The sequence below is a fragment of the Yersinia rohdei ATCC 43380 genome (assembly GCF_000173775.1).
Taxonomy (GTDB): Bacteria; Pseudomonadota; Gammaproteobacteria; order Enterobacterales; family Enterobacteriaceae; genus Yersinia; species Yersinia rohdei.
In genome coordinates, this window is sequence record NZ_ACCD01000014.1 from 1 (window position 1) to 88,630 (window position 88,630).

Below are 88,630 nucleotides of genomic sequence, written 5' to 3' on the forward strand. Positions count from 1 at the left end.
CAACTTAATTCGTTAGTTTTCTCTGCTCTTCCCGGCCACTCTGTGAAGTTGCTCACAGCGCCGTGTCGATGGATGCGCATTATAGGGAGCTGCTTCAGAATGGCAAGGGTTTATAGTAAAGTTTTTTTCAACTGCGTGTTATTTGAACGCAACGCTTATTTATGATGCGTTTTTATCGCTTTTGGCAAGTCTGCCAGGCTATTTAGCACCCAATCAGCTGCTGCCTCGCCTTCCGCCGTAACCGGTTTGCCAGTGCGAACCAAGACTTTAGTACCGATATTTGCCGCAGCGGCTGCCTGCATATCTTCTATTTTGTCACCTACCATATAAGAAGCAGCCATATCGATGTTCAATTCACTTTGCGCTTGCAGTAACATGCCCGGCAATGGCTTACGGCATTCACATGTTTCTCGGAACTCCGCCACACTGGCATCGGGATGATGCGGACAGAAATAGATGCCATCCAGATCAACACCGCGGTCAGCCATAGACCAATCCATCCATTCGGTTAGGCTTAAGAATTGCTCTTCGGTAAAGATACCGCGCGCAATACCCGATTGATTGGTTACCAGAACCAAAGCAAAACCCATTTCTTTCAATTCACGGCATGCATCAATAACACCGTCTATAAATTGAAAATTATCAATTTCGTGGACATAACCGTGGTCGGCATTAATTGTACCATCACGATCTAAAAATATTGCGGGGACGGGCTGAGTCACTTATCTGCTCCTGAAGGCGGTTAATCCGGTTAGTATCGCATGTTTCATTGCCGATTGAGAATGGAAGAGAATCGGTGTTGTTAGTTGACTTAGCCGTCTAGACGCCTTAACATCCAATCTATACTTTGGTTCTACTGAAGTTTACTTTTTATCTAGCCACGGAAACGACGATAAAATAAGAATAATATGATTAAACTTTCTCACATCAGCAAAGTGTTCCAACAGGGGTCGCGCACTATTACCGCGCTTTCAGACGTGACGCTACACGTTCCTGCTGGGCAAATCTATGGCGTTATCGGTGCCTCTGGTGCCGGTAAAAGCACATTGATACGGTGCGCCAATATGTTAGAGCGCCCGACTAGCGGACAAGTCCTGGTCGATGGGCAAGATCTTACTACCTTATCTGACAGCCAATTGACTCGTGCTCGTCGTCAAATAGGCATGATTTTTCAGCATTTCAATTTACTTTCTTCCCGTACGGTGTATGGCAATATCGCGTTGCCTCTTGAACTGGACAATACCCCGCGCGCAGATATAAAGAAGAGAGTTACCGAACTGCTGGATTTAGTTGGTTTGTCCGATAAGCAAGATGCTTACCCAGCGAACCTTTCCGGTGGGCAGAAACAGCGTGTCGCTATTGCCCGTGCATTGGCCAGCAATCCTAAAGTGTTGTTGTGCGACGAAGCCACCAGCGCCTTAGACCCTGCAACTACCCGCTCAATTCTGGAACTGTTAAAAGATATTAATCGCCGTTTAGGCCTCACCATTTTGCTTATCACTCATGAAATGGATGTGGTGAAACGTATCTGTGATCAGGTTGCGGTTATCAGTGAAGGCCAATTGATTGAAAAAGACAGTGTCAGCGAAGTGTTCTCTCATCCGAAGACCCCGCTGGCTCAACAATTTATTCAATCAACTTTGCATCTGGACATTCCTGAAGATTATGCGCTGCGCATGACTCAAGAACCCAGTACAGACCGTGTTCCACTGCTTAAATTGGAGTTCACCGGTAAGTCAGTAGATGCGCCGTTGATCTCACAAGCAGTTCGTCGCTTTAATATTGATATTGGTATTCTTAGCTCGCAGATGGATTATGCCGGCGGCGTTAAATTTGGTGTCATGTTGGCAGAGCTACATGGCGACAATCAGGATGGCCTCGCTGCCATTAAGTTCTTGCAAGATCATCATGTAAAAGTAGAGGTTCTGGGTTATGTCTGAGGCAATGATGTGGTTAATGGCCCGAGGCGTGTGGGAAACTCTAATGATGACCTTTGTGTCTGGTTTCTTTGGCTTTGTTTTAGGGCTGCCTGTTGGGGTGCTGCTGTATGTCACTCGGCCAGGGCAGATTATTGCAAACAATAAGATTTACCGCACCTTGTCTGGGGTGGTGAATATTTTCCGCTCCATACCTTTTATTATCTTATTGGTATGGATGATTCCTTTCACTCGGATGATAGTCGGTACTTCTATTGGTTTACAGGCAGCAATTGTGCCATTAACTGTGGGTGCGGCTCCCTTTATTGCCCGTATGGTGGAAAATGCTCTGCTAGAAATTCCATCTGGTTTAGTTGAAGCCGCACGTGCGATGGGCGCTACGCCAATGCAAATCATCAAGAAAGTGTTGTTGCCCGAAGCCCTGCCAGGCTTGGTGAATGCAGCAACCATTACCTTAATTACCCTGGTAGGCTATTCCGCTATGGGGGGTGCAGTAGGTGCCGGTGGCCTAGGTCAAATCGGTTATCAGTATGGTTACATTGGTTATAACGCCACTGTAATGAATACAGTCTTAGTATTATTAGTAATTCTGGTTTATCTGATTCAATTCAGTGGCGATCGGATAGTAAAAGCCGTTACCCATAAATAGTTGTTAGCCATAATGGTATTTAACCCGCGACTGCCTCACACAGCGGCGCATCTTAATGAATGTCTATAGAGGAAGGGATATGTCTTTAAAATTCAAATCTATCGCGGCAGTCAGCGCACTGATTGGTACTCTGGCACTGGTGGGTTGTGGCCCAGCAGAGAAAGATCCAAACCACATTAAAGTGGGCGTAATTGTTGGTGCTGAGCAACAAGTTGCAGAAGTGGCTCAAAAAGTAGCAAAAGACAAATATGGTCTGGATGTTGAGTTGGTGACATTCAACGACTATGTATTGCCAAATGAAGCCCTGAGTAAAGGTGATATTGACCTGAATGCCTTCCAGCATAAACCTTATCTGGATCAGCAGATTAAAGATCGTGGCTACAAACTGGTTTCCGTTGGTAACTCATTCGTTTACCCAATTGCCGGTTACTCTAAGAAAATAAAATCACTGGACGAACTGCAACCAGGTGCTCAAGTCGCACTGCCGAATGACCCGACTAACCTGGGCCGTTCCCTGTTGTTGCTACAAAGTGTCGGTCTGATTAAACTGAAAGATGGTGTTGGTCTGCTGCCAACCGTGCTGGATGTGGTTGAGAATCCTAAAAACCTGAAACTGGTTGAACTGGAAGCCCCTCAGTTACCACGTTCTTTGGATGACCAAAAAATCGACCTGGCAATTATCAATACCACTTATGCTAGCCAAATTGGCCTGACACCGGCTAAAGATGGCCTGTTTGTGGAAGATAAAGACTCACCTTACGTCAACTTGATTGTTGCTCGTGAAGATAATAAAGATGCGGAAAACGTGAAAAAATTCGTCCAGGCTTATCAGTCTGATGAAGTTTACGACGCGGCAAACAAAGCCTTCAACGGCGGCGCAGTTAAAGGTTGGTAATGGTCAATTACCTATTTTGCTGAATACTCGCTTTACTAAATTCAGTGTTTGCTAAATATATTGCAAGACGAGCTACGGCTCGTCTTGTTATTTGCATAATAGATTGCTTCAATAGCGCCTCTTATATAAAAAGGCTGAGGAATTTCTATGCGTGCGTTACCTCTGTGTCTGTTAGCCCTTTCGCTAACTGGATGCTCCATGCTTCAATCAAAGCCATCCACCACAGAAACCCCGGTTAAGCAACCGCCTCCGGTGACTAAACCCAGCCCTACGGTTGCCCCTCGTCCGGCACCAGTGAAACTCTATAAAAGCGCTGAAGAGCTTGTTGGCAAGCCTTTCCGCGATTTAGGGGAAGTGTCCGGTGAGTCATGCCAATCTACAGTTCAGGACTCCCCACCCAGTCTGTCTACCGCCCGTAAAAGAATGCAAACTCGCGCATCTTATATGAAGGCCAATGCAGTCTTACTGCATCAATGTGAAATATTAAGTGGTGTTCCCGGCTGTTATCAACAAGCCGTGTGCCAAGGCTCTGCACTGAATGTTTCATCAAAATGAGTGTATTTTCCTTTAATCAAATTGGCGTTATCCGTTCGCCCTATAAAGAAAAGTTTGCCGTGCCGCGGCAACCCGGTTTGATTGAAGATGGCGGTGGAGAACTACAACTCCTGGCACCCTATAACCAACCGGAAGCTGTGCGGGGTTTATCTGATTTCAGTCATTTATGGGTGATGTTCGTTTTCCATCAAACCATGGATGGCGGCTGGCGTCCGACCGTGCGCCCTCCGCGTTTAGGGGGTAATGCGCGCATGGGAGTATTTGCTACTCGCTCCACATTTCGCCCAAATCCCATTGGGATGTCCCTGATTGAGCTGAAAGCAGTGCATTGTCAGGGGAAAGAGGTCATTCTGGAGCTGGGCAGTCTGGATCTGGTTGATGGCACGCCAGTGATTGATATTAAACCTTATCTGCCTTTCGCTGAAAGCCAACCACTGGCGCGAGCAGGTTTTGCTCAAACCGCGCCCGATGCAGACATGCAGGTTGATTTTTCCAGCACCGCAGAACAACAGTTAGCACAGTTGCAGCAACGTTATCCGAATTTACGGCGTTTTATCACTCAGGTTTTGGCGCAAGATCCACGGCCAGCCTATCGTAAAGAAGAGAGCGAAAGCCGCGAATATGCCGTGTTACTGCTGGAATTCAATGTGCGTTGGCGGGTTATTGGGCACCAAACAGAAGTGTTAGCTATCGACCAGCGCTAAATTTCGCCCTGCTCTCTTTTGACAACCCGCACTCACTGGTAAACTAAACCACTTTTTATTTTTTTGGCTGTCTCTATACCCAATAGATTTCAAGATACAGGAAGGCGGCAAGCAAGAGCATCCCGATGATGCCTACATAAGTAATGGATTCGGGTAATTGAGCTGAGCCAACACACCAGCAACTTGAAAGATGACGGATATGCTTACAGTGCTAATGGAACCAAAACATCATGCGTACTAGCCAATATTTGCTCTCCACTCTGAAGGAGACACCTGCTGATGCTGAAGTTATCAGTCACCAACTGATGCTCCGCGCCGGGATGATCCGTAAACTGGCCTCAGGTCTTTATACCTGGCTACCGACCGGGGTTCGGGTATTGAAGAAAGTCGAAAACATCGTGCGCGAAGAAATGAATAACGCCGGTGCCATCGAAGTTTCAATGCCTGTCGTCCAACCAGCTGATTTATGGCAAGAAAGTGGTCGCTGGGAACAGTATGGCCCTGAGCTGTTACGTTTTGTGGATCGTGGCGAGCGCCCTTTTGTGCTTGGCCCAACCCATGAAGAAGTCATTACTGACCTGATTCGCGGTGAGATCAACTCTTACAAACAGCTACCGCTGAATTTCTTCCAGATCCAAACTAAGTTCCGCGATGAAGTGCGCCCACGTTTTGGTGTGATGCGCGCCCGTGAGTTCCTGATGAAAGATGCTTATTCTTTCCATACCACTCAGGAATCATTGCAGGAAACTTACGACGCAATGTATGCCGCTTACAGCAAAATTTTCGAACGTATGGATCTGAATTTCCGTGCGGTGCTGGCAGATACGGGTTCCATTGGTGGCAGTGCATCCCATGAATTCCAGGTACTGGCAGAAAGTGGCGAAGACGATATCGTGTTCTCAACTGATTCTGATTATGCTGCCAACATTGAGTTTGCTGAAGCATTGGCACCGACTGAACCACGTGCCGTCGCTGGCGAAGAACTGCGTATCATTGATACTCCGAATGCAAAAACCATCGCTGAATTAGTCGAGCAGTTCAATTTGCCGATTGAAAAAACAGTGAAAACCTTATTGGTTCATGCTCATGAAGAGAGCGGCCATAAGTTGGTAGCCCTGCTGGTGCGCGGTGATCACGAACTCAATGAAATTAAAGCAGAAAAATTGCCACAAGTTGCTAAGCCGCTGACGTTTGCCAGTGAAGAAGAAATTCGTGCGGTTATCGGCGCAGGCCCTGGTTCATTAGGCCCGGTAAATCTACCACTGCCAGTGGTTGCTGATCGCAGTGTCGCGGTGATGAGTGATTTTGGTGCGGGTGCCAATATTGATGGCAAACATTACTTTGGCATTAATTGGGAGCGCGATTTGCCGCTGCCACAGATTGCTGACATACGTAATGTGGTCGAGGGCGATATCAGCCCAGATGGTAAAGGCACACTGCAAATCAAACGCGGTATTGAAGTCGGCCATATCTTCCAGCTAGGCACCAAGTATTCTGAAGCTATGAAAGCGACAGTTCAGGGTGAAGATGGTCGCAATCAAGTGATGACCATGGGCTGTTACGGTATTGGGGTATCCCGTGTGGTGGCTGCGGCGATTGAGCAAAATTATGATGACCGTGGCATTATTTGGCCGGATGCAATTGCACCATTCCAAGTAGCAATATTGCCAATGAATATGCATAAATCTTTCCGGGTGAAAGAACTGGCGGAAGAATTGTATGCCACCCTGCGCTCTCATGGCATTGACGTTATTCTCGACGACCGTAAAGAACGTCCGGGTGTCATGTTTGCGGATATGGAGTTGATTGGCGTGCCACATAATATCGTCATTGGCGATCGCAATCTCGACAGCGAAGAAGTGGAATACAAAAATCGCCGTGCGGGTGAGAAGCAAATGATTAAAACCAGTGAAATCATTGATTTCTTACTGGGCCAAATCAAACGCTAATTAGCTAAAAATATAAAGCCGCCAGAGTGTGAACAACAGCTGGCGGCTTTTTTATTGCAGCAACGGAGAGATTCTACTGACTGTCGCAGCTCTTATTGGCATTAAACTGAATATCACCAGCCGGAATCAGCGTCTTATCTGACTGCCCATCCTCCATTGATGGCCGAATATCAAAATGGCCATTGAGAGTCAGGAATACCGGCTCTTCTGCATTTTTACGGGCGTTTAAATACCCTTTTTCCAAGGCAATATTATTTTCGACTGGGAAGGTTTTACCCGTCGCACAATCAGTAAATACGGCTGCATCAGCGAAGTATTTATACATGCCGCTTAATGGCATCGGCGTTTTCGGCAAAGGTTGTTCACTCGGCGTTAACTGATAATTTAAAGTCGATTTAATCGGTAGGCCTTGTTGATCCAGCATGACTAGATTTTTACCTACGGGCTGGAAATAACGTTTCTCACCCTGGCCATTGGTTAAAACTAATTTATCCGCAGTACGCGCCCACTTACCATATTCAGCAAATGAGGTGTCGCCACCTTTACCGCCAAGATAAGTCTCTTTCAGGATAAATGTTCCGTCACTATCAAGAAACAGTGAGGTATCCAGACCGCTGCAATCGGCGCAGGGCAATAACCCCTGATAGCTTTGCTGCATCGGTTGCAAAGGCTGCTCGACGGGTTGCTGCCTATTATTACAACCCAATAAGGACAGCGCACCTACTGCCAACAATACCGTTATGGTTAATTTACTCACAGTTATTCTCCCATACTGTGTCCGATATATAAGAAATGAAGCCGCATTAGTCACAATGCATAAAGCTCAGACCCAATATGGGCATCATTCCTGATGTATTTTACCGCGCAGCGCTTTGGTCGCCCCTTTGCGGACTTTACTTTCAACTCGCCTGATTTTGGAGCCTTTGGTCGGCTTTGTTGCCCGACGCGCTTTCTCCACCACCATCGCTTGGCGAATTAAGGCCACCAGTCTCGCCAGTGCAGCCTCGCGATTCATATCCTGACTGCGATACTCTTGCGCTTTGATAATGATGACCCCCTCAGCGGTCATCAAATGGCTATTTAACAATAATAGCCTTTCTTTATAATACTCTGGCAGGCTTGAGGCCTTAATGTCAAAGCGCAAATGGATGGCAGTGGAGGTTTTATTAACATGTTGGCCTCCGGCACCTTGAGATCGAATCGCCGTCAGTTCAATCTCGCTATCGGGTAGACTCACATTATTAGATATAATCAACACGCTTATTGCCCATCGCCTTGCCATTCATCAAAACTAATTTCAAGATTATTCTGAGTATCTGAGAGCCAGATTGTCCCTTCTTGCAAGGTTGCCTGTAATGACATATTCCGGTTAGACAGCGCTGCCAGCTTTGCCATCTGCTCATCATCAAGAAAGCGCACCCGAAGATTAGAGTGCCCAGACAACTTTTCTTGCACTTGTGGCCACCACACTTTGGCCGCCCGCTCACTGTAGGCGTATAACACCACTTGCTGTGATTGATTACAGGCTTTTCGCAGCCGTTTTTCCTCAGGCAATCCCAGTTCGACCCATAATTCGATGCCATTGTGATCATTGTGACGCCAAATTTCTGGCTCATCGTCAGCGCTCAATCCTTTGGTAAACAGCAAACGTTCATCAGCATGACAAATCCATGCTAATAACCGCAGCATCATGCGCTGGTCAGTTTCAGATGGGTGTTGCGCGATGGTCAGGTTAACATCCTGAAAAAAATTGCGATCCATATCGGCGATGTTAACTGCGGCTTTATGGATGGTTGCTTTTAGTGCCATGAGTAACCTCTTAATTATCTGGCTGACAGTGTACTTGATTAGGTCTGTCAGCAGCCAGACAACCCTGCATAAAGAGAGTTATTAGTGTCATCAATACTAAAAAGAAACCTTCGCTTCCACTCTAATATCTCCATGACTCCTGTGCTATAGTCCTTATAAGTTCAGAGTTTATCTTCGTAACTTAACAGTGTGGCGTTTCCGCTGAGAAGCTACTGGGTTAAACTTTTCCAGGAGGATTACTGTGCAGCAATACTGTGAATTAGTACGCCGTTTTTATGCCGAAATTGGAAGTGGTGATCTTGGCTATGTGCCAGATGCACTACGTTGTGTATTGAAAGCATTGGACGAAGTTGCGGCTAACGACGCACTCCCGTCCTCCGTTAGGGAACAGGCGGCCTATGCCGCCGCTAACTTATTGGTGAGCGATTATGTCGATGAGTGAAGAGTATCAACCCATCAATTGCGATGACTACGATAATCTAGAGCTCGCCTGCCAACATCACCTGATACTGACGTTGAAGTTGAGAGGCGGTGAGATCGTAGAGGGTAAAGCGTGCGATCTGCTGCTCAGAAAGAAAGTCGAATATCTGATTGTTGAGCAGGAAGGGACAATGCGTGAATTACGTCTTGACCATATCGCCAGCTTCAGCCACCCCGAAATTGGGACTGTGGTCGTCAGTGCATCATAGTTTCGCGTCTTACTGACGGGCTGCTGTAAAGCGGCCCGTCCCCCTTCGTTCTTGACGTTACAGCGGTGTTAGCTTCACTCACTCACCCGAATCACATACTCATGTATGCTCATCGGGATTTGTTCCTTTGCTGCCTTGCTGTAACACCAATGACTTCGGGTATCCCCTTCGCACTTAAAGCTACTGCGGTGTTAGCGGCACTACCCCATCTAACTCACTGATTGCTATATTAAGGTTTAAGGCTGGCATAATAAGCGGCCAGATCCGAAAAATCCTCATCAGATAAATTAGCAACATACGCGCGCATCACTTCCGCTTGTCCCCCGGTACGCCCGCCTTTCTTATACGCGGCCAGAGATTGCTCAAGATACATGGCATTCTGCCCCGCCAAATTTGGGTACATAGGTACAGATACTTTGCCATTCATGCCATGACAGGCCACACAACTGGCTGACTTCACCCGCCCGGCTTCAATATCATTTTTGGCCAGCGCTGAAAAACTACATAAGCTGAATACCATCATACTAATAATTAATTTCATCATTGCTCCTCAAAAATAGCTTATTTTATTTATTATTCTTTGGGTTTGGCCCAATCCAGATGCCAGCACAACTCATCTTCATTTGCCTGACCGGCCTGAGTGACAAATACCCCGGCGGCAGCAATTAAATGCTCACCAAAATACAGCAGAGGAATACGCTCCCGCTGCCATGGTGGAATACCTAATTCTTGCCATATTTTCTTACTGTGGCGCGAATGTTGTCGCCCGACAATTTTAATCTCGCCCTGCAAACCAAAACCTATGCTGATTTCCTCGCCAATAGCAGCAGCTCTAATGGTTTGCCCGCCATGAGTCACAAAACTCAACACCCCCAGGTTGGCAGGAAGAACTAAGGGTTCCGGTATCAGCGCACTCTGGTCAGATGCAGCCAGAACTTTAGCCCAAGGTAAATGAGATACTGTTATCTCGGGCAACTGCGGCAAGAGATATAAATATTGCCGGTAACGCCGCACCAAATGTGCCCCAAGGGTTAGTTGCGGCTCAGCATCCTGTCTGGCCATAGCAACTTCCAACCACAAGCGTTGCAGTTGGCTTTGTGACGGCATTGATGCGCCACTTCTTGCTAACCAACGGCGCAATATCGCCGCTCGTTTAGCGTCTGAAGCCAGCAATAAACCATCAATAGACAAGGCACCGTCAGTATTTTGCAGTTGTTGTAAATTATCGGCTAATAATTCATCCAGCAACTGCTCCTGTTCCGCACATAAACCCGCACTCCGCGCCGTGGCTTGGGCAAAATGTGGCCAGCGCCGATTAAGTAAAGGTAAGATTCTTAAGCGCAAAAAATTGCGATCGAAGCGATCGTCCTGATTGCTATCATCTTCAATCCATTGTAATTGCTGTGCTCGAGCATAGTTTTCTAAAGTTTCACGCGAAAATGCCAGTAATGGTCGCAACAATTGACTATGAGCAAAGGGCCTTTTAGCCGCCATCGCCGATAAACCCGCCGGGCCACTGCCACGTTTGAGTGCCAATAAGAAGGTTTCACATTGATCGTCTAAATGCTGGGCGGTGAGTAGAACTTCATTAGTGGCCAGATGCGAGGCAAATGCCTGATAGCGTGCATTTCTGGCTGCGGCTTCAATACCTGAATCACGTGTGTCGATAGTGACACGCACCACTTCTAGCGCAACCCCCCATTGCTCACATTGTTGCTGGCAATGCTTTACCCAGCTGTCTGCCCGTGGATTTAAGCCATGGTGAATATGAATAGCGCGAATCATCAGCTCAGGAATAAATTGGTCACGTAAGCAAACTAATAAATGCAACAGCACACTGGAATCCAAACCACCACTGAACCCAACCAACACATGCCGATGCCCACCCAATTGCGCGAACAGTGGATTGAGTAAAACATGGGGTACCGAGGCTTGGGTATTCATATTATTCCGCTGTCAATTCATAGAGCTCTAGAGGTAAACCATCAGGGTCATTAAAGAAAGTAAAACGTGATCCTGTATAGGGATCAATGCGAACCTCTTCGCAAATGACCCCTTTAGCGTTAAGTTCCCACACCGCTAATTCAATATCATCAACCTGAAAAGCCAAGTGTCGCAAACCGCAAGCTTCTGGGCGACTGGGGCGAGCAGCGGGAGCAGGAAATGAGAATAGCTCAATTGTATACTGGCCGTTTAAGGCCAAGTCCGCTTTCCAGGAGTCACGCGCGTCACGATACACTTCAGCAAGCAGAGTAAAACCAAGCACATCACAGTAAAATTTTTTGCTTACCTGATAATCAGAACCAATTATTGCTATGTGATGAATTTTATTTATTGCCAGCATGTATTACTCCAATTGAGTTATTCATTGGTATTAGTCATCAGCATTCACTATGGCCGTCGATGAATATCAGTGCAACAGCGAATAAGCTCAGTTTTAGGACAATATGATGGGAAAACAGAATGGATATCATTGGATGGGTATGAAAACGGTGCTAATACGAATAGTGACGTTGTAATTAAATTAATAAAAATCCGATACTGTTCACAGTACCGGATTATTTCATAACCTAAGAGCTAAAATCAGCAATAACCGTAGTTCATTAGGCGCTGATAACGACGATTTAATAACTCTTCGTCATTCAGAACATCCAGGTCGCTAAGGTCAGCCAAAAGCTGGGCTTTCAGTGAAGCAGCAATCGCTAAATAATCACGATGCGCGCCACCTAAAGGCTCAGGGATAACCGAGTCGATCATCTTCAGCTCTTTCAGCCGGTGGGCCGTAATGCCCATAGCTTCTGCAGCTAATGGCGCTTTATCGGCGCTTTTCCACAAGATTGAAGCGCAGCCTTCTGGGGAGATAACAGAATAAGTGCTGTATTGCAGCATATTCACTTTATCGCCAACACCGATGGCCAATGCACCACCGGAGCCGCCTTCACCAATGACGGTGCAGATGATAGGCACATTCAGGCGAGACATCTCGCGCAGGTTGCGCGCGATAGCTTCGGATTGACCACGTTCTTCGGCACCGACACCAGGATAAGCTCCTGGCGTGTCGATAAAAGTAATGATCGGCAGCTTAAAGCGCTCCGCCATTTCCATTAGACGCAGTGCTTTACGATAACCTTCTGGTGCTGGCATACCAAAGTTACGGCGGATCTTTTCTTTAGTATCTCGGCCTTTTTGATGACCAATTATCATCACCGGGCGACCATCCAGGCGTGCGATACCACCCACGATAGCTTTATCGTCGGCATAAGCACGATCACCAGCCAGTTCTTCGAAATCAGTAAAGATATTAGCGATATAATCCAGGGTATAAGGGCGACTAGGATGGCGTGCCAATTGGGCAATTTGCCATGCGCCGAGATCCGAGAATATCTTCCGCGTCAGCTCGACACTTTTTTCCCGTAGACGCTGAACCTCTTCGTCCAGATTAATATCTAATTTTTCGTCTTGACGGCTGACTGCGGTCAGCGAGTCAATTTTCGCTTCCAGCTCTGCAATCGGCTGTTCAAAATCAAGAAAATTCAGACTCATAGCATTCCTATTTTAGTCAAATTCCAGTTCCACCTGCTCATTACCGACCAGAGTTCGCAAATCTATCAATAAGCGATCTGTGGGGGTCACACGCCATGTAGCTCCAAACCGCAACCTGGCGCGAGCATCTTCCCGCTGGTAATAAAGATGTACTGGGATCGTCCCCGCTCGATGGGGTTCCAACGACTGACGGAGACGGTTCAAAAGCTGGTCATCAATTTGCCTGTCAGTCAGCGATATAGCAAGCCCACGGGCATATTTTTCACGAGCTTCACTGATGTCCATTAACTCACGGGCGGTCATTTTAAGTCCACCACTAAAGTCATCAAAGCTGACCTGTCCGGTAGCTATTAGGATACGGTCTTTTTCCAACAAATGCTGATATTTTTCCAACGCATCGGTGAATAGCATCACCTCCAGACGCCCAGAGCGGTCATCCAAAGTGCAAATGCCAATACGATTTCCGCGTTTTGTCACCATAACTCTCGAAGCAATAACCAGCCCCGCAGCCATAGTCATTTTGCCCCTGTCCGTCGGATGCATATCTTTCAAACGCAGCCCGCCGGCATAACGTTCTATTTCCTTCAGATATTGGGTAATCGGGTGGCCGGTAAGATAGAGCCCCAGCGTTTCCCGTTCCCCATCTAAAACAATTTGTTCCTGCCACCGCGGCACATTAGCATAAGATTGCTCAACCTGCTCAGGTGCATCAGCTAATACGCCGAACATATCTACCTGACCAATGGCTTCTGCCTTGGCATGTTGGTCAGCCGCTTTTAATGCTTCGCCCAACGAACTCATTAATGCAGCGCGGTGCGGCCCCAGACGGTCAAAGGCACCGGACATAATAAGCTTTTCTAGAATCCGGCGATTGAGTTTTTTCGTATCGACTCTGGCGCATAAATCAAATAATTCTTTGAAATGGCCGCCTTCTTTACGAGCTTCCAACATGGCCTCAATCGGCCCTTCGCCCACACCTTTAATGGCGCCGATGCCATAAACAATTTCGCCGTCATCATTTACATGGAAATGATACAGGCCACTGTTGATATCAGGCGGCAGAATTTTCAGCCCCATACGCCAGCATTCATCGACCAGACCAACGACCTTTTCGGTGTTGTCCATATCGGCCGTCATTACCGCTGCCATAAATTCAGCAGGATAATGTGCTTTTAACCACAGCGTTTGGTAAGAAACCAGAGCATAAGCGGCGGAGTGTGACTTGTTAAAACCATAACCGGCAAATTTCTCTACCAAGTCAAAGATCTTAATCGCCAACTCACCATTAACGCCCTGGTTTTTAGCACCATCTTCAAACACAGAGCGCTGTTTTGCCATCTCTGCTGGGTTCTTTTTACCCATCGCACGACGCAACATATCTGCGCCGCCGAGTGAGTAACCCGACAGAACCTGAGCAATCTGCATAACTTGTTCTTGATACAAGATAATGCCATAAGTTGGCTCAAGCACTGGTTTTAGTGATTCATGCTGCCATTCAATATCTGGATAAGATATGGCTTCGCGACCATGTTTACGGTCGATAAAGTTATCTACCATCCCTGATTGCAGTGGGCCTGGGCGGAATAATGCCACCAATGCAATCATGTCTTCGAAACAGTCGGGCTTCAGGCGCTTGATAAGGTCTTTCATGCCCCTGGATTCAAGCTGGAATACCGCCGTCGTTTCCGAGCGCTGCAGCATATCGAAACTTTTTTTATCTTCCAGTGGGATAGACGCAATATCAATGGGTTCTAACCCAGTTTTGGCACGCCGGGCATTGATCATCTCCAATGCCCAGTTAATGATAGTGAGTGTTCGCAAACCTAGGAAGTCAAACTTCACTAAGCCGGCGTATTCCACATCATTCTTATCGAACTGAGTTACCGGGTTATTCCCTTCAGCATCACAATAGAGAGGGGCAAAATCCGTGATTTTTGTTGGTGCGATAACTACCCCACCGGCATGTTTACCGGCGTTACGTGTTACCCCTTCCAACTTCCGCGCCATATCAATCAGCGCTCTAACCTCTTCATCTGCCTCATAGATTTCGGGCAGTTGCGGTTCAGCGGCAAAGGCTTTCTCCAGTGTCATACCTGGATCTGGCGGGACTAATTTGGAAATACGATCAACAAAACCATAAGGGTGACCCAGCACCCGGCCCACATCGCGGATAACCGCTTTCGCCGCCATGGTACCGAAGGTAATAATCTGGGAAACCGCATCGCGGCCATACATTTCTGCCACGTGCTCTATCACCAGATCGCGTTTTTCCATGCAGAAGTCAACGTCGAAGTCAGGCATGGATACACGTTCAGGGTTTAGAAAACGCTCGAACAGCAGGTCAAATGCCAATGGGTCAAGATCGGTAATTTTCAGTGCATAGGCAACCAAGGAACCCGCACCAGAACCTCGTCCCGGCCCAACTGGCACGCCGTTATCTTTTGACCACTGAATAAACTCCATAACTATCAAGAAGTAGCCCGGGAAGCCCATCTGGTTGATAACTTTTAGTTCTATTTCCAGACGTTCATCATAGGCTGGGCGTTTTTGCGCCCGGATTTCAGGATCAGGGAATAACAGTTCCAGCCGCTCTTCTAAACCTTGTTTAGATTTCTCAACCAGAAAATCTTCGGTACTCATCTCGCCGGTTGGGAATTGGGGTAAAAAATACTCCCCAAGCCGGATGGTCACATTGCAGCGTTTGGCTATTTCAACACTGTTAATCAGCGCCTCAGGAATATCCGCGAACAGCTCACACATCTGCTCTTCATCACGCATAAACTGCTGAGGGCTATAATTCTTAGGGCGCTTGGGATCAACCAGTGTAAATCCGTCGTGAATGGCAACCCGAATTTCATGCGCATCAAAATCTGATTCCGCAATAAAGCGGACATCATTGGTTGCGACCACAGGCAAGCCGCGCTCAGTCGCCAGTGCCACTGCTGCATGCAAGTAGTTTTCTTCATCCGGACGACCGGTACGAATGAGCTCCAGATAGTAGCTGTCGGGGAAATGTTGTTGGTAAAACTCGAGGCATTGATCAACCAGAACCTGATTGCCCCGCAAGATAAACTTACCCACATCCCCCATCCGGCCACCGGATAGCAAAATAAGCCCGTCTTTATGCTTAATCAACCAATCCCTATCAATGATAGGGCCAGCCGCACCATAGCCACGTTGATAAGCTTCGGATATCAGTAAAGTTAAGTTTTGGTAACCTTCATTATTGCGAGCCAAAACGGTCAGGTGAGCTAATTCATCACCCAATATTTCGCTTTGCACATAGAAGTCTGCGCCAATGATGGGTTTAACCCCGGCACCATGAGCGCTACCATAGAATTTTACCAGTCCACACAGGTTGGTAAAATCGGTAATGGCCAGAGCGGGCATGCCTAATGCGGCAGCTCTCTTCACCAACGGCCCAATTTTGGCTAATCCATCAATCATGGAGTAATCGCTGTGAACACGCAGGTGGACAAAACGAGGTTCGGCCATATCCAGACACCAGAAATTAGTGGATTGAATCATATCCTCAGCAATTTATTGCTAAGGAATCATACCCATATGTTATGGATGCTACCGGGCAGTTTACACCAAACCCAGCACACGTTTAACCGGGCCAAAACTGCGCCGGTGATGCTCAGTCGCACCGAAGGTTGACAGTTTTTCTAAATGGACAGCGGTGGGATAACCTTTGTGCTGCGCGAAACCATATTCAGGGAAATGGCGATCAAGTTCAGTCATTTCGCGGTCGCGTGTTACTTTGGCGAGAATTGAGGCGGCGCTAATTTCTGCAACCCGGCTATCACCTTTTACGACGGCTAATGACGGCATCGCCAATTGCGGGCAGCGGTTGCCATCAATTAAGACATAATCAGGCACAATATGCAGCCCAGCAACAGCTCTTTGCATTGCCAGCATAGTTGCGTGCAAGATATTGAGGTGGTCAATCTCTTCCGGCTCTGCGCGGCCAAGGCTCCATGACAGCGCCTTATCAATAATTTCGTCATACAGTGACAGGCGGCGTTTCTCACTCAATTTTTTCGAGTCCGCCAGCCCCACTATCGGCCGTTTAGGATCAAGAATCACCGCGGCAGTCACGACTGCACCCACTAATGGGCCGCGACCCACTTCATCCACTCCTGCAATCAGGTTTGCTTGTGGATAAATAAAAATATCAGTCATCGTCCTGCTAACTCCAATACCGCCTGCGCTGCCTGCTCATCTGCACCACAGCGGATGCTCTGATGTAAAATCAGGAAGCGGGCCTTTAAAGCTTCAACCGCGTCCCCACCTTGCAGTAACGGCAACAGCGCATCCGCTAATTTTTGCGGCTGACATTCTTGCTGCAACAACTCAGTCACTAATTCTTCGCCAGCTAACAAATTAGGCAGCGAGACATAAGGCGTTTTGACCAACCGCTCAGCCAACCAGAACGTGAAAGGTTTCATACGATAACCGACCACCATCGGGCATTTGGCCAACATGCATTCTAATGCGGCTGTACCGGAAGCCAGCAACGTCGCGTCACTAGCAATCATGGCCAGACGAGCATTGCCATCCAATAAACGCACGGATAAGTCTGGTGCAACCTCAGCCTTAATTCGCTCAAACTGTTCGCGCCGCTTGCTATTAACCAGCGGAACCAGCACTTCCAACTCAGGAAGTTGTTGTCTGAGGATGACGGCCGTACGCAGAAAATCGCCACTGAGCATTTCCACTTCAGAATGGCGACTCCCCGGCAGCAAGGCCAGACAAGGCGTGTTTAACGCAATGCCAAGTTCAGCTCGCGCAGCTTGTTTATCAGGGGTGAGCGGCATGGCATCGGCCATGGTATGGCCAATAAAACGGCAGGGAACATTAAAACGATCGTAAAACGCTTTTTCAAAAGGAAGAAAAGCAAGCACCATATCGGTCGCTTTACCAATTTTGAAAACACGCTTTTGTCGCCAGGCCCACACCGAGGGGCTGACATAATGAACAGTTCGAATACCCCGTTGTTTCAAACGCCCTTCGAGGGTGATATTGAAATCAGGGGCATCGATACCGACAAAAACATCCGGAGAGAGCTCACTAAAACGTTGAGTCAGCTCTTTTCGAATTTTAAGAAGACGTGGCAGGCGCTCTAGCACTTCAACAACACCCATCACTGCCAATTCTTCCATCTCAAACCAGGCTTCACATCCTTCAGCTTGCATCAGCGGCCCTGCGACACCAACAAAGCGCGCATCAGGAACTTGAGCTTTCAGTGCACGGATCAATCCAGCACCTAAGATATCGCCAGAAGTTTCTCCAGCGACTAAACCGATAGTTAAAGGACGTTCGCCGCTTAACGGACGATCAACAGATAATGGGTTAGTTTGCATAGGTCAGCGAATAATGCCGCGAGTCGAGCGTTCAAAGAAATCACAGAATGCCTGAACAGCCGGGTGCTGCACCGCCAATTCAGCGATTTCAGGTTTCACTTCATCTAGCGTCCGGCCACTGCGATACAATAATTTGTATGCATTGCGGATAGCATGAAGTGATTCTTTGTCGAAACCGCGGCGCTTTAGCCTTCGATGTTAATACCGAAAGGTGTCGCGTGGTTACCTTGAGCGATGACAAAAGGAGGCACGTCTTGAGCAACACCAGAACAACCGCCCACCATAACATGCGCACCGATCACGCAGAATTGGTGAATTGCTGTCATACCGCCAATAATGGCAAAATCGTCAATTTCTACATGGCCACCCAGCGTTGCATTATTCGCAAGAATACAACGATTGCCGATGATACAGTCATGGGCAATATGGGCATTGATCATCAGTAAATTATCGCTGCCTACTTTGGTTAACCCTCCACCCTGGACCGTGCCACGGTGGATAGAAACGCTTTCACGGATGCGGTTACGATCCCCAATTTCTACCCGTGTAGGTTCACCTGCATATTTCAGATCCTGGTTTGCTTCACCAATTGAAGAGAACTGGTAAATCTGATTATCACAGCCGATTTTTGTTATTCCATTAACGACGACATGGGATTTAAGTTCCGTGCCAGCGCCGATTTCCACCTGGGATCCGACAAAGCAGAAGGGGCCAATACGAACGCCGGCGCCAATAATAGCACCTTCTTCGACGATAGAGCTTGGATGGATAACGGCGGTTTTGTCAATCACGTATCAGGACTCCTTTACGTCAGGCTTTACAGCGGTTGGTTCCGCTGGCGCTGTTGCTGGTTTGCTACGAGCACACATCATTGTTGCCGTACAAACAATTTCACCATCAACCTTCGCCACACCAGTAAAACGGGTTAGACCACGGCGTTCTTTGACAAACTCAACTTCCATGATCATTTGATCGCCAGGCACTACCGGACGTTTAAAACGTGCGTCATCAATACCCGCAAAGTAATAAAGCTCACCTGGCTCAAGTTTACCGCGGCTTTTAAACGCCAGAATACCAGTAGCCTGCGCCATAGCTTCCAGGATAAGCACACCTGGGAAGATTGGCTTGCCGGGGAAATGACCTTGGAAAAAAGGCTCGTTGAAAGAGACGTTCTTCACTGCACGTAGAAATTTACCTTCCTCGAAATCAAGGACGCGATCTACCAGCAAAAACGGAAAACGGTGCGGGAGTAGATCTAAAATCTCTTCAATGTGCAGAGTATGAGTGTCAGTAGTCAAAATACTCTTCCTGTCTAAAAAACTAATGCTATCAACAACACGGCCTGCACTGCCCCAAAAAGGAGGCATTAGGCAGGCCGCAAATTATGAACTCTTTACACTTACTTTTGGCATTAACGGCCAATAAGTTTGATTATTTGCTCAGAGTTTCGGGCTTAAGTGATTATTCTTTGTCGATTTTGCGCTCAATGGCTTTTAAGCGTTTATTAATCCCATCAATATTCATCACTAAAGCAGCTGTCTTGCGCCAAACTTTATTCGGTTGTAGCGGAATACCGGAGGAGTATAACCCAGGTTCAGTGATTGGACGCATCACCATTCCCATCCCGGTGATTGTGACTTTGTCACAAATCTCCATATGACCATTGATAACACTGGCACCGCCTATCATGCAATAGCGTCCAACTTTCAGACTACCGGCCATGATAACACCACCGGCAACTGCGGTATTGTCGCCAATCACGACGTTATGTGCAATCTGACATTGGTTATCAATGATGACGCCATTACCAATAATCGTATTATCTAACGCACCACGGTCAATCGTTGTACAGGCACCAATCTCAACCCTATCGCCAATATGTACAGAACCAAGCTGGGGTATTTTTATCCAGTTACCACGATCGTTTGCATAGCCGAAACCATCTGCACCAATGACCGTACCTGATTGGATTAGACAATTTTTCCCAATCACAACTTCATGATAAACGGAGACATTGGCCCACAAACGGCTACCAGCACCAATGTGAGTATTCTTACCAATAAAGCAGCCCGCGCCGATGACAACGTTATCACCCAACACCACACCGGACTCTATTACCGCATTTGCACCAACCGAAATATTCTCGCCCAAAATTGCGTGCGAAGAAATTACCGCACTCGGAGCAATATCCTGAGCAGGTTGAGGGGTGGTATCCATTATTTGCGCCATGCGAGCATAGGTTAAATAAGGATTATTAACGACTAAAGCCGCAGACTTGCAGAAAGGTAAATCTGCTTCAGTCAACACTACGGCACCTGCATTACAAGTAGCGAGTTGTTCCTGATAACGGCTGTTTGATAAAAATGTGATTTGCGAAGGCTCGGCAGAATGCATAGAAGCGATACCGGTGATGACAAGATCGCCATCACCGTGCACCTTTGCATCCAACTGCTGAGCTAAATCAGCCAGTCGAATTGAAGGCATGTGTTATTTAACCTGTTTCAGCACGTCTGCAGTGATGTCTTTAGATGGGTCTGCATATGCCACAGCATTTGCATCAATAACCACATCATAACCACCTTTGCTAGCGACAGATTTAACAGCATCCTGGATACGGCTCAGGATTTTGTTACGTTCTTCGTTCTGACGTTTGCGGTTATCTTGCTCAAAAGCCTGGGCTTTTTGCGAGAAAGCATCACGTTGTTTCATGATGTCTTGTTCCGTCTTAGAACGATCGCTCGCTTTCATGGTTGAAGCATCACGCTGGAATTTCTGCATTTTTGCTTGCAGATCTTGTTCCATTTTTTGCAGTTCGGATGCACGCCCTTTGAATTCATTTTCCAATTGCTTAGCTACGGTTTCACGCGCAGGCAGTTGTTGGAAAATGCTGGAAACGTTCACAATAGCAATTTTGTCAGCGGCTTGAACGCTGGCTGAAGCAGCCAATGCTAAACCAAGACCTGCGGCACACAACCACTTTTTCACTATAAACTCCTTACCATTACCCGTTTGTGTCAGAGACACCTTGAAGTGCACTTAATACCGAATAATCCCGAAGAAAGCGCCAACCTGAGCTGACGCTACGTTAGGTTATTTCAACTACCAGTGCTGTCTTTAAAATTAAGAACTGCTTTACCAATCAATTACCAAGTTTTACCAATGTTAAACTGGAATTGCTCTGACTTATCGCCTTCGTAATCTTTAACCGGTTTAGCATATGAGAACACTAACGGCCCTAATGGAGACATCCATTGCAGGGACACACCGGCAGATACACGAATATTACTGGCTTTACTGTAATCAGGTATCCCCGCAGCGCGTGTCTGTGCGGTGTTTTCCCAATTGGTATCCCATACAGTACCGGAGTCAATGAAGAATGAGGTACGTACTGAGTTCGAGTATTTCTCGCTAATAAACGGTGTCGGTGTAATCAATTCTAAACTGGCCACCGCCATCGCATTACCACCAACCGCATCGGTAGAGTCGCGCACGGAGCCATCAGCATTAGTATAGTACGCAGCTTTAGGGCCGATGTTATTTGACCGGAAACCACGTACGGTACTGGAACCACCGGCATAGAAGTTTTCGTAGAATGGCATCTCTTTAGAACCAATACCATCACCGTAACCTAGACGACCGCGCCCCAAGAGTACCCATGAACGATCTTCATCTAATGGCTGGTAAGCAGATGTATCAAAAGTAATTTTATAGAACTCGTTATCAGAGCCCGGCACAGTTACTTTTGTATTAACTGATGATTTAACACCCGAGGTTGGGAAGAAACCACGGTCAAGGTTGTTATATGTCCAACCCAGATTCAGTGTGAAATCATCTGCGGTGAAGCTTGCACGATCAGTCAGATTAGGGTCCTGACCAACAGACTCAAGATATCGCCACATCGCGACTTGCGGTTCCATATCAGATAGATCGTTATGGACGTAACCTAAGCCAACACGCAACGAGTTATTCTCATTGATTGGGAAGCCTAAAGTACCGTCAACACCGTAGCTGCTGTTGGTATAGCCGGACAGGTCTGCGTTATCTGCTTTAAAGTCATTATAGAAGATACGCCCGCCCAGACTTACACCATCAACAGTGAAGTAAGGGTCAGTTAAGGTAAATTCAGCGTATGTCTGGTAGTCATTCTTCGTGCCGTTAATACCGACGGTATTACCAGTACCCAACCAGTTATCTTGCTGAACACCAACCTGGAAGCTCACGCCACTTTCAGTACCGTAACCGATACCAAAGTTCAGGCTACCTGTGTTTCGTTCTTTAACTTTGTAGGTGACATCAACCAGATCGTCGGTTCCCGGAACACGTTGAGTTTCAACCTCAACAGTTTCGAAATAGCCCAAACGGTTCAAACGTTCTTTACCGGCTTCAACCTGATCATTACCCAGCCACGCACCTTCCATCTGACGCATTTCACGGCGCAACACAGAGTCTTTACTGGTGTCATTGCCTTCGAAACGAACATTTCGGACATAGAAACGGTTACCCGCATCTACATTGATACGTAACGTGACAGTCTTGTCAGCATCGTTAATTTCAGGTTGAGAAACCACGCGTGGATAGGCGTAACCATAACGGCCTAACATCTTTTTGATGTCTTCTTCCATGCGTGTAACTTTACTGCCGTTAAACAATTCACCCGGCTCAATCTTAGTGAGCTTTTCAGCTTCAGATTGATGACCTGCAAGATTGCCGCTCACAACCACACTGTTAAGCTTGTATTGATTGCCTTCAGTAATATTGATTGTGATATAGATGCCTTTTTTATCTGGCGTCAGACTCACTTGAGTTGAATCGATATTAAAGCGAGCATAACCACGATCCAGATAGAAACTGCGCAAGGTTTCAAGGTCACCTGCCAATTTCTGCTTCTGATATTTGCGGTCGCCAACTACGTTCCACCATGGCACTTCATCACGCAATTGGAAGCGGGAAATCAGCTCATCAGTGGTGAAACTGTGGTTACCAACAATGTTAATCTGCTGAATTTTTGCAGAAACACCTTCAGTAAAGACCAGTTTGAGATCAACACGATTACGTGGCAATGGCGTAACAACAGCTTTCACTGAAGCACTGTATTTACCCACGCTGTAGTAGAAGTCTTCGAGTCCTTTTTCAATGTTGGATATAGTGGTACGGTCCAGGGCTTCGCCAACCCGGACGCCAGAGGCTTCCAGATTCTGCTTAAGCATGTCATCTTTCACCGCTTTATTACCGGAGAAAGTGATGCTGGCAATCGTTGGGCGTTCTTTGACTTGAACAATCAGCGTATCACCATCGCGCAGGACGCGAACGTCCTCGAAGTTGCCTGTAGCAAACAACGCACGGATAGTTTTACCGATGTCATCATCACTGACGGTATCGCCTACGCGAACCGGCATATTAAGTAACGCCGCACCAACGGCGACCCGTTGCAGGCCTTCGAAATGAATATCTTTCACTACGAACCCGTCTGCACCGTATACGGTGGCGCTGCCAAACAGCAGCGACGCTATGAGCAACTTTTTCATCGCCATCGTTGTTATGCGTTCTTCCTAACCTATCCCCAGCCGTTAAAGGCGGGAGAAATCATTGAAAAGTGCAAGCCCCATTAATAACACCAGTAAAACTGAACCGATGCGATAACTGAAGTCCTGTACTCGCTCAGAAACCGGCCCACCCTTCAGCTTTTCTATCGCCAGGAAGAGCAGGTGTCCACCATCTAACACTGGTAACGGGAACAAATTGATAATACCCAAGTTGACACTGATCAGTGCCAAAAACATCAGGTAATACACCAACCCGTACTCAGCTGAAACCCCAGCACCTTGTGCAATAGATATCGGGCCACTCAAGTTATTCAGCTTAACATCACCAGTAATCAGTTTACCCAACATGCTTACCGTCAAGCGCATCAACTGCCAGGTTTTATCCCCAGCTTGGTAGAATGCAGTAAACGGATCATATTGGCGAATCGTTCTATATTCATCCGGAAGCGGTATAACTTTCGGCACTACACCCGCAAAACCTTCACTGCGGTTTTCTCCAACCGATTTTGTATCTGGTATCAAGGTTAAAGACAAGGGGGTACCACCCCTTTCAATATCTAACTCCAGTGCGTTACCGGGGTTATCTCGAACTTGTAGAACAAATGTTTGCCAGCTACCCAATGGCTGCCCGCCAACTTTAACTATCCGATCCCCTGCTTGTAAACCTGCCTTTTCTGCCGCTGACCCTGGTTGGACTTCAGCCAAGACGGATTCAATCTGCGGGCCACGAGGAATAATGCCTAATGCAACGACGGGATCTTGTTTATCTGGTTCAAATTGCCACTGACGCAAATCTAATGTTTTTTGCACCACATTGGCAGAACCAAATGGAGCAACACCAATTTGTGTTTGTTGGTCGCCAATTTTGCCAACTAATGCCAAACGAACAGAATCCCAGTCAGGCGTTTCGATACCATCTACCGACTTAAGTTCCATCCCCGGAGAAATATTGGCTTGTGCAGCAATGGATTGTGGCGAAATATCACCCACAACCGGGCGTACACTCGGCACTCCAATGATAAACACCAGCCAGTAAGCAATGACAGCAAAAAGGAAGTTAGCTATAGGGCCCGCGCTGACGATTGCCGCGCGTTGTAAAACAGTTTTGTTGTTAAAAGATTGATGGCGTAATTCTGGCGCGACGGCCTCTACGCGCTCATCCAACATTTTAACATAGCCACCCAGCGGGATAAGGGCGATAACATACTCAGTACCCTGACGATCAGTCCGGCGCCACAAAGCTTTGCCAAAACCAATAGAAAAGCGCTCGACGCGGACACCACAGCGCCGCGCCACCCAAAAGTGGCCGAACTCATGCACTGTAATTAAGATCCCCAGTGCGACAATAAACGCGGCCAGGCTCCAGAGTATGCTCATCATATTCCCTAAACTCCCCGTCAGTGACGGATTAAAACACTAACAGCATTAAGCAGGCAAATACCGGCACAGCTGCGGTCAGGCTATCGATACGATCCAGTATCCCACCATGACCAGGAATCAAATGACCACTGTCTTTGATTCCCGCTTCACGTTTAAACATACTTTCGGTCAAATCGCCGAGTACCGAGGCCAGTGCAGCAACCACGGAACAGATTAACAGCTTTTCTGGGATAATATCCAACGGAGCATATCGACCAAACAACCATGATATCAGAGCTGATGTCAGTAAACCGCCAATTAATCCTTCCCATGTTTTACCTGGTGATACTTTAGGCGCTAATTTGTGTTTACCAAATAGTTTTCCGAACATATAAGCGCCGGAATCAGCTCCCCACACCAAGAGCATCACATACAGCAGCCACCAGGCACCGATATCATGGTTCTGTTCATAGCCATACTGGCGCAGCGCAACCATACCCCAGAAGAATGGGATAATAGTTAAAATGCCGAAAATTATGCGTAAGAGACGAGAATCACGCCAGAATGCCGCAGATTTTGGATAAGTCAGTACCAACAATAATGCGGCGCCCCACCAGCCCATAGAGAGCCAGAGTGGCACACTCACTTGTGCGAGGTGAATTGAATGCTGGTAGGCTGGGAGACTAAGCAGCATTAACACAAGGAAAAAGCCACAAAGTATGGCGAGCCAAATACGCTGAGAGCGACTGGCAAGCCCGGCTAACTGCCCCCACTCCCAAGCTGCAAGCATGCAAACAAAGAGAGTAACAATAGCAAAACCAACCGGCGGAAGCAGGAACAGTGCACCAATGACAACCGGAATCAAAATCAAAGCAGTTATGAGACGATACTTCAGCAAAAGTTCCCCCTAGGATGCAGTGGCATCGATAGGTGTAGTTCCCCCGAAGCGACGCTCGCGTTGTGCAAATGCATTCAGCGCACCTTCAAAGACATGTTCATCAAAATCAGGCCAGAGTACATCAGTAAAGTAAAGTTCTGCGTAGGCTATTTGCCATAACAAAAAGTTACTGATGCGATGTTCACCACCGGTTCTGATCACTAAATCTACCTCAGATTGCTCATGCAGGCAGATATACGAGTTTAGTGCTTCTTCACTGATATCTGCGGGTTGCAACTCACCTCGCTGTACTTGCTCAGCTAAATGGCGCACTCCCTGAATAATATCCCAACGGCCACCATAATTGGCAGCAATGTTAAGTTTCAGACCGTCATTGTTTGCAGTTAACTCTTCTGAGCGACGGATCCGTTGCTGCAATCGTTCACTAAATCGGCTAATATCACCAATGACGGATAAGCGAACATTATGTTTATGCAGGCTTTTTACTTCGCTGTCCAGTGCTCGAACAAAAAGTTCCATCAGTGCGGAGACTTCTTGAGCAGGGCGATTCCAGTTTTCACTACTAAAAGCATAAAGTGTGAGCGCATCTAACTGATTATTCGCTGCAAAACTGACCGCCCGACGAACAGATTTCACTCCTGCTCGATGGCCGAAGACCCTTAATTTACCCTGCTTTTTAGCCCAGCGCCCATTACCGTCCATAATAATAGCAACATGGCGTGGATTCAGGGGGGACAAGTTAGCCCTATCTTCATTTACAGACGACATAATGCGAACTCATTTCCTCAATAAATCAATTGTTCGACTCGAACATTAGGCGGTAAGCACACAAAAAAAGTCGTGTACTAAGTCACGACTTCTTCAGTGACAGCCAAAATAGACGGTTTAAATACTTATTAGGCCGCTAATCAACGGTCTATCTCTCCATTGATGGTGCTGACTATAGCATCTCATCCCAGCCCTAACAAATTCCCACAACAGCTGATTAAGTTTTTAATTATTCAATTTTGCTATTGCTTCAGTTGCCGTAACACGGGCCTGACGGTCAATCACCAACACTTCTTCCACACTGGTGGGTTCTGCCAACGATAAATGCTCCACGACAGTATTATTGATTGCCGCAATGTCAGTGAAACGGATCTCCCCCCCCCAGGAAGGCCATAACCGAAACTTCGTTTGCCGCATTCAAGGCTGTTGTTGCCGCCTGACCAGCATTACATGCATCAATTGCCAGTTTCAGGCAGGGATAGCGCTGATAATCTGGAGTATCAAAGGTTAGCTCGCGGATTTTGCAGAAATCCAGCGGGGTAACACCAGAATTAACCCTCTGCGGGTATGCCATCGCGTGTGCGATAGGCGTTCGCATGTCTGGGGTTCCCATCTGCGCCAAAACACTCCCGTCATGATAGCGAACCATCGAATGGATAACAGACTGAGGATGTAAAATCACTTCCATCTGCTCAGCGCTGGCATTAAATAACCAACGAGCCTCAATATACTCCAGCCCTTTATTCATCATAGTCGCTGAATCGACCGAGATTTTACGTCCCATCGACCAATTGGGATGCGCACAAGCCTGATCCGGTGTGACATCAGCAAATTGTGACAGTGGGATTTCACGCAGTGGCCCACCAGAGCCGGTTAACACTATGCGAGCAACACCATTCTCAGCTAAAGAAGAATAACCTAATTGGCGCTGAATTTTTTCGGGCAAACTCTGAAAAATGGCATTATGTTCGCTATCAATGGGGAGTAATTGCGCGTGGCTGTGCTGCACTTCATCCATAAACAGCTTGCCGCAAGTAATCAGCGACTCTTTATTGGCCAGTAATACCTGCTTTCCTTTGCGGATTGCAGCTAATGTGGAAGGCAATCCGGCCACACCAACAATCGCCGCCATCACTTGGTCGACATCCTCTAAAGCAGCCAGTTCACAGGCCGCCTTTTCACCTGAATAAACTTCAGTTCGTGAGCCGTTTTCAGCCAAGATTTGGCGCAATGCTATAGCCGATGACTCATCAGACATTGCAGCATAAAGGGGAGCGAATTCAAGACATTGCTGTGCCATCTGCTCGACATTGCGACCAGCAACCAAGGCAGTTACTTTGAATAATTCAGGATTGGCACGCACAACACTCAAAGTGCTGTTGCCGATGGAACCAGTAGAACCAAGAATAGTCAGTTGCTTCATGAGAGTACTCTGAATAACTGTTTTTATGATAGGCGAGACATCAACCTAATAAAACACTGAATCGACTAAAAACAAAGCGCCGCCGAAGCGACGCTCTGCCGTTGCGAATGAGGATTAGAAATCCATCAACTCGGCTTCTTTCGCAGCCAAAGCCGCATCAACTTTCTTGATGAAGATATCGGTCAGCTTTTGGATATCATCTTGAGAACGACGATCTTCGTCTTCACTAATTTCTTTATCTTTCAACAAAGCTTTCAATTTTTCGTTTGCATCACGGCGCACGTTACGTACAGAAACGCGGCCCTGCTCTGCTTCTGCACGAACAACTTTAATTAAGTCTTTACGACGTTCTTCAGTCAGTGCTGGTAGTGGAACACGAATCACGGTACCGGCAGAAGAAGGATTCAGACCTAAATCAGAGGTCATGATTGCTTTCTCAACTGCGGCACTCAAGCTGCGGTCAAAGACAGTCAACGCCAGAGTGCGGGAGTCTTCAACAACGATGTTAGCTAACTGGCGCAATGGCGTCGCGGTGCCATAATACTCAACCTGAATGCCATCAAGAATACTTGGAGAAGCACGGCCGGTACGAATCTTACTGATATGAGTCAGGAAGGCTTCGAAGCATTTTTCCATGCGAACTTCAGTGTCTTTTTTAATTTCGTTAATCACGTTGTAAACCCTTGGAAACTGGTTACTTGGCAGGCCATAGCTTAAGTATAGCCGGTGAATATATAAACCAACAGTTGCTGGCTAAAGGGGCAAGCCGTCAATCCAGATGCCCCTGACAGTACAGGAAGTCGCTTATTTAGCTACCGCAGTCACTTCTTTAGTGATCAACGTCCCTTCATTTTCACCCATCACTACACGGCGTAGAGCGCCAGGTTTATTCATGTTGAAGACACGAATTGGCAGGTTATGATCACGGGCCAAAGTGAAGGCTGCCAGATCCATAACTTTCAGCTCACGCTCTAAAACGTCCTGATAGGTTAACTGTTCGTACAATGTCGCGTCAGGATTTTTCACCGGATCTGCGGAGTAAACCCCATCTACTTTGGTTGCTTTTAACACAACATCAGCTTCAATTTCGATACCGCGCAAACAAGCCGCAGAATCTGTGGTGAAGAATGGGTTACCTGTACCCGCAGCAAAAATTACCACCCGGTTGTGACGCAGCAGGCTAATTGCTTCGGCCCAGCTGTAATTATCACACACACCATTAAGTGGAATAGCAGACATCAGGCGGGCGTTCACATAGGCACGGTGCAGTGCATCTCGCATTGCCAGGCCGTTCATGACGGTAGCCAGCATTCCCATGTGGTCGCCCACTACGCGGTTCATCCCTGCCTGTGCTAAACCGGCACCGCGGAATAAGTTACCACCGCCAATGACCACACCGACCTGAATGCCCAATTCGACCAGCTCTTTAACTTCTTGAGCCATGCGATCCAAAACGCTTGCGTCGATACCAAAACCTTCTGCACCTTGCAGGGCTTCGCCACTAAGCTTAAGCAGGATACGCTGATATACGGGTTTTGCATTGGTTGCCATGGTGTTCTGTCCTAAGCAGCAGTAATAATATTGGAGACTTGACCGTCAGGACTTCAAAACAATATTTTGCATTGAAAACTGACCGGACTAAGCTTATACCCTAAATAATTCGAGTTGTAGGAAGACAACAACTAAGTGAATCCTTCGGAACTTACGTAAGTAAATGACCGAGGTAAACAAAGGCTGTCAGCACACCTGTAACTTGAAAAATGACGGATATCGAGTGGATAAAATGGAACCGCCGATTGGCGGCCCCATTTTTAGCATTAAGACTGTTTGCTCATTGCTGCAACTTCTGCAGCAAAGTCAGTCTCAACTTTCTCAATGCCTTCGCCCACTTCGAAGCGGATGAAGTTTACAACGTCAGCTTTCTTCTCTTTCAACAGATCGCCAACAGTTTTGCTTGGGTCCATAACGAAGTGCTGACCAGTCAGAGAAACTTCGCCGGTGAACTTACGCATACGGCCTTCAACCATCTTCTCAGCAATTTCACGTGGTTTGCCGGATTCGATAGCGATGTCCAACTGGATCTGGTGCTCACGAGCAACAACTTCAGCAGGAACATCTTCTGGCTTAACGTATTCAGGCTTGCTTGCAGCAATGTGCATAGCAATGTGCTTAACCAGCTCTTCATCAGCGCCAGTTGCTGCAACCAGAACACCGATACGCGCGCCGTGCAGGTAAGTACCCAGAACATCGCCTTCCAGAACAGCAACACGACGAATGTTGATGTTCTCGCCGATTTTAGCAACCAGGTTAGCGCGTTGTTCTTCGAACTTAGCTTTCAGAACGTCGATATCAGCGATTTTGTCAGCCAGAGCTGCATTGATAACTTCTTCGCCGAATGCTTTGAAGCCAGCATCTTTAGCAACGAAGTCAGTTTCGCAGTTCAGTTCCAGAATCACACCGTATTTACCGTCGGCTGAAACTTTAGCCAGGATGATACCTTCAGCAGCGATACGGCCTGCTTTCTTGGCAGCTTTAGCCTGACCAGATTTACGCATATTGTCGATGGCAAGCTCAATGTCGCCGTTAGCTTCAACCAACGCCTTTTTACATTCCATCATGCCTGCGGCAGTACGATCACGCAGTTCTTTTACCAAAGCAGCGGTAATAGCAACCATTTCAATTTCCTCGGTTCTCTTGTGAAAACAAGATCTCACATTAGATACGCAAAGGGGGCCTATAAAGGCCCCCTAACCAACATATTTCAATACCTGGTTAATAAGGGCTCACAACGAGCCTGACTTATTATTCAGCTTCTACGAAGCTTTCTTCCGCTTGAACGGCCAGATCTTGAGAACGACCTTCATTGACGGCAGTAGCAACAGCGCTCAGGTACAGTTTTACTGCACGGATTGCGTCATCGTTACCTGGGATGATGAAGTCAACGCCATCTGGATCGGAGTTAGTATCAACGATAGAGAATACCGGGATACCCAGGTTGTTAGCTTCTTTGATAGCGATGTGTTCGTGATCCGCATCAACAACAAACAGTGCGTCTGGTAAGCCGCCCATGTCTTTGATACCGCCCAGGCTGTTTTCCAGCTTGTTCAGTTCACGAGTACGCATCAGCGCTTCTTTTTTGGTCAGCTTGTCAAAGGTGCCGTCTTGAGACTGGATTTCCAAATCTTTCAAACGTTTGATGGACTGACGAACAGTTTTCCAGTTAGTCAGCATCCCGCCCAACCAGCGATGGTTCACGAAGAACTGGTCGCAGTTGTTGGCAGCGTCTTTTACCGCTTCGCTTGCTGCGCGTTTAGTACCAACGAACAAAATCTTACCTTTACGGGAAGAAATCTTTTTCAATTCAGCCAGAGCTTCGTTGAACAGTGGTACGGTCTTTTCCAAGTTGATGATGTGAACTTTGTTACGTGCGCCGAAGATGAAAGGCTTCATTTTCGGGTTCCAGTAACGGGTCTGGTGACCAAAGTGAACACCGGCTTGGAGCATGTCGCGCATGGAAACAGTTGCCATGATTAAAACCTCTATAGTATCAGTTGGGGTTATGCCTCCACGTGTCCCATAACGCCGACCCCATAAACAATCGATAATAATCAATAGCTTTAGGGCACCCCGGCGTATGTGTCGACACGTGTGTGTTATTTACACATATGAGTGCGATTGGTATTACTCAGCTAAACAGCCCATCAATCACCAGAAAAAACTCGGGTATGAAGTGCGGTTCGCCGGCGCGCTTTATACCATAAACTGCCGCAACACACCAACTTTTGTTGTATTTTGTGCCGCGACAGCAAACGAAAGTTTGGCACTAAATTGCAGGGCTGGTACCATATGTGACAGCTTTTTTTACTTATTTAATTATAACAGCGGCCACACACTGGCCCCTGTGGACACTGTTGCATGGCAATCTCAATCAAAACACCTGAAGATATTCAAAAAATGCGCGTTGCTGGCCGTCTGGCGGCTGAAGTGCTGGAAATCATTGAACCCTACGTAAAACCGGGGGTTAGCACTGGTGAGCTTGATCGTATTTGTCACGACCATATCACCAACCACCAACAGGCTATTTCTGCGTGTTTGAACTATCACGGTTTCCCTAAATCAGTTTGTATTTCAGTGAATGAAGTGATTTGTCACGGCATTCCAAGTGATGAAAAAATACTGAAAGATGGCGATATCGTGAACATCGACGTGACCGTAATTAAAGACGGTTTTCACGGCGACACCTCAAAAATGTTTATTGCCGGTAAGCCAACTATTCTGGGTGAGCGCCTGTGCCGCGTGGCGCAAGAAAGCTTGTATCTGGCAATCAAGATGGTCAAGCCGGGTATCCGCTTGCGCACCCTGGGTAAAGAAATACAGAAATATGTTGAAGCAGAGAATTTCTCTGTGGTGCGGGAATATTGCGGTCACGGCATTGGTGTGGGTTTCCACGAAGAACCCCAGGTACTTCATTATGATGCCGATGACGGTGGCGTTGTCTTGCAGACCGGTATGGCGTTCACCATTGAACCTATGGTCAATGCTGGCGATTACCGCATTCGTACCATGAAAGACGGCTGGACGGTAAAAACTAAAGATCGCAGCTTGTCGGCGCAGTATGAGCATACTATTGTGGTAACCGATAACGGCTGCGAAATAATGACGTTGCGTAAGGATGACACCATCCCCAACATCATAACGCACGAGTAATCATGACCAACCGATTCAGGCTGCTGACAAAGTTGATTAGAGGGGAAATGGGGCGTAACGGCGTAAGTTGTCGGAGCACCCATCGCTACAGTCACCCCGACTAACTCAGAGCTGATAATGTTGCTTTGTCATCAAACTCAGCCGGCAACCGCCGGCTTTTTTTTGGGCTGCGTTTTCATCGGGTTCTTATTAACGGGGAGCATATGTCTGACAACCACACCGAGCACTCTGCCTTACTGGCAGTCACCAAGGTCATTCCTGAGCAACCCGCGCCACCCAATACCTACCTTGATAGCGAGCTTAATTGCCCAATACTCAAGCAAAGATTAGAGATATTCCAATCTTGGTTGGCAGAAGCATTCAATGGCGGAGTTAGCGCCGAGATATTAATTGCGGCGCGCAGTGATTACATAGACCGCCTGCTGCAACGATTATGGACATTCTACGGTTTTGATGACGTTCCAGAAACAGCGCTGGTTGCCGTCGGAGGCTATGGCCGGGGTGAGTTGCATCCATTATCAGATATTGATGTCTTAATCCTCAGCAAGCAGCACCTGAATGAAGAACATGCCCAGCGAGTCGGTCAGTTAATTACGTTGCTATGGGACCTAAAACTGGAAGTTGGCCATAGCGTGCGGACACTGGAAGAGTGCTTGCTGGAAGGGCTGGCCGACCTGACCGTTGCCACTAATATGATTGAATCGCGCTTAATTTGCGGCGATGTAGCTTTATTTCTCCAAATGCAAAAGCACATTTTCAGCGACGGTTTCTGGCCATCCCCCCAATTTTTCCATGCCAAAATTGCTGAGCAGCAAGAGCGGCATAAGCGCTATCACGGCACCAGTTATAATCTGGAGCCGGATATCAAAAGCAGCCCCGGCGGCTTAAGAGATATTCATACTCTGCTATGGGTTGCCCGCCGCCATTTTGGCGCGACATCCTTAAGTGAGATGGTTGATTTCGGGTTTTTGACTAAAGCAGAACGCAATGAACTCATTGAAAGCCAAAGTTTTTTATGGCGCATCCGGTTCGCCTTGCATTTAGTTTTGACCCGCTACGATAACCGTCTATTATTTGACCGCCAATTGAGTGTTGCCCAGCTGTTGCGCTATCAGGGCGAAGGCAATGAACCGGTCGAGCGTATGATGAAAGATTTTTATCGTATGACACGCCGAGTCAGTGAACTGAATAACATGCTTTTGCAGTTGTTTGATGAAGCCATATTGGCGCTGGATGCCAATGAAAAACCGCGCCCATTGGATGATGAGTTTCAGTTACGTGGAGATTTAATAGACCTGCGCGATGAAAATCTCTTTATTCAACAACCTGAAGCTATTATGCGCATGTTCTATTTGATGGTGCGCAATCAGGACATTAAAGGAATTTACTCGACGACCGTGCGCCGTTTGCGCCATGCTCGCCGGCACCTTAAACAACCTTTATGTCACATTCCTGAAGCCCGTAAGCTGTTTATGGCGATTTTACGCCACCCAGGTGCAGTCTCCCGAGCTTTGCTGCCTATGCACCGCCACAGCGTCCTGTGGGCCTATATGCCGCAATGGGGCAGTATCGTCGGGCAAATGCAGTTTGACCTGTTCCATGCTTATACCGTCGATGAACACACGCTCCGGGTTTTGCTTAAGCTCGAAAGTTTCGCGGATGAAAAGACCCGGCCTAACCACCCGCTGTGTGTGGAAATTTACCCGCGTTTGCCTCAACCTGAATTATTACTGCTGGCCGCGCTATTTCATGATATTGCCAAAGGGCGCGGGGGCGACCATTCAATACTCGGTGCTCATGATGTATTGGAATTTGCCGAGCAGCATGGGCTGAACTCCCGCGAGGCGCAGCTGGTGGCCTGGTTAGTGCGGTGCCATTTATTGATGTCAGTAACAGCTCAACGTCGGGATATTCAGGATCCGGCGGTTATTCAGCAATTCTCCGCAGAGGTGCAAAGCGAAACCCGCCTGCGCTATTTAGTCAGTCTGACGGTGGCCGATATTTGCGCCACCAATGAAAATCTGTGGAATAGCTGGAAGCAGAGTTTGCTACGCGAACTTTATTTCGCCACGGAAAAACAACTTCGCCGTGGCATGCTTAACAGCCCGGATCTGCGTGAACGTGTGCGCCACCATCGGTTGCAGGCACTGGCCCTGTTGCGGATGGATAATATTGATGAAGAAGCGCTGCATCATATTTGGAGCCGTTGCCGGGCGGATTATTTCTTGCGCCATTCACCAAATCAATTGGCTTGGCATGCCCGCCATCTGCTGGAACATGATTCCACCAAACCGCTGGTCTTGATTAGTCGTCAGGCGACTCGTGGGGGAACCGAAATATTCATCTGGAGCCCTGACCGCCCATCGTTATTTGCTGCGGTTGTTGGCGAATTAGATCGCCGTAATCTCAGTGTCCATGACGCTCAGATTTTCACTAACCGTGATGGCATGGCAATGGATACGTTTATCGTATTGGAGCCAGATGGCAGCCCCTTGGCGCAAGACCGGCACCCCATCATCCGGGATGCACTGCAACAGGCCATGACTCAGCCGAATTATCAGCACCCGCGCGTCAGGCGGTTATCGCCTAAACTACGCCATTTCAGTGTTCCGACGGAAACAAATTACCTGCCGACGCATAATGAGCGCCGAACATATCTGGAGCTAATCGCCCTAGACCAACCGGGCTTACTGGCACGTGTTGGCGAGATTTTTGCGGATTTAGGGCTATCACTGCATAGCGCGCGCATCACCACCATCGGCGAGCGGGTAGAGGATTTATTTGTGTTAGCGGATAAAGATCGCCGCGCGTTAAGTCTTGAAACGCGCCGTGAATTAGCACAACGGTTGACAGATACCCTCAATCCAAACGATAAACTGTGATACAAATAACTTTTTAGTGATTAATTTTTCTTACAACCTCTACCCAGAGCCATGCAAGTTGCAGTCAGCTAAAGCATGACCTGTAACTTCAAATAAACTGGGTATATCGACATCAGGAAAGAAACAGAATGCAGCAACTACAGAACGTTATTGAAACCGCCTTCGAACGTCGTGCAGACATTACTCCGGCAAATGTAGACACCGTAACGCGCGAAGCGATTAATCATGTGATTGATCTGCTGGATACCGGCGCTCTGCGAGTTGCAGAAAAAATTGATGGCCAGTGGGTTACCCACCAATGGCTAAAAAAGGCGGTGCTGTTGTCTTTCCGCATCAATGATAACCAAGTAATGGAAGGTGCCGAAACCCGTTACTACGATAAAGTGCCAATGAAATTTGCCGGCTATGATGAAGCACGTTTTCAGCGCGAAGGCTTTCGTGTTGTGCCTCCGGCCACCGTGCGTAAAGGGGCATTTATTGCCCGTAATACCGTGTTGATGCCTTCTTATGTGAATATTGGTGCTTTTGTTGATGAAGGCACTATGGTCGACACATGGGCAACCGTTGGTTCGTGCGCGCAAATTGGTAAAAATGTTCACTTGTCCGGCGGCGTAGGTATTGGTGGCGTATTGGAACCACTGCAAGCTAACCCAACCATTATTGAAGACAACTGCTTTGTTGGCGCGCGTTCAGAAGTGGTCGAAGGGGTTATCGTCGAAGAAGGCTCTGTTATATCAATGGGCGTATTCATCGGCCAAAGCACCCGTATTTATGATCGCGAAACCGGTGAAATCCATTACGGCCGTGTTCCTGCGGGCTCAGTGGTCGTTTCTGGTAATTTGCCATCGAAAGACGGTAGCTACAGCCTGTACTGTGCGGTTATCGTGAAGAAAGTTGATGCGAAAACTCTCGGAAAAGTCGGGATTAATGAGTTATTACGCACCATCGACTAATATGAAACTAGCGGGCTAACCCCCCGCTATTTTTTTGCCTGGTGTGTGAATCACATTCTTTGGCGAAAATTACCGTCATAATCATAAACTGTGGAATACAAACCCAAAGAGCTTGGCGTTGCAGGTAGGTCGCGAGCAAGTCCTGATGAGCTTACTCGAGTAAGTGACTCCGGCTTCCCCCCTGTTACTTCAAGTATGAAGGGAATAAAACTAAAAAGGTGGCGCTATGTATGACAATCTGAAAAGCTTAGGAATCACACAACCTGAAGATGTCGATCGCTATAGCCTGCGTCAGGAGGCCAATAACGACATTCTGAAAATTTACTTCCGCAAAGATAAAGGTGAGTTTTTTGCTAAGAGTGTGAAATTCAAATATCCACGCCAGCGCAAAACTGTGGTTGCGGATAATGCCGGGCATGGCTATAAAGAAATCAATGAAATCAATCCTAATCTACGTTATGTCATTGATGAACTTGATCAACTGTGCAAACGCGATCAGATTGAAGTTGATTTAAAACGTAAGATTTTGGATGACTTGCGCCATTTAGAAAGCGTCGTCGCCAATAAAATTGCGGAGATTGAATCTGATCTCGATAAGCTGACCAGCGGCCGTTAAGTTTGGCGCAAGATGTTAAATGTAATAGCCGAAGATAATTGAAGTTGCAGGTAAGTGAGTATTGCTACCACCCTGCAACTTCTTCAAATACAAAAATATTTTATTGAAGTAAACGTCCCCATGCAGCTACCCACCCCGCTGAGACCACTTCTGGCTCCGGGTGCTCAATAGCATCAATTTCGAGTCTTTCGCCAATTCTGGTCGCGCCCTGCTCTTGCAGCAATTCATCAAATGCGCGCCCTGCTCCACAGAAATTATCATAGCTGCTGTCACCCAGTGCAATGACACCATATCGCAGCTCTGGCTGGAATCCGACCTGATCACGAACAGCCACAAAAAGTGGGGCAATACTGTCAGGGAAATCCCCCTGCCCGGTGGTCGAGGTGACCACCAGCGCATAATGCTGACGATAATATTGCCAAGCCTCTAAAGTGCCTTCGTCAAACACCTTTACCTCGTGCCCCTGAGCTTTCAGTATGCTCTCGGCTTCTTCCGCAACTAACAGCGCATTACCGTAAACAGTGCCAACAAAGATACCAACCTGGGCCATAACCGATATTTCCTTTTAACGAGAAAAAATTATTCGCTATCCTGACCCGCAGCCGCCGGAAACTCAACCCTTTCAAGATGAGGGGCAATGCCCAGCCAACCAAAATGGGACATAAGCTGTTGCCATGATTCATCCCAACGAGCAGTCAGAGAAAGTGGCTCGCCAGTGACCGGATGATTCAGCTGCAAATGACTGGCATGAAGCATCAGGCGCGAACAATCAAAATGCTGCCCAACTCCCCGATTTTGGCGTAAGTCCCCGTGGGCGCTATCGCCGATGATTGGGTGGCGAATATGCGCCATATGTCGGCGAAGTTGATGCTTACGGCCGGTTTCTGGTTTTAATTCCAGTAAACTAAAGCGGGCGGTGTCATAGCGCCCAATAGCAACAGGCACTTCAACTTTTGCTAAGGGTTTATAATGCGTAACTGAAGGCTGGGGTGCTTTATCTGGGCGGGCAAATTTATCCGCAATTTTGTCCAACTCTTCAGTCATTTCATAATCAATAGTGTCCGCCTCCAATACATATCCTCGAACCACCGCATGATATGTTTTCTGGATTTGGTGTTGCTCAAATTGCAACGAAAGAGCACGAGCAACCTCACTGGATAGTGCCATCAGCAACACGCCAGATGTCGGGCGATCCAGGCGATGGACGGTATAGACATGCTGACCAATCTGGTCGCGCACTGTCTGCATCACAAATACAGTTTCATTGCTGTCCAACCAACTGCGGTGAACCAACCAGCCAGCCGGTTTATTGACCGCAACTATATGTTCGTCTTGATAAAGTATTTCTAGCATTAGTTACTTTCTTTATTTAGCAAGTCATCAAGGCGCTGTAATTCGACCAGCAATACAGTGCAATCCGGGCGATTATCGCCACTCAGCGCCTCTTCAAAATAGGGAGTGATGGCAAAACGCGTCGGAAGCGGGCCATTCGATTCTAATAATGCATACATACGCGGAATAAGCACCCATTGCAGCCACTGCTCGGCATCCATAGTATCAATGCTAAAAGGTTCGTTGCTCTCGAAAGCGGCGGCTTGTGGCGGAACTGTTTGCCAAAGGTCAATTTCCCGCATGGCAAGTTCGATATTCTGCAGGCTCTGACGCACCTGATTTTCTGTCTTCATGATTATGCTCTCAACCCAAAAACGACCATTCACCGGCCTGGTTCAACGACGGCAAGCATACCATTGAAGCAGAAGATGCCCAAACGCCCCCAAGATTACAGAGTGAGAAAAATAAAGACAAAAAAAGGGGTACTGTTTTACCAGTACCCCTCAATTCGTTTCATAGCAATCCAGCTAAAATTGATGCTCCCTGCTCAATCCTTGAAAACTTTTCCGTGTGGTTATCCTAACCAGCAATCCGTCGCAGTATCCTACACCATCCCAGTGCCAATCCTGAGGTTATCCTAACCCGCCAATCATCCTGAATTGGCTCTCAATCTCCATCCTGGAGGTGTCCTTGGTTTCATCCTGAAACATCCCTTCACTCATCCTAAGCAGTCCCTGTGTTCTTCATCCTGAAGTGGCAGCATCCTGTTACCATCCTTCTCCACCGGATCCTATCCAGCGAATAAAGGATCGCTTAATAGACAGAGAGAGACAAGATACTGTAAGAATAATGAGGTGAGGGTTTTTATATATATAAAAATGAATGTTTATAACGAAATGATTTTATTGAAGATAAAACTAATAGCATCATTTTACATAAAGATAATAGAAGTGATATCTCACAACCGGTGTGCGAGATCTCTCACACCGGTTGTCTATGAATAAACAATAACCTTCTATTTACTCAGGTATTACCGGACGTAATGCATCCAGGAAGTGAGCAAGAGTGGATGCCAGTAATGTACGTTTCCCGCTACCGAACTCCTCCAGGACGACATTGCCACTCACATTACACAGTGAAGCCATAGTCATTTCAGATTCCGTTGTTGCCAAAAACAGTGTCGGTGAGAGTTTTAATCTTTTTTGTGTCACCAAATGGCCAATCAGATTCTCCTGCAAACGGATAAAATCATCTTCGCTCCACACCTGCAACAAGGTGAAGCGGTGCTCGCCTAAATCCGCACACATATCCCCAGCATATTGCCGGGTATAAAACTCATGAATATCTGGATGAAGTTGAATCTCCAATGCCCGCTCAATGTTGGCAAGCGTGGCATCGGCAACAAAAGGTTGAGGAAGCCAAAATACCTGCGAATCCTGTGTTTTCACAATACAAGGAGAAGGAACCCCATAGAGATCTGCGCTAGCTGGCAGGCCCCCGGTTTTCTGCTGCCATAAATCGATATAGCGTTGAGTAAAGCTCGTGAGGGCCGTTGAAATATTCTGATCCATTCTTATTCTCAGTATCGCGGCGGCTTGCGCTGCATCAGAGATGGCATAGCCCCAACTCAGAAATGCAGTTAAACGCGGCATAAATTGATAAACTACAGCTATTGTACCTTTCTCTCATCATGGGAACAGCATGTCTTCATATCAAGACCACCAGGCGCTAGCGGAACTGACGCTAGGCAAACCAACGGCTTACCGCGATAGCTATGACGCCACCTTACTTCAGGCCGTTCCACGCAGTATGAATCGAGAACCTCTCGGCTTGTATCCTGATAATCTGCCCTTTCATGGCGCGGATATCTGGACATTATATGAGTTGTCCTGGCTAAACAATAATGGCCTGCCACAGGTAGCTGTGGGTGAAATAAGCCTCAATGCCAATAGCCTTAATCTGATTGAATCAAAAAGCTTTAAGCTTTACCTCAACAGCTTTAACCAGACTGTTTTTGCTGACTGGGAAAGTGTGCAAACCACTTTGCAACAGGATTTAGCCGCCTGCGCACAAGGGGATGTCAGTGTCACGCTATACCATCTGGATGAAATAACCCATCAGCCAATTGCTAATTTCGCTGGAGAATGTCTGGATCAGCAAGATATTCGTATCGATAGCTATGAGTTCAGTGCGGATTACTTGCAAGGGGCGACCAGTCACAACCGAGTGGAAGAGAGCCTGGTCAGCCACTTGCTCAAATCTAACTGCCTGATAACCCACCAACCGGATTGGGGCTCAGTACAAATCAGCTATAGCGGCCCACAGATTAACCGAGAAGCCCTGCTGCGCTATCTGGTATCTTTCCGCCACCACAATGAATTTCACGAGCAATGTGTTGAGCGCATTTTCAATGACATTCTGCGTTTTTGCCAACCAGAAACATTGTCCGTATATGCTCGCTATACTCGTCGCGGAGGCTTGGATATTAATCCGTGGCGCTCCAATACTGATTTTTTGCCCTCAACCGGCCGTTTAGCACGACAATAAATGCGGACAAGTGCGCAACATTACAGCTCTATCACGTAAACATTGGTAAAAAATGTCTTGCGACGTTAAGGTTAAATACAGGATCGTCATGCTATTTTTAACTGAAAAAACTGTCATGGACACTTAGAGGCTCTCTGATATTCCACGGAAAAACAGAAAATAGCACTCTGATACACAGGTAATATCACCCCCAGGGTGCAAAGGAGTAACTTTGATTACACATATCAGCCCACTCGGCTCAATGGATCTGTTGTCACAGCTTGAAGTGGATATGCTAAAGCGTACAGCCAGTAGTGACCTGTACCGTTTATTCCGAAATTGCTCATTAGCTGTTCTCAATTCAGGTAGCCTAACCGATAACAGTAAAGAGCTGTTATCTCGCTATGAAAACTTTGATATCAATGTGTTGCGCCGTGAACGTGGCGTGAAACTCGAGCTGGTAAATCCACCAGAACATGCCTTTGTTGATGGTAAAATTATTCGCTCATTACAGGCAAACCTGTTTGCCGTCTTGCGCGATATCTTATTTGTGAGCGGTCAAATTGTGAGTGCCGAGCGCGATCAACATCTTAATATCGAAAATTCCAGCCATTTGACCAATCTGGTCTTCTCCATTTTGCGTAATGCCCGTGCTCTGCATATTGATGAAGAACCGAATATGGTTGTTTGTTGGGGCGGTCATTCAATCAATGAAATCGAATATTTATATGCCCGTAAAGTGGGTAGCCAACTCGGTTTACGTGAATTAAATATCTGTACCGGCTGCGGGCCAGGTGCAATGGAAGCCCCCATGAAAGGGGCGGCAGTCGGCCATGCTCAACAACGCTACAGACAAGGCCGCTTTATTGGCATGACTGAGCCGTCAATTATTGCGGCAGAGCCACCAAATCCACTGGTTAATGAACTGGTTATCATGCCAGACATTGAAAAACGACTGGAAGCTTTCGTCCGTATTGCACATGGAATCATAATTTTCCCAGGTGGCGTAGGTACAGCTGAAGAGCTGCTCTATCTATTAGGGATCCTGATGAACCCAGAGAACAGTGAGCAGGTATTGCCGCTTATCCTGACTGGGCCAAAAGAAAGTGCAGATTACTTTAGGGTCGTGGATGAATTCATCAAAAATACGCTGGGTGAAGAAGCCCGTAAATACTACCAAATAATCATTGATGACCCTGATGAAGTCGCTCGTCAGATGAAGAAATCAATGCCATTGGTAAAAGAAAATCGTCGCAACACCGGTGATGCTTATAGCTTTAACTGGTCTATTCGTATCGCGCCAGATTTACAGCATCCCTTTGAGCCGACACATGAAAACATGGCAAATCTGGATTTGTCCCATAATCAGCCACCAGAAAAACTGGCCGCAGCATTGCGTCGCGCGTTTTCTGGCATTGTGGCAGGTAATGTTAAAGAAGTCGGGATCCATGCCATTGAAGCTCAGGGGCCATTTAAATTGCACGGCGACCCATTATTGATGAAGCAAATGGATCAACTGTTACAAGGTTTTATTGCCCAGCATCGCATGAAATTACCGGGCAGTGCTTACACACCTTGCTATGAAATTTGTAGTTAAGAAAGGTAGTTAAGAAACTGTAGTTAAGAAACTGCAGTTAAATCACCTTCACCGGGCAGTGCTGGCACTGAATATACTGGCTGACACTGCCCGATATCACTCTGATTCAATAACTGTTCAAGACAGGTCATGCAAATCCACCTTCTTATCGTTGATGCCCTTAACCTGATTCGTCGCATTCATGCGGTGCAAGGGTCACCTTGTATTAATGCTTGTCAGCATGGGTTACAACAATTGCTACAGCACAGCCAGCCGACTCATGTGGTGGCGGTTTTTGATGAGGATGACCGTGCTGATAGCTGGCGTCACCATTGCCTCCCTGATTACAAGGCTGGCCGCTCGCCAATGCCAGACAACCTGCAACAGGAAATGCCCCAGATCCGTGATGCATTTATGTCATTAGGGGTTAATTGTTGGCATTCACCGGGAAATGAGGCCGATGACCTGGCCGCAACGTTAGCGGTAAAAGTTAGTGGGGCTGGGCATCAGGTCACTATCGTTTCGACTGACAAAGGCTACTGTCAGCTATTAGCACCCAATATACAAATTCGAGATTATTTCCAAAAACGCTGGTTGGATATGCCGTTCGTCAAGCAAGAGTTTGGCGTGTCACCGCATCAATTACCTGATTATTGGGGGCTGGCCGGAATAAGCAGCAGTAAAATCCCTGGTGTTGCAGGTATTGGCGCAAAAACTGCGGCACTGTTATTGCAACAAGCCAATAGCCTGGAAGAGCTCTATCAAGGGCTAGATTCAGTACCGGAGAAATGGCGCAAGAAATTGCAGCAGCATCAGGAAATGGCTTTTATTTGCAAACAAATTGCCACACTTAAAACGGACTTACCATTAAACGGCAATTTGCAGCAGCTACGTTTGCATAAATGATAGCAGCATAAAAAACTAAGGAGCCCATTGGCCCCTTAGATATAACGCCCTAACCAAAGTCATTGGCATTGCAGGTGGCGGCATGCGAACTCACCCCGATTAGCAGGTTGAGTCCGCGTAGCTAACCCCCTAAGTTAGAGACTAATTAAGTTAGAGACTAATTGCGCTCATCACGACGGCCCGGAACACCAGACCAAATACGGCGCACATGCACAGTGACTTCTTCACGGTCATGATAAAGCTGCTTGGCCTGAATATGGGAATTAATGCCATTTTCTTTCAGTTGTTCATCCAACATTTCCAGATTTTCTGAAACAACTTCAAAACGCTTTTTCATCGGCAATTTCAGGTTAAAAATAGCTTCGCGGCACCAGCCATTCACCATCCACTTAATGATAAGTTGGGTCACTTTGGCCGGTTTCTCAACCATATCGCAGACTAACCAATAAATATTGCTGCGGGTTGGCTCATATTTAAAACCATCAACGCGATGATGTGTCACTTGCCCGGTATCCATCAGGCTTTGCGCCATTGACCCATTATCAATGGCCTGAACCATCATGCTGCGCTGCACCAATTGATAAGTCCACCCCCCTGGGCAAGCACCTAAATCGACAGCATGCATACCACTGGCTAAACGCTCTTCCCATTCATCCGCAGGGATAAACACGTGGAAAGCTTCTTCCAGTTTTAAGGTTGAGCGGCTTGGTGCATCTGATGGGAACTTCAGCCGGGGAATACCCATATAGAATGGCGAGTTATTGTTGCTATAGGAATATCCCACATAGCAACAGCCAGACGCGATGAAGAAGACATGCACCACGGGGCGATGAGCATTTTCACGGGCAGACAGAATTTTCTGCTCGCGCAGGGCATTACGCAGCGGCACCGTTAACTTGCGACAAAACTTAAGTAACTCTTTGCTTTCATTGGTATCAGCAACTTCAACACGCAGCTCACCGGCTTTTTCAACCACACCGACCAACATACCAACAATAGGAGAAACACGGTCTTCCGGCGGCAAATCTTTCAATAACTCACCCACCACCATCATTTGGCGGGCAAAAATTAATTCGCGGAATGGCACTTCGCGAATCAAACGATCCGCATCTTCCAACTGATAACATTCAAATAGCACATAGCCGCTATTATCTTTTACCCGTGCAAAACCAAAGATTTCGAGCTGTGCAGCCTTCGCGGTAATCTCTGCCGCACATTCTTTTTCAAAACCAGAGCGGCAATACAAAGCAATTTTATTATTCATGGCGTTCTGCCCTTTTTCTTAGACGCAGCGCGCCAATCAACATCAAAATCCATCCCGCCAGAAAACATACTCCGCCCACTGGCGTGATATATACCCACAGTTTCAGGTGCGATAGAGCCAGGCAGTATAAACTGCCACTAAAGAGTAGAGTTCCGAGCGCTAACAAGGCTCCACTCCAGTAAAACCAAATACTTATCTGCCGCTGCATGGCAACAGCTAATGCCAGGATTGCCAAGGTATGGAATCCCTGATACTCAAGCCCGGTATGAATCCAAGCCATCTCATTCGGCCCCAAAGTGGTACTCAATACATGAGCACCAAAGGCACCGAAAGCAACATAGAAAAAACCACTCAGAGCGGCAAATATCAGCATTAAACGACCATTCATCGTCATTAACCTTAATTAGATACAGTTATATCGCCCAACAATAAGCATTTTACCGTGGTGGATTACCATCGTGAATGGGTTTGTCATTACCAAACAGATACCCGACTAAACAGAGGCTGTGGTTACTCAGTTGTCATAGCGAAAACGTAATTTTTCCTGCTCACTGGCAGCTCTTGCCAGTATCCACTGACGGAAGGCGGCTATTTTACCCAGTTCTGCCTGACTGTCATGACAAACCAGATAAAAAGCATTTTTACTCACCAGCACATCATTAAATGGGCACACCAAGCGCCCGGCTTCGATTTCAGACTGCGCCATCACGTTATTCACCAGCGCAATACCTTGCCCATGAACTGCGGCTTGAACCACCATGGCACTGTGGCTAAATATTGGGCCTTGCTGCACATTAATCTGCGGAACACCCAACTGACGGGTATAGGCCAGCCAATCTCGGCGGGAAGTATCATGCAATAGAGTGTGATTAGCCAGATCTGCCGGTACTTTTAATCCATGCTCGCCCATTAACAAGCTCGGCGCACACACGGGGAGCAAGAATTCGGCATACAAACGTTCAGTTCGCAAACCAGTCCAATTTCCCCGACCATAAAATATCGCCACATCGACATCATCGGCGAGCTTATCTTCTTCCCGATCAACCGCCTGGATCCTGACATCAATCCCAGGATAAGCGGCATTAAATCCAGAAAGACGAGGAACCAACCATTGGATAGCAAAACTGGGGGGAAGGCTAACTGTCAGGGCACCTTTCGCACTGCGGGCCTGTAATTTACGCGTAGCTTCATTGATGGAGGTGAAAATTTCTTTGATATCAAGATAGTAACTCTGACCTTCTTCCGTCAGCAGCAAAGAGCGGTTACGACGGCGGAACAATTTTAGCCCAAGGAAATCCTCCAGTGACTTTATCTGGTGGCTAACCGCTGCTTGAGTAACAAATAATTCATCAGCCGCTTTAGTAAAACTCAGGTGGCGTGCGGCCGCATCGAAAACCCGCAAGGCATTCAGTGGTGGTAATCGTTTTGACATGAATTGGATACTTTTTTATAACGGCTCATCGCCAGATGAAACCCTTTGTTTACTTATTAGTTTTTGTAATCCGAGACATTATAAATTGTCCATTGAGGATGTGCCAGTAAATACCTATAGTGGCGGCACTTCCTAAGCCGGAACGAAAAGTAGGTTTAGTATCCAGGTACTGAAATGCTTTTGGCTTTGTGGTTGTGATGTTGTGTTTGCAAATGGTCTGGTGTACCAGACATAGTAGCTAAGCTACTGTTTTTTTTCACTTCCTGTACATTTACCCTGTCTGTCCATAGTGATTTTATGCAGCACCGCTATTTTAGCGGTGCTTTTTTTTACCCTTTTTTTAGAACTGACTTATTTTCAAAAACTAAATGTAAGCGCCACTTTGTCCACTACAGAGTTAAAGCTTAAATTTAAGTTGTTGCTAAGGGTTTCCCGCCGAACCTGGCGTCTATTCACGGCAATTTACTTACTCTCGGCCATTTCCTTTACTTCTGAGCGGTTAATTTGCTGCTCGGTGCCATTAGCATCGATATAGCTTATCATCCCCGTTTCATCATCTACTTTAGGTTTACCATCAGCAACTATAGTGCGACCATCATTAGTGTGCATGGCATAGTTACTTGAACAACCTGCTAAGGTAAAAGTGAGCATAAGTGCAGAAATTACAGTAGCTGTCTTTTTCATGAGTGACTCCTTGCAGATTAAAATGCTGAAAAAATCGTTTTAACTACCAGGCGAATGGTTTCGCCTAATACTATTCAGCATAACTAGCTTGTGACATATTGCCAGCCTCCCGAGTCATTAGCGGGCTAATTATGGGCAAAATGAGACAGTTCCGAAGTACATCAAAGGATGCGAACGACAGTATGAAGGCTTTTAATCCAACGGATTTTCGCCAGGAATTCCCGGCAATCAACAAAGAAGTAATCTATCTGGACAGTGCGGCAACAGCTCTAAAACCGCGTGCCATGATTGATGCTACCCAGTTGTTTTATCAGCAGGATTCCGCGACTGTACATCGTAGCCAGCATCAATCCGCTATGTCATTGACGGTGCGTTTTGAAGAAACCCGTCAGCAAGTCGCTGACTTTATTAATGCGGCAGAAGCAGAAAGTATCATATGGACACGAGGCACGACCGAGGCCATTAATCTGGTCGCGCAAAGCTATGCCCGCCCCCGCCTGCAAGCTGGGGATGAAATTATTGTTAGCGAAGCAGAACATCATGCGAACTTAATACCCTGGCTTATGGTTGCCGAGCAAACGGGTGCTAAAATAATTAAATTACCCTTAGGCCAAGATAGGCTGCCCGATTTAGAGCAATTACCGCAGTTACTCAGCCATAAAACGCGTTTATTCGCACTGGGGCAGATGTCGAATGTGACGGGCGGCAGCCCACAATTGGCTCAGGCAATTGAACTTGCCCATCAATATGACTGTGTTGTGGTAGTCGATGGCGCGCAAGGAATTGTTCATAATCCGGCAGATGTTCAAGCTCTTGATATTGATTTCTATGCTTTTTCTGCCCACAAATTGTATGGGCCGACCGGCATTGGCGTACTGTACGGGAAACCTGAGCTTCTGGCCGAAATGCCCGCATGGCAAGGTGGCGGAAAAATGCTGACCCATGCTTCATTTAGTGGTTTTACCCCTCATGAAGTTCCCTACCGTTTTGAAGCGGGCACGCCTAATATCGCCGGCGTAATAGGTTTATCCGCAGTTCTAAGTTGGCTCGAGCATATTGATTTGGAAGAGGCCGAAATTTATAGCCAAAATCTGGCAACATTGGCAGAAAGTAAACTGGCAAAATTAGCGGGTTTTCGCAGCTTCCGTTGCCAACAATCAAGCTTGCTGGCCTTTACTTTTGCTGGCATTCACCACAGTGATTTAGTGACATTACTGGCTGAACAAGGTATTGCCTTGCGGGCCGGGCAACATTGTGCACAACCCTTAATGACCGCATTGGGCGTGAGTGGCAGCTTGCGCGCCTCATTTGCCCCTTACAATACGGTGGACGATGTTGACGCACTGTGCGCGGCGATAGCCAAGGCGTTGAAATTATTACAAGATTAAGTGTTTATCAAAAATAATATCGATAAATATCAACCTGTTATAAAACGAGAAAATGATGATTGCCCCACACCCATTTGGTCAGGATATTACTGCTGCAAATTTGCTCGAAACATTCAGCGCTCATAAGCAGTGGGAAGACCGCTACCGCCAATTAATTTTGCTGGCCAAACAACTCCCACCATTACCTGAGTCATTAAAACAGCAAGAGTTGGAGCTGACGGGTTGTGAAAATAGAGTGTGGCTCGGGCATCAACGTCTGCCGGATGGCCGTTTACATTTCTACGGCGATAGCGAAGGCCGAATTGTTCGAGGGCTACTGGCCGTCATTCTGACCGCCGTGGAAGGTAAAACCCCACAGCAGGTACTGGCTGAAGATCCCTTAGCGCTGTTTGACCAATTGGGATTGCGCCAGCAATTAAGCACTTCACGTGCCAGCGGTTTGCAGGCGCTGGCCCAGGCGGTACAGGCGATTGCGACTCAATATACCCTTAGCTCTTGAAATTATAGGGTTATTAGCTGTGGTTACTGCGCCTGACGAGCCGCCTTCGCCATCATTTTTTTCAATGCATGAGACACCGCGACAAAACCAAAGGTGGCGGTGACCATCGTTGCCGAACCGAAACCTGAAGTGCAATCCATCTTTTTCGGCCCTTCAGCTGTACTGCGAGAGGCACACACCGACCCATCGCTCTGAGGGTAAACCAAGGGTTCGCTGGAGAAAACACAGTCAATTCCCAGTTTGCCTTTGCTGTTTTTCACTACCTTGAAATCGTTTTTTAGCCTTTCCCTCAGCTTTGCCGCCAACGGATCCTGAATCGTTTTCGCCAAATCAACCACCTCAATGCGCGTCGGGTCGATTTGCCCGCCGGCCCCACCGGTCGTCACCACGGGAATTTTATAGCGGCGGCAATAGGACAACAGCGCGGCTTTGGGGCGCACACTATCAATAGCATCAATAACATAGCTAAAATTGTTATCTAAAAGCTGTGCAACATTATCTGCGGTAATAAAATCATCAATACATGTCACTTGGCATTCCGGATTGATGGCAAGAATACGTTCTGCCATGACTTCGGTTTTAGCCTGACCAACATTGTGCCGCAAAGCATGGATCTGGCGATTAGTATTAGTAACGCAAACATCATCCATATCAATCAATGTAATCGCACCAATTCCTGTACGTGCCAGTGCTTCTGCGGCCCATGAGCCCACACCACCAATACCGATAACACAAACATGTGATTGTGAAAAAAGCGCCAGTGCCTGCTGCCCATAGAGGCGAGCAATGCCACCAAACCGCTGTTGGTAAGCTTCGGAATAGGTTGTGCTCATAGATTTGTTACCTTTATAACGTAGAAAAATAATACCAATGCAAAAGCGGCCAATTAGCCGCCTTAGAAAAATGAAAAGTGCTTAAATTACCTGTTTACTTATTACTCACCAACAGTGACGAACCCGTATTAGCTGGAGTCGCTGTTTTATCACCTTGATAGGCAGTAAACAGTGGCCCACTGCTTTGGGCATTTTTCAGTACCCAAACGCGGCCATAATGGTTGTAGAAACCAGCAGCCTGACCTGCTTCATGCCCAATACCCTGATAGATATCAAAGTGCTGGCCTTTAATTGCTCCGCCTACATCCAGCGCAACCATCAACCGCATCTGATATTGGCCGGTAAATTTCCCCTGATTATCCAACAAAGGCACTTCAGCCAACAAGGTGGTGCCCGGTGGAATAAGTGAGCGGTCAGAAGCTACCGACGCTTTGGCAATCAGTGGCACCGCACTGGCCCCTTTAACTGGCGCATACATTGCCGGTTTGAAGAAGACAAAAGACGGATTCTGCTCTAACAACTCTCTCACTTCAGCTTCACTGTGGGTTTCAGCCCAATGGCGAATAGCTTGCATCGACATATCCGCTTTGGCAACTTCACCGCGGTCAATCAGCACTTTGCCAATACTGCGATAAGCATGACCATTTTTGCCCGCGTATCCGAAGAAAGTCAGTGGTTGACCATCACCAAAATCAATATAACCGCTGCCCTGCACTTCCATCATAAAGTTATCCACCAACGAATTGGTGTAGGCAATAGCTAAGTTACGGTTATCCAATGCACCTGAATATATTGCCGCGCGGTTGGGTAAACGACCTTTACCCTTAGCAGGCATACGATAAAGGGGGTGGCGGAATTCACCTTGTGGTGTATAGCGGGCCTGCAACACCGGGGTGTAATAGCCGGTAAATTGCACATTACCGAAATTATCGACACCTTCCATCTGATAAGCATTCAAACCAAACAAACTTAATTTACTGGGATCAGCCCCAGCCAACATCCAGTTTTCAACCGCATTAAATGTATTACTATTACGGCTATACAGACCCGGTGAAGATTGGTTAATCACTTTCACCTGATCAGAATAATCTTTTGCATTGACTGGCTTACCTGTCGCGTTTGGTTCATTCACCAGTTGCAGTGATTGCTCCAGACGCCCATCTTTATATTGCTGCCCATGATCGGTTGGCCGCGACTGGCAACCAGCCAGAACAGCAATCATTATTCCACTCAGTAGGTATTTGCCCCAACGACTTGTCATTTCACGCCTTCTCTTCTCTTACTTATTTTATCTACTGGATTTTATCTACCGGCGAACGATAACAAACGCCTATAGATAAAGGAATCAGCAGGTAGAAAAAAATCCCTTGATGTCATTATGGGGAAAAAGGAAACAGATAGTTGATAAATTAATCGAAAAAACCTATTTACCATAATTAAGTGGCAAAACTACTTGCAACAGATCTCATCCAGAGTATAGTGCGCTCAATCGGACGCGGGGTGGAGCAGCCTGGTAGCTCGTCGGGCTCATAACCCGAAGGTCGTCGGTTCAAATCCGGCCCCCGCAACCAACCGATACTGTCTACCAGCAGTATCAAATGTTGTTCGATAGTCTTGAAAGTTAAGACGAAATAAGTACAATAGCGGTTAGAAGTGGATGTGCAGCTGTGAAAACAGCAAAAAATGTAATGACGGACGCGGGGTGGAGCAGCCTGGTAGCTCGTCGGGCTCATAACCCGAAGGTCGTCGGTTCAAATCCGGCCCCCGCAACCAATTCTTAATCATGTTTATATCGCCATAAGACACCCTCAAGGGTGTTTTTTTGTTTCTGGCTTTCAATCTCCCCAGCCAGGGCAATCCCAGCCCCGCTGTAAATTAATCAATCATGTTTAAACCCTTGCCATAGCACCGCCATTAGCAAAATACGCTTTGATACCGGCAAAAATGGATTCGGCCACTTGCTGCTGAAAACGGCTGGTTCGCAATTTCCGCTCTTCTTCCAAATTACTGATAAACGCTGTTTCAACCAAGATTGACGGAATATCCGGTGCTTTCAATACCGCGAAACCGGCCTGATCAACACTGTTTTTGTGCAGTTTATTAATTTTCCCCATGCGGTTCAGCACTTCTTTACCAAACTTAAGGCTGTCATTGATAGTCGCGGTTTGCAGCAAATCAATCATGGTATGGTCAAGGTAGCGGTCACCGCTCTTACTGACGCCACCAATTTGGTCAGCTTCATTCTGTGTTTGAGCCAAAAAACGGGCGGCGGTACTGGTTGCCCCTTTGGTCGATAACGCAAACACCGAAGAACCTCTGGCGGCCTGGCTGGTAAAGGCATCAGCATGAATTGAAATGAATAAATCTGCCCGCAACTTGCGAGCTTTAGCGACCCTAACTTTCAATGGGATAAAGACATCTTCATTGCGGGTCATAAATACCCGCATATTCGCTTCTTTTTTTATCAATGCCTGCAACCGGCGGGCTATTTGCAGCACAATGTCTTTCTCGCGGGTTTTATTTCGCCCAATAGCACCGGGATCTTCGCCGCCATGCCCTGGGTCTAACATGATAACAATTGGCCTGTCTCGCCCTGCTTTACCCGCTTTAGGTGCTTCTGCCGGCAAAGTCCGCTCCACATTACCTTTATTGTAATCCTCTAATAATGCCAACAGCGGGTCATCTTCAGCCGAGGCACTCCCCTCTTGTGGATACAAATCAACAACTAAGCGGTTTTTGAACTCAGCAAAGGGTTTAAGAGTAAAGAGTTGCGGGCTGATGCTTTGCTTCAGTTCCAATACCAGCCGGACAGTATTTTTATCAAACTGCCCTACTCGCGCCTGCTTCAAGTAAGGATCACCAGACTGCACCTGATTGCTGATTTCTTTCAGTACGCTATTGAGATGCACACCTTCAATATCAACCACAATCCTATCTGGATTAGTCAGGGCGAACTGGCGATATTTAAGCGGTGTATTGGATTCCAATGTAACTCGAGTATAAGTTGACGAGGGCCAAACCCTGACGGCAATCACATGTGAGGAAGCAGCAAATCCGACCCGGGTGACAGTTAGCATCCAGGCTGCAGCAGCACCTTGCAGTAGACGACGACGCCCAGAATTATGATTTGAATCTGCCATGTAACTCCAAAGTAACTACCAAAATATGAATAAAAACCAAACAAAAAAATTAGCGAACAAAAACTTTAACTAATCGACCTCGCGCTGTCATTAGAAAAACATTTTTATGTTATTCAATTTATTAATGCGCATGTGCCATACATATGCATTTAATAGCAATTTCCTGCTTGCCATCTTGGTCAAAAAAGAATAAAAATACAAAAATAGCGAATAAAAATTCAAAAGAGGGTCTGCCGTGAAGGAACGTAGTACTGAACTGGTTCAAGGATTTCGCCACTCAGTTCCCTATATAAATGCGCACCGCGGCAAGACATTTGTTGTCATGCTGGGTGGCGAGGCGATTGAACATGAAAACTTCTCGAGCATCGTCAATGATATAGGGCTATTGCATAGTCTGGGGATCCGCTTGGTCGTGGTATATGGTGCCCGCCCACAAATAGACAGCAATTTAGCGCAGCATAACTACGAACCTATTTATCACAAACATACTAGGGTGACCGACGCCCGAACTCTGGAGATGGTTAAGCAAGCCGCAGGTTTATTGCAATTGGATATCACTGCAAGACTATCGATGAGCTTGAATAATACCCCGCTGCAAGGCGCACACATTAATGTCGTTAGCGGCAACTTTATCATTGCCCAACCCCTGGGGGTGGATGATGGTGTTGATTATTGCCACAGCGGGCGGATCCGCCGAATTGATGAGGAGGCGATTCATCGTCAGCTAGATAATGGCGCTATCGTGTTATTGGGGCCAGTTGCGGTATCTGTTACCGGCGAGAGTTTTAATCTGACCTCTGAAGAAGTTGCCACTCAGCTGGCGATTAAACTTAAAGCTGAAAAGATGATTGGTTTCTGCTCCTCCCAAGGGGTGACCGACAGTGAAGGCAATATTATTTCAGAACTGTTCCCGAATGATGCACAAAAGCGGATTGAAGATCTGGAGCTGGAAGATGATTACAACTCGGGAACAGTACGTTTTCTGCGTGGTGCCGTAAAAGCCTGCCGCAGTGGTGTGCGCCGCAGCCATTTACTGAGTTATCAAGAAGATGGGGCTTTAGTGCAAGAACTGTTCTCCCGTGATGGTATTGGCACTCAGATTGTGATGGAAAGTGCGGAACAAGTTCGCCGCGCCACCATTAATGATATTGGTGGCATATTAGAGCTGATTCGCCCACTCGAACAACAAGGAATTTTGGTGCGCCGCTCACGTGAACAACTTGAAATGGAAATTGATAAGTTCACCATTATTGAGCGCGATAATCTGACCATTGCCTGTGCGGCGCTTTATCCCTTCCCTGAAGAGCAAATCGGTGAAATGGCCTGCGTTGCAGTGCATCCTGATTATCGCAGCTCGTCCCGTGGGGAAATGCTACTCAAGCGGGTGGCAAATCAAGCACGCCAAATGGGCCTTAAAAAACTGTTTGTGTTGACCACTCGCAGCATTCATTGGTTCCAGGAGCGCGGTTTTACACCTGCTGAGGTTGAGGTTTTACCGATTCAAAAGCAGGAATTGTATAACTATCAACGCCGTTCAAAAATTCTACTGGCTGATTTGTAGCTGTTGATTGACGACTTTAAGGGGCTACGGCCCCTTAAAGCTGATGACAAATCGGGCTGGCTGACGGCACCGAGCGGCGCTCCAGCGGCTTAGGCCGTTACGACCTATCCGGCTCCTTTTCCCTTCAATCGACTTTATCAGCAGTCTGTTTAGCCTAATTTCTTCAACTCATTGAGGCGCTCAACCAATCCACTCAGACGAAGTGTTGGTGTGCGAATTGCCTGACTCAACACCCCATCACTGCAATACAGTGTTAAGCGCTGGCGGGCGCGGGTAATGGCGGTATAAACCAGTTCTCGGGTTAACACTGGCATAAAAGTATTAGGCAATACCAATGCGGTATGCTCAAACTCTGACCCCTGAGATTTATGCACTGTCATGGCATAGGCGGTTTCATGGCTGGGAAGACGGCTGGGTTGCACTGATTTTATATTGCCGTCAGGTAGCTGGAAATGCACCCGCAACTCGCCCTCGGGATCATTTAACGCAATACCAATATCGCCATTGAATAAGCCAAGCGCACTGTCATTAAGCCCAATCATCACTGGCCGCCCAAGATACCAGCGCCCTGAAGGCCCTGGCGTGCGTTCAATTAACCGCTTACGATGCAATAACTGTTCAATCCGCTCATTTAAGCCACTGACACCAAATGGCCCGGAACGTAATGCACACAGCAGTTGATAACGACCAAATGCGGCGAGCACCTCAGCCGCAGGCGCACCCGCAGTGGCCAGTTGAAGATAGTGCTGATAGCCCGCTGCACAGTCTTCCAGTAAAACCTGATAGTCATCTGCATCGGCTAAAGACAAGAGTTTGATATCAGAATATGTGCCATTTAAAACGGATAATGCATCTCGATATCGCCCCGCATTAATCGCCAAAGCCAACTGCCCGATACCCGACTTTTCATCAAACCTATAGCTTTTACGCAGCAAACACAGGCTATCGCGGACATTCACAGTATCGGTCTGCACATCACCAATAGGGATACTCCCCGTCAATGTGCATCCCGTTAAGCGAGTTAATTGTTCGGCCCGTACCTGGCTGTAACCTAATTCAGCAAAGCGGCAAATATCACCCAAAACCGCCCCGGCCTCCACCGAGGCCAATTGGTCACGGTCGCCGAGAAAAATCACCTGAGCCTTGGCGGGTAATGCTGCAATTAACCGCGCCATCATCGGCAAATCCACCATCGAGGCTTCATCAACAACCAGCACATCAAGGTTTAATGGATTGCCTTGGTGGTAGCGCAGCCGCTGGCTATTAGGTTGAGCGCCCAGTAAGCGGTGCAATGTGGATGCCTGTTCTGGAAATAACTTGAGATCTGCTTCAGTCAGTGGGAGCTGGCGAATCGCATTCCCGAGTGATTCAGTCAAACGCGCGGCAGCTTTACCGGTTGGGGCGGCAAGTTGAATACGTAAACGTTGCCCTTGGCTAAGTTGTATTAATGCGGTCAATAACTTGGCCACGGTGGTCGTTTTTCCTGTGCCTGGCCCACCAGAAATCACGGAAATTCGACGAGTAGCGGCTACAGCGGCGGCCACTTTTTGCCAATCAACCTCGGTGCCAGCCACCCCAAAGAGTCTGTCGAGAGTTTCCCGTAATAATGTTTCGTTTACCTCTCTGGTTTCATTAATGAATGTGGCCGAATTATCACTGGCAATAAAGCGCACCACATCCCCTTCGTACTGCCACATACGTTGCAAATACAAACGGTCATTTTGCAGCACTAATGGCGTTGGTTGCGAACCGTCACTAATGGCCGCGGAGTTATTTAGCGCCAGTGACCACTGTAATGTATCGGGCGCGCCCGCAGCCTGCCACAATGCCTGTGATAACTCAGAGTGCCGCCCACCCAACAATTGATTTGGTTGTAAATAACTTAATGGCAGACACACATGCCCAGCACCCGCTTCAGCACTGAGAATAGCGGCGGCCAATTGCAGCATGGGGTCATTCTCACCAGCAATCATTCGCGAAAATTGGATATCCAGTGGGCGCAGTAAGTGGTCACGAACTGCCTGTTCCAATAGCCTCATCATATTGATGTGCCCTCATCCGTTGGAGCAACACTATTTATATCGCTGAGATGCCGGTCTATTTCACGACCGCTGAATAAAGAGTCCATGCCTTCAATCAACTCCCGCTCTGGGCGACAACTAAAAATACCATTCCCCGGATGTTGTTTATCGACGCCACGCAGGAAGAGATAAATGACACCACCAAAATCGCGGTGATAATCATAATCGCCCAACCGATGGCGCAAATAGCGGTGTAATGCCAGAGTATAAAGTTGGTATTGCAAATCATAGCGGTGCTCGGCCATAGCTTGAGCCATCGCCTCGGCGGTATAAGCACTGCTGTCTTCCCCCAGCCAATTGGATTTGTAATCCAGCAAGTAATACTTGCCCTGCCAACAGAAAACCAGGTCAATAAACCCTTTGAGCATCCCCCGGACTTGCTGAAAATCCAATGCAGGACACTGGCGGGACAATGGGTCATAGTGTTTGATTAAGGTGTCTAGCTCGCGGGCTTGCAGCAAAGAATCAATTGGCAGATAAAATTGTAATTCTGCCTGCTTGCTCTGTGGCGTCAATCCTGCCAGTGTCACCCCGGTTTCATTTAGTGGGACTTGTACAATGTCATTTAGCCACTGATACAGCATATCTGACCATTGCTCGCCAAATCCTTGCAGCTGCAATTGTTCGGTAAGCCACGCCTGTTCAATCGGCTGGCTAAAATCCAAGGGTTCGAGTAAATCGTGTAGGAAAGTCCCCGGTGCGGCACCACGTGGGAAGGTATGAGGAGTAAACTGCGCCTCGGTTATTGGGGCCTGTTCACCGGCTGCATCTGTGTCCAGCCGTGGCAATAACTCTTGCAATAGCACATTTAATGGCGGTGATATGCTGCCCTTACTGGAACCCTGCTGCTGAAGCCCAGAGTAACTGGTAACACGCCAATAATCATGTACTTGCCGACTAAACTGACACGCGGCCAGTGCGGGTAAATCTGCGGTCTTCGGCTGCCAGGGGGTTTCATCCAGTTGCCCCGCATGAGAAACAGAAATATCTCCCCCCGCGAGTGCGGCTAGTTCAGCAAGTTTTTCGCCCAGATATTGAGCATTTCCCACCTGCCCCTGTTGCACCAGATAGCCTAAGGCACTGAGATGCATGTCACTGTCACCCTGCTTTTTCCGCCCGCCTTTAATCAGCGGCGCAATACCTAAACTACAATGATAAACCGCACGAGTGAGAGCAACATATAATAGCCTTAAGTCTTCGGCTAAACGTTCTTCTTCCGCCAAAGCCTGACTTTCTTCATCTGCATTCAGGTCAAGTAATGCTTCAAAGCTGTGGCGATCATGGTAAAGCACATCCTGCTGCTGGCGGAAATTACCCACGAAAGGCAGCCACACTAATGGGTATTCCAACCCTTTCGATTTATGGATAGTAATGACCTGAACCAAATGGCGATCACTTTCCAAACGGAGTTGTTGGTTGTCTGACTGAGGGTTTGGCTGCGCTATTTGCTGTGCCAGCCAGCGGATTAGTGCGTGCTCACTATCAAGCTGTGATGCGGCTTCTTGTAGTAACTCCCCAAGATGCAGCAAATCGGTTAACCGGCGCTCCCCCCCTGGTGTGGCTAACAGGTTTTCAGCTAAATGACGCCGAGACATCATCTCCCGTAACATGGGCAGCACGCCACGGCGCTGCCAATGCTGGCGATAACCATCAAACTCATCCACCAATGCATCCCAAGCCCGCTCATCATGGTTCAAGCCGTCCAGCATTTTAGCGTCCAGCCCCAGCATGCCCGTAGCCATAGCACTACGTAATGCCCGCTCCTGCTCTGGTGCCACAACGGCTTGTAATACCCACAATAAATCTTTGGCTTCTGCGGTATCAAACACACTGTCACGATTAGATAAATAAACCGATGGAATAGCCAAAACACTTAGCGCATTACGCACCAGTGCTGCCTCTGCCCGGCTGCGAACTAATATGGTGATATCCGACGCCTGAACCGCTCTTGAGCTTGATGCGGTCACTAATTGAGCCAGCCCTTGCTGACCCGCAGTTAACCAGTCCCGGATTTGAGCTGCACATTGCCGCGCCATGAGTTGTTGGTATTCACTAACGCCAACCCCTTCACCTGGTTGTAACCAGAAAGACATTGCGGGTTGTTTTTTCCCTTTTATTTCAAATGATAGCCGGCTATTTCTTTTAGCAGGGGTCACATTTATAAATGGGATTTGCTCAAATAAGAACGGAACCTTGACCAAACTAAACAGCCGGTTAACTGATTGCACCATCGGGAAAGACGAACGCCAGTTTGTCTCTAGCGTGTAGTGGGCACTTACTTCAGAGCGAGCACGAATATAGGTAAAGATATCTGCACCACGGAAAGCATAAATGGCCTGTTTAGGATCGCCAATCAGCAATAAACCGCAATCACCCTGACCGCCATAGAGGGTATGAAAAATACGGTATTGTTGTGGGTCGGTATCCTGAAACTCATCAATCATTGCGACGGGATAACGAGTACGAATAGTTTGAGCCAATAGCTCGCCACCCGGTTGCTGTAACGCCGCATCCAGTTTACTGAGCAAATCATCAAACCCCAGTTCTGCCCGTTGGCGTTTTTCCTGTTGGACGGTTTCTCGTATCTCACTGATTGCTCTGGCTAAAATTAGATCTCTTAACGTCAGAGGTTGCTCAAACAGGTGGTCTATCGCATTGAATAGAGCATGTTGGGGGGCCGCCCCTTTTTTGGTTTTTTCAAATAAGACTGATTGGCGAAATTTTTCCAGTTCTTTAGGTAATTGATAATCACCGGTTTCTTGTTCGGCCCAGATACCTACTTTATCCAGCCAGTTAGGTAAATGTTTGGTACTGTAGCTGCGCTTATCAACACCAGAGCCGCTAATTAATGGCTCTAACTCATGTGCAGCAACACGCCATTGCGCTTTAACTGCATCAATTTGCACCACTATTTGCTGATGCCGACTGAGTAATGTTTCATCCTCATCGGGCGCTTGGCGAAACTTTGGTGTCTCGCCCTGTAAATAAGCAGAAAGGTCTTTGAGCAGAGCTTCCGGGCCACTCCATTCCTGACTTACCGCTCTTGCGACAGCCAATGGCAGCGGATAGCAATGACGTCGCCAGAAGTCAGCACAGGCTTGCCTGCGCAATGGCAATTCATCCTGCACCAATGTTTGCTCAAATAAAATGCCAGATTCAAATGCATTATTTGCCAACATTCTCTGACAAAAGCCGTGAATGGTATAAATTGCGGCCTCATCCATTTGGCGTTCAGCCGCCAACAACTGTGCTGCGGCCTCACTCAAATCGGTGATTTCAGCTAATAAAGCTGTATGCATTGGGTCATCACTGACTCCCCGCACGCACGCAATCCGCAATTCATGAATATTATCGCGGATCCGCCCCCTTAACTCTTCAGTTGCGGCTTCGGTAAAGGTCACCACCAGGATTTCCTCTACCATCAAGGGCCGCTGAAACGCCGCCGCCCCACCTAACCCCAGCAACAATCTGAGATAAAGTACCCCGATGGTAAAGGTTTTACCGGTACCAGCTGAAGCTTCAATAAGCCTTTCGCCATACAAGGGCAGCGTTAGCGGTTCCAGCCGCTGGGGAGTCCTTGATGTCATGGAGCCAATACCTGCTGCGGTAAGGTCGCCTGCAAGGCTGAAGTGGTTGGATAGGTCGTCCACCCCTTAAGCTCTGCATACCCGCCAGTTGTTTCTCCTAACCCTTTAACTTGAGACAGTAGAGCCAAACCTTGTGGCTTAATAACTGCTTGCTGGAAGAAATCCGCCAATGCCGTGTTAGTCAGCAGCTTAACCTGAGCAATCATCTTCTCGCGGGTATCAAACGCGAAATTATTACGACTGAAATCATTGCTGTAACGGCTGGCCTCTTCAGTCAGTGTTTGTGGTCGTTGCAGTAATTGGTTAATTAGCCCCTGCTTATATTGCTCAAAATCTGCGGGTTTCATCTCACGCAGGCGCTTTTCAGCTTGTGGATAGAAGGCCTGGTAGCGCTGGTAAAGATAATCAGGTTGTTTGCTGTTACTTTGCAGTAAGAAGCCCAAGCCCCACTGACGCCCAACCGACATAGGGAAAGCAAATACCGCATAGCCAAGCTGTTCTTCTGTACGCAATTGGTCATAGAACCACGGCTGAACAATTTGCCCCAGCAATGCACTGTATGCCATGCCTTTAATCTCGGTATAACCGGTGGGGATATAAACTGCCGCCAGCGCCGCATCAGAGCTACTACCAAGCCGTTCCATGTTAGCTAGTTGTGATTTATCAATAATCACATCCTCGCCCGTCCACCAAATGGTGCCTATCAAGCCGAGTTGTTTTTTCAGTGATTCAGTCAGCGAGGTGACCTGCTGGGCGGTCATATTGCCAACCGCCAAGACTTCTACAGCAGATTGTTTAAGCAAATCATCGCGATAAGCTATTACATCTTGCACACTAATTGTGTCCAACAATTTGCGCCGTTCGCTACGTTCTGCATAAGGTACATGAGATAGCAGCTTGGCTGGCTGAATTGCCAGTTCATAAGCTTTGCCCTTTTCAGCCACTTCCAATTGTTCACGATACCAAGACTTGGCTTGTACCAATTGATCCTCTGTCGGTGTGAAGCTGGAATAACCGTCCACCAAAGAGGTGAGTAGTTGCGGCATCCGCTGGGTGAAACCATTCGCACTGACATATAAACCGTTATTTGGCGTGGTCGAGAAACTTATCCCGCCAATAGAGGCCTGATAACTTAGTTCATCAAGAGACAAGCCAGCCAGATAATCAGTCAAGGCAAAAAGAACCTGATGACGAGCGGTATCCAGTGCATGCGGGTTACGAAAAGCAACCGAGATATCAGCTTTAGGTTCGTCAGCAAAATACTGGCTTGGCATGTAAAACACCCGTAACCCCGGCTGTTCTGCCACTTTTTGTGGACGAGTAATATCTTTATCGGCTTTGATTAAAGAGAAGTTATCCGGAATGTAGGGGTTAAGTGCCGGTAAAGTCAGCTGGATATCTTTCCCCAGATGCTGCCATTCTTGCATCTCTTGCGGGCTGATTTTATTGACTTGATATGGCGCAGCAACAAAATAAGCGACTTTGTTGTGCGGTTCTTCAGGGCTAACAAACCAGATTCGGGCATTTTCCGGTGTCATTTCTGCAAGTCGGGCGGCAATGGCTTTCGGATCATAATGTGTCGCCAGATATGGCGCATCAAGCACGTGTGTGACAGGCACTCGCAGCATCATATCCACCAGCCACTCGATATAATCCATATCTCGCGTAATTGAGGGATAACGGAAATCCAGATTTAACACATGGGCGATTTCATCAAAATAGCTCTTTTTAATGCCATCTTTGTGCAACATATTGATGTAATCAAAAATAGCCGCTATCACCACATCTCGTTTTGCCAAGCCTTTATCGGTGAGTGAAACAGAAATGGAGAACACACCACCATTTCTGTCTACCATCGGGTCAGCTCCGGCATTGATTGCATCTGCCAGCCCCTGTTTTTGGAGCCAGTCAGATAACGTGTCTTTGCTGCGATTACCAATCAGGTAACTAATATAGGTATCTGTTTTACTACGAAATTCTGCACTGTTATTATCAATACGGAAATCTATTTTTAGCTGTTTACGCGGTTGAGCTGGAACATAATGAATTATTATGCCGGTTTGATCTGCAGTTACCGCTGGCACAGTAATCGGCGGCACTGTTGCATCTCGATTTGGGATACGACCAAATGTATCCGCCGCCAATTGTGCTAACTTCTCCAAAGATTGATTGCTATACAGCACCCCGACCATCAAATTGGCAGAATAGTAACGATGGTAGAAGCTCAGTAGCTCATCATGTAATTTACCATCAGGCTTATCTTTAAGGGTGTCCAGATTACCGCCAGAGAAGCGCGCACTCGGGTGAGCTGGATTAAGGGTTTCGGCATTCACCTGGGCCATACGCATGCCATCACGGGAGCGGGCCATAGTCAGCTCTGCATTTACGGCATTACGTTCGCGATCAGCATTAATAGGGTCTAGCAGAGGTTCAGCAATAGCATCAGCCAAGCGGTCAACCGCTGGGGCCAGCGCATCATTTTCAATTTCAAGATAGTAGGCAGTGCGATAAGAAGCCGTGCTCGCATTATGGCTACCACCATGCTTTTTCAAAAACTCAGAGAAACTGCCGGGTTCCGGAAAACGTTTAGACCCCATCAGTAACATGTGTTCCAAATAATGGGCCAAGCCCAGTTGGTTATTGGGATCTTCCAGTGATCCTACCGGTAATGCGAGTGCAGCCAAAGACTTAGGTGCTTGTTCATCAGACACCAGCAACACTGTCATACCATTAGGCAATTTTATTGCCTGATATTTACGCAGGTCATGCTCACTCTTGTGAATGGCTTCTGCTAAGGGTTGCCACGCCGGTGTTGCAGCCCAACTCTGGGGGGCTAGCAAACCTAATAAGAAAAATATGCCAATGATCCGGGCAAATTGTTTATGCATTCCGTTTCTCCCCTTAACCCTTCAAAAATTGCCGCTAAAACACGTCTTCGGCTTCTTGTATTGAATATTCCGCTTCATCTTTTCGAATCCAGCGAGCTTACGAAACAATGCCCCATTCTCACGCCTTATTATGGCGGGCTATTGGTAATAAATAACGTTCTGTTTCGTGTAATATCATGTCGAGATGTTGATTATCCATCTGGCGGAACACCCGCTGTATATAGTTGTCCTCACCTTCCCCAGCGATCCGCTGGTCTCCTTGCCAAACCTGCAAAAGTTTCATTCGGGCTTTAGTTTGTGTCTCTTCATCCCATAAAATTTGGCCAGACTCGCGGTCATAACATTGGCTCAGCCATGCCCAGCCACTTTTACTCAGCAACAGCAAAGGTTCGCACATACCTTGCTGATATCCGGAGATTAACTGCTGTAAATAGTGCAAAGCTTCATCGCCCCCCAAAGGGCCATAGCGCCATGCCGTCCCTTTACGTCCATACATCCGGCTTTCACCCTTACCGCCCGCCGCGCAATACACCAAATGCTCTATCCACAATAGCAACCCATCGACTGCACTCAATGTCGCAGGACGCCAACGAATTAAACCGTCCTCCTGAATCTGATGAATCCACCCCGTCAGCAGGGTGTCACCAAATTCAATATTTAGCTCAACACTCTGGCTTTCTTTACGTTCAGCCCTAATTTGTTCAGCTAATGGCACCATTTCTTCTTGCTGACTTTGCCAGTAAAGCTCGCCAAAGGAACCATAAGGCAAGTTACCCGCCGCACGGGCACGGCTAAACACCGTATTGATATCACTTTCTTCTATCAGCGCATTCAATAGTTGAGTATTAAACTGATAGCGATTGAGATTATCTAAAGTAAATGGCTCTTCATCGGGCAACTCAGTTTCATCAATGACAAAGTTCACTCCCAGCCGTAGCTGGAAGAATGCCCGCACCGGGTGGCGATAAAAGCGGATTAATTCATCCAGCGTGATTTCAGGGAAGTGCTCTGGGGGGAGTGGTTGATTAAACTGTGGGTGTGCATGCCCTTTGGATTCGGCAGAGGGGAGCCACTCCGCAGCATAACTCTGCAATTCACTGCCTTTTATAAAGTTTTCTACCGAAAATGGCATGCGGGCATGCCAACAAAGCAAATGTTGAATCACGCGCTTGGCGCTGTCATCAGCACTGAGTTTTTCATCACCCGGCAAGTGATAACTTTGTGAAATGTATTCAATTAACTCACTGACCAGCACTGAAGGATAGCGCTTACTGTTGTCTTGAATCGAGCGCCCAATATAGCTGATATATAGCTGTTGTTGAGCTGACAACAGCGCCTCCAGGAACAAATAACGGTCATCGTCACGGCGGCTGCGGTCACCACGACGCACCTGTTTTGCCATCAAATCAAAACCCAGTGGCGGTAAGGTTCGTGGGTAAATCCCATCATTCATTCCCAATAAGCAAACAACTTTAAATGGAATAGAACGCATCGGCATTAAAGTACAAAAATTGATTGGCCCGGCAAGAAAACGCTGGCTAATTCGCTCATTATCCAGGCGCGAAGCCAGTTCATCCCGTAGCAGACTAAGTGGCACAATATCAGGATATTGGGCTGCGATGCCGTAGCTGATAACCTTCTGCCACTGTTGTTCAATCAAGACTAAAACCGCGTCTGTTTCATCGTCTGGTTCAAAGAAGGAGTCCAATAATTGGCGACACAGCGGTGACCACTCACTAAGGGCGCGAGCTTCAGCTAATTGCTGTCGCCATTGACTCAATTGCATCAGCAACTCTGCCAATTGCCCAGCAAGTTCTGCGGCTAAGCCGCTAGATTCGTCATACGGCAACACCCCCTGCCAATCTCCGGCGGTGCTATCCATGGCATAACCCAGTAGCATGCGAGTGATACCAAAATGCCAGGTATGCTGACCTGTTGCGGGTAAGTTTAGCTCCCGCACATTGTCATCATCCAATCCCCAACGAATGCCGGATTCTCCAACCCATTGCCGCAATCGGCGCAATCCATCCTCGGTAATACCAAATTTGTTAGCTAAAGCAGGGACTTCCAGCAGAGCTAATACCTGCTCAGAAGTAAAACGACTCTGGGGTAAATCCAGCAGAGTAATAAAAGCCTGTAATGCGGGATGGGCCTGACTGGCTTTCCGGTCGGAAATCGCAAATGGTAGATAACGCTCCCCAGTTGCATTGCCAAATGTGGCCTGAATATAGGGGGTATAGCTGTCAATGTCTGCCACCATCACAATGATGTCACGTGGCGTCAACTCTGGATCAGCGGCTAATAATCGCAACAGATTATCTTGCAGCACTTCAACTTCGCGCTGGGGGCTGTGGCAAACATGTAAACTCAAAGAGCGATCCTTGAGTGCTAACTCTCGTTTTTGGTCGCTATGAGCTAACGTTTCCGGAGTGGTGCCAATAACCGCGTGATCTTCTAGCTCCAGCATGTCGTGCTGAATACCATGTAATAGATTATCCGGTTCAATATCAACAAAAGCATGAACTTCTTGAATATCATCAACCTGAGACAATAAATACATATGATCTCGGCCTAACCGCCCCCAAGAGGCTAACAGCGGGTTGCTGAGGTCTTGCTCACCATCGGCATTAAATAACTGTTCTGCCTGCTCTGGCTGGCGAAACAGTTTTACTTCTGTTGCTTCTCGATAATGTCTACGTTTACGGCTTTGCAATTTAGCCAAAAAAGCATAATCCTGAATATCCCCCCAAAAATAGCGGCATGGGTTTGTGAACATCAGGTGGATATCAATGTGTTTACCCAGTGCTTGTAAGGCTTGTAAATAGATTGGGGGTAATGCAGATATGCCGCAAATAAATACTCGTTTTGGCAGCCCAGCGGGGCACACATCTGATTCAAGCAGCGTGCGGATAAAACGCTGATAAAGATTGGCTCGGTGCCATTCTGGTTGTTCTAACTGGCGGGTATAGCGGGTAAGTTCGACCCACAACAAAGCTTGCCACTGCTGGGCATCATCAAGATTATCAACCAGTTGACCACGTTCCCACTTTTCAAGCCATTCTGGGCGGTACACCAGATATTGGTCAAAAAGGTCAGCTACCCGCGCAGCAAGTTGGTGAATTTTTCGTTTATCGCTATCGTCACTTAAATAGCGTTTCATCGGAGAAAATGCCGGGTTATCTAAGAGTTGGGGCAATAACCACATGAGTTTCCATGTCATGGCATCTTTGCTAAATGCACTTTCCTTCGGGATCCCCGGTAATACACGGGTGAACATCTCCCAGATAAAGGTGGCGGGCAGTGGAAACTCAATATTGGCAGCGATACTGAATTGTTGCGCCAATTGCATTTGTAGCCATTGGGCCATACCGGGGCTTTGAACTAACACCACTTCTTGCTGAAAAGGATTATCCAACGGTTCTCTTTCTATCAGCGCGGTTGTTAGCGCTTTGAGTAAATCCAGTTGATTAGAATGATAGACCGTGAACATGATGACTCCCTTAAGGTACTGTGGAAAATATCCATAAATGCACAAACCCGCAGATTGTCATTTGTGAAGACTTCCTGAGGTTTAATACTCTAGCTTGATAATGAGGGAGCGCAATAGGTTATCTTCATTATCCTTCCCCTTCGTTCTTGGAGTTGCAGCGGTGTTGGCTGCACTCATTCACCCAAATCACTGACTTGAGTCAGCCACTCTCTTTTCCAGAACAAAACCAGCGGCTTAAATCTGCACTCTGTTTAGCACGTATTTTCAGAGTAAAGCTAAACTCTGCGCATTCCCCATCAACTTGAGTCATAATTTGATGATATTGCCAGTTGCCTTTCATGCCAGAGGTAAGAGGTTCTGAGGGTAACTCGTCGCCGCCACTGTCAATATGCTGATTAAGCACAGACCACGCCTGCCGTTGTTGCCACAAAGAAGAAAAACCCTGCAAAAGTGCTTGATGATATTGCAGCAATCCCAGCAGCGAGACTGAGAAAAAGAGCATTGCAATCAAGGCCTCTGGTAGGCTAAATCCGCGCTGTTCAGTCGTGTGGCATGCAAATCTGGCAAGATTGCAGCGGTGTGCAAGTTTCAAACAGTACAAAATTTTGCATCCTTATCCGGGCAGAAATCTAACCAGCCGTGGGCATCCTTAATCAATTTATAACCGCCGATGAGCCCTTTATTGTCATGCAATTTGACTCTCTGATAGAGCATCAAGGGCAGGCCATAAGATTGACTTTCACCTCTGAGGATAAAAAAACCGGTCAGCGAGGCCGGTTTAATACAGGCTTTTAAGTCATATTGCTGTTGATGGTTACAGTGCCATGCCGCTCCCTCCGACCATGGCATTGCAAATATCCAATTCTGCCGGATTCCCCAGTTCAATGATGACGCCGCCTGATTAAATGCCCGCAAATGGCGCTGTTCTTCAGCCGTAATTTGCTGAATATTATCTAATTGTCGGTGTAATGCTGATAGCAGGAATAAACCAAGAACAAAAAGTGTCGCGATCGCCACCAAGGTACTGCCCCCGTGCTGATGATTATAATTCTGCGTCATAGATTACTCCCACGGATCCTGTAAGTAATCTGATGATAAATTGCCGGGTTACCGGTTTTTTGCCCGACCAATTGCACCAGATAGACTTTCCCTAATGTTTGCGAGGGCAATAGCTCAACAGAAAAGTGCATTACAGTAACCTCTTGTGGATCAAGTAGTTTCTCCCAGCCACGACCAGAGCAATTCAGTTCTCCGCGCTGGCTTTCTAATGCCTTATTGCGCAAACGGTACCCGAAATATTCGGATTCCTGATGTTTCTCTCCCTCCCACCGACCATTGCGATTAAAGTCATAAGCCACTATCAAACAAGAATTTGCCGTCTCACCTGGATAATGATGTGTGGTCATCGCCTCTCCCTGACACTCACCATGGCAAAAACCTGCCCGGCGCAGATCTTTTTCCAGTGCGGTCACCGCTTGGTTCAGTACCAATTCCAGATGGTAATGCTGTTGCAATACTGATATCTGCCTACGTAGTTTGGGAAATGTCTGCGTGGCAGCCATAATAATCAAGCTACCAATACTCAGTGCCAACATCATTTCTGGCAGAGTAAAACCTGCCCTGTATTTATGCCCCAAATGGCCTGATGTTGCTGTCACTGGCCTTTTGGTTATGATTTGCATAAATGAATACCCGCGATTGATTGCCCTTCACTACACAGCCGCATTCGCCCACGGCTGGAGATAATCAACCGAATACGCCCAGCAGGGTTACTGAGCTGAATATTCCCTGCTTGCGCCGTATTTCTCACACCAAAAAAGCCAATGTCTTTATTCAAAGAAAGTGTAATCACAACATCTGGATAGGGTGGAATAAAAACCCGACTGGCTAGTGAGGAACAGGGAATTACGGGTTTATCGCCACTGCCCAAACAGCCTTGCCCATTGGGCTGTACCCACAACAATGCGGTGTAGTTACCGCGATTAGCCCCAGCTTGTAAGTAAGTTAAATAGGCTAGTAGCTGGCGTGCGCTGTCTGCAAGCCTTTCCCGCTGCCGGTAATGATGCCAACTTTGTGCCCCCCATGCAGCCATCGTGCCGACCAAGACAATGACCAGCAGTAACTCGACAAGACTGATGCCTTGTTGTTTTATAAGGTCACTAGCATTTATAAGACGATGATGTCTTATAAAGCGCCTTTTATTGAGAGATGTGTAAGTTTCCATGCCGCGAGTTTACGTCGCTGAATTTTGAGTTCCAGCGCCCTGTTACCAGGTGTGGAAAAGGTGCGCAAAACTTTATTTGTAGCGACATAAATGCAGTAAAAGCTGCGGGGCAGCTCGCATTTTTTATTTATTGGAGGGAGATAAAAACCGGAGCCGACGGCTCCGGTGAGGACTAGATAGCAATAGGTGCTTTGATTCCAGGATGAGGGTCATATCCCTCAATCTCAAAATCATCAAAGCGATAATCAAACAATGAATCAGGCTTACGTTTGATTATCAGTTTCGGCAATGCGCGTGGTTCGCGGCTTAATTGCAAGTGAGTTTGTTCTATATGGTTGCTGTATAAGTGCGTATCGCCCCCAGTCCAGACAAAATCACCAACCTCTAAATCACATTGCTGCGCCATCATATGCACCAGTAATGCATAGCTGGCAATATTGAATGGCAATCCGAGGAACACATCACAAGAACGTTGATATAACTGACATGATAACTTGCCGTCAGCAACATAGAACTGGAAGAAAGCATGGCAAGGAGCCAGTGCCATTTGATCCAACTCACCCACATTCCACGCAGAAACAATAATACGGCGGGAGTTAGGGTCTTGTTTCAGTTGTTGAACCACATTGCTGAGTTGGTCAATTTTACGACCATCAGCTGCCCCCCATGCCCGCCACTGCTTGCCATAAACTGGGCCAAGGTCGCCATTTTCATCCGCCCATTCATCCCAAATTGAGACGTTATTTTCCTTCAAATAGGCAATATTGGTATCGCCATTGAGGAACCATAACAGCTCATGGATGATTGAACGCAAATGACACTTTTTAGTGGTCACCAGCGGGAAACCGTCTTGTAAATTGAAACGCATCTGATGCCCAAAAATTGACACTGTTCCGGTTCCAGTGCGGTCATCTTTAGGGGTGCCTTCTTCCAGCACTTTTTTCATCAAATCCAGATACTGTTTCATATTACCTCACGAAAGTTGTTGCGTAGGACGGCGATACGCCCAAATCATCATAATGATACCGGCCAGAATCATAGGCAAAGATAATATCTGCCCCATGCTGATCACGCCGTCGAACAAGCCGAGTTGAGCATCTGGTTGGCGGAAACATTCCACAATAATCCGGAACGCACCATAACCAATCAGGAACAAACCAGAGACACTGCCCATCGGGCGCGGCTTGCGAATAAACAGGTTAAGGATGATAAATAACACCACCCCTTCCAGAATCATTTCATACAGTTGCGATGGATGGCGCGGCAACACGCCGTATTGATTGAATATCGCCTGCCATTTCGCTGGGTCTGCGGCGACAATCGCAATATCTTCACCGCGAGAAGTTGGGAACAACATCGCCCAAGGGGCATCTGTCGTGACACGGCCCCACAGTTCACCATTGATAAAGTTACCAAGACGACCAGCACCTAAGCCAAATGGAATCAGAGGAGCAATAAAATCAGATACCTGGAAGAAATGGCGTTTAGTGCGGCGAGCGAACCACATCATTACGCAGATAACACCAATCAGGCCACCGTGGAATGACATACCGCCATCCCATACTTTGAACAAATACAGTGGGTTATCGAGGAACAGCGGTAAATTATAGAAGAGCACATAACCGACACGTCCACCGACAAACACCCCAAGGAAACCAGCATAAAGAAGATTTTCGACTTCTTCTTTAGTCCAACCGCTGCCCGGTTTATTGGCCCGGCGTACCGCCAGCCACATGGCGAAGACGAAGCCCACCAAGTACATCAGGCCATACCAATGAAGGGAAACCGGGCCGAGGGAGAAAATAACCGGATCAAATTTAGGAAACGCCAGATAGCTATTGCTCATCTATCACCACGAAATGTCTATTGTTCTTGCCCAAATAGGGCTTCAGGTAGCGCATAATAGCATAGGCCAGTATCACTCTGGGGAGCGCCAGAAGGAAAAGTTCTGTAAACAGTGCTGCTGCTGCACCTGATAAGTCCCTGATTAATGTATTTAGGGGATAACCAAATTCATTGGCGTTGTCGCCCGGCCCGAAGAGAGGGCTTCATCAGAGACTCATCATCCGGCTGAGCTGACTTAAACCAGTGTATTCGAGTAAGTAATAGCAGCTAACAAGGTGACAACACCAAGTAAGAAAGGTTATTTCCCACCACGGATTAACCCGCCCAGCCCTCTGCGCTCCATAAATGCCGCGGTTAAATGGCGCACATCCGTGGTCATTTGAGCCGCTAACACCCGCTCTGCCAGTGCTTGCGCATCTGCCAAATCAATGTTGCGCAGCAGGTATTTTATGCGCGCCACACTGCGGCCATTCATACTGAGATTACGATAACCCAGCCCAACCAGCAGCAATGCACCCATCGGGTCGCCGGCCATTTCACCACACAAACTCACCTGTAAGCCGGACTGTGTCGCTTGAGTCAAAATATGATTCAACACTTGTAGCATCGCAGGATGGAGGCTGTCATACAGCGAAGCAACCCGGGTATTGTTGCGATCCACCGCCAGCAAATATTGCGTCAAATCGTTGGTGCCAACCGAGATAAAATCGACTCGAGATTTCAAGTATGGCAGCATAAAAATCATGGCTGGCACTTCAACCATCACCCCCAGTTTTGGCTGGGGTAATGCATAGCCCAAGACTTCCTCAACTTCGCGCCCGGCGCGATCAATAAGGCGTTTGGCCTCATCAACCTCTTCCAGACTGGTTATCATCGGCAATAAAATACCTAAATTGCCGGTACCGGCATTAGCCCTGAGCATTGCGCGCACTTGAATCAAAAATATCTCTGGCTGATCCAGGGTGACACGAATACCGCGCCAACCCAGGCAAGGATTTTCTTCACTAATGGGCATGTAAGGCAGTTGTTTATCTGCGCCAATATCCAGTGTTCTTAAGGTTACAGGTTTATGCGGGTAAAGCTGTAGCATGCCTTGATACTGGGCAACTTGCTCTTCTTCTGATGGGAAGCCGCTTTGTAACATAAAAGGGATTTCGGTGCGATAGAGGCCAACGCCATCTACTCGCCCACCCAGCAGTTGTTCATGTTCCGGGCTAAGGCCGGCATTCAGCATGACCTGAACCCGCTCCCCACTTTTCAGCGCTGCCGGTTGTTCCACATCATCTTCAGCCAGTTTACTGAGTTCAATTTCTTCAGTAACCAACCGCTGATATTCTTTGACCAGCACCGGCTCAGGATCAACCAGTACCTCGCCACGATAACCATCCACTATCAGCAAGCGCTGGTTGAGTAACGCGGGTTGAATATCCGCGCCCATCACCGTCGGGATCCCCATCGCGCGCACCAGAATTGCGGCATGGGAGTTAGCCGCACCATCGCGCACCACCACACCCACCAGGCGATCCTGCGGTACTTCGGCTAACAGGGTGGCGGTTAGCTCATCAGCAACCAGAATAAAACGCTCTGGCCATTGACTGGCCCCAGAGGTGCTGTCGTCAAGATGGAACAATAAACGCTGGCCTAAAGCACGCAAATCACTGCCGCGCTCGCGCATGTAAGTGTCTTGCAGGCTGGCAAATTGTGCGGCAAATTGTTCAACCACTTGCTTAACCGCCCATTCCGCCACCGAACCGGCATCAATTTGAGCGAAAAGCTCGCGCTTTAGGCGGGCATCATTGAGCAAGTGGGAATAGAGATCAAAAATCGCCGCGCTCTCTTTTTGTGAGCTGGCGGCAAAGCGCTTACTGAAACGGCGAAATTCTGCGGCGGCCTCTTCCAAAGCTTGAGTCAGACGTTCACGTTCCAGAGCGGGATCGAGTGTCGAGGCTTCATAAACCAAATCAAGGGAAGGCTGCGAAGTGTCCTGCCAGCCTTCCGCCACTGCCACGCCAGGAGCGGCGGCCAGTGCACGAATTCGAGTTTGACGGTATTGGCCAAAAATTGCATTAAGCTGAGATTGAGAAAGAATACCTGCCAGCTGTGTCGCCAGGGTGACCATGAACGACTCTTCGCTCTCATCAAACTGACGATGCTCACGTTGCTGAACCACCAGCACGCCAAGTAACTGGCGGCGATAAATAATAGGCACCCCAAGAAAGGCGCGGAAGCGATCCTCTTTAACTTGCGGAACATATTTAAAGCTGGGGTGACTCTGAGCATCAGCCAGGTTTATTGGCTCGGCCAGACGCCCTACCAGCCCGACGATCCCTTCGTCAAAAGCCAGCGTAATGGTGCGACCACGGGGTTTTTTCAAACCCCGCGTCGCCATCAGGTAATAACAACGGCGGTCATTATCTGCCAGATAAATCGAACAGACTTCCGTGTCCATCGCCAGACAGGTTTCATTGACCAACAGCTCTAACGCATCCGTTAGGCTTGTTGCCATCGCCACTTTCTCAACTATTTCTCGCAAACGCATAAGCATGATCGGCTTAACTTAACCTCTTTTACGGCGATAAGCGGGCGGTACCCGTGGCGGAGCGACCTCCTGCACAGGCATTACGGTTGGCGCAAATTCTTTCATTACGCGACGATAAACATCACGTTTAAAAGACACCACCTGACGCACCGGATACCAATAACTGACCCAGCGCCAGCCATCAAACTCCGGGGTACTGCTGCGTTGCATATTAATATCGGCTTCATTACAGAGTAACTGTAGTAGAAACCATCGCTGTTTTTGGCCGATGCATACCGGCTTTGTATCCCAACGCACCAAACGCTTAGGTAATTTGTAACGTAACCAGTTACGGGTTGAAGCCAGAATTCGGACATCCTTTTTGTTAAGTCCTACTTCTTCAAAAAGTTCACGATACATTGCCTGCTCTGGTGTTTCACCGGGGTTAATCCCCCCTTGAGGAAACTGCCAAGAGTGCTGGCCGTAACGTCTAGCCCACAACACTTCTCCCTGACGATTACAAATTACGATACCCACGTTCGGGCGGTAGCCATCATCATCGATCACCGGACTACCTCGATAAGCTTAAAACTCAAAGATGCTCTGATTGTTTCACACTAGCAACAGGCGGTAAACCACTGCTTATCTACCCGCTAAACCGGATAACTCGGGGATAACTCACAGATATTAGCAAAGTTATAAACACCCCGAAGGCCATGCACGCTATTTTATTCACTTTTTCTGTGGATATAGGTGTGCAGAACTCTAGGGGAAAGCGGGTACAACTCATTTTAACGTAATTATACGACAAAAATATCTAAAAAAATAAATGATTAATTTCAATAAAATAACAGGTTTCCCACAGGGTTTTACTGCACAGAAATGTGATCTATGTCCGTTTTAGATCTGCTGCTGGCTAAAGATCCATCAATGTGGTTTTTATCCACAGATAATGAGTCAAAGTTATGCAAAAAAGAGTAAAACTCGCAAAAAAACCTGCCGTCAAGGCTGTAAATTGAACCAGTGATCACGATTTACTGAGGTTATCCAATAAATCTGTGGATAAATAGGTGTAAGATCCTGTTCATTATTCCTGTCAGCAGGTGCACAAGAGGCTAAGAACAAAAGTATTTTCGCGGCAAAAGGAAAGAAAACTTCCGTTAAATCATGCTATTATTAATTTCTGCCGTACTGGATAACAATACATCGACAGTCACTTTTGTTTCCGCTTGTTTTTTAACCGACTTTAGCAGGTTTCCAGCCATGTCTGTTTATTCATTGCCTCCGGCCCCCCCCACAGATGAACATCAACTTTTTCAACGAGCTCAGGCCTTATCAGGTTTTACCCTCGGCGAATTGGCCAGCCAAGCCCAGTGGGTGATTCCCGCCGACTTAAAACGTGTAAAAGGTTGGGTTGGTATGTTGCTGGAATTCTATCTGGGGGCCAGTGCTGGCAGTAAACCTGAACAAGATTTCGCTGATATTGGGATTGAGCTGAAAACCATTCCTATCAGTGCTCAGGGCAAACCGCTGGAAACTACATTTGTCTGTGTTGCACCATTGACCGGTAATAGTGGCGTTACTTGGGAAAGTAGCCATGTGCGGCATAAGCTGGCCAGAGTGCTGTGGGTACCTGTTGAGGGGGAGCGGCAAATACCTCTAGCTGAGCGCAGAGTCGGTGCGCCCTTACTCTGGAGCCCAAATGAAGAAGAGGAAGAATTGCTGCGGCGCGACTGGGAAGAGTTAATGGACCTTATCGTTTTGGGTAAAGTCGAGACCATCACCGCGCGTCATGGTCAAGTATTACAATTGCGCCCGAAAGCGGCCAATAGTCGTGCATTAACCGAAGCTATTGGTGAGCAAGGCCAGCCAATCATGACACTGCCACGCGGTTTTTATCTGAAAAAAACCTTCACCGGCCCAATGTTAGCCCGCCACTTCTTACTGTAAACCGCATGACTTTTGGCTGAAAACCAAATGCCAGTCGCCAGGCTTCGGGGATAGCATCGAACAGGGTAACCCCGGCCCCCTTTGGATGATTCGAGTAATAAGTCCCGCTAACAACGCTGCAATTTCAAGTAAGAAGCGTATAATTGTGTTTTTGTGTTTCTGTAAGGTGTATAGGCGCAATGTTTGAATGGGTTGCCGATCCAAATGCCTGGTTGGCGCTAGGCACATTAACTATCCTTGAGATTGTTCTGGGGATAGACAATATTATTTTCCTTTCTTTGGTGGTCGCAAAATTACCTAAAGCACAACAGAACAAAGCCCGCCGTATAGGTTTGGCTGGGGCTATGTTAATGCGTTTGGCATTATTGGCCTCTATTGCTTGGGTTATCCGCCTAACTGAGCCGCTGTTTAGTCTGGCCGGTCATGGTGTCTCAATGCGGGATCTCATTCTGCTGCTGGGGGGGTTATTCCTGATTTGGAAGGCCAGTAAAGAAATCCATGAAACCATTGAAGGCAGTGATACCGAACACACCAGTAATGTCAGCTCCTTCTTTGGCGCCATCGTGCAGATCATGCTGCTGGACATTATTTTCAGTCTGGACTCAGTCATCACTGCGGTTGGGCTGTCAGACCATCTGTTTATTATGATGTCTGCTGTCGTCATCTCAGTGGGTGTGATGATGTTTGCCGCCAGACCCATTGGTGAGTTTGTTAACCGCCATCCCTCAGTCAAGATGCTGGCATTGTCTTTCCTGATCCTGGTCGGCTTCACCCTGATGTTGGAAAGTTTCCAGATTCACATTCCAAAAGGTTACATTTATTTCGCCATGTTCTTCTCTATGGGTGTTGAAACCCTGAATCTCATGCGACGGGAAAAAAAGTAAATCTGCTAAATAATAAATGCCACCGCTTCGGGTGCGGTTCGCCGCACCTACTTCCCAATTTTTTCTGTACTTTTGTTTTGCACTCTTCCCCCTGCTGCCGCGCTTCGTTATAGTCGGATAAGGCGGGTATGGCCTGATAATTTCAGACATTAAGGAAGGTCGGCAATGCAATATCATCGTATTCCCCACAGTTCATTAGAAGTAAGCCGGCTGGGTCTTGGCACCATGACCTTTGGTGAACAAAATAGTGAAGCCGATGCCCATGCTCAACTGGATTATGCCGTTGCAGCCGGTATTAACTTAATCGATACCGCAGAAATGTACCCGGTTCCCCCAAAGCCAGAAACCCAAGGGTTAACTGAGCAATATATTGGAAACTGGATAAAAGCACGCGGTTGTCGGGATAAAATCATTTTAGCCAGTAAAATCTCTGGGCCATCACGCGGGAGCGACCAACCTATTCGTCCGAATATGGCACTGGATCGGAAAAATATCCGCATCGCGCTGGAAGATAGTCTCAGACGTCTCAATACCGATTATCTTGATATTTATCAGCTACATTGGCCACAGCGAGAAACCAACTGTTTTGGCAAATTAAATTATCATTACAGCGAACAGACGGCGGTGGTCACATTGCTGGAAACACTGGAAGCGCTGACTGAACAGGTGCGGGCCGGTAAAATTCGTTATATCGGTGTCTCGAATGAAACCCCTTGGGGCGTGATGCGTTATCTGCAATTAGCAGAAAAACATGATTTACCCCGGATTGTTTCTATTCAAAACCCCTACAGTTTACTGAACCGCAGCTTTGAAGTGGGTCTGGCCGAAATTAGCCAGCACGAAGGCGTTGAGCTGCTGGCTTACTCCAGTCTGGCATTCGGAACATTGAGTGGCAAATATCTTAATGGCGCACAACCCGCTGGGGCGCGTAATACGTTATACAGCCGCTTCACACGTTATACCGGGCCACAAGCCCAGTTAGCAGTAGCTGAGTATGTCGCGCTGGCAAAACGTCATGGACTGGATCCGGCGCAGATGGCACTGGCTTTCGTCCGCCAGCAACCTTTTGTCGCCAGCACCCTGCTGGGTGCCACCACACTGGAACAACTGAAAAGTAATATTGATAGCCAGCAGGTGGTGCTGAGCCAGGAAGTATTACATGCACTGGAAGAGATCCACACCCGCTTTACCTTCCCAGCTCCTTAATATTGTTTGAATTAAATATTCACTCCATATTGAAATAACAAAAGGCCGCTGCTGCGGCCTTTATTTTTACTGCAAAATCATTTGGTTACTTTATGGCGCAACTGCCGCCACTGCCAAAACCACAGCAGTGAAATTGCCAGTGCGAATACCACACCAAACCCAACACCCACTGCAATGACAGGTACACCGAGCTTCACTACCACAGAGAACAGCCCCAGCATCAGCAGCATCGCGGTGTTTTCACCCAAATTTTGTACCGCAATGGCATTGCCCGCGCCAACACTGTGTTTACCGCGCTCTTGCAATAACGCATTGAGAGGAACCACAAAGAAACCGCCCAACACCCCAATAATAATCAGCAGCAGATAAGCCATCGGCATACTGTGTTGCAGAGCAAAAATAGCGACAAACACCCCAATCAGCACCCCCGCAGGTAAACAACGTTTTACTGTTTTCAGGGTCACAAAACGGGCCGCAGCACCGGCACCCACCACAATCCCTATAGCCACCATCGCATTAAGTAATGTTGGCGTGGCGTTATCGGTAATCCCCAGCGCAATGGGCACCCACAGCACCAACAAGAAACGCAGAGTGACCCCCGCCCCCCAAAACAGGCTGGTTCCCGCCAGCGAAAAACGGGTTTCGCCATCACGCCATAAAATTCGGCAAGCCGCAAAGAAACTGCCGGTCATCGCCCCTGGCCGCCATGAACTGCCAGCACGGGCCGCCGCTAAACGCGGGATAAACATATTGGCAACCACAGCAATGGCATACACCAGCGCACAGACCCCCAAGGCCACACTTAAATGCCAGTCAGCCAGTACGCCGCCCGCCACTGAACCGAGCAAAATGGCCGCAATGGTGGAGGCCTCCATCATGCCATTGGCTTTCACCAACTGCTCACCAGAGGTAATTTCCCCCAAAATGCCATATTTAGCCGGTGAATAAGCCGCCGCGCCCACGCCCACCAGGCTATAACCCAAAAACGGATTGAACCCAAAACAGATGACTAATGCACCCGCCAACTTCAAACCATTCGCCACCATCATTACCCGCCCTTTGGCGAAGCTATCAGCAAATTGCCCGACAAAAGGTGCCAGAATGATATAAGTCGCCACGAAAGCCATTTGTAAAATGGGCTGGCTCCAGTCCGGATATAGCTGCTGTTTTATCAAGGCCAAAGTGGCAAAAAGCAGCGCATTATCGCCAAAGGCCGAGAAAAACTGCGCACCAAGCACTGCCATCATTCCTCTGGATAACAATGGCTTATCTGTTATTACTGGCTGACTCATACATTCATCTCCGGGTCTGCTGCCATTTTGCTTAAGGTCACAAAATCAGGTTTACCGCTCCCCAGCAAGGGCAAGGCTTTCACCACCCGAATATCGCGCGGCACGGCCAGTTCCGGCACGCCAAGCTCCCGGGCTGCTTTGAGCAATTTATCGCGGGTTATTTCACTGTCTGTGGTAAACAGCACTAAAGCTTCACCTTTGCCGCTGTCAGCTTTTGTCGCCGCAGCATGTTGCCCTTCCGGTGACATGCGCAGTGCCAATTGTTCGACACTCTCCAGTGAAACCATTTCTCCGGCCAATTTAGCAAAACGCTTCATTCGGCCACGAATGGCGCAGAACCCTTGCTCATCAATGGCAACGATATCGCCGGTGTCATACCAACCGGCTTCCTGCTCGCCCTGCGCATTTTCAGCAGAGGGCTGTTCCAGCACCCCTGGGTTTTCCACTCGCAAGTAGCCGCGCATAATATTAGGGCCGCGCAGTTGTAAGCGCCCAGCCTGTTCGATGCCAGGTATTTGAATCAATCGCGATTCCATGCCCGGCAAAATGCGGCCTACGGTATTTACTTTTGCCGCCATCGGCACATTAATGGCCACCACAGGGGCACATTCCGTCACGCCATAACCTTCCAGAATACGAATGCCAAATTTATCCTGCCAAATCTGCTTGGTACCTTCGGCTAACTTCTCGGCTCCTGCTACCACATAACGTAAGCGGGCAAAGTCATACGGATGGGCAAAACGCGCATAATTGCCCAGGAAGGTGGAGGTGCCAAAGAGCACGGTGCAGTTGCGGTCATACACCAATTCTGGAACTATCCGATAATGTAATGGATTGGGGTAAAGGAATACGCGGCTGCCCGTCATCAGTGGTGTGAATAATCCAACCGTCAGGCCAAAAGCATGGAACAGCGGCAGTGACGACATAAAACGATCACGGGGTGTGAAGTCTGCAATGGTGCGGATTTGCTCGACGTTAGCCAATAAACTGGCATGAGAATGCACCACCCCTTTCGGGTTCCCCTCTGAACCGGAGGTAAATAAAATTAAGGCGCTATCCTGTGCCTGCTGTGGCAGCATGGCCCGATGCGGGCAGCATAAATGGAATAAAATCCATAGCTTATCTGCCAATGTCACGGTGTCTTTTAAATCTTCCAAATAGACCCAATTGGCCTCAGTGACTTGCTCAGGTAAATGAGTCAGCTTGCCTTTTTCCAGAAACTGGCGCGAGGTTACAATCGTTTTTAATGATGCGGCGGTAATCGCACTTTTTAGGCCTTTAGCGCCAGAGGTGTAGTTAAGTAGCGCCGGAATACGGCCACGAACCGAAGCACCAAAAATCGCCGCAGCAGTGATAGTGGCATTCGGCAACAGCATCCCGACATGCTCCCCTGGTGTGGTAAACCGCTGCAAAATGCGGCTAACACCCAGGATTTTCTTTAACAGGCTGTGGTAGCTGTCTTCTTTAAATGAAATATCTTCGATGCAGGGTTTAAAACGCCCGTAGCGAGTCTGCGCCGCCAATAAAGCAGCAAACAGCGTTTGCCTTGGCTGGATGGCCATCCGCGCCGCCATCATAATGCCATGCAAGCGCTCACCCGCCAGCACTCGGCGTTCACGAGCGCGCGCAGCTTGCGGCATAGGTAATTTGGTTGCGGGCAACACATAAATACTGATTTTTGGGAACCAGCGCACTTTCAGCACATCGCCCAAGCGCCCAAAATGGGTAAACTCAGGGCCTTCTAATCGCACAGGAACAACAGTGGCACCGGATTTGGCGGCAACAAAAGCCGCTCCATCATAGATTTTCATCAATGAGCCAGTCACCGTAATACGCCCTTCGGGGAAGATGACCACCGGTCGGCCCTGCTCAACCATCCTGACCAGATGCTTAATTGCCATAGGTTTGGTGGGGTCGAGCGCGACAAAATCCACATATTTGCTCAACCAGCGCATATACCAACTTTCAGTAATGCTGGAATAAACCGCAAACACCGGTTTTATTGGTAGAAACAGCGCTAACAATACACCATCAAGGAAAGAGACATGATTCGGTGTAATAATCAGTTTTTGATGTGAGAACTGGTCAGTGACGCCCTCAATAGTGACACGAAATAACCCACGAAAAAGAGCGCGCAGCACAGAATAGCCCATATCTATTTCCCTATTTCCCTATTTCCCCGACAGACAGCAAATTACAGATAGCTTGCCGCCGACTGAAATATTGAAGTCAATGGGGGATAAACCCATGAATATGAAAAGAAGAGAATACTATAATACTGGCTGATTTTTATGTAAGAGCACGCTGATAATGAGGGGGAAGAACAAATAAAAAAAAACCTACGCATCTGCGTAGGTCGGTGCAAATAAAAAACTGGCTTCTAACACACAGCGTATGTTGATTACCCACCAATTAATACCTCTGGGATGACTACTGTAGCTGTTTCAGTGAAACAACAGCTAGCGAGTAATCGCAACATTTGCCTGCAAAGTGTAACCAGTAGTGAACATTGTCATGAAGGCGAAAAAGCCTGTAATTCATTAAGCTACATTGCCAAGACAGATTAAAATAACGCCACCTCAACTAAACAGCTCATGGCGTTTGGACCTTGGGTCAGGCGCGATGTCCCAATATCCAAGGTCAGAACATTTGGATTACCGGATTGCTCAACATCATGCTGTTTGCCGCCAAAACCGGGATCAAACCAAGCGCCCGTCGCCATCAGCACTACACCACGAGTCACACCATCAGTAATTTGCACTCCTGCTAAACAATTACCGCGTAAATTGCTGACTTTAACCTGGCTGCCTTGAGTAATGTCACGGCTGGCTGCATCTTGGGGATGCATATAAAGTGTTTCGCGGCCGGCGGTTTTATTCCCCTGCGCCAATGGTGCCGGATCAAGCTGGCTGTGCAGCCGATCCGCCGGTTGGATAGAGATCAAGTGCAGCGGCCACTGCTGGGCCTGCGGGGCCCCCAACCATTCCACCGGCGGTTTCCATTCAGCATGAGGGGCAAAATCCTCATAGTGATAACTGGCGATTTTTTCGCTGAACAGCTCAATCTTGCCACTCGGTGTTTGCAGTGGATTTTGTTGAGGATTGTTGCGAAAAGCATCAAAGAAGACGAATTCCTGTTTTGGAGCCGGTAAATCCACATGCCCGCGTTGCCAAAAAGTCTCAAAATCAGACCAGTCGACCCCATGCGGTTGCTGTGCAGCCCCACATTCTTGATAGATACGCCGGATCCACGCCATCTCATCCAGATTCTCGGTGAAAGCTGCGCGGTAACCCAACCGCTCCGCCAAATCGGCGAAAATATCAAAGTCGTGCCGTGCCTGATGCTGCGGGGCAATGGCTTGGTGCATCGCCAGGACATAGCGATCCCGTGACGAACCGCCAATATCATTGCGCTCCAGCGAACTGGTCACTGGCAGCACGATATCCGCCATTTTCGCGGCCGGTGTCCACCAAATGTCCTGCACAATCACGGTGTCCGGCTTTTGCCACCCCTCCACCAGCCGGTTTAATTGCTGATGATGATGGAAAGGATTGCCGCCCGCCCAATGCACCAAATGAATATCCGGGTAGGTGTGGGTTTCGCCCTGAAACTGATAAGGCTGCCCCGGCTGGAGCAACATGTCACAAATTCGCGCCACCGGAATCGCCAGCCCGGCAGGGTTTTTCCCCACTGGCATACTTGGCCCCGGGGTGTCTATGCGCGGATTACCCACCCCATTCATTGAGCCGTGACCAAATGAGAAACCGCCCCCCGGCAACCCCACCTGCCCTAACATGGCAGACAAGGCAATCACCATCCAATAAGGTTGTTCGCCACGGTGTGCTCGTTGAACTGAATAGGAGCAGGTCATAAAGCTGCGCACACCAATGAGTTGCTGTGCCAGCAAGGCAATGCGTACCGCCGGAATACCGGTAATTTCACTGGCCCAATCGGGCGTTTTAGCAATGCCGTCATTCACTCCGCGAATGTAATTAGCTAATTGCTCATAACCCACACAATGGCTTGCCAGGAAGGCGTCATCCTGCCCCTCAACGCGCTGAATTTCATACGCCAGCGCTAGCATCAGCGCCACATCAGTATTCGGGCGAATAGGAATCCATTCTGCATTCACAAAGGCCGGACAATCATCCCGCATCGGGCTGATGTTAATCACCGGCGTGCCCTTCTGTGCCAATTTCTCCAGCCAGGGTTTTAATGAATGCTCGGCCGAGCCACCGGAAGAAACCTGGGCATTTTTCAGGGCCAGCCCGCCAAACGCGATAAACAGTTCGCAATGCTCGACCACACTTGGCCAGGAAGTCACCCTGCCGGTCAGCGGGCTAAATGTGCCAATCACATAAGGTAAGAAGAATTGTGCTGACCCCCAACTGTAGTTACCCAGTTGATCGACACCACCACCACCGGCGAAATAAAAGCGCCGAACTAATGAGCGGGCGTGATGTAAACGCCCAGCAGAAGACCAACCATAAGAACCGGTAAACAGACCCGAAGGGCCGTATTGATCTCTGACCCGGCGATTTTCTGCTGCCACTAAATCCAGCGCCACATCCCAGTCAACTTCAACAAAGTCTTCCCGCCCACGTAAGCTGCGGTCACTTTTCTCTCTTTGTTGTAACCACGAGCGCCGCACTGCTGGTTTACGAATACGTTTATCGGAATAAACCATTGGCGTAATCGAGGCCAATAATGGCGAAGGATTAGGATCATCAGCAAAGGGTTCACAGCGGATAAGTTTGCCATCTTCAACGACAGCGGTATAAGCGCCCCAGTGAGCAAGCTGAGGGTAACGGGTGATGGACATGGCTATCTCAGACAATTAAGTTGAGAGTAAAAGTAACATTCACACCACAATAAAACCAAAGCACAATTTTAACTAAATAGTATCATTTAGAACTAAAGCGAGCGCAGTCAAGTGGGCAACTGAAAAGACCATTGCCGGCAGCGACATGTTTGGCAACCTACAGATAATGTATCTAATTTCAGGAGGTTGATAACAAACCGAGATGTTCAGTTCCATGTCAGCCGAGACGACAGCAGCTATAGGCGCGCTGGCCGCTTACCCAGCTTATTATGTTAAACATAGAGACCCATTCGGCATATTTCCCCGCCAAACAACGTTTTCAGCCGCCTAAATTTTCTGTTCTTTATTTTTTTCTCATCAAGTTGCGATCATCCCCCCTTGCGGACAGTTCTGTTTTCCGCAAAACTGAGTGATGTAAGCGATTACCCTGAAACTCTCTGGAAGAAAAATGGCCACTATTAAGGATGTTGCCAAGTTGGCGGGTGTTTCCGTCGCAACGGTATCTCGTGTTATCAATAATTCGCCCAAGGCCAGTGAGACATCACGAAAAGCAGTATGTGATGCCATGCAGCAACTGCAATATCATCCCAATGCCAATGCACGGGCACTAGCCCAAAAATCTACAGAAACCGTGGGGATGATTGTTTCTGATGTGTCAGATCCCTTCTTTGGATCTATGGTCAAAGCCGTGGAACAAGTGGCTTATGCCACAGGGAATTTTCTCTTGATTGGTAACGGTTACCATGATGTCGAGAAAGAACGTCAGGCTATCGAACAGCTAATTCGCCATCGCTGTGCCGCCTTGGTCGTACACGCCAAAAAACTCTCTGATGAAGAATTGACGTCATTAATGGAACAGATCCCCGGCATGGTGTTAATTAACCGTACCCTGCCCGGTTTTGAAACGCGCTGTGTGGCGTTAGATGATCGTTATGGTGCCTGGTTGGCAACTCGTCACCTGATCCAGCAGGGCCACAAACGGATCGCGATCATTTGCTCTGATCACCAAATTTCAGATGCAGCGGATCGTCTGCAAGGCTATCTGGATGCATTGAAAGAGTCCGATATCGCCGTCGATGACCGCTTAATCGCCTATGGCAAACCCGATGAAATTGGTGGCGAGCAAGCAATGACTGAGTTGCTGGGTCGGGGTAAACATTTTACGGCAGTGACCTGTTATAACGATCCTATGGCGGCAGGCGCATTATCAGTGCTTAGTGATAACAGCATTGATGTCCCGCAGGAAGTCTCCTTGATCGGTTTTGACGATGTGTTGATCTCACGTTATCTGCGCCCACGGCTGACAACCATCCGTTACCCGGTGGTCGCTATGGCAACACAAGCCGCCGAACTGGCATTAGCATTGGCGAATAATACCCCGCTGCCAGAGATTACCAATATGTTCAGCCCGACACTGGTACGCCGCCATTCTGTCGCCAGCCCACAGACATTAGCCGATGAATAAAAACAGTCACCGCTGACTGTAATTGAATATTATCAATAGGTTACATTGCTATTAATGTGATAATTACCGGCAAACTGAAATGACGAGAATCAGTAGCGTCGGGGCTTTAGTTGGGGAAGTAAGAAACAAGAAGTGAGAAGCAGAGCCGTAAAAAGTAAATAAATGGGCCTGGCTCATCTTTCTGATAAGCCAGGTGAAAAACTTAAAACTGTTCTAATGCAATCAGCTCTTCAATAGTTTGCCGACGGCGGATTAAACGCGGCTGCCCCTGCTCAAACAGCACTTCCGGTAAGAGTGGGCGGCTGTTGTAGTTAGAAGACATGGATGCACCATAAGCCCCAGTATCATGAAATACCACATAGTCGCCAATTTTGGCGGCGGGCAAGGCGCGGGTTTCCAGGCCACCACCCGCTTCCTGAGTAAACACATCACCAGACTCACAAAGTGGGCCCGCGACGACAGTCTCAATTAACGGCTCGGCAACCAGTGAGCGCCCATCAGCGGGCAGCAGCGAAATATGGTGATAACTGCCATACATTGCCGGGCGCATTAAATCGTTAAACCCAGCATCCACCAACACATAATGACGGCTGCCCATCTCTTTCACCGCCCGCACCTGCGCGATTAACACCCCGGATTCTGCGACCAAAAAACGGCCCGGTTCAATTTCAAGACTGACCGGATGGCCCAGATGCGCGGCAATTTGTTCTCTGGCGTGATTCCATAAACCATAATAATGCTCGGTATCAATTTCATCATCACCAAATTGGTAGGGGATCGACAGCCCGCCACCGGCAGAAATAGCGCTGATATCCTGCCCAAGATCAATAACTTGCTTCACCATAGCTGCACAGACTTGTTCAAGATGCTGATAGTCAACACCCGAACCAATATGCATATGAATCCCCACCAAAGTTAAACCATATTGTTTAACTTTATTGATGGCGTGGGGGAGATCTTCATGCCAAATACCGTGCTTGCTATTTTCGCCACCGGTATTGGTTTTTTGGCTGTGACCATGGCCAAAACCCGGATTAACCCGCAACCAAACCGGATGCCCAGGAGCATGTTGCCCCAATTGATCCAGCATATCGATGGAACCGGCATTCACTGGAATATTTAATTCTGTCACCCGCAGCAATGTGGGCTGGTCTAGCAAGTCCGCGGTAAAGACAATCTCTGCCGGTTCCTGCCCCGGTTGAAAACCGGCATGTAACGCGCGCTCAATTTCGCCCAATGAGACTGAATCAACTTTAACCCCTTGCTCGCGCATAAGACGTAAAATATGAATATTCGAGCAAGCTTTTTGTGCAAAACGGATAACATCAAAATTGCGCAATTGATTGATTTTTCTGGTGATAATATCGCCATCATAGGCCCATACAGGGCAACCAAAACGCTCTGGCAAAGCAATCAAATTTTTGGCAGTCAGTGCCGTAGAAGTATCGTCAAGTGCGCGCGGCATAGGTTTTCCTAATAATGGTCAGCAATCAGTTGGGCGAAAAAAAGCGTTTCGCTAATACATCATTATTAGCAACTCAGTACCTGTTTGGAAAATATCTATTTACCCTTGGTCTATTCATTTATGATATGGGTTAGATTACTCTGCCACCACCGCTGGAGCGCCATAATGCCCGCCATTTCATTACGACAAATAGAAATATTTCATGCAGTTATGACTACTGGCAATCTCACTGAAGCCGCGCAATTGCTCCAGACCTCGCAACCCACCGTCAGCCGTGAATTGGCGCGCTTTGAGAAATTAGTCCAATTAACACTCTTTGACCGCCTGCGCGGCCGCCTTTATCCCACAGTACAAGGTTTACGTCTTTTTGAAGAAGTGCAGCGCTCTTACTATGGGCTGGATCGCATCAAACAGGCCGCCGAGGGGATCCGCCAATTCCGCCAGGCACAACTTTCTATTGCTTGCCTCCCGGTGTTTTCTCAATCATTGCTGCCCGGTGTATGCAAACCTTTTATTGATCTCTATCCCGAAGTCAGCTTGAGTGTTATCCCGCAAGAATCGCCATTATTAGAAGAGTGGCTGTCTGCTCAGCGCCATGACCTGGGTTTAACAGAAAATACCCAAACCCCCGCAGGTACTGTGCGCCACACCTTGATGGCGGTTAATGAAGTTTGTGTATTGCCCCGCCACCATCCATTGCAACACAAAGCTGTACTGACACCGCAAGATTTTCAGGGTGAGAATTTTATCAGTTTGTCAGTGACTGACAGCTACCGCCAGTTACTGGATAATCTGTTTGCTGAACAAGGAATTAACCGCAGATTAGTGCTGGAAACACACAGCGCAGCATCGGTTTGTGCGATGGTGCAAGAAGGGGTGGGTGTCTCTATCGTCAACCCATTAACAGCCTTAGATTACCTTAGCAAAGCGGGGGCTGAAGGTGTCTGTGTCCGGCCATTTAGTGTTGAAATTCCTTTTACTGTCAGCTTGATACAACCCATACACCGGCCATCATCAAGCTTGGTAGATACTTTTATCGAGCACTTGAAACAGCAGGCAATCACCTTCCAACAGCGCCTGGCGGCGGTGATTGCCCCACAATAGTTGTGTTTTTACCTTACTATGCGGTTTTTACCTTACTGGCGCGCGCACGGGAGAAAGTAAACAAACACAGCAGCAAGCCAATAACAGCCAGTGCAGCCGCCGCCAGCGGTACTGCGGTCAATCCCAATCCCTGAGTAATCACCACGCCCCCGACCCAAGCCCCTAACGCATTGCCAACATTAAATGCCGCAATGTTGAGTGTCGAAACCAAATTAGGGGCTTTTTTACCGTAGGCCACCACATTAATTTGCAATGCTGGCACGGCGGAAAAGGCCGCAGCTGACCACAAGAAGAGGGTCACTTCCGCTGCCAATAATGAGTAGCTCGTCCAGCTAAATAGGGCGGAAAATATCGCGATCAGCAAGAACGTCGTGGTTAAACTCACCGATAAACGCCAATCTGCCAGTCGCCCGCCGACAATATTACCCAACGTCAGCCCTACCCCCATCAGCAGCAATGTCCAGCTGACACCATGCTCAGATACCTGAGTCACCTCGGTTAGAATTGGGGCGATATAGGTAAAAAGGGCGAACATCGCGGCGGCAAAAAATACCGTCATCAGTAAAGATAGCCAAATACCGCCACCGCGCAGCGCGGCAATTTCTTTGCGTAACTCGGTGGGGGCCTCATCCTGAACAGCAGGCAGCTTGCTGTAGAGCGCCGCCAGTGAGAACAAGCCGATGACCGACACCACCCAGAATGTGGAACGCCAGCCGAAAGCTTGCCCCAATGCCGTCCCCAGTGGAACCCCCAACACATTGGCCAATGTCAGCCCGGTAAACATCAGTGCCACAGCGGAGGCCCGCCGATTCGGTGCCACCAGATTGGCCGCCACCACAGCACCAATACCAAAGAAAGCCCCGTGACACAGCGCGGTAATCACTCGGGCCAACATCAGGAAATCGTAGCTGTATGCCAGTGCACACATCAGGTTACCAATGATAAAAATCACCATTAATAACAATAATGTCTTTTTACGCGGCAATTTAGCCGTCAGAAGCGCCATGATAGGTGCTCCGATAGCCACCCCCAGCGCATAGCCACTGATTAACCACCCAGCGGTTGGAATCGAGATGTGCAAATCACCGGCCACCTGAGGCAGCAACCCCATAATGACAAACTCGGTGGTACCAATAGCAAAAGCACACAGTGCCAATGCCAGCAGCGCAACAGGCATAATACAAACTCCCAGTAAGACAATATCTATCCGCCAGATGTAACAGGCAGAAAAAGTGGGTGCCAGTAATAATTAACGGGCACAGCATAATAAGTAGGAAAGAGGTAACAATGGGCCAATGACCGAATAATACAGCAACAGGAATATTATTTAATTTCTATATTTACTGTAGCCAAAAGAGTGCAGAACACCGAATAGACGCAGCTCCCGATAAACCCATGCACGACACGTCAGTGATTCGGGTGA

Annotated in this window: 73 protein-coding genes, 2 tRNA genes and 2 pseudogenes; 25 read left to right on the forward strand and 52 right to left on the reverse strand. The window is 47.8% G+C overall.

Annotated features, from left to right (window positions below; genetic code table 11):
- Window positions 1-155: 155 nt before the first annotated feature.
- Window positions 156-722: a D-glycero-beta-D-manno-heptose 1,7-bisphosphate 7-phosphatase gene (gene gmhB / locus YROHD0001_RS07620; protein WP_004715019.1), complete on the reverse strand. Its 567-nt coding sequence runs from the start codon at window positions 720-722 to the stop codon at window positions 156-158.
- A gap of 186 nt (window positions 723-908) precedes the next feature.
- Here gmhB and metN point away from each other — a divergent pair, with 186 nt between their 5' ends.
- The 6 genes from metN (at window position 909) to proS (ending at window position 6,689) form a co-directional block, all read left to right on the forward strand.
- Window positions 909-1,940, forward strand: a complete 1,032-nt coding sequence (gene metN / locus YROHD0001_RS07615) for a methionine ABC transporter ATP-binding protein MetN (protein ID WP_004715020.1) — start codon at window positions 909-911, stop codon at window positions 1,938-1,940.
- The gene (locus YROHD0001_RS07610) at window positions 1,933-2,586 is read left to right on the forward strand and encodes a methionine ABC transporter permease MetI (protein ID WP_032817044.1); all 654 of its coding nucleotides are present in this window, start codon (window positions 1,933-1,935) and stop codon (window positions 2,584-2,586) included. Before metN ends, YROHD0001_RS07610 begins: the two co-directional genes overlap by 8 nt.
- A 79-nt stretch (window positions 2,587-2,665) precedes the next feature.
- Window positions 2,666-3,481: a MetQ/NlpA family lipoprotein gene (locus YROHD0001_RS07605; RefSeq protein WP_004715021.1), complete on the forward strand. Its 816-nt coding sequence runs from the start codon at window positions 2,666-2,668 to the stop codon at window positions 3,479-3,481.
- Between the two features lie 147 nt (window positions 3,482-3,628).
- Window positions 3,629-4,036: an Rcs stress response system protein RcsF gene (gene rcsF / locus YROHD0001_RS0117995; protein ID WP_032817046.1), complete on the forward strand. Its 408-nt coding sequence runs from the start codon at window positions 3,629-3,631 to the stop codon at window positions 4,034-4,036.
- Window positions 4,033-4,740 (forward strand): tRNA (N6-threonylcarbamoyladenosine(37)-N6)-methyltransferase TrmO, encoded by a 708-nt coding sequence (gene tsaA, locus YROHD0001_RS07600; protein WP_032817047.1) that lies wholly within the window; start codon window positions 4,033-4,035, stop codon window positions 4,738-4,740. Before rcsF ends, tsaA begins: the two co-directional genes overlap by 4 nt.
- 230 nt (window positions 4,741-4,970) lie before the next feature.
- Complete coding sequence (gene proS, locus YROHD0001_RS07595; protein WP_004715024.1) at window positions 4,971-6,689, forward strand: proline--tRNA ligase; 1,719 nt, start codon at window positions 4,971-4,973, stop codon at window positions 6,687-6,689.
- A 73-nt stretch (window positions 6,690-6,762) separates the two neighbouring features.
- Here proS and nlpE read toward each other — a convergent pair whose 3' ends face one another.
- From nlpE to YROHD0001_RS07580, 3 genes are all read right to left on the reverse strand, one after another.
- Window positions 6,763-7,446 carry an envelope stress response activation lipoprotein NlpE gene (gene nlpE, locus YROHD0001_RS07590; protein WP_004715025.1) on the reverse strand — a complete coding sequence of 228 codons (684 nt, stop codon included), beginning with the start codon at window positions 7,444-7,446 and terminating at the stop codon, window positions 6,763-6,765.
- 84 nt (window positions 7,447-7,530) lie between these two features.
- Complete coding sequence (arfB, locus tag YROHD0001_RS07585; RefSeq protein WP_032817048.1) at window positions 7,531-7,947, reverse strand: alternative ribosome rescue aminoacyl-tRNA hydrolase ArfB; 417 nt, start codon at window positions 7,945-7,947, stop codon at window positions 7,531-7,533.
- Between the two features lie 2 nt (window positions 7,948-7,949).
- Window positions 7,950-8,498 carry a YaeQ family protein gene (locus YROHD0001_RS07580; RefSeq protein ID WP_004715027.1) on the reverse strand — a complete coding sequence of 183 codons (549 nt, stop codon included), beginning with the start codon at window positions 8,496-8,498 and terminating at the stop codon, window positions 7,950-7,952.
- 241 nt (window positions 8,499-8,739) lie between these two features.
- Between YROHD0001_RS07580 and YROHD0001_RS07575 the strand changes: the two genes are divergently transcribed.
- Entirely contained in the window at window positions 8,740-8,940 is a 201-nt protein-coding gene (locus YROHD0001_RS07575) for a YaeP family protein (protein ID WP_002212152.1), read from the forward strand.
- A complete protein-coding gene (rof, locus tag YROHD0001_RS0118000; protein WP_032817050.1) occupies window positions 8,927-9,187 on the forward strand; it encodes a Rho-binding antiterminator in 261 nt (86 codons plus the stop codon). The genes YROHD0001_RS07575 and rof overlap by 14 nt, the downstream gene beginning before the upstream one ends.
- A gap of 229 nt (window positions 9,188-9,416) precedes the next feature.
- Here rof and YROHD0001_RS07570 read toward each other — a convergent pair whose 3' ends face one another.
- The 20 genes and pseudogenes from YROHD0001_RS07570 to rpsB all read right to left on the reverse strand — a co-directional run bounded on the left by YROHD0001_RS07570 (window position 9,417) and on the right by rpsB (window position 31,615).
- A complete protein-coding gene (locus YROHD0001_RS07570) occupies window positions 9,417-9,731 on the reverse strand; it encodes a c-type cytochrome (protein WP_004715038.1) in 315 nt (104 codons plus the stop codon).
- A gap of 29 nt (window positions 9,732-9,760) precedes the next feature.
- Window positions 9,761-11,131, reverse strand: a complete 1,371-nt coding sequence (gene tilS / locus YROHD0001_RS07565) for a tRNA lysidine(34) synthetase TilS (protein ID WP_004715039.1) — start codon at window positions 11,129-11,131, stop codon at window positions 9,761-9,763.
- A gap of 1 nt (window position 11,132) precedes the next feature.
- Window positions 11,133-11,531, reverse strand: a complete 399-nt coding sequence (locus tag YROHD0001_RS07560) for a VOC family protein (RefSeq protein ID WP_004715040.1) — start codon at window positions 11,529-11,531, stop codon at window positions 11,133-11,135.
- A gap of 239 nt (window positions 11,532-11,770) precedes the next feature.
- Window positions 11,771-12,730, reverse strand: a complete 960-nt coding sequence (accA, locus tag YROHD0001_RS07555; protein WP_004715041.1) for an acetyl-CoA carboxylase carboxyl transferase subunit alpha — start codon at window positions 12,728-12,730, stop codon at window positions 11,771-11,773.
- A 12-nt stretch (window positions 12,731-12,742) separates the two neighbouring features.
- Window positions 12,743-16,225, reverse strand: coding sequence for a DNA polymerase III subunit alpha (dnaE, locus tag YROHD0001_RS07550; protein ID WP_032817052.1), 3,483 nt, complete (start codon window positions 16,223-16,225; stop codon window positions 12,743-12,745).
- A 93-nt stretch (window positions 16,226-16,318) separates the two neighbouring features.
- The gene (gene rnhB, locus YROHD0001_RS07545) at window positions 16,319-16,915 is read right to left on the reverse strand and encodes a ribonuclease HII (protein ID WP_032817054.1); all 597 of its coding nucleotides are present in this window, start codon (window positions 16,913-16,915) and stop codon (window positions 16,319-16,321) included.
- Entirely contained in the window at window positions 16,912-18,096 is a 1,185-nt protein-coding gene (gene lpxB / locus YROHD0001_RS07540; protein WP_004715045.1) for a lipid-A-disaccharide synthase, read from the reverse strand. Before lpxB ends, rnhB begins: the two co-directional genes overlap by 4 nt.
- Window positions 18,097-18,099: 3 nt before the next feature.
- Window positions 18,100-18,887 (reverse strand): annotated as a pseudogene (lpxA, locus tag YROHD0001_RS19330) (acyl-ACP--UDP-N-acetylglucosamine O-acyltransferase).
- Window positions 18,888-18,890: 3 nt separating this feature from the next.
- Window positions 18,891-19,394, reverse strand: coding sequence for a 3-hydroxyacyl-ACP dehydratase FabZ (gene fabZ, locus YROHD0001_RS07535; RefSeq protein WP_032817078.1), 504 nt, complete (start codon window positions 19,392-19,394; stop codon window positions 18,891-18,893).
- A gap of 163 nt (window positions 19,395-19,557) precedes the next feature.
- Window positions 19,558-20,580: a UDP-3-O-(3-hydroxymyristoyl)glucosamine N-acyltransferase gene (lpxD, locus tag YROHD0001_RS07530; RefSeq protein WP_004715053.1), complete on the reverse strand. Its 1,023-nt coding sequence runs from the start codon at window positions 20,578-20,580 to the stop codon at window positions 19,558-19,560.
- 3 nt (window positions 20,581-20,583) lie between these two features.
- On the reverse strand, window positions 20,584-21,081 hold the full coding sequence (skp, locus tag YROHD0001_RS07525) for a molecular chaperone Skp (RefSeq protein ID WP_032817056.1): 498 nt from the start codon (window positions 21,079-21,081) through the stop codon (window positions 20,584-20,586).
- A 158-nt stretch (window positions 21,082-21,239) separates the two neighbouring features.
- Window positions 21,240-23,627 (reverse strand): outer membrane protein assembly factor BamA, encoded by a 2,388-nt coding sequence (bamA, locus tag YROHD0001_RS07520; protein ID WP_004715057.1) that lies wholly within the window; start codon window positions 23,625-23,627, stop codon window positions 21,240-21,242.
- A gap of 36 nt (window positions 23,628-23,663) precedes the next feature.
- Complete coding sequence (rseP, locus tag YROHD0001_RS07515) at window positions 23,664-25,019, reverse strand: sigma E protease regulator RseP (RefSeq protein ID WP_004715059.1); 1,356 nt, start codon at window positions 25,017-25,019, stop codon at window positions 23,664-23,666.
- Between the two features lie 28 nt (window positions 25,020-25,047).
- A complete protein-coding gene (cdsA, locus tag YROHD0001_RS07510; protein WP_032817059.1) occupies window positions 25,048-25,896 on the reverse strand; it encodes a phosphatidate cytidylyltransferase in 849 nt (282 codons plus the stop codon).
- Between the two features lie 9 nt (window positions 25,897-25,905).
- Window positions 25,906-26,664, reverse strand: a complete 759-nt coding sequence (ispU, locus tag YROHD0001_RS07505; RefSeq protein WP_032817060.1) for a (2E,6E)-farnesyl-diphosphate-specific ditrans,polycis-undecaprenyl-diphosphate synthase — start codon at window positions 26,662-26,664, stop codon at window positions 25,906-25,908.
- A gap of 225 nt (window positions 26,665-26,889) precedes the next feature.
- Window positions 26,890-28,087: pseudogene (ispC, locus tag YROHD0001_RS19335) on the reverse strand (1-deoxy-D-xylulose-5-phosphate reductoisomerase).
- A 114-nt stretch (window positions 28,088-28,201) separates the two neighbouring features.
- Complete coding sequence (gene frr, locus YROHD0001_RS07495) at window positions 28,202-28,759, reverse strand: ribosome recycling factor (RefSeq protein WP_004715067.1); 558 nt, start codon at window positions 28,757-28,759, stop codon at window positions 28,202-28,204.
- A gap of 132 nt (window positions 28,760-28,891) precedes the next feature.
- On the reverse strand, window positions 28,892-29,638 hold the full coding sequence (gene pyrH, locus YROHD0001_RS07490) for a UMP kinase (protein WP_004706701.1): 747 nt from the start codon (window positions 29,636-29,638) through the stop codon (window positions 28,892-28,894).
- Window positions 29,639-29,904: 266 nt separating this feature from the next.
- Window positions 29,905-30,762, reverse strand: a complete 858-nt coding sequence (gene tsf, locus YROHD0001_RS07485; RefSeq protein ID WP_004715070.1) for a translation elongation factor Ts — start codon at window positions 30,760-30,762, stop codon at window positions 29,905-29,907.
- Window positions 30,763-30,889: 127 nt separating this feature from the next.
- Window positions 30,890-31,615 carry a 30S ribosomal protein S2 gene (gene rpsB, locus YROHD0001_RS07480; RefSeq protein WP_004715071.1) on the reverse strand — a complete coding sequence of 242 codons (726 nt, stop codon included), beginning with the start codon at window positions 31,613-31,615 and terminating at the stop codon, window positions 30,890-30,892.
- Between the two features lie 387 nt (window positions 31,616-32,002).
- Here rpsB and map point away from each other — a divergent pair, with 387 nt between their 5' ends.
- From map to YROHD0001_RS07460, 4 genes are all read left to right on the forward strand, one after another.
- Complete coding sequence (gene map / locus YROHD0001_RS07475; protein WP_004715073.1) at window positions 32,003-32,794, forward strand: type I methionyl aminopeptidase; 792 nt, start codon at window positions 32,003-32,005, stop codon at window positions 32,792-32,794.
- A 203-nt stretch (window positions 32,795-32,997) separates the two neighbouring features.
- Window positions 32,998-35,676, forward strand: coding sequence for a bifunctional uridylyltransferase/uridylyl-removing protein GlnD (gene glnD, locus YROHD0001_RS07470; RefSeq protein WP_004715074.1), 2,679 nt, complete (start codon window positions 32,998-33,000; stop codon window positions 35,674-35,676).
- A 128-nt stretch (window positions 35,677-35,804) separates the two neighbouring features.
- On the forward strand, window positions 35,805-36,629 hold the full coding sequence (gene dapD, locus YROHD0001_RS07465; protein ID WP_004715076.1) for a 2,3,4,5-tetrahydropyridine-2,6-dicarboxylate N-succinyltransferase: 825 nt from the start codon (window positions 35,805-35,807) through the stop codon (window positions 36,627-36,629).
- A gap of 226 nt (window positions 36,630-36,855) precedes the next feature.
- The gene (locus tag YROHD0001_RS07460; protein ID WP_004715078.1) at window positions 36,856-37,245 is read left to right on the forward strand and encodes a DUF3461 family protein; all 390 of its coding nucleotides are present in this window, start codon (window positions 36,856-36,858) and stop codon (window positions 37,243-37,245) included.
- 100 nt (window positions 37,246-37,345) lie between these two features.
- Here YROHD0001_RS07460 and YROHD0001_RS07455 read toward each other — a convergent pair whose 3' ends face one another.
- The 4 genes from YROHD0001_RS07455 to syd form a co-directional block, all read right to left on the reverse strand.
- On the reverse strand, window positions 37,346-37,795 hold the full coding sequence (locus tag YROHD0001_RS07455) for a flavodoxin (RefSeq protein WP_004715079.1): 450 nt from the start codon (window positions 37,793-37,795) through the stop codon (window positions 37,346-37,348).
- A 29-nt stretch (window positions 37,796-37,824) separates the two neighbouring features.
- Window positions 37,825-38,598 carry a tRNA pseudouridine(65) synthase TruC gene (gene truC / locus YROHD0001_RS07450; RefSeq protein WP_004715080.1) on the reverse strand — a complete coding sequence of 258 codons (774 nt, stop codon included), beginning with the start codon at window positions 38,596-38,598 and terminating at the stop codon, window positions 37,825-37,827.
- Window positions 38,598-38,930, reverse strand: a complete 333-nt coding sequence (locus YROHD0001_RS0118010; protein ID WP_032817061.1) for a YqcC family protein — start codon at window positions 38,928-38,930, stop codon at window positions 38,598-38,600. Before YROHD0001_RS0118010 ends, truC begins: the two co-directional genes overlap by 1 nt.
- Before the next feature lie 666 nt (window positions 38,931-39,596).
- Complete coding sequence (gene syd / locus YROHD0001_RS07445) at window positions 39,597-40,148, reverse strand: SecY-interacting protein (protein WP_032817079.1); 552 nt, start codon at window positions 40,146-40,148, stop codon at window positions 39,597-39,599.
- Between the two features lie 130 nt (window positions 40,149-40,278).
- Here syd and queF point away from each other — a divergent pair, with 130 nt between their 5' ends.
- From queF to xni, 3 genes are all read left to right on the forward strand, one after another.
- Window positions 40,279-41,124 carry an NADPH-dependent 7-cyano-7-deazaguanine reductase QueF gene (queF, locus tag YROHD0001_RS07440; protein WP_004715082.1) on the forward strand — a complete coding sequence of 282 codons (846 nt, stop codon included), beginning with the start codon at window positions 40,279-40,281 and terminating at the stop codon, window positions 41,122-41,124.
- A gap of 211 nt (window positions 41,125-41,335) precedes the next feature.
- Window positions 41,336-42,700: a nucleotide 5'-monophosphate nucleosidase PpnN gene (ppnN, locus tag YROHD0001_RS07435; protein ID WP_004715083.1), complete on the forward strand. Its 1,365-nt coding sequence runs from the start codon at window positions 41,336-41,338 to the stop codon at window positions 42,698-42,700.
- Window positions 42,701-42,829: 129 nt separating this feature from the next.
- Complete coding sequence (xni, locus tag YROHD0001_RS07430; protein ID WP_004715084.1) at window positions 42,830-43,585, forward strand: flap endonuclease Xni; 756 nt, start codon at window positions 42,830-42,832, stop codon at window positions 43,583-43,585.
- A 157-nt stretch (window positions 43,586-43,742) separates the two neighbouring features.
- Here xni and rlmM read toward each other — a convergent pair whose 3' ends face one another.
- The 4 genes from rlmM to YROHD0001_RS0118015 all read right to left on the reverse strand — a co-directional run bounded on the left by rlmM (window position 43,743) and on the right by YROHD0001_RS0118015 (window position 46,965).
- Window positions 43,743-44,849, reverse strand: a complete 1,107-nt coding sequence (rlmM, locus tag YROHD0001_RS07425; protein ID WP_032817062.1) for a 23S rRNA (cytidine(2498)-2'-O)-methyltransferase RlmM — start codon at window positions 44,847-44,849, stop codon at window positions 43,743-43,745.
- A complete protein-coding gene (locus tag YROHD0001_RS07420) occupies window positions 44,842-45,237 on the reverse strand; it encodes a DUF423 domain-containing protein (RefSeq protein WP_004715087.1) in 396 nt (131 codons plus the stop codon). The genes rlmM and YROHD0001_RS07420 overlap by 8 nt, the downstream gene beginning before the upstream one ends.
- Before the next feature lie 126 nt (window positions 45,238-45,363).
- Complete coding sequence (locus tag YROHD0001_RS07415; RefSeq protein WP_004715088.1) at window positions 45,364-46,281, reverse strand: transcriptional regulator GcvA; 918 nt, start codon at window positions 46,279-46,281, stop codon at window positions 45,364-45,366.
- Window positions 46,282-46,743: 462 nt separating this feature from the next.
- Window positions 46,744-46,965, reverse strand: a complete 222-nt coding sequence (locus YROHD0001_RS0118015; RefSeq protein WP_032817063.1) for a YgdI/YgdR family lipoprotein — start codon at window positions 46,963-46,965, stop codon at window positions 46,744-46,746.
- 182 nt (window positions 46,966-47,147) lie between these two features.
- Here YROHD0001_RS0118015 and csdA point away from each other — a divergent pair, with 182 nt between their 5' ends.
- Entirely contained in the window at window positions 47,148-48,353 is a 1,206-nt protein-coding gene (gene csdA / locus YROHD0001_RS07410) for a cysteine desulfurase CsdA (RefSeq protein WP_004715090.1), read from the forward strand.
- 52 nt (window positions 48,354-48,405) lie between these two features.
- The gene (csdE, locus tag YROHD0001_RS07405) at window positions 48,406-48,852 is read left to right on the forward strand and encodes a cysteine desulfurase sulfur acceptor subunit CsdE (protein WP_004715092.1); all 447 of its coding nucleotides are present in this window, start codon (window positions 48,406-48,408) and stop codon (window positions 48,850-48,852) included.
- A 23-nt stretch (window positions 48,853-48,875) separates the two neighbouring features.
- Here the strand turns inward: csdE and tcdA are convergent, their stop codons facing one another.
- A complete protein-coding gene (tcdA, locus tag YROHD0001_RS07400; protein ID WP_004715095.1) occupies window positions 48,876-49,685 on the reverse strand; it encodes a tRNA cyclic N6-threonylcarbamoyladenosine(37) synthase TcdA in 810 nt (269 codons plus the stop codon).
- Window positions 49,686-49,779: 94 nt separating this feature from the next.
- Window positions 49,780-50,946, reverse strand: coding sequence for a murein transglycosylase A (mltA, locus tag YROHD0001_RS07395; RefSeq protein WP_032817064.1), 1,167 nt, complete (start codon window positions 50,944-50,946; stop codon window positions 49,780-49,782).
- A 233-nt stretch (window positions 50,947-51,179) separates the two neighbouring features.
- Here mltA and YROHD0001_RS07390 point away from each other — a divergent pair.
- Together YROHD0001_RS07390 and YROHD0001_RS07385 are read left to right on the forward strand one after the other, a co-directional pair.
- A tRNA-Met gene (locus YROHD0001_RS07390) sits at window positions 51,180-51,256 on the forward strand.
- Between the two features lie 125 nt (window positions 51,257-51,381).
- Window positions 51,382-51,458 (forward strand) — tRNA-Met (locus YROHD0001_RS07385).
- A gap of 116 nt (window positions 51,459-51,574) precedes the next feature.
- Here the strand turns inward: YROHD0001_RS07385 and amiC are convergent.
- On the reverse strand, window positions 51,575-52,825 hold the full coding sequence (amiC, locus tag YROHD0001_RS07380; RefSeq protein WP_004715097.1) for an N-acetylmuramoyl-L-alanine amidase AmiC: 1,251 nt from the start codon (window positions 52,823-52,825) through the stop codon (window positions 51,575-51,577).
- Window positions 52,826-53,060: 235 nt separating this feature from the next.
- Between amiC and argA the strand changes: the two genes are divergently transcribed.
- On the forward strand, window positions 53,061-54,386 hold the full coding sequence (gene argA, locus YROHD0001_RS07375; RefSeq protein WP_032817065.1) for an amino-acid N-acetyltransferase: 1,326 nt from the start codon (window positions 53,061-53,063) through the stop codon (window positions 54,384-54,386).
- A gap of 149 nt (window positions 54,387-54,535) precedes the next feature.
- On the opposite strand, the gene recD is transcribed toward argA, so the two are convergent.
- The 12 genes from recD to rppH all read right to left on the reverse strand — a co-directional run bounded on the left by recD (window position 54,536) and on the right by rppH (window position 73,586).
- Window positions 54,536-56,428, reverse strand: a complete 1,893-nt coding sequence (recD, locus tag YROHD0001_RS0118020) for an exodeoxyribonuclease V subunit alpha (RefSeq protein WP_032817067.1) — start codon at window positions 56,426-56,428, stop codon at window positions 54,536-54,538.
- Complete coding sequence (gene recB / locus YROHD0001_RS07370) at window positions 56,425-60,054, reverse strand: exodeoxyribonuclease V subunit beta (RefSeq protein WP_032817068.1); 3,630 nt, start codon at window positions 60,052-60,054, stop codon at window positions 56,425-56,427. Before recB ends, recD begins: the two co-directional genes overlap by 4 nt.
- Entirely contained in the window at window positions 60,051-62,942 is a 2,892-nt protein-coding gene (ptrA, locus tag YROHD0001_RS07365; RefSeq protein WP_004715100.1) for a pitrilysin, read from the reverse strand. Before ptrA ends, recB begins: the two co-directional genes overlap by 4 nt.
- A gap of 118 nt (window positions 62,943-63,060) precedes the next feature.
- Window positions 63,061-66,432 (reverse strand): exodeoxyribonuclease V subunit gamma, encoded by a 3,372-nt coding sequence (gene recC, locus YROHD0001_RS07360; protein WP_004715101.1) that lies wholly within the window; start codon window positions 66,430-66,432, stop codon window positions 63,061-63,063.
- Window positions 66,433-66,631: 199 nt separating this feature from the next.
- Window positions 66,632-66,934 (reverse strand): prepilin-type N-terminal cleavage/methylation domain-containing protein, encoded by a 303-nt coding sequence (locus tag YROHD0001_RS0118025; RefSeq protein ID WP_004715104.1) that lies wholly within the window; start codon window positions 66,932-66,934, stop codon window positions 66,632-66,634.
- A gap of 86 nt (window positions 66,935-67,020) precedes the next feature.
- A complete protein-coding gene (locus YROHD0001_RS07355; protein WP_032817069.1) occupies window positions 67,021-67,491 on the reverse strand; it encodes a YgdB family protein in 471 nt (156 codons plus the stop codon).
- The gene (locus tag YROHD0001_RS07350; protein WP_032817072.1) at window positions 67,488-68,114 is read right to left on the reverse strand and encodes a prepilin peptidase-dependent protein; all 627 of its coding nucleotides are present in this window, start codon (window positions 68,112-68,114) and stop codon (window positions 67,488-67,490) included. Before YROHD0001_RS07350 ends, YROHD0001_RS07355 begins: the two co-directional genes overlap by 4 nt.
- Window positions 68,102-68,656 carry a prepilin peptidase-dependent protein gene (locus tag YROHD0001_RS0118030; protein ID WP_032817073.1) on the reverse strand — a complete coding sequence of 185 codons (555 nt, stop codon included), beginning with the start codon at window positions 68,654-68,656 and terminating at the stop codon, window positions 68,102-68,104. Before YROHD0001_RS0118030 ends, YROHD0001_RS07350 begins: the two co-directional genes overlap by 13 nt.
- A gap of 172 nt (window positions 68,657-68,828) precedes the next feature.
- Window positions 68,829-69,623 carry a thymidylate synthase gene (gene thyA, locus YROHD0001_RS07345; protein ID WP_004715108.1) on the reverse strand — a complete coding sequence of 265 codons (795 nt, stop codon included), beginning with the start codon at window positions 69,621-69,623 and terminating at the stop codon, window positions 68,829-68,831.
- Window positions 69,624-69,629: 6 nt separating this feature from the next.
- The gene (lgt, locus tag YROHD0001_RS07340; protein ID WP_004715109.1) at window positions 69,630-70,502 is read right to left on the reverse strand and encodes a prolipoprotein diacylglyceryl transferase; all 873 of its coding nucleotides are present in this window, start codon (window positions 70,500-70,502) and stop codon (window positions 69,630-69,632) included.
- A 297-nt stretch (window positions 70,503-70,799) separates the two neighbouring features.
- Window positions 70,800-73,046: a phosphoenolpyruvate--protein phosphotransferase gene (gene ptsP, locus YROHD0001_RS07335; protein WP_032817074.1), complete on the reverse strand. Its 2,247-nt coding sequence runs from the start codon at window positions 73,044-73,046 to the stop codon at window positions 70,800-70,802.
- 12 nt (window positions 73,047-73,058) lie between these two features.
- Window positions 73,059-73,586: an RNA pyrophosphohydrolase gene (gene rppH / locus YROHD0001_RS07330; protein WP_004715112.1), complete on the reverse strand. Its 528-nt coding sequence runs from the start codon at window positions 73,584-73,586 to the stop codon at window positions 73,059-73,061.
- A 696-nt stretch (window positions 73,587-74,282) separates the two neighbouring features.
- Between rppH and mutH the strand changes: the two genes are divergently transcribed.
- The 3 genes from mutH (at window position 74,283) to YROHD0001_RS07315 (ending at window position 77,059) form a co-directional block, all read left to right on the forward strand.
- Window positions 74,283-74,969, forward strand: a complete 687-nt coding sequence (gene mutH, locus YROHD0001_RS07325) for a DNA mismatch repair endonuclease MutH (protein WP_032817075.1) — start codon at window positions 74,283-74,285, stop codon at window positions 74,967-74,969.
- A gap of 179 nt (window positions 74,970-75,148) precedes the next feature.
- Window positions 75,149-75,853 carry a TerC family protein gene (locus YROHD0001_RS07320; RefSeq protein ID WP_004715115.1) on the forward strand — a complete coding sequence of 235 codons (705 nt, stop codon included), beginning with the start codon at window positions 75,149-75,151 and terminating at the stop codon, window positions 75,851-75,853.
- Window positions 75,854-76,018: 165 nt separating this feature from the next.
- The gene (locus YROHD0001_RS07315; RefSeq protein ID WP_004715116.1) at window positions 76,019-77,059 is read left to right on the forward strand and encodes an NADP(H)-dependent aldo-keto reductase; all 1,041 of its coding nucleotides are present in this window, start codon (window positions 76,019-76,021) and stop codon (window positions 77,057-77,059) included.
- A gap of 77 nt (window positions 77,060-77,136) precedes the next feature.
- On the opposite strand, the gene lplT is transcribed toward YROHD0001_RS07315, so the two are convergent.
- The 3 genes from lplT to YROHD0001_RS07300 all read right to left on the reverse strand — a co-directional run bounded on the left by lplT (window position 77,137) and on the right by YROHD0001_RS07300 (window position 83,173).
- A complete protein-coding gene (gene lplT, locus YROHD0001_RS07310; protein WP_032817077.1) occupies window positions 77,137-78,351 on the reverse strand; it encodes a lysophospholipid transporter LplT in 1,215 nt (404 codons plus the stop codon).
- Window positions 78,348-80,504: a bifunctional acyl-ACP--phospholipid O-acyltransferase/long-chain-fatty-acid--ACP ligase gene (aas, locus tag YROHD0001_RS07305; RefSeq protein ID WP_004715118.1), complete on the reverse strand. Its 2,157-nt coding sequence runs from the start codon at window positions 80,502-80,504 to the stop codon at window positions 78,348-78,350. The genes lplT and aas overlap by 4 nt, the downstream gene beginning before the upstream one ends.
- 410 nt (window positions 80,505-80,914) lie before the next feature.
- Complete coding sequence (locus YROHD0001_RS07300; RefSeq protein ID WP_004715119.1) at window positions 80,915-83,173, reverse strand: molybdopterin guanine dinucleotide-containing S/N-oxide reductase; 2,259 nt, start codon at window positions 83,171-83,173, stop codon at window positions 80,915-80,917.
- Between the two features lie 448 nt (window positions 83,174-83,621).
- Here YROHD0001_RS07300 and galR point away from each other — a divergent pair, with 448 nt between their 5' ends.
- Window positions 83,622-84,638, forward strand: coding sequence for an HTH-type transcriptional regulator GalR (gene galR / locus YROHD0001_RS07295; RefSeq protein ID WP_004715120.1), 1,017 nt, complete (start codon window positions 83,622-83,624; stop codon window positions 84,636-84,638).
- A gap of 202 nt (window positions 84,639-84,840) precedes the next feature.
- On the opposite strand, the gene lysA is transcribed toward galR, so the two are convergent.
- On the reverse strand, window positions 84,841-86,103 hold the full coding sequence (gene lysA / locus YROHD0001_RS07290) for a diaminopimelate decarboxylase (protein WP_004715121.1): 1,263 nt from the start codon (window positions 86,101-86,103) through the stop codon (window positions 84,841-84,843).
- Window positions 86,104-86,268: 165 nt separating this feature from the next.
- On the opposite strand from lysA, the gene YROHD0001_RS07285 reads away from it, so the two are divergent.
- A complete protein-coding gene (locus YROHD0001_RS07285) occupies window positions 86,269-87,207 on the forward strand; it encodes a LysR family transcriptional regulator (protein ID WP_004715124.1) in 939 nt (312 codons plus the stop codon).
- A 16-nt stretch (window positions 87,208-87,223) separates the two neighbouring features.
- Here the strand turns inward: YROHD0001_RS07285 and YROHD0001_RS07280 are convergent, their stop codons facing one another.
- Window positions 87,224-88,384 (reverse strand): MFS transporter, encoded by a 1,161-nt coding sequence (locus tag YROHD0001_RS07280; RefSeq protein WP_004715125.1) that lies wholly within the window; start codon window positions 88,382-88,384, stop codon window positions 87,224-87,226.
- Between the last annotated feature and the right edge of the window lie 246 nt (window positions 88,385-88,630).

Excerpts from the sequence above, each read along its gene's own strand:
- metN (WP_004715020.1), top strand. The coding sequence starts at position 909 with ATGATTAAACTTTCTCACATCAGCAAAGTGTTCCAACAGGGGTCGCGC.
- YROHD0001_RS07610 (WP_032817044.1), top strand. The coding sequence starts at position 1,933 with ATGTCTGAGGCAATGATGTGGTTAATGGCCCGAGGCGTGTGGGAAACT.
- YROHD0001_RS07605 (WP_004715021.1), top strand. The coding sequence starts at position 2,666 with ATGTCTTTAAAATTCAAATCTATCGCGGCAGTCAGCGCACTGATTGGT.
- rcsF (WP_032817046.1), top strand. The coding sequence starts at position 3,629 with ATGCGTGCGTTACCTCTGTGTCTGTTAGCCCTTTCGCTAACTGGATGC.
- tsaA (WP_032817047.1), top strand. The coding sequence starts at position 4,033 with ATGAGTGTATTTTCCTTTAATCAAATTGGCGTTATCCGTTCGCCCTAT.
- proS (WP_004715024.1), top strand. The coding sequence starts at position 4,971 with ATGCGTACTAGCCAATATTTGCTCTCCACTCTGAAGGAGACACCTGCT.
- YROHD0001_RS07580 (WP_004715027.1), bottom strand. The coding sequence starts at position 8,498 with ATGGCACTAAAAGCAACCATCCATAAAGCCGCAGTTAACATCGCCGAT.
- rof (WP_032817050.1), top strand. The coding sequence starts at position 8,927 with ATGTCGATGAGTGAAGAGTATCAACCCATCAATTGCGATGACTACGAT.
- YROHD0001_RS07570 (WP_004715038.1), bottom strand. The coding sequence starts at position 9,731 with ATGATGAAATTAATTATTAGTATGATGGTATTCAGCTTATGTAGTTTT.
- tilS (WP_004715039.1), bottom strand. The coding sequence starts at position 11,131 with ATGAATACCCAAGCCTCGGTACCCCATGTTTTACTCAATCCACTGTTC.
- YROHD0001_RS07560 (WP_004715040.1), bottom strand. The coding sequence starts at position 11,531 with ATGCTGGCAATAAATAAAATTCATCACATAGCAATAATTGGTTCTGAT.
- accA (WP_004715041.1), bottom strand. The coding sequence starts at position 12,730 with ATGAGTCTGAATTTTCTTGATTTTGAACAGCCGATTGCAGAGCTGGAA.
- dnaE (WP_032817052.1), bottom strand. The coding sequence starts at position 16,225 with ATGGCCGAACCTCGTTTTGTCCACCTGCGTGTTCACAGCGATTACTCC.
- rnhB (WP_032817054.1), bottom strand. The coding sequence starts at position 16,915 with ATGACTGATATTTTTATTTATCCACAAGCAAACCTGATTGCAGGAGTG.
- lpxB (WP_004715045.1), bottom strand. The coding sequence starts at position 18,096 with ATGCAAACTAACCCATTATCTGTTGATCGTCCGTTAAGCGGCGAACGT.
- lpxD (WP_004715053.1), bottom strand. The coding sequence starts at position 20,580 with ATGCCTTCAATTCGACTGGCTGATTTAGCTCAGCAGTTGGATGCAAAG.
- bamA (WP_004715057.1), bottom strand. The coding sequence starts at position 23,627 with ATGGCGATGAAAAAGTTGCTCATAGCGTCGCTGCTGTTTGGCAGCGCC.
- rseP (WP_004715059.1), bottom strand. The coding sequence starts at position 25,019 with ATGATGAGCATACTCTGGAGCCTGGCCGCGTTTATTGTCGCACTGGGG.
- ispU (WP_032817060.1), bottom strand. The coding sequence starts at position 26,664 with ATGTCGTCTGTAAATGAAGATAGGGCTAACTTGTCCCCCCTGAATCCA.
- pyrH (WP_004706701.1), bottom strand. The coding sequence starts at position 29,638 with ATGGCAACCAATGCAAAACCCGTATATCAGCGTATCCTGCTTAAGCTT.
- tsf (WP_004715070.1), bottom strand. The coding sequence starts at position 30,762 with ATGGTTGCTATTACCGCTGCTTTGGTAAAAGAACTGCGTGATCGTACT.
- rpsB (WP_004715071.1), bottom strand. The coding sequence starts at position 31,615 with ATGGCAACTGTTTCCATGCGCGACATGCTCCAAGCCGGTGTTCACTTT.
- map (WP_004715073.1), top strand. The coding sequence starts at position 32,003 with ATGGCAATCTCAATCAAAACACCTGAAGATATTCAAAAAATGCGCGTT.
- glnD (WP_004715074.1), top strand. The coding sequence starts at position 32,998 with ATGTCTGACAACCACACCGAGCACTCTGCCTTACTGGCAGTCACCAAG.
- dapD (WP_004715076.1), top strand. The coding sequence starts at position 35,805 with ATGCAGCAACTACAGAACGTTATTGAAACCGCCTTCGAACGTCGTGCA.
- YROHD0001_RS07460 (WP_004715078.1), top strand. The coding sequence starts at position 36,856 with ATGTATGACAATCTGAAAAGCTTAGGAATCACACAACCTGAAGATGTC.
- YROHD0001_RS07455 (WP_004715079.1), bottom strand. The coding sequence starts at position 37,795 with ATGGCCCAGGTTGGTATCTTTGTTGGCACTGTTTACGGTAATGCGCTG.
- truC (WP_004715080.1), bottom strand. The coding sequence starts at position 38,598 with ATGCTAGAAATACTTTATCAAGACGAACATATAGTTGCGGTCAATAAA.
- YROHD0001_RS0118010 (WP_032817061.1), bottom strand. The coding sequence starts at position 38,930 with ATGAAGACAGAAAATCAGGTGCGTCAGAGCCTGCAGAATATCGAACTT.
- syd (WP_032817079.1), bottom strand. The coding sequence starts at position 40,148 with ATGGATCAGAATATTTCAACGGCCCTCACGAGCTTTACTCAACGCTAT.
- queF (WP_004715082.1), top strand. The coding sequence starts at position 40,279 with ATGTCTTCATATCAAGACCACCAGGCGCTAGCGGAACTGACGCTAGGC.
- xni (WP_004715084.1), top strand. The coding sequence starts at position 42,830 with ATGCAAATCCACCTTCTTATCGTTGATGCCCTTAACCTGATTCGTCGC.
- rlmM (WP_032817062.1), bottom strand. The coding sequence starts at position 44,849 with ATGAATAATAAAATTGCTTTGTATTGCCGCTCTGGTTTTGAAAAAGAA.
- YROHD0001_RS07420 (WP_004715087.1), bottom strand. The coding sequence starts at position 45,237 with ATGAATGGTCGTTTAATGCTGATATTTGCCGCTCTGAGTGGTTTTTTC.
- YROHD0001_RS07415 (WP_004715088.1), bottom strand. The coding sequence starts at position 46,281 with ATGTCAAAACGATTACCACCACTGAATGCCTTGCGGGTTTTCGATGCG.
- YROHD0001_RS0118015 (WP_032817063.1), bottom strand. The coding sequence starts at position 46,965 with ATGAAAAAGACAGCTACTGTAATTTCTGCACTTATGCTCACTTTTACC.
- csdA (WP_004715090.1), top strand. The coding sequence starts at position 47,148 with ATGAAGGCTTTTAATCCAACGGATTTTCGCCAGGAATTCCCGGCAATC.
- csdE (WP_004715092.1), top strand. The coding sequence starts at position 48,406 with ATGATGATTGCCCCACACCCATTTGGTCAGGATATTACTGCTGCAAAT.
- tcdA (WP_004715095.1), bottom strand. The coding sequence starts at position 49,685 with ATGAGCACAACCTATTCCGAAGCTTACCAACAGCGGTTTGGTGGCATT.
- mltA (WP_032817064.1), bottom strand. The coding sequence starts at position 50,946 with ATGACAAGTCGTTGGGGCAAATACCTACTGAGTGGAATAATGATTGCT.
- amiC (WP_004715097.1), bottom strand. The coding sequence starts at position 52,825 with ATGGCAGATTCAAATCATAATTCTGGGCGTCGTCGTCTACTGCAAGGT.
- recD (WP_032817067.1), bottom strand. The coding sequence starts at position 56,428 with ATGATGAGGCTATTGGAACAGGCAGTTCGTGACCACTTACTGCGCCCA.
- recB (WP_032817068.1), bottom strand. The coding sequence starts at position 60,054 with ATGACATCAAGGACTCCCCAGCGGCTGGAACCGCTAACGCTGCCCTTG.
- ptrA (WP_004715100.1), bottom strand. The coding sequence starts at position 62,942 with ATGCATAAACAATTTGCCCGGATCATTGGCATATTTTTCTTATTAGGT.
- recC (WP_004715101.1), bottom strand. The coding sequence starts at position 66,432 with ATGTTCACGGTCTATCATTCTAATCAACTGGATTTACTCAAAGCGCTA.
- YROHD0001_RS0118025 (WP_004715104.1), bottom strand. The coding sequence starts at position 66,934 with ATGCTCTTTTTCTCAGTCTCGCTGCTGGGATTGCTGCAATATCATCAA.
- YROHD0001_RS07355 (WP_032817069.1), bottom strand. The coding sequence starts at position 67,491 with ATGACGCAGAATTATAATCATCAGCACGGGGGCAGTACCTTGGTGGCG.
- YROHD0001_RS07350 (WP_032817072.1), bottom strand. The coding sequence starts at position 68,114 with ATGCAAATCATAACCAAAAGGCCAGTGACAGCAACATCAGGCCATTTG.
- YROHD0001_RS0118030 (WP_032817073.1), bottom strand. The coding sequence starts at position 68,656 with ATGGAAACTTACACATCTCTCAATAAAAGGCGCTTTATAAGACATCAT.
- thyA (WP_004715108.1), bottom strand. The coding sequence starts at position 69,623 with ATGAAACAGTATCTGGATTTGATGAAAAAAGTGCTGGAAGAAGGCACC.
- lgt (WP_004715109.1), bottom strand. The coding sequence starts at position 70,502 with ATGAGCAATAGCTATCTGGCGTTTCCTAAATTTGATCCGGTTATTTTC.
- ptsP (WP_032817074.1), bottom strand. The coding sequence starts at position 73,046 with ATGCTTATGCGTTTGCGAGAAATAGTTGAGAAAGTGGCGATGGCAACA.
- mutH (WP_032817075.1), top strand. The coding sequence starts at position 74,283 with ATGTCTGTTTATTCATTGCCTCCGGCCCCCCCCACAGATGAACATCAA.
- YROHD0001_RS07320 (WP_004715115.1), top strand. The coding sequence starts at position 75,149 with ATGTTTGAATGGGTTGCCGATCCAAATGCCTGGTTGGCGCTAGGCACA.
- YROHD0001_RS07315 (WP_004715116.1), top strand. The coding sequence starts at position 76,019 with ATGCAATATCATCGTATTCCCCACAGTTCATTAGAAGTAAGCCGGCTG.
- lplT (WP_032817077.1), bottom strand. The coding sequence starts at position 78,351 with ATGAGTCAGCCAGTAATAACAGATAAGCCATTGTTATCCAGAGGAATG.
- aas (WP_004715118.1), bottom strand. The coding sequence starts at position 80,504 with ATGGGCTATTCTGTGCTGCGCGCTCTTTTTCGTGGGTTATTTCGTGTC.
- YROHD0001_RS07300 (WP_004715119.1), bottom strand. The coding sequence starts at position 83,173 with ATGTCCATCACCCGTTACCCTCAGCTTGCTCACTGGGGCGCTTATACC.
- galR (WP_004715120.1), top strand. The coding sequence starts at position 83,622 with ATGGCCACTATTAAGGATGTTGCCAAGTTGGCGGGTGTTTCCGTCGCA.
- lysA (WP_004715121.1), bottom strand. The coding sequence starts at position 86,103 with ATGCCGCGCGCACTTGACGATACTTCTACGGCACTGACTGCCAAAAAT.
- YROHD0001_RS07285 (WP_004715124.1), top strand. The coding sequence starts at position 86,269 with ATGCCCGCCATTTCATTACGACAAATAGAAATATTTCATGCAGTTATG.
- YROHD0001_RS07280 (WP_004715125.1), bottom strand. The coding sequence starts at position 88,384 with ATGCCTGTTGCGCTGCTGGCATTGGCACTGTGTGCTTTTGCTATTGGT.